Below are 115071 nucleotides of genomic sequence, written 5' to 3'. Positions count from 1 at the left end.
CCGCTCATCGAAAGCGGCAGGAACACACGCATGAATACATGCAGCGGCGAGCCGCCGAGACTCGCGCCCGCCTGCGAGAGATTCGACGGAATCTTCTGCATGGCCGAAAAGAGCGGCAGCACCATGAACGGCAGCAGGATATGAACCATCGCAATGACCGTGCCGAACTGGTTATAGGCGAGTTGCACCGGCCGGTCGATCAGGCCCGAGGCGATCAAGGCCTTGTTGACGAGGCCCGTGCGCTGCAGCAACACGAGCCATGCGTAAGTGCGCACAAGCACGCTCGTCCAGAACGGCAGGATGACCATGCCGAGGACAAGCGCGCTCAGCCTGGGCGACAGCGAGGCCGCGAAGTAGGCCACCGGATAGCCGAGCATCAGCGTGACGACGGTCACGACGATGCTCAGTTTGAACGTGAGCAGAAAGGTTTCGAGGTAGGCGCCCGTGAACATGCGCCGATAGTTTTCGAGCGTGAAGCCGTCGTGATAGATCGACTGCCACGACAGCCAGGCGAGCGGCACCACGAGCAGCACGACGATCACGAGGAGCGCCGGCGCCATCAGGAGAAGCATCGTGCGATCTTCGCGCCGCTGGTAGCGCGCGGCAGGATCGGACTGGGTGGCCTGCATCAATGTGGGTCCTTGGAGCATCCGTTTGGCGGTCGTCATCATGCACCTACGGCGTCGAGAAACTGATACCACGCGGCGACGAGCCTCACACCCGGCGCGCGCAGCGAATGAAAAGGCACGGGCCGCAGACCGGGCGTGCCGAGCAGCGAAAGCTCGGGCGTCTCGCCGAGGGCGAGCGCGGCGGCATGCTGTCCTAGCAGACTGGCCATCGCGACGCCTGCTCCGTTATACCCCAGACAGAAGGTCGTGGCATCGTCGCTGCGCCCGACATGCGGCAGCGAATTAAATGTCATGCCGACATAGCCCGACCAGCGATACGCCACGCGTACGCCGGCGAGAGCGGGAAAGAGCGCGACCATCGCCCGCTGCAGCGCATCGAAGCCGGTCATCTGGCCTTCCTTGCCGAATGCGTCGCGACCGCCGAACAGCATGCGGCCGTCCACCTTGCGGAACCACTTCATCATGCGCCGCGTTTCCGTGTAGCTGCGGCGTTCGACCATCAGACGCGCATCGAGATCGGCGGGCAGGCGTTCGGTGGCGATCATTGCGCTGCGGAACGGCACGAGTTCGCGCTGATACGGCGAGGTGGCCGGCGTGAGATCCGAATAGGCATTGGTCGCGACGATCACCTGCTTCGCACGCACCGTACCGCCCGGCGTGCTCAACGCCACGTGCCTATCGCCGGGTGCGCGATGCATCTGCAGTACCGGTGTCGATTCGTAAATCGGCACGCCGCGCAGCGTCATGCCGCGCGCGAGTCCGCGCACGTATTCGAGCGGCAGGATCGTGCCGGCATCGGCGCTCAGCACACCGCCGACAAACCTCTTCGACCCCGTCTCGCGCTCGACTTCGGCGCGCGATAGCACGCTCATCGACGTATCGCCGAGCTTCGTGCGCACCCAGTCGGCTTCGGCGCAGATCGCCGCGAGCGCGCGCTCGGTGTGTGCGCAGCGCAGGCTGCCCGTATGCTCGAAGCGAGCCCGCGCGAGCCCGAACTCGTCGACCAGCGATTCGACGACCCGCACGCCTTCATGCGCGAGCCGGTGCATGCGCTTCGCGGTATCGAGGCCGTACACCTGGTCGATGGTGGGAAACGACAGCCTGAATTTCGACGACACCACGCCGCCATTGCGCCCGCTTGCACCCCAACCGACCGGGTTCGCGTCGAGTACAGCGCAACCGACGCCGCGTTTTTGCAGCGCATAGGCTGCGGCGAGACCCGAGTAGCCCGCGCCGATCACCGCGACTTCGACGTCGAGATCGCGCGCGAGCGGCGCGCCGGCATGCATGGCCGCGCCCGCATCGGGCGAGGCGGCAGCGAGCGCTTGCCAGAGCGACTCAGGCGGGGACGAGGGGCGTGCTGTCGGCGCGAGCATCGGCTCAGGCGGCGAGGCGCGCTTCGGCTTCGACGGCGTCCGCGAGCGCGGCGAGCGTCGGGAACGTGAACGTCGGCGTCGTGACGGCTTCGGGCACCGGTGTGGCGCCGAACCCCCGCTTGCCCTGACGGCGCTCGATCCAGCAGGTCGCATAGCCCAGTTTCGTGGCAACGCCGATGTCGTGGTACTGGCTTTGCGCGGTGTGCAGGATCTCGCCGAACTTGTAGCCGAATGCGGCCTGGCGGCCCCGGTTGTACGCGAAGAATTGCGGATCGGGTTTGGCGACGCCGGTTTCGTCGCAGCAGACCGTGTCGTCGAACGGGTCGCCAAGCGTGTGGGCGTAGGCCGACAGCGCGACGCGGTCCGCATTGGTCATGGCAACCAGGCGGAAATGTTTGCGCAGACGTTTGAGCGCGGCGACCGAATCCGCGAAGGCGGGCCATTCGAGCACGTCGCGCTGGAACGCGGCGGCTGATTGCATGTCGCCGGGCAGACCGAGTTCCTTCGCCAGCGACAGGTAGACGTTCGCCATTTCGTGGCTCGAGCGGCCCGGATGAGCGGCGCGGCCGCGCATGTACGGCTCGAAGATCTGGTCGTCGGTCAGGTCCTGCGCTGCCGGGCCGCCTAGGCGCCGCACGGAGGCGAGCACGCCGCGCTCGAAGTCGATGAGTGTGCCGACGACGTCGAACGTCAGGACCTTGAAATCGGTGAGCTTCATGAAATCATCCTTTTGCTGTTTGCTGTGAAAACGGGAGAGGGAATACCCCAGGCGTGGGCGGCCGAAAAATGAGTGGGGTCAGGCGGGCACGACGATCGTGTCCTGCGGATCGAGCACGACGCTCATCGGCGCGCCCGGCTCCGGGATGCGCCGGCGCGCGTCGTGGCCGCCCGGCTGCCTGAGGCTGATGGCGGTGCCGTCGGCGAGCGTTGCGAACACGCGCAGGCTTTCGCCCTGGTACAGCACTTCGGTGACGTGGCAAGACAGACGATTCACGCCGTCACGCCGATCGCCGCCGTCGATTACGAGTTTTTCGGTCTGCACCGCGAGCAGCAGCTTGTCGCCGCGCGGCAGCGGGTGCGCGGTGCGCAAAACCGTGTCGCCGAGACGCACGGCATCGTCGCCGGCGCGCGTGACGGCGAGCAGCGTCGCCTCACCGATGAAGCTCGCCACGAACGCGTCGCACGGACGGTCGTAGAGCCGCTCAGGCGTGTCGATCTGCACGAGCCGGCCGTTCTTCAGCACGGCCACGCGGTCGCTCATGGTGAGCGCCTCGCGCTGGTCGTGCGTCACGTAGACGATCGTCGCGCCGAGCTTGCGATGCAGCCGCCGCAGCTCGATCTGCATGGTTTCGCGCAGTTGCTTGTCGAGCGCGGAGAGCGGCTCGTCCATCAGGATCAGTTGCGGTTCGAAGACCATCGCGCGGGCGAGCGCTACCCGCTGGCGCTGGCCGCCGGACAGTTGACCGATGCCGCGGCTCTCGTAGCCCGAGAGTTCCACCATCGCGAGCGCATCGGCGACCTTCTTGGCCCACGTCGATTTGGGCTGACGGCGCGCGCGCAGCGCAAACGCCACGTTCTCGCCGACGCTCATATGCGGAAAGAGCGCGTAGTTCTGAAAGACGATCCCGATGTCCCGCTTGTGCGGCGGCGCAAATGTAATGTCGCGCTCGCCGACCCAGACCGCGCCCGAACTCGGCTGCACGAAGCCGCCGAGAATGCCGAGCAGGGTGGTCTTGCCCGACCCCGACGGTCCGAGCAGCGAGACGAATTCGCCTGGGGCGATGTCGAGCGATACGTCGTCGAGAGCCACTACTGGCCCATAACGCTTCGCTGCCGATCGGATCGAAACACCTGTTTTCGCTCGTGCGTCCATTGCGTCCTGTCTCGCTGTTGAGGCCTGCGTCAGGGAAAATATAGGCCGCGTCATTATTGGCGGCAATTCCCAAATTGTTGGACAAGGCATAACATCAGGTCATGCCTAACCTTCGCAAAAAATTGCCGAGCGCCAATGCGCTGTTCGTGTTCGAAGCTGCCGCGCGCTGCGGCAACTTCACGCGCGCGGCGCAGGAGTTATACGTGAGCCAGCCGGCGGTGAGCCGCATGCTGGCGCGCATGGAAGACCATCTCGGCGTGCGCCTTTTCGAGCGCGTGCGCGGTGGGATCGAGCTGACCGAGAACGGCAGGATCCTTTACCGGAAAATCTCCGAAGGTTTCAACGGCATAGAGGGCGCGATACGCGAGATCGAGGCGCGTGCGACGGGTGTCGAGTCGGTCACGCTGTCGGTGTCCACCGCGTTCACCACGCACTGGCTGATGCCGCGTATGAACCGGCTGAACCAGGCGTTTCCGAATGTCGATTTGCGATTTCAGCTGATCTCGGGACGCATCGGCGGCCCGCTCGTCGATGTCGATCTCGGCATGCGCTTCCTGCACGAGGACGAGATCGGCGAGAACAGCGTGCTTGTGATGCCGGAGACGCTGCTGCCGGTGTGCAACCGGCGCTATCACGAGACGGCCGCGACCGGGACGGGCCGCGAGCACGGCGATACGGTGATCGTGATGGACGACGGCGAGCGCGGCTGGCATGACCGCTTCGAGGCGTTCGCGGCACATGGGCGGCATGCCGTGGGCATGCTGAGCTTCAACGACTACGCCATCGTCGTGCAGGCGGCGCTGCTCGGGCAGGGTGTCGCGCTCGGCTGGCTCAACGTGGTGTCGCATTGGCTCCTGGAGGGCGCGTTGTTGCCCGCCGAAGAGGAGCTCATCGTGACGAACCGGCGCTGCTGTCTGGTGTGGCCGGAGAATCGGGTGTTGCGTCCGGTTGCGGCGGAAGTGCGCGACTGGATCATTGAGGAAACGCACGCCGATGTGCGCGCGGTCGATCGGACCTATCCGAAGCTGGGGCTGCGGCGCTTGCTGGCGGAGGCGGGGTTGGTGATCGGTTAGGTGGTGTGTGTTGTGGTTGCAACATTGCGCACGGTGTTGTTGCCCGCGCCGTCCCGCCATCCGCATTGTTCAGGTTTGCTGGACTTTGCATCCAGCCACGACGGTCCAATAGCGGCCATCCCTCCTCCTATACTTGGTCTCCCACTCAATGTCCTGGAGGACGTCATGGCAGATCACTCTCTAAACGGCAAGGTTGTCCTGATTGGGGGCGGTGCGAAGAACCTGGGCGGGTTGATTTCCCGCGAGCTCGCCAAAGGCGGGGCGGCGGCAGTGGTGGTCCACTACAACAGCGACGCCACCCGCGGCGCGGCGGAAGAAACCGTCGCCGCCGTGCAGGCCGCCGGCGCGAAGGCGATTGCGGTGCAGGGCGACTTGACCCAGCCGAAAAACGTTACGCGGCTGTTCGATGAAGCGCTGAGCCAGTTCGGCAAGATCGATGTTGCCGTCAACACCACCGGCATGGTGATCAAGAAGCCGATCGTCGAAGTGACCGAGCAGGATTACGACACGATCTTCGCGGTCAATTCGAAAGCGGCGTTTTTCTTCCTGCAGGAAGCAGGCAAGAAGCTGGCGGACAACGGCAAGGTCGTGACCATCGTGACGTCGCTGCTGTCGGCCTATACGCCGTTCTATTCGATCTATCCGGGCAGCAAGGCGCCGATCGAGCACTACACGCGGGCGGCGTCGAAGGAGTTCGGCGAGCGCGGCATTTCGGTGAATGCGATCGGCCCGGGGCCGATGGACACGCCGTTCTTCTATCCGGCCGAATCGAAAGAGTCTGCGGCTTATCACGCGACGGCTGCGGCGCTCAGCAAGCAGACCAAAAGCGGCCTCACCGAAATCGGCGATATTGCGCCGATTGTCAAATTCCTCGTTACCGACGGCTGGTGGATCACCGGCCAGACAATCTTCGCCAACGGCGGTTATACGACCCGCTAGCCGCTGCATCGCCCGTCGCGGGTCACTGCTGCGGCGCCCGCAGCAGTGACGATTCCTCGCAACACAACCGCCATCCCTCCGCACGTCTTTGACCTTGCTTGTGCCTGCGCGGCATTCGTGTTTCAGTCTCAACCGTGAAAGAGCAAAGGGAGTGCGACTTCAATGGATCAGGTCGACCTGTTACGGGTCTTCGTGCATGTGGCCGACAAGCGCAGTTTCATCAAGACCGCGCAGGCGCTGAACTTGCCGCGTGCGACGGTTTCGCTGGCGATCCAGCAACTGGAGCAGCGCATGGGCGCGCGCCTGTTACACCGGACCACGCGGCTGGTGCAACTGACCCCGGACGGGCAGACGCTGCTGGAACGCAGCCGTAGCTGGCTGGCCGACGCGGACGATATCGACGGCCTGTTCCGCAAGGCGCCCACGGAGATCGCGGGACGCCTGAGCGTCGACGTGCCGAGCCGGATTGCGCGGCGGCTGGTCGCGCCCGCGCTGCCGGCGTTTTTCGAGCGCTATCCGAATGTGCAGGTGGTGCTGGGCTCGACCGATCGTCCGATCGACCTGGTTCAGGAGGGTGTCGATTGCGCGATCCGGGTGGGCCCCTTGAATAGTGCGAGTCTGGTCGCGCGGCCGCTCGGCCAGCTCACGCTGATCAATTGCGCGAGCCCCGCGTATCTGGCGAAGCACGGCGTGCCGCATACGCCCGAGGATCTATCGCGGCACTGGGCGATCGATTATGCGTCGTCAGGCGCCGCGCGCGTGGCCACCTGGGAGTATCAAAGCGGCGAGCAGACCATCAACATGCCCATGCGCAGCCACGTGGCCGTGAACAATGCGGAGACCTATATCGCCTGTTGCCTGTCGGGGTTAGGGCTGATCCAGATTCCGCGTTACGACGTGCAGCACCATCTCGACGCGGGCGAACTGGTCGACGTGTTGCCCGCGTGGCGCGCGCCGTCCATGCAGGTGTCGGCGATCTATCCGCATTGGCGGCATCGGGCCGATCGCGTCGAGGTGTTCGTGAGCTGGTTGATCAGCCTGTTGCAGAGCCGGTTCGATTGAGGCGTGCGTCGGGGCACAGAAGGCGGACGCTATAATTGCGCCAACCCGTCGTTGCGCACCGCTCCGTCTAGCAGAAACGTCACGCGCATCGGCGGCCTGGCGAGCACCACCATCGCCGCGGCCCGTCGTCGGGACCTCTACCGCCACGCCAACCCAGCCCATGCAATTCGACCCGATTCAGTCCTTCACGCGCAAACGTCTGTCCGATGTCGTGTCCGACCAGATCAAGCGCCTGATCTCGGACGGCGCGTTGATGCCGGGCGACCGCTTGCCCGCCGAACGCGATCTGGCGACCCAACTGGGTGTGTCGCGGCCGTCGTTGCGGGAGGCGCTGATCCGGCTGGAAGCGGACGGCTACATCGAAACCTCGGGGCGGGGCGGCTTCACCGTGGTGGACGTCACCGCGCCGATCATCTCGAAGCCGCTCGCCGAACTGCTGCTGCAGAATCCGCGCACCAGCGCCGATATCCTCGAATTGCGCCAGGGTCTGGAATCCATCTCCACGGTCTACGCCGCCGAACGCGCCACCGCTGCGGATCTCGAGAAGATCCGCAGCGCATTCGAAGCGCTGAAGGCCGGCTCGCTGTCCAGCGACCGCGCGAACCTGGCCGAACTGGACGCGGCCTTTCACCTGGCAATCGCCGATTCGACTCACAACGTCGCGCTGGCTCACGTGATGCACGGCATCCACACGCTGATCCGCGAAGGGATGCGGCAATACCACCGCCTGATCGATTACGACGACGCAAAAGAGCGCCAACTGTTGACCCAGCATCAGGCGATCTTCGACGCCGTGATGGCGCGCGACGCGCAGAAGGCCCGCAAGGCAGCCGAGCGTCATCTGACGTTTGTGCGCGAATTGTATGAGGAAGAGGCGGCCAAGCCGTCCTGATTGCGACCTGACTCAGCCGATTGACACGTCCTGCCAACTTCCTTATATTCTTGGTCAGACCAACAAGACCAGTCTTACTGGTTGAGGACGTATACGGCAAATTGCTCAAGCAGCGGGAATCCGCAGTAGAGTGAGCGTATGCGTTCGTCATCGAGTCACAGCGCCTCGTTCCCACTATTGGCTGGCCTTGAATTCATGAAAGTCGCACTCTTCATTCCCTGCTTTATCGACGCGTTCTATCCGGAAGTGGGCATCGCGACCCTCGAGTTGCTCGAGCGCTTCGGCATCGAGGTCGACTATCCGCAGGAGCAGACCTGCTGTGGACAGCCCATGGCTAACAGCGGCGCGCAAGCCGAGTCCGCCGGCGCGGAGAAGGTGTTCGCGCAAAACTTCGCCGGATACGATTACATCGTCGGGCCGTCGGCAAGCTGCATCCATCATGTGCGCGAACATCTGACCGCGATCGAGCAGACGGCCGAAGTGAAGCAGGTGCGAGCCGGTGCGTATGAACTGGTCGAGTTTTTGCACGACGTGGTGGGCGCACGCGAGTTTCCGTGGGCCGAGTTTCCGCACCGGGTAGGACTCCACAATAGCTGCAGCGCGCTGCGGCATCTGAAGGAAGCGTCGATCTCCGAAGTCGCCGGCACGCCGTTCTCGAAGCCGCTCACCTTGCTGAAAGGCGTCAAGGGCATCGAGTTCGTCAAGCCCGCGCGCCCCGACGAATGCTGCGGCTTCGGCGGCACCTTCTCGGTGACCGAGGAACCGGTGTCGGTCCGCATGGGGCAGGACAAGGTCCGCGATCATCTGCAGGCCGGCGCGGAATATATCGTATCGGGCGACATGTCGTGCCTGATGCACCAGCAGGGTTGCGCCGAGCGGATGAAAGCGGAGGCGCGCTTCATCCATATCGCCCAGGTCCTGAATGGAGCACGCGAATGAGCCGGATCGATCACGCCAAGGCGGCGGGCGCTTTCATCGCGAAGACGGAGCACGTGGCGTTTCACGACAAACGCCTGTGGGACCTGCGCGAGAAGCGCGACGTCCAGGCGCACGGCATCGCCGAATGGGAGACGCTGCGCGAGCTGGCCTCGGGTATCAAGGAACACACGCTGTCGCATCTGTCCGAATATCTCGGGCAGTTCGCGTCCGCGGCTGAAGCGAACGGCGTGATCGTGCACTGGGCGGCCACCGCCGAAGAGCACAACGCACTCGTCTACAAGATCATGTCCGAGCGCGGCATGACGACGCTCGTCAAGAGCAAGTCGATGCTCACCGACGAATGCGCCATGCGCGACTATCTCGAGCCGCGCGGCATCACGGTGATGGAGACGGACCTCGGCGAGCGCATCCAGCAGCTCGATCACCAGGACCCGAGCCATATGGTGGTGCCGGCGGTGCACAAGCTGCGCGGCGACGTCGCGCAACTGTTCGGCCGCACCATCGGCACGGACCCCGAGAACAGCGACATCCACTACCTCGCCGAAAGCCAGCGCATGAATACGCGGCCGTATTTCGTGCGCGAAAAGACGGCCGGCATGACGGGCTGCAATTTCGCCGTGGCGGAAACGGGCACGGTGGTGGTGTGCACCAATGAGGGCAATGCGGATCTGTCGGCGAACGTGCCACCTTTGCATATCGCCTCGATCGGCATCGAAAAGCTGATTCCCCAGGTTGCGGACCTCGGCGTGTTTATCCGCATGCTCTCGCGCAGCGCGCTCGGCTCGCCGATCACGCAATACACGTCGCACTTTCGCGCGCCGCGTCCCGGCACCGAGATGCATTTCATCCTCGTGGATCACGGCCGCTCCGAACGGCTTGCCATGCAGGACTTCTGGTACTCGCTCAAGTGCATTCGCTGCGGCGCGTGCATGAATACCTGTCCGGTGTACCGGCGCAGCGGCGGGCTGTCGTATGGCGGCACGTATTCCGGGCCGATCGGCGCGATCATCAACCCGACCTTCGACCTCAAGCGCTACAGCGCCTTGCCGTTCGCTTCGACGTTGAACGGCAGTTGCACCAACGTGTGTCCGGTGAAGATCAATATCCACGAGCAGATCTACAAGTGGCGCCAGGTGATTACCGAGCGCCACGAAGTGCCGTTCGTGAAGCAGGAAGTGTTGAAGATGGCGGGGCGTCTGCTGGCGAGCCCGACGCTGTATCGCGCGACGGTGTCGTCGATGGGCGGCGCGCTGCGGCGTCTGCCGAATTTCGTGCTGTATAACCCGCTCAATATCTGGGGCCGGCAGCGCGAACTGCCGGAGGCGCCGAAGCTGACCTTCCACGCGTGGTACCGCAAGAATCGTGGAGGTGGCGATGACAACGCGTGAGGCTTTTCTCGCCAAGGTGCGCGCCGCGCAACCGGACGCGCGCCAGCGTCCCGAGGTGCCGCTGTTCGCTTCGACGGGCGGCGATCTGCGGGCGCGGTTTACCGCGGCATTGGCGGGGATGGGGGGAACTTGCGTCGAGGCGGCGTCGGCGGCGGATGTGCTCGCGCTGATCCACCAGCGCTTCGGCATCGAGGCGTCGGTGTGCTCGGCCACGGCCGAGGTGCCCGGCACCCGGCCGCTAGCCGCCGACACGGCGCCGGCTTCGCTGCAGGATGTGGATGTCGGCGTGGTGCGGGCCCGCTTCGGGGTCGCGGAAACCGGCTCGGTGTGGTTCAGCGAGCGGGAATACGTGGTCAACGCGCTCGGCTATATCGTGCAGCATCTGGTCGTGCTGTTGGACCCCGCGCAGATGATCGACGGTTTGCAGGACCTGTACCGGCGTCCGGATTTTCGCGAGGCGCGCTATGCCGCGCTGGTGACGGGGCCGTCCGCGACGGCGGATATCGAAGGCGTGTTGATTCGCGGCGCGCAGGGTGTCCGGTCGTTGACCGTGGTGTGGCTCGCGCCGCCCGCCCGCCTCAACGAACCACCCGGGGCGTAGTCCGCAAACTCTTCAGCGTCAGCACGGCGAGCGCACAGGTCACGATCGCCGTGAACAGATACAGTCCACCCGGTCCGGCGAGCGCCATCAGCGCCGACGCCAGCGTCGGGCCGCCGCTCGCGCCGAGCGAGAAGATCAGCAGCAGTCCGGCACTGACCGCGATGCGCTGGCCGGCGGGAATGCAGTCGTTCACGTACGACGTCACCACGCCATACAGCGAAAAGATCACGCTGACATACAGATACCCGAGCACTTCGACCAGCATCCCGCCATGCAGCAGGAATAGCAGCGCGCTGCAGGCCGCCGCGAGCGCGGTGATCGCCACGATGATGAGGCGCCGGTCGAACAGGTCGGCGAGGCGCGCCACCGGCCATTGCGGCAGCAGGGCGGCGAGCAGCGCAAAACCCATGAAATGGGACACGTCGGTCACCGAATAGCCGAGCGTGCGCATGTACACCGGCTGCATCGAGTAGAAGCCGCTATTGAGCAGCCCGGCGGCGAGGCAGCCATAGACGCCAAGCGGGGCCCATGTATAGACCGTGCTCAGACCCGAGAGACCGCGCGCGAGGCGCGAACCGCCGCCGCTGCTGGCCGTTTCCACGGGCGCCGTCGGCATGGGCGCGTTGCCGGCCAGCGCAACCGGAATCAGCGAGGCCGAAAACAGCGCGCTGACGACGCTGAACAAGGCGAACCCGGACGGATCGGCGAGGCCGATCAGGAACTGGCCGGTGCCCACGCCCAGATAGTTGGTGATCAGATAGGCGGAGAACACGCGTCCGCGTTGTGCGTTGCTCGCCACCTGATGCAGCCAGCTCTCGACCACCGTGAATATGCCGACCAGGCAAAAGCCCATCACGAAGCGCAGCGCCACCCACGTGGCGGCCGAACTCCACGCCGCATAGCCGAGCGCGCAGCACGCCGAGACGGCCGCAAACGTGACGAAGGCCCGGTGATGCCCGACGCGCCCGATCAGCCCACCGCCCCACAGCGCGCCGACCATAAAACCGAGGTAGTAAGCCGATTGCACCACCCCGACCACCAGCGACGGCGCCTGCTGCTGGATCAGCCGCAGCGAGATCAGCGTGCCGAGCAGGCCGTTGCCGGTGATGAGAATGGCATAGCCGAGCAGCAGGATGGCGGTGGCTTGCAGGCTGCTCGCGGGCGCGGCGGCGCCGCGGGCGTTCGCCGGCGGGGCGGGCGGTTGCAGCGTGCCGCCGGTGAGCGGCGCCACTGCGCGGTTGACGGATTCGTTGAGCGTGGGCGTGGGCGGCTCGTCAAGCGGCGGCAGACCAACCTCGGCGCGGGGCGTCTGTATTTCACCGGGCGGCGTTTCCATCGGCGCATGCTGCGATGTAGCGGTCGGCATGGCCGGCGCGGCCGGTAGACTGGCCGCGTCGCGGAGCCAGGAATCGTTGGCCGGTTTCATCGTGCGTGGGTGCCGTGCATGGGTGCGGTATCTGGACTGTAGTGGCCGCGGGTCGCCCGCGCCCGGCAGCAATACGACACGGCCTTGCGGAGAAGCGACTTGCGTTGGCGCGGCGGCCAACGGCGCGGCGCAACGGGCGACCGACACATGGTGGCCCAACAGAGGCTGTCGAAGCAATTACGGCAATGCATAGAATTGACGCGGTCGCCGGGGCGATATTAGGGAATGCCTAATTGAGTCGGCGCCGTCGAGCGTCGTAGAATCGTGGCACATCGGTTTGGGGGGCTCCAAGGCATGAGTCTGGCTTCTCGTTGCGATTTCACCCGCAATACCTGCGATACCCGGCTCCGTCCCGCGCAGCCGCGCCCCGCATATTGCCGACCCGCTTCTCGTGAGGCGGCCCGCGGCCTTCGCGGCATCGTCGTTCAAGCCGCGCCGTGACCCCGCTCATTTCCGTCAAGCGGCTCAGCAAGAGCTTTCCCGGCGTGAGGGCGCTTCACGAAGTCCAGTTCGAGCTCATGGCCGGCGAAGTCCACGCGCTGATGGGCGAGAACGGCGCCGGCAAGTCGACCCTGATGAAAATTCTCGCCGGCGTGTACACGCGGGACACCGGCGAATTCCTCTGCGACGGCCAGCCGGTCGAATTCTCGAGCCCGCGCGAAGCGCAGGCCATGGGCGTCTGCATCATTCATCAGGAACTCCAACTGATGAACCATCTGAGCGTCGCCCAGAATATGTTCATCGGCCGCGAACCGCGCGGACGCCTCGGCCTGTTTCTCGACGAGAACAAACTCAATGCGCAGGCCCGCGACATCCTCGCCCGCATGCATGTGAATCTCGATCCGCGCGCCCTGGTCGGCAGCCTGACCGTCGCCAGCCAGCAGATGGTCGAGATCGCCAAAGCCTTGTCGTTCGACTCGCGCGTCCTGATCATGGACGAGCCCACCTCGGCGCTCAACGACGCAGAGATCGCCGAGCTGTTCCGCATCATCCGCGAACTGAAGAGCCGCGGTGTGGGCATTGTCTACATCTCGCACAAGATGGATGAGCTGAAACAGATCGCCGACCGCGTCACCGTGCTGCGCGACGGCGAATACGTAGCCACCGTAGCCGCACGGGACACCAGCGTCGAAGCGATCATCGGCATGATGGTCGGGCGAACGCTCGCCGACCTCGAGCCGTCCCAGAGCGTCGCCGGCGAAGGCGAGGTGGCACTCGAAGTCAGGCATCTGAATGCCGGCCCGCTGGTCAGGGACGTGAGCTTCACGTTGCGTCAAGGCGAGATATTGGGCTTTGCCGGCCTGATGGGCGCGGGCCGCACCGAGGTCGCGCGGGCGGTGTTCGGCGCCGATCCGGTCGAATCCGGCGAAATCGTCGTCAAAGGCGTGCAGGCGGCCATCCGGACGCCGAGCGACGCGGTGGCGCGAGGCATCGGCTACCTCTCGGAAGACCGCAAGCGCTACGGCCTCGCGACCGGGATGGACGTCGAAGCGAACATCGTCATGTCCAATCTCGGCAAATTCCTCTCGCTCAATTTCTTCCTGCGCCGCAAGCAGATGCGCCGGACCGCCGCGCATTTCATCAAGCTGCTCGCGATTCGCACGCCCTCGGCGGCGCAACAGGTGCGGCTGCTGTCGGGCGGCAACCAGCAGAAAATCGTCATTGCGAAATGGCTCGAGCGCGACTGCGACGTGCTGTTCTTCGACGAGCCGACGCGCGGCATCGACGTCGGCGCCAAGAGCGAAATCTACAAGCTGCTGCGCGCGCTGGCCGCACAAGGCAAGGCGATCGTCATGATCTCGTCGGAACTGCCGGAAATCCTGCGCATGAGCGATCGCATCGTCGTCATGTGCGAGGGCCGCATTACCGGCGAACTGTCCGCCGGCGAGGCGACGCAGGAGCGCATCATGCATCTCGCAACGCAGCGCGAAACCCTACAAGCGGCGTGAGCCTCACGAGGTCTTTCATGACACAGCCATCGGATACATCGGCGCTAGGCAGCAAGGCGGTACCTTCGGGCCTGAGAGCGCGCCTCTTCGCGCCGGCCGCGTTGCAAAAGCTGCTCGCCTTCGGCAGCCTGATCCTGCTGCTGGTGTTTTTCAGCTTCGCCTCGCCCTCGTTCATGCAGATGGACAACATGCTCGGGATTCTGCAGGCGACGGCGGTCAACGGCGTGCTGGCAATCGCCTGCACGTTCGTCATCATCACCGGCGGCATCGATCTGTCGGTCGGCACCTTGATGACCTTCACGGCGGTGATTTGCGGCGTGTTCCTGACCAACTGGCATCTGCCGATGTGGATCGGCGTCGTCGCGGCGATTGCGACCGGCGCGATCTGCGGCAGCATTTCGGGCACCCTCACGGCGAAAATGAAGATTCCGCCGTTCATTGCCACCCTCGGCATGATGATGCTGCTCAAAGGGCTGTCGCTGGTCGTCTCGGCCGACAAGCCGATCTACTTCACCGACACCGAAAATTTCTACATGATCTCGCAGGATTCGCTGATCGGTTATGTCCTGCCGAGCATGCCGATTCCGAACGCGGTCCTGATCCTGTTTTTCCTCGCGGTGGCGAGTTCGATCACGCTCAATCGCACGGCGCTCGGCCGCTATACCTTTGCGCTCGGCAGCAACGAAGAGGCGGTGCGGCTGTCCGGCGTGAATGTCGACCGCTGGAAGATCGCCATTTACAGCCTGGGCGGGGCCATTTGCGGCGTCGCGGGGCTGCTGATCGCCTCGCGCCTGAACTCGGCGCAGCCGGCGCTCGGCCAGGGCTATGAACTCGAAGCGATCGCCGCGGTGGTGATAGGCGGCACGTCGCTCAGCGGCGGCTCGGGCACGATACTCGGCACGATCATCGGCGCGTTCATCATGAGCGTGCTGACCAATGGCCTGCGCATCCTGTCCGTCGCGCAGGAGTGGCAGATCGTCGTGACCGGTCTCATCATCATTCTCGCGGTGTATGCCGATATTTTGCGGCGCAAGAAAAGCTGACGCGTTGCGACGCGACGCGGTGCAGGGCAAGCTCGGAATCAGCATCGAAGAAAAGGGAGCGCAAGAGGCTCCCCCAACGGCTGCAGGTTGATGGCCCACCTTAGGAGGAGATAACTCATGTTTAAAAGAAGACTCATCGGCGTCGCGGTCGGCGTCGGCGCGCTCGTTGGCGGCACGAGCTTTGCGCTCGCCGACGAACCCTATATCCCGCTCATTTCGAAAGGCTTCCAGCATCAGTTCTGGCAGGCGGTCAAAGCCGGCGCAGAGCAGTCGGCCAAGGAACAGAACGTCAGGATCACCTTCGAGGGTCCGGAAACCGAGGCCATGGTCGACAAGCAGATCGACATGCTGTCGGCCGCGCTCGCCAAGAAGCCGCAGGCGCTCGGCATCGCCGCGCTCGACAGCAAGGCGGCCATTCCGCTGCTGAGGCGTGCGCAGGCGCAAAAGATCCCAATCATTGCGTTCGACTCGGGGGTGGACAGCAACATTCCGCTGACGACGTGCGCGACGGACAACGTGGCGGCAGCCTCGCTCGCCGCCGACAAGATGGCCGAGGCGATCGGCGATTCGGGTGAAGTCGGCCTGATCGTGCACGACCAGACCAGCCGCACCGGCGTCGACCGTCGCGACGGCTTCCTGAACGAGATGAAGGCGAAGCATCCGAACATCAAGATCGTCTCGGTCCAGTACGGCGGCGGCGACCATCTGAAGTCGGCGGAAATCGCCAAGACGATGATCCAGGCCAATCCCAACCTGAAGGGCATCTTCGGCTCGAATGAAGGCTCGGCGGAAGGGGCTGCAATTGGCGTGAAGGAATCGGGCAAGAAGCTGGTCCTGATCGGCTACGACTCCGGCAAGGAGCAAAAGGACGACATCAATTCAGGCCTGATGTACGGCGCCATTACGCAGAACCCGATCGGCATCGGCAAGTGCGTCGTCGATTCCGCGGTGAAGGCGCTGAAGGGCGAAACGCTGCCCAAGAAGGTGGACACGGGCTTCTACTGGTACGACAAGAGCAATATCAACGATCCGAAGATCGCCGCCGTGCTTTACGATTGAACGTTACCGCCGCGGCGTAGCGCGGTGGGAGTGGCAGGGTCGCGGCGTCTTGCGGCTTCGCGGCCCGCGTCGTTGCATGGCGTGGCGTCTGATGGGTAGATGGGTAACCGGTTGCTGTCTGCGAAGAGGGGATTCAGATGACCACGATCACCAGGCTGTCCGTGCGGGACATTCGCTTCCCGACCTCGCGTTCGCTCGACGGCTCCGATGCGATGAACGCCGCGCCCGATTATTCGGCTACCTACGTCACGCTCGAAACCGATTCGCCGCAGGCGCTCACGGGCCACGGCCTGACCTTCACCATCGGGCGCGGCAACGAGATCTGCGTGAGTGCGGTCGAGGCGCTGGCGCCGCTCGTGGTCGGCACCACGCTCGAGGATATCGCCGGGAATATGGGCGGCTTCTGGCGCATGCTGACCTCGGATAGCCAGTTGCGCTGGATCGGCCCGGACAAGGGCGCCATTCATCTGGCGACGGCGGCGGTCGTCAATGCCGCCTGGGACCTGTGGGCGAAAGCGGAGGGCAAGCCGGTGTGGAAGCTGCTGGTGGACATGAGCCCTGAGGAGCTCGTGCGTTGCCTCGACTTCCGCTATGTGACCGACGCGATCACGCCGCAGGAAGCCATCGCCATGCTGCACCGTCATGCGCGGACCAAGGGCGAACGCGAACAGGAAATGCTGGCGCAGGGCTTTCCGGCCTACACGACTTCGGCCGGCTGGCTCGGTTATGACGACGACAAGATTCGCCGGCTCGCCCGCGAAGGCGTCGCGCAAGGCTGGACGCACTTCAAGCAGAAGGTGGGCGGCAACCTCGAAGAGGACATGCGCCGCGCCCGCATCCTGCGTGAAGAAATCGGTCAGGACCGCAAACTGATGATGGACGCCAACCAGGTGTGGGATGTGGATGAGGCGGTCGCGAACATGCGGCGTCTCGCGCAATTCGACCCGTGGTGGATCGAAGAGCCCACCAGCCCCGACGACGTGCTCGGCCACGCGGCGATCCGCCGCCGGCTTCGGCCCATCGGCGTCGCGACCGGCGAGCATTGCCAGAACCGCGTGATGTTCAAGCAGTTACTGCAGGCCGAGGCCATCGACTTTTGCCAGGTGGATAGCTGCCGCCTGGGCGGTCTGAACGAGGTGATCGTGGTCCTGCTGATGGCGGCGAAATTCGGCGTGCCGGTGTGCCCGCACGCGGGGGGCGTCGGCTTGTGCGAGTACGTCCAGCACATTTCGCTGTTCGACTATATCTGCGTGTCGGCGTCGCTGGATAACCGGGTGCTCGAGTACGTGGATCATCTGCACGAGCACTTCGTCGATCCGGTCGTGATCCGCCATGGCCGCTACATGCCGCCGCAGCGTCCCGGCTACAGCATCGAAATGCATGCGGCCTCGCTCGATCAGTATCACTTTCCCAAGGGTCCTGCCTGGCGGTCTTAGGATGCACAAGACCCTGCGTTTTAAATTAAATTTTTGATATCATTAGAATTAAATTTCAGCAGCAAATCATAAACCGGGGCGAAATTAATCATTGCAATTTTCGAATGATGTTGTTAAGCGCCGCTGAGGCAGCGATAATTCCGCTTGTGGTGGATTTGCGACATGCCGCATCCGTCGTAGAGAGCCAGACGGCCGCTGTCATCCGCGGCTGGCCGGGTCGCCTCGAATCCCATTCCCCGAAACCGCCCGCAGGCGGGCCAGTATGCGGGACTGTTAAGATTTTATGAAGAATTATCACTAGAATCTGGAAGTCTGATTTCCGCGATTATCTCGTTCAACGCAATTAAACCCAACCCTATACTTCGCTCGTTTTTTTCACGGCGATCGCCGATCGTCGAGTGAGAAAAAACGTACTTGAACGGGGTGTGGATTGATCAAGATGCGATATCTGGCTGCGGTGGCGGCCATGCTGGTAGCGGGAGCGGCGCACGCTCAAAGCAGCGTCACGCTTTTTGGACTCATTGATACGGGCGTTGTCTATCAGAACAACGCTCGCGTGTCGCCGTCGAGCGGTACGTCGGCAGGTGCAAGCGCCTGGTCGATGCAGAGCGGCAACGTCTTCACGTCGCGTTGGGGCCTGCGCGGCACGGAAGATCTCGGCGGTGGCCTCTCCGCGGTATTCTGGCTGGAAAACGGCTTTAACGTGGACAACGGCGGCCTGAAGAACGGCGGCGACCTGTTCGGCCGGCAAGCCTGGGTGGGGCTGCGTTCGAGCGAATACGGCACGCTCTCGCTCGGCCGCCAGTACGATTTCATGGTTGACTACGTCGCGCCGTTGAGCGCGACGGGTTCGGGCTTCGGCGGCAACCTGGCCGCGCACGTGTACGACAACGACAACCTGAACAACGACCTGCGCCTCGACAACTCGGTCAAGTTCAGCAGCGCTTCCTACGGCGGCTTCAAGGCGGGCGCGATGTATGCGTTCTCCGGCGAGGCGGGCGGCTTCGCCAACAACAGCGCCTACAGCCTGGGCACGAGCTACACGTACGGCCCGTTCAATGTCGCGGCGGCGTACCTGCAGATCAACCGTACGTCCCAGCCTTCGCTGGCGAACGCGTCCGGCGCAGTCAGCACGGGCGACGGCGACCAGCTCACGACGGGCGGCAGCCAGCAGATCTACGGCGCGGGTGCGCAATACAAGTTCGGCAAGTCGTCTATCGGCGTCGTCTGGACCCACTCCGTCACCGACAACGTGACGGGCATCTGGCAGGGCGGCAGCACCTCGACCGGCGCGATCGGCGGCAGCTACATCAAGTTCGACAACTTCGAAATCAACGGTCGCTATTTCGTGCGGCCGGACTTTAGCCTCGGCGCGGCCTATACGTACACGACGGGCGGCTTCGGCGGCGCATCGAAGGGTTACACGTCGGCTACGCCGCACTGGAACCAGATCATGGCGCAAGCCGATTATCTGCTTTCGCCGCGCACCGACGTCTACCTCGAAGGCGTGTACCAGCGCGTCGGCGGCGGCAACGGCAATGCAGCGTTCGATGCCAGCGTCTACAGCCTCGATCCGTCGTCGGGTAACCAGCAGGTGGTGGTGGCGGTCGGCCTGAAGCACCGCTTCTGATCGAAGAGGAATCCTGTTGATCCGCGGCGCGCCGTGAGGTGTGCCGCGGGGAAGGGAGCTTCCGCCGGACGTGGTGCGGGCAGTCGTCCTGCCGGCACCACGTCCGGCCATTCCTGTTTTCTGTTTTCTGTTTCTTCTCGGCGTCAGCGCCCGGGCCATGCGGGGTTTGCTATCATAGACTGTATAAACATACAGTCTTTGTGAATGCTCCGTGGTGACCGATGCTTCCTGATGCGCCCTCCGTCGCTCCCTCCGGGTTGCCTTTCGGCCCCTCGGGCGAGCCTGCGCCGCCTTTGGGTGTGCCTTCCCGGAGTGCGCCTGCTTCGGGTGCGCCTTCGGTGGGCGTGCCTTATTACCTGCTGAATTTCGAGCGCGCGCTGGCGTGGCTCACCGAGCGCTACGACGACGTCTTCGGCGCGGACGAACGCCACTTTCTCGGCGCATTCGGCGGCCTACCGCAGGCCTCAAGAGCGCTGCTCGTGCGCATGCTGATGCGCAAGGGCACGCTGTTCAGGGCCAGCCGTCTTGACTACGACGAAATCGGTTGTCCGCTGCAGGCTGCTGCGCCGCTGGTCGCGCTGGGCTGGATCGACGCCGCGCCGCATCTGAGCCTCGACGAGTTGTTCAACCTCGCGACCCGCCCCGAACTGCAGCAGATGTTTGCCCACGTGTTTGCCCACGTCCGCGCGAGCAAAGGCGGCCGCAAGTCGGATCTGCTCGAAGCCCTGCGCGCCACCCACGACGAAACGAAGCCCTACGACATCTGGGATCCGCACAGCGCCGACCGCGTGCTTCACGTCGCCATCGCGCCGTTGTGCGAGCGTCTGCGCCTGATGTTTTTCGGCAATCTGCAGCAGGACTGGTCGGAGTTCGTGCTCGCCGATCTCGGCGTGTTCCAGTACGAAACGGTGGCGTTCGCGCCGTCGTCGCGAGCCTTCCAGCAGCGAGAGGATGTGGACCGCTATCTGGCCCTGCACGCCTGCCGTGAAACGCTCGACACGCTCGCCGAAGGCGATTCCATCGAGCCGCTTCTAGCCGACATCGCGGCCATCGAAACCGGCCATGCCTGGCTCGACACGCGCCGTGCGAAGCTGCTGTTCCGCATCGGCCAGCATTGCGAGCGCCGGCAGGACTGGGAGGCGGCGCTGACCGTCTATGCCGGTTGCGCGTGGCCGGGCGCACGTCATCGGCGCATGCGGGTGCTCGAACGCAGCGGCCGCTTTGACGCGGCGCTGACGCTGGCGTTGCAGGCCGCCGAGGCGCCGGAAAGCGAAGAGGAGCACCAACGCGTCGTGCGCCTGCTGCCGCGCCTGCAGCGCCGCCTGGGTCATCCGGTGGCGCGGGCCGCACGCGCACGGCCTATCGAACGTAGCGCGCTGGTTCTGGAGCGGCCCGTTGAGCCGTTCAACGTGGAATTTGTGGCGCGCGACCATCTGAGCTGCCCGCAAGCGCCGGTGCACTACGTCGAGAACGCGCTGATCAACTCGCTATTCGGCTTGCTGTGCTGGGAGCCGGTGTTTGCGGCGCTGCCGGGTGCGTTCTTCCATCCATTCCAGCGCGGCCCCGCGGATCTGCATGCGCCCGATTTCCATGCGCGCCGCGCCGCCCAGTTCGACGCATGCCTCGCGCAACTCGAGAGCGGCGCGTATCGCGAGACGATCCTGCGGCATCTGCAGAGCAAGGCCGGCTTGCAGTCGCCGTTTGTGTTCTGGGGCGTATTGACGCCCGAACTGGTGACGCAGGCGCTTGACTGCCTGCCGGCCGCGCATCTGAAACTCTGCTTCGAGCGGTTACTGCGCGATATCCGCAGCAACCGTTCGGGGCTGCCCGATCTGGTGCGTTTCTGGCCTGCCGAGCGGCGCTATGAGTTGATCGAGGTGAAGGGACCGGGCGATCGTCTGCAGGACAACCAGATCCGTTGGCTGGAGTACTGCGCGCAGCACGGCATGCCGGTGCGCGTGCTCGATGTGCGCTGGACCGACGACGCGCTCGCAGGCGGCACCGAGGCGGCGGTATGACGTACGTCGTGGCCGTGCGGGCATTGTGCGAATTCACGGCGCGGCGCGGCGATCTCGATCTGCGCTTTACGCCCGCGCCAACCGCCGCCGAAGGCATCGCCGGACACGGGATCGTCGCCGCGCGCCGGGCGAGCGACTACGAATCGGAGATCACGCTGACCGGCACGCATCGCAGCCTGAGCGTGCGCGGCCGAGCGGATGGCTACGACGGCGTGCTCAACCGGCTGGAGGAGGTCAAGACCTATCGCGGCGACCTCGAGGCGATGCCGGCCAATCACCGGGTTTTGCACTGGGCCCAGGCGTTGGTCTATGGACACCTGCTGTGCCAGGCGCGCGGCTTGCGCGAGTTGCAGGTGGCGTTGGTGTATTTCGACATCGCGAGCCAGAAGGAGACGGTACTCACGCAGTTGCATGACGCGGCTTCGCTGGAGGCGTTTTTTGTCGAGCAATGCGAACGGTTTATCGACTGGGCGATGCAGGAGGAGGCGCACCGTAGCGCACGCAATGCGGCCTTGAGCACGCTGGCGTTTCCTCACGGCGAGTTTCGCAGCGGTCAGCGCGAACTGGCGGTGTCGGTCTACCGGGCTGCACGCGATGGGCGGAATCTGATGGCGCAGGCGCCCACGGGGATCGGCAAGACGCTTGCGACGATCTTTCCGCTGCTGAAGGCTTGTGCGGCGGATCAGATCGAGCGGATCTTTTTTCTGACTGCGAAAACGCCGGGGCGCGCGCTGGCGCTGGATGCGGTTGAGATGTTGCATGCCAGTGCCAGTGCCAGTGCCAGTGCCGGGGCGAGTGCCGACACCGCCACATCACCACTGCCGTTGCGCACACTCGAACTGGTCGCCCGCGACAAGGCCTGCGAGCACCCCGACAAGGCTTGCCACGGAGACTCCTGTCCGCTCGCGCGCGGCTTCTATGACCGCCTCGACGCCGCGCGCAGCACGGCACTGACCGGGCATCGACTCGACCGCGCGGCGGTACGCAAAGCGGCGCTCGCACACGATGTCTGTCCGTACTACCTCTCCCAGGAACTGGTGCGCTGGAGCGACATCGTCGTGGGCGACTACAACTACTACTACGACAGCAGCGCCTTGCTCTATGCGCTCACGCAAATCAACCAGTGGCGGGTGGCGGTGCTGGTCGACGAGGCGCACAACCTGCTCGACCGGGCGCGGCGCATGTACACGGCGTCGCTGGAGCAAAGCGCGTTCCGGGCCGCCCGCAAGAGCGCGCCGGCCGCGCTGCGCAAACCGCTCGAGCGGTTGAACCGCGAGTGGAATGCACTGAATCGCGCGCAGACCGACGCCTACGAGGTGCACCCGGACGTGCCGCCGCGCTTCCTGAGCGCCGCGCAGAATCTGATCGGCGCGGTGACCGAGCAGTTGGCCGAAGCACCGCTGTCGATCGACGAAACCCAACTGCGTTTCTACTTCGACGCGATGCACTTCGTGTCGCTCGCGGAGCAGTTCGGCGAGCACTCGGTGTTCGACGCGACGCTTGTGCCGGATCGCTACGTTGCGCGTCAGCTCGGCGGCCTGGCAGCCGGCGCGCCGAAAGCCACGCGTCTTGCCGGCAGTACAACCGCCCGTCCAAAGGCCGCGTCGACGCTCTGCGTGCGCAACGTGATCCCCGCGCCGTTTCTCGCCCCGCGTTATGCCGCGGCGCGCACCACCGTGATGTTCTCCGGCACGCTCAGTCCGCATCACTTTTATCGCGACACGCTTGGCCTCGCGGACGAGACCCGCTGGCTCGACGTCGAAGGGCCGTTTCGCGCGGAGCAATTGAAGGTGCATGTCGCGAGCCATGTGTCGACGCGCTGGCGCGATCGCGAGCGCTCGCTCGTGCCGATCGTCGATCTGATCGCCCGGCAGTACGCCGCGCAGCCAGGCAATTACCTGGGTTTCCTGAGCAGTTTCGACTATCTGCAGCGGGTTGAGACGCTGATGCGCGAACGCTATCCTGAGGTGCCCGTTTGGGCGCAGGAGCAGGGCATGGATGAAGCGGCGCGCGAGGCGTTTCTCGCGCGCTTCAGGGCGATGGGTCGTGGCGTGGGATTTGCCGTGCTGGGCGGTGCGTTTTCGGAGGGCGTGGACCTGGTGGGCGAACAGTTGATCGGCGCGTTTATCGCCACGCTGGGCCTGCCGCAGATGAACGACGTCAACGAGCAGATGCGCCGCACCATGGAGGCGAAGTTCGGCAACGGCTACGACTACATGTACCTCTATCCGGGCCTGCAGAAGGTCGTCCAGGCGGCGGGGCGGGTGATTCGCACGGAGCAGGACGTGGGCGTCGTGCATCTGATCGACGACCGCTACCGGCGCCCCGAGGTGCGTCGCCTGTTGCCGCGCTGGTGGCAGGTGCCGTGAAGCCGGCGCCGGTAGGCGAGGTCTTGATGCCGGTGGAGTGGCTGGCGTAGCGGCGCGCTGGCCATGCTGCGATACCGGATTGCTCAGCGTCGCGCATGGCTGGAACTTAAGCCGCGGGCGGCTTCGCAACATTGGGCGATGGAGCGGCTTGCGCCGAGGTATCCGGCTTGTCGGCAGCATTCGGCGCCTCCGCATCGACTGCCGCGCCCTCATCTGCTTTCCCCGCGCCCATCTGGGCATCGCTGCGAACCATTACCGTGCGTTGCGGATTCGCGATCTGGATACCCCGTGCCTGAAACAGGTTCGCCACGCGCCGGTTGAATTCGCGCTGCACGCCCCAGCGTCCGCTGTCGCGGCACTGGATCTGGCCGCTCATTGTGATCGCCGAACCGTCTACCGAATCGATGCCCCAGTACGCGAAGTCGGACAGGATGCCGTCCTTGAACTGCGGATCCTCACGCAACGACGCGCCGATTTCCTTCAGCGTGGCGATCGCGAGGTCCACGTCCTGGCCATAGAGAATGCTGACCTTCACGGCCGCGTTGCCGAGGCCGCGGTTGGTATTGTTGACCGTCGACACGGAACTGAACGGCACCGTGTACAGCGAGCCGTCGCCGCCGCGCAAACGCACCGTGCGGATCGACAGATATTCGACGGTGCCCGACACGCCGGCGAGCGTGACCCAGTCGCCCACCTGCATGGCGTTTTCCATCAACAGGAAGATGCCGGTGATGAAATCCTGCACCAGTTTCTGCGAGCCGAAGCCGAGCGCCACGCCGAAGATGCTGGCGCCGGCCAGCAGCGGCCCGATGTTCACGCCGAGTTCGCTCAGTCCCGTCAGGACCACCACCAGCGCGATCACGACAAACAGCAGGCTGCGCAGCATCGGCAACAAGGTGCGCAGCCGCGCGGCGCGCACCAGGTCGCCTGCGTTGGTCCATTGGTGCAGGCGCCGCTCGACGGTGACGTTGGCCGCTTCCCACACGAACAGCGCCACGGCCGCCGCCACGGCAATCGTGACGAGCGCGGAGGCGAGCCGGTGGCCAATGGTGCCGCTCTGGAACAGCATGCTGACGTCAGCGCCCCACACCTGCAGCAGCACCAGCGCGGTGATGATGCCGACCGTCCACGAGACGACGCGGCGCAGCAGCGGGTAATAGCGGTACGCATGCTGATGCACGAGCGAGTCGCTCGTTTGCGGATCCTGGCCGTCGAAGAGCCGCGCGAGCGCGCCGAAGATCACGATGGACACCACGCGCGCCGCCACCAGCACCGCAATCGAAATGCCGCCGAGGTGCAGCAGGGCGTGGTAGCCGTTGCGCACGTCGAGCGCCCACACGAACCACAGCGCCATCACGACGAACACGCCGATGGTGGCCCACGAGTCCGCCAGCGCATTGCCGATGACCGACAGCGACGTGCTGGCGGCGCAGCGCGCCCGGATGCGCGCGGCAACCGGCCGGCGGCATTGCAGGATCAGCAGTGAGATCATCACGTGGCCGATCAGCGCGACCACTTTCATCAAGGCGAGATGGGCGGCTTCGTTCAGGCCGAGGACCACGGCGGTATCGGCGATCGCCGAGCCCGCTCCGACGACGCTGACGAAAATCACCATCCAGCGCTGTGTGAAGGCAGCCCAGGTCGTGCCCATCTGCAGCAGACGCAGGCGCGGCGCGTCGGGCTGCAAAAAGAAGCCGCTGACGATGACGACTACGCGGCACAGCACGTAGATATCGATGATCGAATCGAGCGCGCGGTCTTGCGGCGTGCCTTCGTCGGTGAGGATCGACATCAGCAGGCTCGATGCGCCGATAAACACGCCGAGCGGCACGAATCGAACCACCATGCGCAACGCAGCGCGCGGCAGACGGCGCAGCAACGAATAGTGGTGGGCGGCGTGGCGCGCGCCGGCGGCATCGGCCGGCGCGGCCTGGGCGGCTTGAGCGGCCTGCGCCGCCAGCGTCGCTTCAGACGGCTCGTCAAGGAACAGTTCGCGCGGATCGACGTTGCGGCGTACCGCGAGCGCGGTAATCGCGCGGCGCAGCAGACGGCGCGCAAGCCACTCCAGCGCCAGCGCGGGCAGCAACGTACCCAGCAGCGTCAGCAGGATATTGCCGAGCACCGCGCGTTGCTGCGGGCTGTTCATCAGATCGGTCCACCAGCCGCGCACGGACGACACGTCCAGCAGAGCCGCCAGCGAGCGGCGCACGGCGCCGGCAATCTGCACCGCCCCATGCGCGCCCTGGCGGGCCAGTTGGGAAGCGAGACCGTTCGATTCGAAGGCTGCATGCACGGTCGCTGCCGCGCCGCTTGCGGCAGCCGGCGCCGAGGCCGCGGCCGGGGCGGAAGCGGGCGGCGCGCTAAGGGCGCCCGCTGCGGCGATCGCATGCAGGGTGACTTCAATCTGCGCGCGCCGTTGCGGATCGTTGAGGACGACCAGCGCCTGGCGGGCCTGGTCGGGCGTCAGCGTGACGGCGGGAGGGGCGGAGGCGGCGGCCGGCTGAGCCGGAGCGGCGAAGACCGGCGCGGCGAGCAGGCTCAGTAACCAGATGACAAGTAGTGTGCGCATAGGGAATAGGCGGGACGGCTGCGATGAGCGGCGCCGTCCGGATGCAGGTCAATTCGACCGAAAAGTCTGAACTATAAGACGACAGCGGCCTCGCGACGCAAGTTCCGCACGATGGGGGAGCGAGCCCGGATAAATCGCTCGGGCGGACATGTGTCGGGCAATCGTAAGCACGCGCGCTACGAGGATTATGCACGCTCGACGCCGCGTGGGCCGTGCCGGGTGCCGATTGCCGAAGCGCAGGGCGAGCGCGCAGCCGTCATCGGCGCGGCTGGATCGTGGTGGCTGCGAGGGCCGCCCCCGCCAGCGCGCACGCGGCCGATACCAGCGCGACCGCGCGCAGCGCCGCGCCGAGCGCGTCTGCCTGCGCAAGGGCGAGGGCCGGCGACGAGGCCGCTCCCGGTTCCAGCAATTGCCCTTTGCGGCCCGCCTCCTGTGGCACATGCAACTGATCGAGCCGCGTGGCGAGCACCGCGTTATGCGACCACACAAACACGATGCCGAGCACGGCGACCGCGAGCAGGCTCGCCACCCGGGCGACCGCGTTGTTGATGCCGGACGCGACTCCGGTGCGCTCGGACGTGACGGCGGTCATGACTGTGGTCGTCAAGGGCGCGACCGTGATGGTCATGCCTAAGCCCAGCACGGTCAGGGGCGGAAAGAACCCGGTCCAGTAGCCGCCGCGCGCCCATGGCAAGGCGAGTATCGCGAACCCGGCCGCCACCACCACCGGTCCGGCCGTCAGCAGCGCACGTGCGCCGTACCGGCTGGTCAGATTGCCGGTGAAGCGCGACAGCAGCCCCAGCGTGACCGGCAACGGCAGCAGCGCAGCGCCCGCGGCAGTGGCGCTGTAGCCATAAGCGCGGATCAGCGTGAAGGGCAGAAAGAACAGCGCGCCGCCGAGGCCGAAGTACAGCAGCAAGGTCACCAGATTGGCGCCGACGAAATCGCGCGAACGAAACACATCGAGCGGCACCATCGGATTGCGGCTCCTCGCTTCGATCACCACAAAAACCGCCAGCACCGCCACGCCCGTGCCGATCAGACCGAGCACGCGCGGATCGGCGAAGCCGCGCGTGGAGGCGATCGTCAGACCATAGGTGAGGGCGGCGAGACCCACGGCCGCCGCCGCCGCGCCGAGCCAGTCCAGTGGTTCCGCCGCGCCGGACTTGCGGCTGTCCGGCACTGCCGCGAGCGCCAGCGCGACCGTCGCACAGGCAATCGGCACGTTGAGAAAGAAGATCGCCCGCCACGAAAACGTATCCACCAGCCAGCCGCCCGCCACCGGTCCGACCGCAGAGGTAATCGCGGCGACGCCCGCCCACGTGCCGATCGCCTTGCCGCGCTCGTGCTCGTCGAACACGGCGCCGATAATCGCCAGACTGCTCGGCACCAGCAGCGCCGCGCCGACGCCTTGCACGGCGCGGGCGGCGATCAAGGCGCCGGCGTGCGGCGCGAGACCGCAGCCGATCGACGCCAGCGTAAAGATGCCGATGCCGCTCACGAAGATCGTCCGCCGTCCCAGTGTGTCGCCAAGCGAGCCGCCCACCAGCACCAGCGCGCCGAGAAACAGCAGATAGGCGTTGACGACCCACTGGATCGCGGCGACGCTGGCCATGAGCTCGGCCTGGATCGACGGTAGCGCGACGTTGACGACCGAGCCGTCGATAAACGCCATGCTCGAACCGAGAATCGTCGCCGCCAGCGCGAGCCGCTTGTGACGGCAGGCCCGCTCGGGCGCGACCGGCTGCGCGCCGATGACGAGTTCGTCGCACGGGCTCGCCTGCGCGGCGACGGCGTGAGAGACCCGCGCGGGTGGGTGGGGATGCTGCTGGCCGGCCAAGTGCACTCCTCGCGCGAATGATCTCCGTGCAGCATAGCAATGCCATGCCGCGAGCGATAGGCGCCTGGCCCGGCGGCCAGGGGCGCGCGGGGTATGCGACGCGCCTTGCATTGCATGTTGTCATGCACGCGTGCCATCATCGACTCGAAGCGAAGCGAAGCGAGGCGCGCGCGGCGGCGCTGCACAACCGGAGAAGCACCATGGTCAACCAGGCACCGGACGACACGCCCGGCGCGACGCCCGGGCAGCCGGTCCGCGCCGACATTCCCGGTCAGGTCGTCTTTGTCCTGCAGGGAGGCGGCGCGCTAGGCGCGTATCAGGCCGGCGTGTATGAAGCGCTGCATGAAGCGCAGATCGAACCCGACTGGGTGATCGGCACCTCGATTGGCGCGATCAACGGCGCGATCATCGCCGGCAATCCGCCCGGACAGCGCATCGACAGGCTCAAGCAGTTCTGGGACCAGGTCGCCTATCGCGGCAGCGCCACGGCCGGCTGGCTGCCCGTGCTCGACGACTGGTTACGCAACATGTCGATCGTGACGCGCGGCATCCCGGCGTTCTTTGCGCCGCGCCTCGGCGCCTTGTTAGGAATGCAGAGCGATGGCGGCCTGGCGCCCGCCGCGTTCTATTCGACCGAGCCGCTGCGGGAAACGCTGTTGTCGCTGATCGACTTCGGCTATCTGAACGGCAAGCAGACTCGCTTGACGGTCGGCGCGGTCAGCGTCGCCAGTGGGCGCATGCGCTACTTCACGAACCGCGATGCGCCGCTCGACGTCGATCATGTGATGGCCTCGGCCGCTTTTCCGCCGGGCTTCCCTGCGGTGCAGCTCGAAGGCGAGGCATGGTGGGACGGCGGCGTCTACTCGAATACGCCGCTCGAAGCGGTGCTCGACGATCATCCGCGGCGCGACTCGGTGATTTTTGCAGTGCAGTTGTGGCCGGCGCATGGCCGGGCGCCCAGGTCGATCCTGCAGGCGATGAGCCGGCAGCGCGACATCCAGTATTCAAGCCGCGCGGAAAGCCATCTCGAGCGGCAGAAGCAGATTCACCGCCTGCGGCATGTGATTCGCGAACTGGAACAATACATTCCCGAGGACCAGCGCGATGCCGCGGAGGTCAGGGAATTGCTCGGCTGGGGCTGCGGGACCACCATGCAGGTGATCGAGCTCGACGCGCCGCGTCTCGCGGGCGACGATCTGCACAAAGACATCGATTTCTCATCGAGCGGCATCAAGCGGCGCTGGGCGGCGGGTTACGAGGACACCGTGCGCGTGCTGAAGAAGGCGCCATGGCGTGAGCCGCCCGATCCGATGGAGGGCATTGCGGTGTACCGCTCGGATCCGGAGGCCAATCCCGGACCAGCGTAAGCGCGGGAGCGGCCGCCACGCCATACAGACCCGGCGGCCCGCCTCAACGCGTCAATGCCTCAATGTGTCGACGCCGTCAGCGACGGCAAGTCCCGCTCACTGTCTTCGTCGTCTGGCGGTGCGGCCGCGTCGGACGGGCGCGACGAGCCATCCTGATTGACGCGGTTGGCGTGCATCAGCCGGTACAGCGTGGCGCGCGAGACGCCCAGATCGGCGGCCGCCTCCGACAACTTGTAGCCATGCCGCTGCAAGGCCTGCTCGATCGCATCCTTTTCGGCCTTGCTGCGGATCTCGGCCAGCGTCACCGGCGGTGCGTTGGCCGATTGCGGCAGCCCGAGGTCGGAGGCCGTGATAAAGCGGCCCTCGCTCATCACCACCGCGCGGCGCACGCAGTTGATCAGCTCGCGGACGTTGCCGGGCCAGCCGTAATTGGACATGGCCACCACCGCATCGCTCGAAAAGCCGCGGATCTTGCGGGCCCCGTCCTGCCTGTACATGCTGAGCGCGTAGTTGGCGAGCAGCTTGATGTCGCCGCCGCGTTCGCGCAACGGCGGCTCGACGAGCCGCAGCACGCACAGCCGGTGATACAGGTCGGAACGGAACCGGCCATCTTCGACGGCCTTTTCCAGGTTGACGTGGGTCGCGGAGATGACCCGCACGTCCACCTTGATCTCGCTGGTGCCGCCGAGGCGCTCGATCGTGCCTTCCTGCAGGAAGCGCAGCAGCACCGCCTGGCACTCGTGCGGCATGTCGCCGATCTCGTCGAGAAAGAGCGTGCCCTGATGCGCGCTTTCGATCCGCCCGGTCTTGCGCTGCACGGCGCCCGTGAAGGCGCCGCGCTCGTGGCCGAACAGTTCGGCCTGCAGCAGGGTAGGCGGAATGGCCGCGCAGTTGATCGCGACGAACGCCTGCGCCGAGCGCGGCGAGCGTACGTGGATGGCGCGTGCGGTCAGTTCCTTGCCGGTGCCCGACTCGCCGGCCACAAACACCGGCGCGTCCGTGACGGCGCATTTGTCGATATGGCGATAAAGCTGGAGCATCGCCTCGCATTGGCCGACCATTTCATGGCGGCCCATGGAGGGTTCGGGCGTGATCTGCATCTTGCGCAGGCTCGACAGGCCATGGGCGTGTCCCAATGCGAAGATGAGCCGTTCGTTCAGGCACGGCCGGGTGACGAAATCGAAGCAGTAGTCGAGGATGAAGCGGCTGACCGGCTCGTTGTCGGACTGGCCCGGTGCGATCTGCGCGACCCAGTTGGTCTCCACCCGCCGCATGCAGGCTTCGAGCGCCGACAGATGTTGCGATGAGCAGTTTTCGGGCAGCTCGATCAGGCCGACCTTGATGTTGTCGCGCTCGATCATGCGTTCGGCGATGGCGGTGGTCTTGGCGTGGGCAACCTGCCAGCCGCATGCGGCCAGAAACTTGGTCAGCATTTCATCGGGTCTGGCAGAAACACAGAGCACCGTTCGGTCTATTTCATGCGGCGTGACGTTCGTAGTCATATTACCCCCGGTTCGATGCAGCGTTCATGCTTGCTGGGTCAGGAAGCGAACCGCAACCGCGTCGGTTGCTCATGGTGAACTCAATGGCGCGCCGAATAATTTGTTCATACGAACTCTCAATTTTCATTTTCGTTTGTTCCCCCGTTGATACCGCAGTCAGCGTGTTTCCCGCCGGTCTCTCTATATTGCGCTCTATGCGACGCATGGGCCAAAGATAGAACAAAACAATTGGACTTGCCATACACGCTAATCTGGATAGGGAATTCGCGGCCCGCACCGGCCCGCCGCCCCGATCAGGGACGGGCGCGCGCCGCGTTGGAGAGTGGCGCGGGCAGTTCGGTGCAGGTCGTGTATCAATTCTGTCTCAATCTGGGAATCCATGTATCGATTATTTTCGGGCAATTGTTAATTCGGTAATCGGAATGTTTGACCGGAAGTCATCTTTTATCCCCATCAATGCGACTGCCATTCCATTGCGGGCCTAATTGCGCAAACCTTTGCGCAGTAGAAAGCGCGATTCGCCGGCGCAGTGGATACGTGCCGCCATCGACATCCGGCTAAAACCCGGAAAATGACGCCAATGCCTTGATAGAGGCGGTTCCAGCCAATCATTTCAAGTGCCCGGGCAACGTGCGTTGGGTGGCCTGACGTTGTCGGCAGGGCGGCGAATCACGCCGGCCCGCTTCGCCCGGCACGCTGCATTCGACGTCGCGCACCACGTCAATCCGACCTGCTTCAGCCCGCAATCGGCCCTGCGTGTCACAGACTACCGTGTGTGGGAGGCGTCTCACAATTGAGACACTTTGGTCTTGGTGCGGTAGCCCACATAGTGATCGCCGCCCCCTCTTTCGAGTCCCACGCCGCGGACGAACTCGCGCCGCGCAGCCCTCGGTCCAGCCCCATGCGGCGACAGGGCTGCGGCCAGCGAAGTAGTTGCCGACGCAACGTTTCGGGCCCCGTAAATTTGCCCGTGCCCGGCGAGTCGCACACCTGCAACAGTTTTTGCACGACCCCTCTCAAAGCGTGCCGCGCGGCGACGCGCATTGACGGCCATGTCCGGTGGCATAACGCTTTGCGAAGCGCTGGCACGGTCGTCGCTATATGACCTGTGCCCGGCAGCAGCGCAGTAGCGCGGGACAGTACAGGTAGTACAGGCAGGGCGGGAAACCACAGGTGGCGCGGGGACGCACAGGCAGGAAGCGGCAACACAGGTGGCGCGGGGACGCACAGGCAGGCAGAAAAAAACAGGCAGCGCGAAGACGCACAGGGAAGAAAAAACAGCGAACGATCAAGCCCATACGAAAGGGCGCGACGGGGCCAACACAGAAGGGCGCGAAGAGGCCAATCAGGCAGGCGAGCCTTCATAGAAAGGCCAGGCAGTATCAGTTTCAGAACGGGCGTATCAACAGCCTGATCGGCAGTCACCGGACGGGGGCGGGTGTTCCCCCGTCGGGTGCAGACCGGTCGCATCGATGCTTCGCGGGGACGGCTCAGGCCGGGCGGCAGATCGGATCAACACGATCGCCAGGGGAACGAAGCGGACGATTGCGGCGCGATTCGACGCCGGCGTTGATCATCGCTCTTTTTTATTTCGCCGACCCGTCTCTCAGGACGGCGGCAGTTTTTCGAGAATGTCCCGCGTCACGCATCCTGTTCGCTCTTTACCTGCGCCATCCTGATGAGCCGTAAAGTAAGGAGTGCGAGATGAAAAATACAAAATGGCTGGGGACACTGGCGGTCACGGCCGCCGGCACGCTCGTCGCGGCGCTCTGCGCGTCGCGCGGGATGCCCGCGCAAAGCGCACCCGTGACGAGGATCGCGGTGGCCGCGGTGGATATCGACCTTGGGCAGCGGCTTGCACCGCGTTTCATCAAGCTGATCGAATGGCCCGCGGGCAAGATTCCGCCCGGCACGTTCGACGACCCGCATCAACTCGACGGACGGGTGCTGCGCGCGAGCATCGTGCGTGGCGAACCGTTGACCGAGGGTGGACTACAACCGCTCGGAGCGTCTGCCGTCACACTGCATCTGGGCGATCGCGTTACCGCTGCGGTTCCGCCTCGTGACGCTAAACAATTTCATCTTGCCCGCAGCGGCAGCTTGCTGTCGCTTAAGCGTGGCGAGCAGGCGGTGGTTCGAGACTACGATCCCGATACGGTGGCGTGGCTGTCGTTACTCGACGATCCGTGGGCACCCGTGACGCCGCCTCGCCCAGGGAAACCGGCCGGGGCGTGACAAGCGAGCGTTGCGGTGCGCGGGTTTCAGGACCCGATTCGATCAAATTTCTTTCTTCGGTTGGTTTGCACATAATATAAGAACTCTTATATGATATTCGAACTCATACATTATTTGCGACGGATCGATGGTCTGCCGCAGTGCGAACCGAAGGAGATGCGTGCTATGTCCGAATGTCTGTTTCTTGCCGGCGCCAGTGGGGCCATCGGGCGCCGGGTTGCGCCGCTGTTCGTTGCGGCCGGCTGGCGCGTGGTGGGCACCACACGTGCGCCGGAGAAGGCGCGTTTGCTGCGCGAGCTGGGCGTGGAACCGGTGGTCGTGGACGTGTTCGATGCGTCGGCGCTGCATGACGCGCTGGCGGCCGCACGGCCCCAGGTGGTGGTGCATCAACTAACGGATCTGCCGCCGGGTCTCGACCCTGCCCGCATGGCCGAAGCGGCACAGCGCAATGCGCGCATTCGCGACGAGGGCACGCGCAATCTGGTGGCCGCTGCGGTGGCGGCAGGGGCGCGGCGCCTGCTGGCGCAAAGCATCGGTTGGGCCTATGCGGAGGGGCCCTTGCCGCACGCCGAAGACGATCCGCTCGATACGGATTTCGACGGTCCACGCGGCGTCACGCTGCGCGGCGTGGCGAGCCTCGAGCGCCAGGTGCTCGAGGCGCCGCTGGACGCCATCGTGCTGCGCTATGGGCGGCTCTATGGTCCGGGCACCGGGTTCGATGCGGCAGCGGGCGCTGCGCCGATCCACATCGACGCGGCCGCGCACGCCACGGCACTCGCGTTGGCGCGTGGTACACCCGGCATCTACAACATCGCCGAAGACGACGGCACGCTAGCCTGCGACAAGGCGCAACGCGTGCTGGGCTGGAGCGCCGGCAGCGTGGTGGCGCAGTAGGCCAGCGGCCTAACGCCAACGCCAACGCCAACGCCAACGCCGGATCGCTCCGCTCAAGCCTGGGCGGCTTCAACCGCCCACACCGACACCCCGGCCGAAGCAATCGCAAACCGGTGTTGCGAGCCCAGGCGCAAACGGGTGTCCTCGCTGGCGATATCGAAGAACGCACCGCCTATCTCCACACGGATATAACGCTCGCCGCGCCGCAGTTCGATGGCGTCGATGGTGCCCAGGTGAGGACCGTCGGGCGCCGCCACCAGCGCGTGCGACGACACGCGCCACATCACCCGCCGGCCGGCGGCGATCGAATGCGCGGCCGTCGCGCTTGTCTTCACCCGCAGACCGTCGCCGATTTCGAGCACGCCGTCCTCGCGCATCACCCCTTCGCCGACGTTGTGCAGACCGAGCAGTTCCGCGACCCGCATCGTCGCGGGCTGTTCGTAGACCGTATCGATCGGACCCGCCTGCAGCACGCGTCCGGTTTCGATCACCAGCACTTCGTCGGCGAGCAGCGCGGCTTCGTCGGGATCGTGCGTGACGAGAATCGTCACCGCGGCGATCTCGCGCTGCAAGGCGCGCAACGACTGCTGCAAACGCCGGCGGCGCGGCGTATCGAGCGCGGCGAACGGCTCGTCGAACAGCAGGAGCTGACTGTGGCGCGTCAAGGCCCGCGCAAGCGCCACGCGCTGACGCTGACCGAACGAGAGCTGATGCGGCAGCCGCCCGACCAGTGTGGCGAGGCCCAGATGGTCGAGCCAATAGCGCGCGCTGGCCGCATCCGCATCCACCGGAAAGGTCAGTTGCCGGGCGACCGTCATATGCGGAAACAGGCCGTAGTCCTGCGGCATGTAGCCGATCTGGCGCCGCTCGGGCGGCAACGCATCCAGATCCGTCGTGCCCAGGCGAACCGAGCCGCTTTCGTTGGGCTCGAGTCCCGCGATCAGACGCAGCGCCAGCGATTTGCCGGAGCCCGACGGCCCGATGATGGCGAGACGCCGGGTGGCCGGCGCCCAGGCAATGTCGAGATCGAAGGCGCCGAGATGGCGGGTCAGCCGGAAGGCGAGCCGTAGTGGAACGGCTTCGGCGGCCGGCGGCTGGCCGACGGGCTGGACGGCCTCGTCGCCGTTTTCAGGTTCGATCGCGCCGCTCTGGCGCCGGCTGTACAGCGACAACGCGGCGCAAACAATCGCGATGGTCAGCGTGGGCAGCAGCAAGGGCATCATGGCCGGCAAGCCCTGGCCGCCGAACACCACGTAGGTATAAACCGGCAGCGAATACGGGTGATACGCCACCATCACGGTTGCGCCGAATTCGCCGAAGGCACGCAGCCACGCCAGTGCAAGTCCTGCGCGTATGGCCGGCCACGCCGCGGGAAGGATGACGCGAAAAAACCGGCTGCCGGCATGATGGCCGAGCGTGGCGGCGACGTCGTCGAAGACCGGATCGACAGCGGCAAACGCCGACTTCGCCGCGATGATCAGGAACGGTGCGGCGACGAAGGTCTCCGCGAGCACGATGCCGGCAAACGAGTCGGTCAGCGTGCCGCCCGTCAGGCGGCCAATACCGCTATACGGTCCGAGCAGAAACAGCAGCAGCACGCCGCTCGTGAGCGGCGGCAGCGCGAGCGGCAACTGCACGACAAAGCCGAGCACCGCGACCTTGCGCGAGTTGGAGCGCGCCAGAAAATAGCCGAGCGGCACGCCGCCCAGCAGGATCACCAGCGAGGCGACGCTCGCGCTCGCCGCGGAGACGCCCACTGCCGACCAGGTGGCGTGCCAGTCGACGCTGGCCCAGTCGGCCGCGCCGAGCTGGGGCACGCTGGCGATGAACGGCGCACACAGATACGCCGCGAGCAACGCAGCCAGCCAGAAAAGCGGCCGGGCCGCGATGCGCTTCATGCCGTTACTGCGCTGCGTCGATCACGGCCTGCACCGAGGGCGGAACCGCCTGCCCATTGCCGGTGACAACAGGCTTGATCACGTCCACGCCATGCTGCTTCAACAGCGCGCGACCTTGCTCGCTCAGCAGGAAATCGACGAAGCGCGCGGCGCCTGCGTTGTTCGGCGCGTCGCTGAGGATCGTCAGCGTGTAGCTGGCCTTGGCCGCCAGTTCGGGAGCGGGCTGGAACGCGGGGATCTTCAGGTCCGACGTTTCGGTGGAGTAGAAGAAGCCGGCGTCGAGCTGGCCCGATTGCAGGCGTCCGACGAGCGTTTCTTCAGGCAATACCTGAGCGGGATTCTCCGCATCGCCAAGCGTCTTTTCGACGAGATCCGGTTGATGGTAGAGCTCGGCTGCCTTCGTCATCATTTCAACCGTGAACGCGCCCTTCGGATCGAGCTTCGGATCCGTGCGGCCGATACGGATACCCGGCTCTTGCAGCACCTGGTCCCAGCGCTTCGCCTTGAAGTCGGCGGCGAACTTGCTCTTCGGGTTGTAGCCGATCATCAACGGCGACTCGGCGAAGTTGACGTACCAGCTCACATGGTCGCCGTTCTCGGCGCCCATCAGGCTCTGGTTGACCTTCGGACTTGCGCTGATGAACACGTCGCCACGGCGCAGCTTGCCCTTGATTTCGTTGGCGATCTTGTTCGAACCCGCCGCGTAGCCGCGGAACTGCAGACCGGTGGATTTCTCGAAAGCGGGTCCGACGCTGCGCTCCATCAGGTTGACCAGCGAGCCGGCGTACAGCACGTTGACGATGTTGTCCTGGGCGAAACTGGGGGTGGCGGCCGCCATGCTGGCGACTACTGTGAAAGATGCGAGCAGCTTGCGAATCATGCCATTTCCCGTAGCGTTATAAAGAACGCTATATTACGACGCCGCAGCGGAATGTGGGTCGAATCGCCCGCCGCCGGGCATGGCCTTGACGATATATCCGGTATGTCGCACGCCCATCTGCCGGGCTGGGCGGAGCGCGGCGTAATATATGCCAGAATACAGCGTGGCGAGGGGCGTGGCGCGCTGTGTGGCGTGCTTTGTGGCGTGTTATGCGACGCATGCGCCGAGGCCGGTGCCGCGCGCTGTCATGCGTCCTTATGACGCGTTCTTTCGCGCGCTTTGTGCGTGCCTTGTGCTGGAACCATGCCGTACCCAATGCCGGAGGAGGATCTGCAAGCATGGAACTGATGAATCTGGGCGTCGGACCGGCGCCCCTGGTGCCCGAGGCGGCCGCTGGCGATTTCGTCCTGACCGGCCATGTGCTGCGTCCGTTGTCCTTATCCGTGGAACAGCTGCGCGGCTACAGCAGCATGCTGGCCGCGCCGTTCGACCTGCGCTGCTTTACGACCAACCGCTATATTCGCCGTGTGGGCCGGTACCGTGGCGTGGGCCTGACCGACCTGATCTCGGAGGCCGGTTTGCGTAACGATGCGCCGGGCGATTTCAAGCGGATGGTGTTCGTCGCCGCCGCGCACGACGGCTATGCGGTGACCTTCTCGTGGCACGAACTGTTCAATACGCCGGTGGGTGCGAGCGCGCTGATCGCCTATGAATGCGACGGCGAGCCCTTGAGCGTCGAAGACGGCGCGCCGGTCCTGTTTTCCGGCGCGGACATCATGGCGGCGCCGCGGCATGTCAAGCGGCTGAGGCGGATCGACGTGCAGGTGCTGCGCCCGCTGTAGTGCATTGGCAAGTTTCGCGTGGGGGTGCAGGCGCCACGCGGTTGGAGGTACCTGGGCGCCCATGCCCCAGCGGTTCAATTTGTGGGGTTCGCCCACCGGTCTTTGTAGAAAGTCTTCCCTTTGTCAACGACACCGAGTGCCTGCAAAGTATCGTTGATGGCATCCAGCAAACCAACGTCTTCTGCGGTAGCTTTTTTTTGCTGTACCCGCCGCAGTGCCAGAAAAAACGCTAACTTTCCAAATGAGACCTCGTCAGTGGCGCTCCCTCCCTTGACGATCTTCGCAGCACACTCGTTGATCTTGTCTTCCACAAGCTGAGCCAGTTCCATACTATTCTCCGCGACAACCTAGTGTCAAAACAGGTTAAGAGGGTCCCGCCTTCCATTCATTCAATATGGACAACGAATGTTTTTTGGGGGGCCTGCGCCCAAAAACACGCAGAAATGGTTCGGCAGGAAATGCATTGTGCGATGACATCCAGCGAACGCCATACGCAGCGAAACCCGGTGTGCCGATAGACCAAGTATAGCGATTGATGGCGCTGGCGCTCATCGTGCGACGACTCGTCACGGCTCCCTGACGGGCGCTCCGCAGTCGTACGCCAATGAGTCACCTCGCCACAGTTGCCGCGCGTGCGCGGTCAAGGTTTTCGAGTGTTGCCTCGCGGGCGGCTTCGTGTATGCTTTCGCGCATGGCTGAATCCGCGAAAACCAGATCCGTCCCGGCGAAAAAAGTCGGCGTCAAAACAGGCAATCGAGCAGGCAATCGAGCCGGCAATCAAGCAGGCAATCGAGCCGGCACTAAAACTGTCGCCCGAGTTGACGCCGGGGCCCCGACCCCAACCGCCTCCCCGGCCCGCACCAGAACGCGGCCCGAGGTGCGTTTCCGCATGCGCATTCGCAAGGGCGATACCGTGGCGCTCGGACCGGGCAAGGTCGAATTGCTCGAAGCGGTGCGCGAGCACGGTTCGATCTCGGCTGCGGCGCGCAGTCTCGACATGTCGTACCGGCGTGCCTGGTTGCTGATCGACGAGTTGAACCAGTCGCTCAAGTCGCCGGCGACAGTGTCGGAACAGGGCGGGCAGAGCGGCGGCGGCTGCGTGCTGACGCAGGTCGGCGAGAACATCGTGCGTCTCTATCGCGGTGTCGAGGCGCAAGCCGAAGCGGCCTGTGCCAAACAGATCGACGAGCTGATCCGGTTGATCCGGGCCTGACGCGGCTTGCAGCAAGGTCAGGCGAACTCAACGCGCCTCAGCCGTGCCTTAGCCGCGCCTTACCCGTGCCGCAGGCAAAACGCCGAGGGCGGTCGCGCGCTTGCCGCGGCGTTCTGCGCCGCGCTCCGATCGCTTTGCAGGCGCGAGAACAAATCGATAAAACTGGCGACGCTCGCCGTGCGCAGCGGGTGATAGTCCACCTGATGACGCTCGCATACCCGCTTGAGCATATTCATCGAATCGTGATCGATGCAGTCCACCGGGAATACCACTAGGTCGGCGCCGGGCAGCGCAGCTGCCAGCAGGCCTTTGCGATCTTCCACCCCGCCGTCGTGCACGACCAGTTCGCCACCGGCCGACGCCACCAGCGCCTTGAGCGCCGCGTTCGAACCGGGCCGGCCGCCGACATACACCACCCGCTTGCCCGCCACATCCGCGAGTCCCGCACGGCGCGCGTCCGGCCGATCCAGCGCATCGAGCGTCGCCCGCTCGAGCGCATGGCATTCCGCCTGAACCGTCTTCAGCAAGTCGAGCGCCTGATCGCGGCTCTCGCGCAGCGCCTCGGCCGTTTCCTGCTCCTGCAGCGCGCGCTGTTCCGCGGCTTCGCGGCGGCTCGTGTGCAGCGCGAGCCGCTGGTCGGCTTCCGCGAGTTTCTCCTGCAAGGCCTTGACCTCATCCGCGAGGCCGGCGGTGTCGTTCGACCCCTGGCGGCTCGCCTGGGCCGTCAGTTTGACGATCTGTTCGCTTAGCTGCGCGGTGACCGCATCGCGCTGCGTGCTGATCTCATGCAGGCGGCTCTGTTGCCGCTCAATCTTGTCCCGCAGCGCGGCGTTTTCCTCTTCGAGCGCCACGAGGCGCCGGATGTCCGCGCGATTCGCCGCGCCCACCAGGTGCGACAGCATATGCAGTTCGCCGAAGGCCGCCTGACGAACCGGCATCGTGGCGTACGGGTGGGTCATCAGCGCCCAGTAGGCCGGTGGAATGTCGCCGTTCTTGAGCGACTCGTTCCACAGCGCCAGCACCGCCTCTTCATCGCGCGCCTGCTCGAAGCGGCGGATGGCGCCGGCATAGCGTTCGTCGAGCGCCTTGTGCAGCGCCTTGCCGCCCGCGCCGCCCGCAATGGCGAGTTCGACCGCGGCGTGGTGAATCTCCAGGTCGCTGGCCTGCTGGCGATCGAGATCGGTGAAGCGCGGCACCAGCTTGCGCAATTCGTGCGTGCTGAGGCAGGTTCCGATGACCGAGCAATGCAGATGGGGATCGAGCTCCGCCAGCCGGGTGCGGCGCTTCGAGCCGGCGAGTTGCGCGGCGGAGGGCGGCGCGCAGCAGGCGTCGGCCGCGCGCAGACGGGTGCCGGCGCTATCGTCGGCGCGGCTGGCGTCGGCGGTTCGGGCGAGGCGAAATGGGGGAGCTTGCATGATGACCTCGAATCCGGTTCCGGTGTCAGGACTCGCCGGCGAGATGCACCGGATGACCTCGAGGCTGCCACCATCAATCACAGTACCGCAATATATCATCGAATATAGCGGTGGGCAGAGGGCGGGCGGCCCGGTGGCGTACCCCTAGACGTCGGAAGACAGCGCCAGCGGCGCCCTGGCGTGCTGCTCCAGCACATGCTCGACGCACAGGCCCACGAAGGTCGCGTCGAGACGCTCCAGTTCCGCGGCGGCCTTGCGCAGCGCGGCGTGGTTGTTGCTATGGGCGTCGGAGAAGATCGCGTCGCGCAGTTGTTCCGCCGAGCGCGCTTCTTCGACCGCCGTCCTCAACTCGGAAAAGCGCCTGAAACCGGCCGCCTTGCCTTGCTCGGCGAGGATCGACAGCAACTGGTTGAAGGAAGGCGAGCCTGAGGCGCCGGCCGACGGGAAACTGCCCTGGCCGTCGGCAAACATCTGCACAAAGCGCAACACGCTGCCGTAAAGGCGTCTGAAAGCATCGACGACGTCACGGATCAGTTCCGCGCGCCCACGGTCGGGCGCGACTTTCAACGCGGTGATCGTGGTTGAAAGGCTCTTCGCGGACCGGTCGCGGCGTTCCGATGCGTCGGACAGGGTGGATCGACTGCGCACCAATCTGGGCTCCGGGAGTTGTCTTGGAAGGGGTGTCCTGCAACGTTGGCCGAGCGTGTCGGGGCGCATGAATCGTTGTACGCGCCGGTCGACCGCTGCCAACCGTCATATTCCGTAGGATATAACGAATGGCCGCGCAAGTGGTAGACGCTGCGCCGGCGAGTACTGCGCTGCTGATGGCTTGCTGTAGCCCGCGCGGCTGCGGGGAGCGGCCGGACAGGTTGGGCACGCAACGGCACGCAGCGGCGCGCTCGGGCAACTGGCCCGCCCAAGGTAGTGGCCGCTCTCCAGAGAGACGCATGAGTTTGAATGGCACAATGCAGAACCTGCAGTGCGTTTGCCGGTGCTGTTCAGACTCGTACGGTCGTGAGGAGAAGGTCCATGGCGTTTTCCGCTTTGCTCGTGTTTGCGCTGGCCTTGGGTGTCGCGGCGGCGTCGCCCGGTCCGGGTATCGCCGCGCTCGTCTCGCGTGTGCTGACACACGGTTTCCGTGACGTGCTGCCGTTTCTCGTCGCCATGTGGCTCAGCGAGGTCGTGTGGCTCACCTGTGCGGTGGCCGGCCTGGCGGTGATTGCCCGCACCTTCGCACTGCTGTTCACGATCCTGAAGTTTGCCGGCGTCGCCTACCTGCTGTTTCTCGCCTGGAAAATGTGGTTTGCGCCCATCGGTGGCGAAGAAGCGCATCTGCCGAGCGGGCAATCGCCGTCACGCATGTTCCTTGCGGGCCTGACGATCGGTTTCAGCAATCCGAAAGTCATGGTTTTCTATCTTGCGCTGTTGCCCACCCTCGTGGATATTTCGCGTGTGAGCGTGTTCGCCTGGTTCGAACTGACATTGACGGCGCTCGCCGTCCTGATCACGGTAGATCTTGCCTGGACGCTGCTCGCCGCGCGTGCGCGCAAGCTGCTGACAGGCCGGCGCGCGGCCAGAATCGCCAGGCGGGCGAGCGCGACGATGATGGCAGGCGCAGCGGTGGCGATTGCCACACGCTAGTGCGTCCTTGCGACGCCTTTTCCAGACTCCAATCCGTTTCAAACGGGAACAACACTAACGATGAGTCATCCCCACACCGAGTTGATCGAACGCTTCTATGAAGCCTTCCAGAAGTGCGACGCCGAAGCCATGGGCGCGTGCTATGCCGACGACGTCGTCTTCAGCGATCCCGTCTTCGGCGAGCTGCGCGGTGAAGAAGCGCGCGACATGTGGCGCATGCTGGTGCAGCGCGCCCAGGCGTTTTCGCTGACGTTCGACGCCGTCGAGGCCAACGAGCGCACCGGGCGTGCCCATTGGGTGGCGCGTTATCTGTTCAGCCAGACCGGCCGCAGCGTGGTCAACCGGATCGACGCGCAGTTCGTGTTCCGCGACGGCCGCATTGCCGAGCATCGCGATACCTTCGATCTGTGGCGCTGGTCGCGCCAGGCACTGGGATTCAAGGGGATGTTGCTGGGGTGGACACCTTTCGTGCAACGGGCGATCCGCGCGCAGGCGAGAAAGGGCCTCGATGCTTACCGGGCGAGGCGCGCCTGAGATATCACCGCGCGGCGCTGCGAGGCTGGCCATCCGGCCTACTTGCAGGAGATCGGGCAGATGATGCAGTATTTCGTCAGCAGGCGCGCCGTGTCCGAGCGGCGATTCGCTGTGGTTCACGGCGATGGGCGGGGCGCGCCGAATCATCAAGATCAAAGGGACGAATAGCTATGCCTGTCGTGGATGCGGCCTGGGAGGATTGGCTGGCCACCAATGCGAAGCGCGGCTGCACCGTGGATTCGATGGTGGAAGCGATGGTTGGGGCGGGTTTCGATTCGCTGTCGGCGAGCGCGGCGGTGCAGCGCGCGCTCGGCGCTGGCTTGGGCGGAGCGAGGACGGCCGAGGCCGAAGGCGGTACCCAGGCGCGCCTCGTCAAGGCGGCGCCGGCCGATTACCAGTACGATGCGTCGCCGGTGCCGGGCGGCAATCTGATCCGCGCGTTCGACCGCGACGTGAAGGTGCTGATGCGTTGCGAGCGGCCGCAAGTGATCGTCTTTGGCGACGTGCTCTCGCCCGACGAGTGCGCCGAGATGATCGAGCGTTCGCGGCACCGACTCAAGCGTTCGACCACGGTCAACCCGGAGACGGGCCAGGAAGACGTGATCCGCAACCGCACCAGCGAGGGCATCTGGTTTCAGCGCGGGGAAGATGCGTTCATCGAACGTATCGACCAGCGGATCGCCAGCCTGATGAACTGGCCGGTCGAGAACGGTGAAGGCCTGCAGATTCTGCACTACAACACGAGCGGCGAATACCGCCCGCACTTCGACTATTTTCCGCCGGATCAGCAGGGCAGCGCTGTGCATACGGCACGCGGCGGCCAACGGGTGGCGACGCTCATCGTCTACCTCAACGATGTCGAGAACGGCGGAGAGACGATTTTTCCGGAGGCGGGGTTGTCGGTTGCCGGCAGACAGGGCGGTGCGGTGTATTTCCGCTACCTGAACGGCTTGCGGCAACTCGATCCGCTCACCCTGCACGGCGGTGCGCCGGTGCTGGGCGGCGAGAAATGGATCATGACGAAGTGGATGCGGGAGCGGGAGTACCGGTAATGCGCGGAGGGCTCACACGAGCCCTCCGTCAACCGTCCGCCAAGGCCCGCCAAACTTACCCGGCTTGCAGCGCCTTGCCGCGCTCGGCGTCCTGGCCGACTTCGCGCAGCACCGCATCGAAGAAATGCGCTTGCGCGTCGGCATCCGAGCGCGCGTAAGCACGGTTGATCCCGCTGATCACGGCGCGGATCGACGCCGTAATCAGGTTCGCGTCGATGCCCACGCCGAACGCGTTCCCCACCACTTGCGCGCCGGCCATTTCGGCAATCGCAATGGCTTTGGCGTCGGCGCCTTGCGTGAGCGCGCGTTCCTCGTAGTGCTGGATCCGCACAGGGGTGCGCAGCGCGTGCATCAGCGCGTCGAGCGGGCCGTTGCCTTCACCGGCCAGCACCGTGCGCACGCCGGCGATGTCCACCGTCAGCTTGATGCGTTCGCGGCCGCCGTCTTCCGAGAGTGCATGGCCGATGTAGCGCAGCGGGGCGACGCTGCGCACGTACTCGTCCTGGAACACTTCCCAGATCTGCTGGGCGCTGACTTCCTGGCCGCTGTCGTCGGTGACCCGCTGGACAGCCGAGCTGAAGTCCACCTGCAGACGGCGCGGCAGCACCACACCATGGGTCTGCTCGAGCAGATAGGCGATGCCGCCTTTGCCCGACTGGCTGTTGACGCGGATGATCGAATCGTAGGTGCGGCCCAGATCGCGCGGGTCGACCGGCAGATAGGGCATTTCCCACACCGCATCGTCCTTCTGCACGGCAAAGCCTTTCTTGATGGCGTCCTGGTGCGAGCCGGAGAAGGCCGTGAATACCAGGTCTCCAACATACGGATGGCGCGGGTGCACCGGCAATTGCGTGCATTCCTCGGCGGTGCGGGCGACTTCGTTGATATGCGAGAAGTCGAGGCCAGGATCGACGCCTTGCGTGTACAGATTGAGCGCGAGCGTGACGAGGTCCACGTTACCGGTGCGTTCGCCGTTGCCGAACAGGCACCCTTCGATGCGGTCGGCGCCGGCCATTACGGCCAGTTCCGCCGCCGCGACCGCCGTGCCGCGATCGTTGTGCGGATGGACCGACAGCAGCAGCGAGTCGCGTCGCGCGAGGTTGCGATGCATCCACTCGATCTGGTCGGCGTAGAAATTCGGCGTGCCGATTTCGACGGTGGCCGGCAGGTTGACGATGGCCTTGCGCTCGGGCGTCGGCTGCCAGACGTCGAAGACCGCGTCGCAGACTTCCTTGGCGAAATCGAGTTCGGTGGCCGTGAAGGTCTCCGGGCTGTATTGCAGCGTGAAGGCCGTTTCCGGCGTCGCGTCCACCAGACGCTTCATCGTGCGCGCGGCGTTCACAGCCAGTTGCTTGACGCCATCGCGCTCGAGTCCGAAGACGATCTTGCGGAATTCCGGCGCGGTGGCGTTGTACAGGTGGACGATCGCACGCGGAACGCCGCGCAGCGATTCGAAGGTGCGTTCGATCAGGTCGTCGCGCGCCTGGGTGAGCACTTCGATCGTCACGTCGTCGGGGATATGGCCGCCTTCGATCAGCTCGCGCACGAAATTGAAGTCGGTGTCCGACGCCGACGGGAAAGCGACTTCAATCTCCTTGAAGCCGATTTGCACCAGCGTCTTGAACATGCGCATCTTGCGCTGGGCGTTCATTGGCTCGAACAAGGCCTGATTGCCGTCGCGCAGATCGGTGCTCATCCAGATCGGCGCATGCGTGATGGTGCGCGAGGGCCAGGTGCGATCCGGCAAGTTGACGGGAGTGAAGGGGCGGTACTTGGTGGCGGGATTTTTCAACATGATGGGCTCGTGTGGGTTCAGAAAAGACGTGAAGGGATCGAAACGAAGAGAGGCAAAGACGGACGGTGCGGCGACGCGTGACAGCGCTGGCCTCGCTGGCCAACCGGGCCACTGACCGTGCGCGAAGACTGGGCCGGCCGCGTCGACGTTGCGGCAGCCCGGCAAAGCAAAGAAGGAATTCTGTAGTGGTTCATCAGTCCGTTGCCCGGTGAGCAATCCATGGAGCGTGAAAGGAACGAGACGAAGCACGGCCGCCGGTTGGCAACCGGGGCAAGGTCAGCAAAGCTTGGGAGTTAGTGACGCTTCAGTTGCGTTAGCAGGAAGCGCGTAGCAGCAGACCTAGCCCGGTAGAGCGGGCTAGTAGTAGGAGGGATAGCAGGGTCTGTGCGCGGAACATGGCCGTAATGGAATCACAAACGGCGAGGCGAGTCAAGCGATGCTTGCGCGGTGCGTCAGGGCGGGCAGTCATGTGGACGGCCAGGTTCATTGGCCCGCCGTGTTGCCGAGCGGGCGCGCGGACAGGTCCTTGAGCGCCGTCCAGCAGTTGCTGTAACCCATGCGCAGGATCATCAGGCCGATCACGCCGGCGGCGACGTGATCGAGCATCGGCAAGCCGGCCATGCTGCCGATAATCCCCAGCGTCGCGACCAGCGCGGAGAACGCATCGAGCCGGGCATGCCATGCGCTGGCGAGCAGAATGCTGGAGTGGGTTCGATGTGCTTCGGCGCGCATGTAGCGGAACAGCGCTTCTTTGGCGAACATCACGAAGAGGGCGACGATGAGCGCGCTTGCCCGCACGGTCGCGCTGACGGTGAGGATGGCGGCGGGTCCGATGCAATGCCACAGCATGTCGCCGGCGGTGCCGATCAACAGCACGCCGATAAACAGCGAGGCGAGCGAAGCAGGAAAGCTGCCGTCGCGAGGGGCGGCACGCCGTCCGGATGCGGTGGCCGCGCCGAGAAACAGCACGGCGATGACGACACCGTCCGCGGCGAGATCGCTGAGGGTATGGATGCCGTCCGCCACGAGCCCGTCGGAGTGAGCGAACAGGCCAATGACGATCTGCATGGCCATCAGTGCGGCATTCAGCATGGCGCTCACGTAGGCAGCCTTGAAGGCACTGCCGCGCGACTGGCGGGGACGCTCTGACGGCGATGGCATCGTGTGGATGGGTTCGAGTAATGGCAGCAAGTTAGCTGCCGAACGTTGCGGGCATGTGACAACGCTCCCGACCCCGTCGCGCAAACGTGGCTTGCCGATCGTGCCGGTCGTGGCTGCAGCGCGGTGTATTTCCGCTACATGAACGACCGGCGCGAACTCGATCCGCTGACGCCTCGCTTTACGACGCGTCCTGCCGCCGTGAACCGCCGCCGACGCTTTGCCCGGCGTCGTGCGCCATCTGCCAGTAGCCCCACATCGACACCAGCGTCAGCAGGCCGGCGCAGAGGAAGGCGAGGCGGAAGTCCTCCAGCGTGAAGACATGGCCCGACAGCTCGCCGTTGAACACCGCCGCGCCGCGCAGCGCCACCGCGCCGAAGGCGATGCCGAGGCCAATCGTCATCTGCGCGGCGGCGCTCCAGAGCGTGCTGGCGGCGCTCATCTGCGGCTGGGCGACGTCCGCGTAGGCGAGGGTGGCGAGGGTCGAGAACTGCATCGAGCGGGCCACGCCGTAGACGAACACCACGATCAGCACCCACGCCAGCGGCGACTCCGGCGTCAGCAGGCCGCAGGCGATCGTGAAGACGCCGGCCACGGCGACGTCGACGATCGACACCACCCGGAAGCCGAAGCGCTGCAGGATGCGCGTGGTCAAGGCCTTCATGCCGAGGTTGCCGAGGGCGCTCGCGAGCAGCAACAGCCCCGACTTGAAGGCGGACAGTCCGAAGCCGATCTGGAACAGCAGCGGCATCAGATACGGCACCGCGCCGATGCCGATGCGCGTGAACGAACCGGTTACGACGGTCACCGAGAAGGTGGGGATCTTGAGCGTCGACACGTCGATCAGCGGATGCGGATGGCGCTGCGCATGACGAAACGCGACAAAGCCGAGCACGAGGCCCGCCGCGACAAAAGCACCTGCGATCCACGGATTTTCGCCGGGCTGGCTGGCGAGTTCGGCGCCGTACAGGATCGAGGTCAGGGTGGCGCCGCTCAGCAGCAGGCCGACGAGATCGAGCGGCCGGCGTTCGCTGCCGCGCAGGTTCGGCACCAGCGCGACCACGGCGGCCATCACCGCGATGCCGAACGGAACATTGAGGAGAAAGATCCAGCGCCAGTTCGCGTACGTGGTGATGAAGCCGCCCACCGGCGGCCCGACCACGGGCGCGACGATCGCCGGCCACGTGATGGTGGAGATGGCTTGCATCAGGCGGCTCTTTTCGGTGCTGCGTACGACGATCAGCCGACCCACCGGCACCATCATGGCGCCGCCGATGCCTTGCAGCAGACGCGCCGCCGTGAACTCGGCCACGTTCTGCGACATCCCGCACAGCACCGAAGCGATCGTGAACACGCCGATCGCGCTAAAGAACACCGTGCGCGAGCCACAGCGGTCGGCGACCCAGCCGCTCACTGGAATGAAAATCGCCAGCGCCAGCATATAGGCCGTCATGCCGAGGCTCAGGCTGTTCGGACCGACGCCGAACGAGCGCGCCATCTGCGGCAGGGCCGTGGCGATCACGGTGGTGTCGAGGTACTCCATGAAGAAAGTCGCCGCGACGATATACGGCAGCCAGCCGATGAAGGACGGACGGGTTTGAGTGTCGCTCATCGCGCACCCTCGGGCGAGCGGCCTGGCGTGCGTTGCGCGGCGGCGCGGGCAAGCCGCCCGTGCGCGTCATGATGTTGGCGTCGATTCATGCTGTTGCGGCTTCCTGTCAAAAGCGTGTGTTCATCCCCGGTCTCCCCGCGCGAACCCTCTGCGGAACAGGTTTCCGTTGCGCCGGGAAAACGTAGAAGTATTGCTCAGGAAGGGCAAACCCTGCTCTCGCGGCAGGCAATTTTCCGCGTCAGGGCCTCGACGGCGCCGCTCGGCTAGGCGGAAACCCGCGCCAGCAGGTCGTTTGCGGGTGAATAGGAAATGCCAATTGCAGCGATTTAAACAATCAACTTTTTCTATTAAGCGGTTCTAGACATAATCTCCTCACTTTCTCAACCACGAACCAAAGAGGACGCAGCAAATGCCGATCATCAACAGCCAAGTCAAACCCTTCAAGGCAACCGCTTACCACAATGGCGACTTCCAGACCGTCACGGAAGAAAGCCTCAAGGGCAAGTGGTCCGTGTTCGTGTTTTACCCGGCTGATTTCACGTTCGTTTGCCCGACCGAACTGGGCGACCTGGCCGATCGTTACGCCGAATTCAAGAAGCTCGGCGTGGAAATCTACAGCGTTTCGACCGATACGCACTTCACCCACAAGGCATGGCACGACACGTCGGACACGATCCAGAAGATCCAGTATCCGATGATCGCCGATCCGACGCTGGCTATCTCGCGTAACTTCGACGTGCTGATCGAAGAAGAAGGCATGGCCCTGCGCGGCACCTTCGTGATCAACCCGGAAGGCGAGATCAAGCTGTGCGAAGTGCACGACAACGGCATTGGCCGTGACGCCGGCGAACTGCTGCGCAAGGTCCAGGCTGCCCAGTACATCGCGGCCCACCCGGGTGAAGTGTGCCCCGCCAAGTGGACGCCGGGCGCTGAAACGCTGACTCCGTCGCTCGACCTGGTCGGCAAGATCTAAGCGGATTCGCTTAGATCAGCCACATCGCAGTACGCGCCACTCGCTGGCGCTCCTCCGTGCGGACCGTATCACGCGCCATGCCGCTTCATGTGCATGCGGTCCGCACGCCTCCTCGCCACGCCCCGAAGTGGCAGCCGGAGCCCCAACCCTCGTCACGGAATTCGAATAGCCATGCTGGACGCCAATCTCAAGACTCAGTTGAAATCGTACCTGGAAAAGGTCAGCCGGCCGATCGAGATCGTCGCCTCGCTCGACGACAGCGCCAAATCGCAAGAGCTGCTGGCGTTACTCGAGGACATCGCATCGCTGTCGGAACGCGTCAGCGTGATCGAACGGCGCGGCGACGACCAGCGCAAGCCGTCGTTTTCGATCGGCGAGCCGGGCAAGGACACGGGCATCCGCTTTGCCGGTATCCCGATGGGGCATGAATTTACCTCGCTGGTTCTCGCGCTGTTGCAGGTGGGCGGCCATCCGGTCAAGCTCGACGACGCGGTGATCGAACAGATCCGCGAGCTCGACGGCGACTACCAGTTTGAAACCTATTTCTCGCTGTCATGCCAGAACTGCCCGGAAGTCGTGCAGGCGCTGAACGTGATGGCCTTGATCAACCCGCGCATCCGCCACGTGGCGATTGACGGCGCGGTGTTCCAGCACGAAGTCGAATCGCGCCAGATCATGGCCGTGCCGACGATGTTCCTGAACGGCGAAGTGTTCGGCCAGGGCCGCAGCGGCGTGAAGGAAATTCTCGCCAAACTCGATACCGGCGCGGGCGCTCGTGCGGCAAAAGAACTGGCGAAGAAGCCGGTGTTCGACGTGCTGATCGTCGGCGGCGGTCCCGCCGGCGCGGCCGCCGCAATCTACTCGGCACGCAAGGGCATTGCGACGGGCGTGGTGGCCGAACGCTTCGGTGGTCAGGTGCTCGATACCCTTGCCATCGAAAACTTTGTCTCCGTTCAGGAGACCGAAGGACCGAAGTTCGCCACGGCGCTCGAGCAGCACGTGAAGAGCTACGAAGTAGACATCATGGACGTGCAGCGCGCCGAAGCGCTGATCCCGGGCCGCATCAACGAAGTGCGCCTCGCGAGCGGCGCCGTGCTGAAGGCGAAGACGATCGTGCTCGCGACCGGTGCGCGCTGGCGCGAAATCAACGTGCCGGGCGAGCGCGAGTATCGCAATCACGGGGTGGCCTACTGCCCGCACTGCGACGGCCCGCTGTTCAAGGGCAAGCGCGTCGCGGTGATCGGCGGCGGCAACTCGGGCGTCGAAGCGGCGATCGATCTGGCCGGCATCGTGCGCGAAGTGACGCTGTTCGAATTCGGCGCGCAACTGCGTGCCGACGAAGTGCTGCAACGCAAGCTGCGCAGCCTCGCCAACGTCACGATCGTGACGCAGGCGCAGACCACCGAAATCACCGGCGACGGCAAGAAGGTCAACGGCCTCGTTTATAAGGATCTGCGTTCTGGCGAGACGAAGAAGGTCGAACTGGAAGGCGTGTTCGTGCAGATCGGTCTCGTGCCGAATACCGAATGGCTGAAGGGCACGGTCGAACTGTCGAAGCACGGCGAGATCGTGGTCGATGCGCGCGGCGCGACTTCGGTGCCGGGCGTGTTCGCCGCCGGCGATGTGACGACGGTGCCGTTCAAGCAGATCGTCATCGCCGTGGGCGAGGGCGCCAAGGCATCGCTGGCCGCCTTCGATCATCTGATCCGCAGCAGCGCGGACGACGAAGTGGAAGTCAAAGAGGAAGAAGCGGCGCTCGCCGAGAGCTAAATCTTCCGCGTGCACGGCGTGCTGTCGCCTTGCACTGCTGCATTGCAACGAAGCCCGCCAGCGCGCGGGCTTTGTTTTTTTCGGCCATCACTTCGTTGGCAGGCGCCATTTTTGGCCAGGCCCTCTACCCATACACCCGTTTCATTCGCACGCTTGACGCAGGCCACCGCTGACGTCGTCACGGCCCCTTTGTTTGGAGTCCGTTGCCTGGATTGAATGCTTGGCTAAGCCGCTCGCGAGGCCATATAAATCTGGGAGTCGGACCGACCTTTCGCCGCAGCCGCATGTCACGACACGACACGCCCGCGGACGGGAGGCGCCATAAAACAGGGAGGGAGACAATGGCATCTTCGCAAGCGGCGCCTGCCCGTTGGGTGGACGGCAAGCGCTACCTTTGGCTGCTCGGCGCGCTGACCATCACGTTGCCGCTGCACGCGGCGAATCTGGCGCTGATGACGGGCTGGCATGTCTTCTGGTGGTTCGGTCCGATCTTCGTGTTCGGCATTATCCCGGTGCTCGACTATCTGATCGGCGACGATCCCAGCAATCCCCCCGACGACGTCGTGCCCGTGCTCGAGCGGGAGCGCTATTACCGGCGCATCGTTTATCTCGCGACCTTGATCGAATACGTGTCGTTCTTCGGCGCCGTGTGGATCGTGGGCACGCATGCGCTGAAGTGGTACGACTACCTGGGCTTTGCGCTTTCGCTGGGCGCGGCGACCGGTGTCTCGATCAACACGGCTCACGAACTGGGCCACAAGACCGACCGTTTCGAGCGCTGGCTCGCCAAGGTCACGCTGGCGCCTGTGGCCTACGGGCATTTCTTTGTCGAGCACAATCGCGGGCACCACGTGCGGGTCGCCACACCGCCGGACCCGGCCAGCGCGCGTTATGGCGAGTCGTTCTGGGCCTTCCTGCCGCGCACCGTACTTGGGAGCATCGCGTCGGCATGGCGGCTCGAGAGGGAGCGCCTTGCGCGCCTCGGTAAATCGCCGTGGAGCTGGCGCAACGAGGTCTTGCATGCGTGGGCGATGACCGCGGTGCTGTGGGGCGCCATGATCGCGCTGTTCGGCAGGGGGGTGATTCCGTTCCTGCTGATTCAGGCGGCCTACGGTGCGTCGCTGCTCGAAGTGGTCAATTATCTGGAGCACTACGGACTGGGCCGCAGGCTGTTGCCGAGCGGCAAATACGAGCGCTGCCGGCCCGAGCATTCGTGGAACAGCAATCGCATCGTCACGAATCTGTTCCTCTATCAATTGCAACGGCATGCGGATCACCACGCGAATCCGACACGCTCGTACCAGGCCTTGCGTCACTTTGACGGCGCGCCGCAACTGCCGTCCGGCTACGCGACGATGATCATGTTCGCGTATGTGCCGCCGCTCTGGTTCCGCGTGATGAATCCACGCGTGGTCGCGCATTATGGCGGCAATATGGAGCAGTCGAATATCCGCCCGGCGATCCGCGAGCGGGTGCTCGCGCAGTTCGCGGGGGCGCATCGATGAGGTGACGCTGGTACCACCGCGCTCGTCGCGTGTCGCCTGTCGCTTCGCGCGATTCCCGCGAAGCCTTGCTACTACGCTTCGTGCCGTTCCGGCTGTTCGCTGCGAGCGGCAAATTCATCTGCCGTCGCGGCGCGAACCTCGTCGGCAAAGCGCTGCAACGAGGAAAGCGATCCGCTCACGCTGTGATAGGTCTCGCGGCCGATGCGGGCATCGAGCAGAATCTGCAAGCCCGCTGTCCTGGCAATTTTCACAATATCCACGGCCGTCCCCTGGTTAAGCGGCGTGCAGACTGCATTCCCATCTCGATCGAGCCTGCCGTCTGGCGGCGTTTCATGTTCACGAGCGGGGCGATGTATTGGCGGTGGCTACGCTGAAAGCCACAGACCCATCGTAGTTGAGCAAAACGTCTCGCGATAATGCAAACAGCGGGCAATAACCGAGGCAATTCGCGTCTTCGACGCACCTCGGTTCTGCCCGCTGCTAAACCGCCGTTTCGAACCGCCGTATGACCGTTCAGGACCCCACGCATTTTACTTTCTGTCGATCGAGTACTTGCCCGGCCCTGTCACGCTCAACAGCAGCAAGCCACCGATGATGCTGATGTTCTTGTAGAAGTTGATCATGTTCATGTACTGCTCCATGCCGCTCATGGTCCAGTAGTGGTGGGCGATCAGCGCCGTGCCGAACGTGTAGAGCGCGAGCAGCACCGCCAGCGGCCGGGTATAGAAACCCACCACGATGGCAAGGCCCACGGCGAACTCCATCACCACCGCGATGATCGCCGACAGCTCGGGCACCGGCGCGCCGGTCTGCGTCATATAGGCCACTGTGCCCGAGAAACCGGTCAGCTTCGACCAGCCGAACAGTACGAACAACAGCATCAGCAAAATCCGGGCGGCGAGAATCAGTTCGTCCTTGCGAGATTCAAATAGTGTGTAGCGCATGATAGTTTCCAGTGAGTGTTGATTAAGCTTGCGTAGGTGGGCGAATCACATTACGCCCACAGGTCCGACATTTCGATGTTGCGCAGATCGAAGACCAGCACTTCGGCATCGCGCCCTTGCGTGAACGTCAGCAACTGTTCGTTGCGTACCCGTGCGCCGTCGCCTTCAGCCAGCGCTTCGCCGTTCACCGTGACGCTGCCGCGCGCCACGTGAACATAGGCGTAGCGATCGGCCGCCAGTTCCAGCCGGGCGCTCTCGTCGCCGTCGAGCAGACCGGCATAGACGCGCGTGTCCTGCTGCACCGTCAGCGATTCATCCGCGCCGTCCGGCGAAATCACCAGGCGCAGCTTGCCGCGCTTTTCCGCCGCGCCGAAGTGGCTCTGCTGATAACGCGGCGCCGTGCCTTTGGCCGCCGGCGCAATCCAGATCTGCAGGAAGTGCACAGGGTCCGCCTTCGAGTGGTTGTACTCGCTATGGGCGACGCCGGTGCCTGCGCTCATCAACTGGATGTCGCCGGGCACGATCACCGAACCGGTGCCCATGGTGTCCTTGTGTTCCAGCGCGCCGTCCAGCACGTAGGAGAAAATTTCCATGTCCCGGTGCGGATGCTTGCCGAAACCCTGGGCCGGTGCGACGCGGTCGTCGTTGATCACCAGCAGGTCCGAAAAGCCGTTCTGCTTCGGGTCGTGATAGTTCGCGAAGGAAAACGTATGACGCGAGCTGAGCCAGCCGTGCTCCGCGCGGCCGCGTTGATTGGCGTGTCTGATGTCGAGCATGGTGTTTCTCCTTGATTGTGCGATCCGGCGAGGGTTGTCGTCCGTGATCCATGAACAGCAGTTTAGGTCAATCAATGTGCTTATAATCAAGCAAAAATCGGAAACACTGTCGCTATGGAGTGGACAATGAGACGGCAAACCAGGCCGGCAGGCACGTGGGCGCGTAGTAGGGCAATCAGGACGCGAGACTTGAGGGCAGGCGATGCAACTCGATGACATGCGGATCTTCGTCGCCACGGTCGACGCGCACAATTTCACGAGCGCGGCCAACCGCCTGTCGCTCTCGAAGCAGTTCGTCAGCCGCCGGGTGATGGCGCTGGAGGAGGCGCTCGGCGTGCGGCTTCTGATCCGCAACACGCGCAAGCTGGCGGTCACCGAGCTCGGCCAGGAGTTCTACGAGCGGGCGAAGCGCATCCTCGGCGAGGTCGAAGAGGCGGAGCAGGCCATGTCGTTGCGGCGCGCTTCGCCGCACGGTCTGCTGCGGGTGAGCGCGCCGATGTCGTTCGGCATGGTGCATCTGTCGCCGCTGGTGGCGATGTTCCTGAAGAAGCACCCGGACGTGCGCTTCGACATGGAGCTTAGCGACCGCACCGTCGACGTGGTTGGCGAAGGCTTCGACATGGCGATCCGCATCGGCACGCTGGCCGACTCGACGCTGATTGCGCAAAAGCTCGCCGAAGTGCGGATGGTGGCGTGCGCCAGCCCGCAGTATCTGCGGCGGCGCGGCACACCCACGGCACCGGCCGATCTCGCGCGTCACGCCTGCCTGCTGTACGGGCACGGCGGCCCGGCGAGCTGGGAGTTCGTGGTGGACGGGGTGCACAAGGCAGTTGAGGTGCATGGACCGCTGCGCGCGAACAACGGCGAGTTGATCCGCGATTCCGCGATCGCCGGGCTCGGCATTGCGCGCCTGCCGGATTTCATCGTGTCCGCCGCGCTCAAGGCGGGGCAACTGGCCGGTGTGCTGGAGCCGTTTCTACCGCGCGCCGCGGCGCTCTATGCAGTCTATCCGCAGCATCGTCAAAGTTCGACTACGATCCAGGCGTTCACCGCGTTTTTGCGCGAGCAACTGGCGAAGAGCTTGTCTGCCTGAGCGGGCGGGTCGAGAAACGGCGCGGGGCGCGTGAAGCGGCAGCGCGCCGTTGGGTCTCACCGAGCGCGGCCACCACCGTTCGGGCCCGGATATTGCGAAGGTCGAGCCTGCGAGAAGTCAGTCGTATGGAGAATGGATTCGCTGCAACCGGGCGTATCAGGCAGAAACGACCATGGATCCAATCAGCATCTGACTCGTATGCACCAGCCGCTGAAGAAATTACATGCCGAGGCATGGCTGCGTGGCAGCCTTTACAGCCTCGCATGCCGTTCGGACAGCGGGCAATCAATTCATTCGCGGCCAACGCGATCGGAGGATGGGTGTCGAACAGACGTATAACGCGTGCAATCCGCCGCCGCGACCACAGAACCGCCGCCATGGCGCCGTGGCTGGCTGCCGCTGCTGTCGCCGGCATGACCGTCATGCCGGCCCCGGCCAGCGCGCAAACGCCGGCGCCGCTGCAGGAGTGGCAATACTCCGCGGGCGTCCCGCTGGAAAAAATGATGGAGCCGCAAATCCCCACGTGGCAAGTCGCGGTCGGCGCGGCCGCGGCCTTCCAGCCGCGCTATGACGGCGCGGACCGCTACCACTTCGAAGGTGGCCCAAGCGTCGACATTCGTTATAGCGATCTGTACTTCGCTTCGACAGGGGAAGGTTTTGGCGCCAACGTCGCGCAAGGCCAGAACTGGCGGATCAGCATTGCCGCCGCCTACGACCTCGGGCGACGCGGCCAGGACGACGACGAGCATCTGCATGGCCTCGGCAACATCAACCCGGCGCCCGAGCTGAAGCTGGCAGCCGACTACGTCGTGTCGCAGAGTTTTCCGCTGGTGCTGCGCGCGGATATCCGGCGCAGTTTCGGCGGCTCGAACGGCTGGGTCGGCGATCTCGGCGCGTATATGCCGCTGCCGGGCAGCTCGAAGACGTTCTTCTGGTTCGCCGGGCCGAGCCTGACCTTCGCGGATTCGAAGTACATGAACAGCTGGTTCGGCGTGAACGAGACCCAGGCCGCCGATTCCCAATACTCGTACTACCACGCGAGTGCGGGTCTCAAGTCGGCGGGCTTCGGCGTCAGTGCGATCTGGTTTTTCCAGAAGCACTGGTTTGCCGCGTGCGACTTTGCGCTCGAGCAACTGGTCGGCAGCGCGGCGCGCAGTCCGATTACGCAGCGTTCGTCGAATGGCGTGCTCGATCTGTCGATCAACTATCAGTTCTGAGCCGGCTTGTTCCAGGGCCGCCCGGCTGGATCCGAGTCGGTCCGCCTGAATCGGCGCACTGTGCGCAGGCATCGCACGAAGCCTGCGCACAGTGACGCGGCGCTGCCTCGACACACCGCACGCGACGCGACGAAGGTGGTGGACCTAGCAGACCGTGGTGGGCGCTTCGGCGACCGCCTGTCTCTGGCCCGCCCGCAGCAGGCCTTCCACCATGCGCGCCTCTGCTCGGGCAATCATTTCGAGCGATGCGGCAGACAGTTGGGTATCCAGAATCGAAAGCGCGGCGCACAGGCGCAGGTAATCGTCTTCGCCGACGTTCCAGCCGCCGGCCTGATGCTCGGCGGCGTCGAGTTGCACCATGGCGGCGTGCGCGCTCTCGACGTACTCCAGCCCCTCCGGCTCGAGTCCGAGACGGCACAGCTCCTCCGACACCAGAAAGTGGCGGCCGAGGGTCATAAACAGATCCCGCGAGCCATGACCGCGCGTGAAGGCATCCAGGGCGGTGTAGCACTGCAGGAGCATGGCCTGCGTCACGGGTTCGTGCGCAGCGCGGCTGAAAGTGAGCGCGCGCAGCAACGGCGACATGGCGGGCTGGTTGCGTTTGCGGCTAGGCGATTTGTTGGGCATGACGGTTTCAACCTCGTTCTGTAACGCTCGGCCCGCCACCGAAGCTTCTTGTATGCGGTGCACCGGCGGGGTAAAGGCAAGCTCTAATATGTGTCCTGGGATCATGATCGCAAGCAACAATTAAGACAGGCTTAAACCACGGGACGTTGAACGAGTCCGTGACGAAAAGGCGGCGCGGAGGATCGGCACCCTAAAAAAAAGCCCTGTCCCATGGGGGACAGGGCCTGACAGGATGGAAGAGTCGTACAGGCGCGTGGAGCTTGCCGACCTGTTCCCATCACAACAACGCTGTTGCACTTCATTACCGGTACTGCGTAAAACCCATACTGACTGCTTGAAACGTGGTCCTTCACCTTCGCTTTGCTGCAAACCCCTGTTGCTTTTATTGCATGTGCTGCGAGAAGCGCTTTGGTGCTAAGGTTACTGCCACTCCCTGCTGCTTACTGCGTACCGCTTGAATGGACTGCGTCTTTCTAAGTACGGCCACTACCGGAACTGCTCTACGGAACTGCTCTACAGGTACGGTCAAAACAACGCGGGGGAAGACCGCGTATGGACCCGGTGATTCGTCGTGCCCATGGAAACCAGTGTAGAGCGAAAGATGCACGAGCGATTCGGCGAAACGAGGGGAATTGGCCACGCAGTTCGACGAATTGCTTGCCATGGACGGCGCCGGCCACACCACGCGTCTGGTGCGACGCCACAGGCGATTCCAGCGTCACGCCGGCAATGTACGGGCCTGCTTCATGCAGACGTAGGCGGGCGTGCCGGAGGGCGCGGCCTCCGTTATTTAGAAATTCCGGCCGTTCGATCGTTTATTAATTGATTCGGATACCGTATTAAATGACGTTGGATGAATACCCGGCGCGATCCGGCCAAACCTGCCGTTGATGCGCACCGAAGCAGTGCTGCCGTTGCCTGGTTTGGCGCATGACGCGACGTGCGCGCCACACAAGCATGCAGCCGATAAAACTGATGTTTGGGCAAAAGCCCGTGGTTCGGGTAGTTGACCATATCGGCATAGAACTTGCCTTGTCTCGCGAGGGAGAGGGAGAGAAGTATCCATAAACGGGAGGACATCATGTTCGAGTCCGCACCTATTACAGCGAGCAAAGTGGTGGACGGGGAAACGGTTCGCGCTGAATATCTGTGCGATACGGGACGTCTGCGCATCCTCGGCGAGCGCACCGTGCACGCCGAATGGTTTCCGCCGCATTCGTGGTTCGCTATAGCATCGAGTTCGGGACATAGCCGATGGGGCACCCGGCCTGACGAGGCAGACCTGCTGCTGCTGATCGACAACTTCGTGGGGTACTCGGGCCAGAATGCCTTTGCGCTCATCCGGCGCTAAGCCAGCACGATGCGGGCTTCTGTCTATTCACGCCTAAAACCGAAGTGCCTGCAGTAGCGCGATTGGCAACCCTGATTGGCAACCCTACCCGTGACTATCGACCCAGGCGCGGGCCCAATCGAGGCCGGTCAAGCGGGCTTCTTCGTCGGTATCGAACGTTCCGAGCACGCCCGATCCTTCCACCAGTTTGCTGCCGCGCGTGATGGTGCCGCTGGACGCATAGCCGTCGCCTTGAACGATGGCGTGACCCCAGATCGCGTAGCCCTGGTAGATTTCGGATTCCATTTCGCGTTACCGCACCACATACACGGACGTGTGTCCGGTGCTTACCTGCAGCACGTTGCCTTCGGGCGTGAGGATACGGGGAATGTCGATAAAGCGCGGGGCCGTGGTTTTCCTTGCACCATCGCCTCCGCCGTGTTTCGCCGTCGACGCTTTAGCCAACGGGTCCGCAATGCGGCGTGTCGCCACTTTGCCCATGCCGCGCGACAGCAGCGCGGTTTTGGCCGCCTTGGGTTTGCATTTACCCGCAGGCTGCCCGATGCGCGCTTCCGGCGGATTCCAGACTTCCACGTAGTGCTGGCCGGCAGCCGCTGTGGATGTCACCGCGAGCAACACCGCACCCGCGCTCAGAAATCGCAGCATGTCTTCTCCATAGATATAAACGAGGTTCGCGTAGCGCGCGAGGCGCGCCGGCAAAAACTCGCGCCGGTTCCTGCCCATGAGCCGCCGCAGCCTTCGCGGTAGAAACGGCCCTCACCACACCGCCCGGTCAGCAAAGCGGATGAGGAATACTGTACATCCATACAGGTATTTGTGCAATCCAAGACTTTCCCGCAGGACGATAGGTGTGAAGCCCTTCCGTTCGCCCGTCGCGTTTGGGAACAGCCCTTGCTGACCATCAAGCTGGCGCCAGGCCGACGTTTCGCTTGGCGGCGCCGAACGCAAGGAGCCTTTCCATGGCAGGTAAATCGAATCACCGACAGCCCGCTGCCCACGCCGCCGCGGGCACCGATTCCAAATCCGAGGATCTCGAACAGTTTCGCTTGCGGCCAGACGGCGAAGCGCTGCGGACCAATCAGGGCGTGAAGATCGCCGACAACCAGAACAGCTTGCGCGCCGGTGTGCGCGGTCCGTCGCTGCTGGAAGATTTCATCATGCGTGAAAAGATCACGCACTTCGACCATGAGCGCATTCCCGAGCGCATCGTGCATGCGCGCGGCTCCGCGGCCCATGGCGTATTCAAGGTGTACAAGCCGCAGAGCGACTACACCAAGGCTGCGTTTCTGCAGGACCCGGCCGTGGAGACACCGGTCTATGTGCGCTTTTCGACGGTGCAGGGACCGCGCGGCTCGGCCGATACCGTGCGCGACGTGCGCGGCTTCGCCGTCAAGTTCTACACACAGGAAGGCAATTACGACCTGGTGGGCAACAACATGCCGGTGTTCTTCATTCAGGACGCGATCAAGTTTCCCGACTTCGTCCACGCGGTCAAACCGGAAGCGCCGAATGAAATGCCGACCGGCGGTTCCGCGCACGACACCTTCTGGGACTTCGTCTCGCTGGTGCCCGAATCCGCCCACATGGTGCTGTGGACCATGTCGGACCGCGCGATTCCGCGCAGCCTGAGGACCATGGAAGGCTTCGGCATCCACACGTTCCGTTTCGTCAATGCCGCGGGCAAGGCGCGCTTCGTCAAGTTTCACTGGCGTCCTGTGCTCGGCTCCTATTCGCTGTTGTGGGACGAGGCGCAGAAACTCGCCGGCAAGGATCCGGACTTCCACCGGCGCGACCTGTGGGAAGCCATCGAGCGCGGCGATTTTCCCGAGTTCGAGCTGGGCGTGCAGATTGTCGAAGAGCAGGACGAGCACAGCTTTCCCTTCGACCTGCTCGATCCGACCAAGCTGATTCCCGAAGAAACGGTGCCGGTGCAGATCATCGGCAAGATGACGCTCAATCGGAACCCCGACAATTTCTTCGCCGAGACCGAACAGGTGGCGTTCCATCCCGGTCACGTCGTACCTGGCATCGACTTCAGCAACGATCCGCTGTTGCAGGGGCGGCTCTTTTCGTACACGGATACGCAGATCAGTCGCCTCGGCGGCCCGAACTTCCACGAAATTCCGATCAACCGTCCGGTGTGCCCGTTTCAGAACAATCAGCGTGACGCGATGCATCGTCAGGCGATCCACGTCGGGCAGGCTTCGTATGAACCGAATTCGTTCAGCGGCGGCTGGCCGAAGGAGACCGATCCGGCGGCCTCGGACGGCGGTTTCGAGAGCTACCACGAGCGCATCGACGGCGAAAAAATTCGCGTGCGCAGCGAATCGTTCGCCGATCACTTCTCGCAGGCGGGGCTGTTCTATCGCAGCATGTCCGAGGTCGAGAAGGCGCACATCGCCGCGGCTTACCAGTTCGAACTCGGCAAGGTGACCAAGCCGGAGATTCGCGAGCGTGTCGTCAACCAGATTCTCGCTAACTTCGACGCCGGTCTGGCCGCCGAAGTCGCGGCCGGCCTCGGCTTGCCCGCGCCGAAGAAGGGCAAGGCGCCGGCCGCCGCGAAGCCGGAGACCTCACCGGCCTTGAGCCTGCTCAACCGCGCGAAGCCCGGCATCAAGACCCGCAAGATTGCCTTGCTGGCCGCGCCCGGCTCGGACGTCGCTGCTATCGGCAAGCTCCAGCAGACCCTGCGCGGCGAAGGCGCTACGCCGTTGCTGGTCGCGCCGACGCTCGCGGCCATCGGCAGTTTGCAGCCCGATGCGACGATTGCCGGCATGCCGTCGATCATGTTCGATGCAATCGTGGTGGTCGGCGGCGAGGCGGGCGCGAGGGCGCTTGCGCAATCGGGCGACGCGCGGCATTTCGTGCTCGAAGCGTTCAAGCATCTGAAGGCGATTGCGGCGCTCGGCGCCGGTCGCGACGTGCTCGATGCGGCGCATCTGCCAGCCGACGCAGACGGTGTCGCGACCGGCGACGACAAGCAGCTCGCCGAGGTCATGAAGGCGTTCGTTGCGGCGGCGCAGCAGCATCGGGTGTGGTCGCGTCAGGCGTTGGCGGAGTCGGTGCCGGCTTGAACCGTGGATGGCAGCAGCGCGCGTGTCCGATCGATGCGCGCGCAACCAATGCCCGGCATGCCTGCGCGAGGCAAAGCGCATGGATCGAATGGGTATAGTCGCTGTATGATACGTGGCCGTCGTGCCGTGAGAGAGTCGACCGGGCGCGCGGCTTCAATCGAATGTTTCAAGCCTTTGCGTGGCGTCCCGCTGCCGTTTCGGCGGCATGGACGTTGACAACGTATCTTGTGGTGGCGGTACCTCAGTCGAAATTGCCGAGCCGAGCAAACTGACCGGACGAAACACAGAAAAAATGCCTGCCTTCACTGCTGTCGACAAAGACCAGTTCCGCCGCATCATCCGTCGCAACATCGTGCTGCCGCTCGCCATGGGTCTATTGACCGCCGTGGTGTTCGTCGCGCTGGTTGCTTACCTGGTGAATACGATGAGCTGGGCCGAGCACTCGGAGCGGGTGATCGGCAACGCCAACGAAATAATGCGGCTCGCCGTGGACCGCGAGTCGTCCATGCGCGGCTTCCTGATTACCGGCGACGAGAGTTTTCTGGCGCCGTACGAGTTGGGGCAAGCGCGCTTCCAGACCGAGATCAATTCGCTGATGGATATGGTCTCCGACAACCCGCCCCAGGTCGATCGCCTCAAGCGGATCCAGGCGGTGCAGGCGCTATGGGACAACTACGCGCAGCAGATGATCGATCTGCGCCGCAGGAACCAGGCCTACGAACCGGAAGCGGCGAGCACCCGCGGCAAGATCGCTTTCGACGAGACGCGCCGGCTGTTCAGCGACTTTCTCGATGCGGAGCTGGTTCTGAGGCGGGAGCGTGCCATTGCCACGCGCAATGTCATGGCCGTCATGGTCGGCATCTTTCTGTTCTTTAGCGTGGTGGTCAGCCTGTTTCTGGCGTGGCGGGGGCGACGCGAGTTGCTCGACCTGTCCGCATCCTACGATGGTGTGCTCAGGCAACAGGACGAACAGACCGAGGTGTTGCAACAGCAGGTCTGGTTGCGCTCGGGGCAGCGGCTGCTCGCCGAGAAGGTGGTGGGGCAAACCACGCCGACGCTCGTCGGCCGCGCCATGCTCGAGTTTCTGGCGCAGTATCTGGGCGTCTCGGTGGCGGCGCTCTATATCCGCGACAAGGAAACCGGCACGCTGCATCGCGCCGCCTCCTACGGTTTCAGCCTCGAAAGCGAACAGGCCTCGCAGCATTTCCAGAATGCCGAGAGCCTGATCGGCCAGGCCGCGCTGACGCGCCGGACGATCCTGCTGAAGGACGTGCCGGACGATTACGTGAAGGTCGTATCGGGCCTCGGCATGAGCCCGCCCAGGAACCTGATTGTTTTGCCCATCGAGAACGACGGCGTCGTCAACGGGGTGGTCGAACTCGGCTTCATGCGCGCGCTGGTCGAACGCGACCAGGAACTCCTGCAACTGATTGCCGGCGGCATGGGCGACTTCCTCGAGGCCGCGCTGTATCGCGAGCGCCTGCAGGACACGCTGGTCGAGATGCAGCAACTGAACGAGGAACTGCAGGTTCAACAGGAAGAACTGCGCGTCTCGAACGAAGGCCTGGAAGAGCGCGGCCGCGCGCTGCTCGATTCGCAGTCGCGGCTCGAAAACCAGCAGGCCGAGCTGGAACAGACCAATGTGCAGCTCGAAGAGTACGCGCAGCGTCTCGAACGGCAAAAAGCCGATCTGTTGCGCGCGCAGGACGAACTGTCCACCAACGCGGCACGGCTCGAACAGTCGAGCCGCTACAAGTCCGAGTTCCTCGCCAACATGTCGCACGAGTTGCGCACGCCGCTGAACAGCTCGCTGATCCTCGCCAAACTGCTGCAGCAAAATCGCACCGGCAATCTGACCGAAGAGCAGGTGCGCTACGCGGAAACGATTCACGCGTCCAATAGCGACCTGCTGGTGCTGATCAACGACATTCTCGATCTGTCGAAGGTCGAGGCCGGACAGATCAGCATCGAACTGGAAACCGTCTCGCTCGACGGCATGCTGCAGTCGCTGCGCGAAACCTTTGCGCCGATGGCCGCGGCGAAGCACCTGAAGCTGAGCTTCGATCGCGCGCCCGGTGTGCCCGACACGATGATCACCGACAGCCAGCGCACGGTGCAGGTGCTGCGCAATCTGCTGTCGAATGCCGTGAAATTCACCGAGCGCGGCGAGGTGTCGCTGAGCGTGGCGCCGGCCGAGGATGGCCTGTTGCGTTTCGAGGTGCGCGACTCCGGCATTGGCATTGCAGCGGACAAACTGGAGATGATTTTCGAGGCCTTCCAGCAGGCCGATGGCTCCACCAGCCGGCACTACGGCGGCAGTGGCCTGGGTCTGTCGATTTCACGCGAATTCGCGCGGCTGCTGGGCGGGCGTATTACGGTGGCGAGCGAACCGGGCAAGGGCAGTGTGTTCACACTGTGGCTGCCGAGCGATGCGAGCGCCGCAGTGGCCGCCGCAGAGGCTGAGAAAGCTGGGCCGAGCGAAGCTGGGGCGGCTGGGTCTGACGCTTTTAGACCATCATCCAACTCGGCTGCCACGCCCGCGCCGGTGGCGCATGCTTCGTCGTCCTTCGCACCGTCCGTCAACGCGGCGAGCGCCATAACGGCCGCCATAACGGCCGCCGCAGCGACCGCCACTACAGGCGCCGCCGCACTCCAGCCAGCGCGACTCGCCGAAGCCGGCGCACGCAACGGCGCCGAGGAAAGCGGCGGCGCGCCGATCGGCGACGACCGCTACGAGCGGGCGCGCGGCAGCCGGCTGATTCTCGCGATCGAGGACGACATCCCGTTCGCCGAGATCCTGCGCGACCTGGCCCACGAGCTCGACTTCGACTTCCTGCACGCCACCGATGCCGCGAGCGGCGTCGCCCTGGTGCGCGACATGCGGCCCGCGGCCGTGCTGCTCGACGTCGGTTTGCCGGACCGCTCGGGCCTGACCGTGCTCGAATGGCTGAAGAACGATCCGCTCACGCGCCATATCCCGATCCACATCGTCTCGGCCACCGATCACGCCGACAAGGCGCTCCATCTGGGCGCCATCGGCTATACGCTCAAGCCGACCGCACGCTCGACGCTGGAAGCGGCGATCCGCCGCCTCGAAACGCGCCTGCAGCAACGCCTGAAGCGCGTGCTGGTAATCGAAGACGATGCGGCGATGCGCGAGAGCATTCGCGCGCTGCTGCAAAGCGCGAACACGGAAATCGTCGCCGTGGCGACGCTCGCGAGCGCCTTCGACGAACTGGCGGCGAGCAGCTTCGATTGCGTGGTGACGGATCTCGCGCTGCCGGACGGCACAGGCTACGACCTGCTCGAACGGCTCGCGCTCGACGCCGCCCATCTCGCGCTGCCGGTGATCGTCTATACCGGCCGGATGCTGTCCAGCGAAGAAGAGCACCGGCTGCGCCGCTATTCGAAATCGATCATCATCAAGGGGGCGAAATCGCCCGAACGGCTGCTCGACGAAGTGACGCTGTTCCTGCATAGCGTGGAATCGTCGCTCGCGCCGGAGCAGCAACGCATGCTGCGCACCGTGCGGCAACGCGACAACGCGTTCGAAGGCCGCAACATCCTGCTGGCCGAAGACGATGTGCGCAATATTTTCGCGCTGTCGCACGTGATCGAGCCGCTCGGCGCGAAGCTGCAGATTGCGCGCAACGGCCGCGAAGCGCTCGAGTTGCTGGAGACGCAACCTGAGGTCGATCTGGTGCTGATGGACATCATGATGCCGGAGATGGACGGCCTGACGGCGATGGCCGAGATCCGCCGCAATCCGCGCTTTGCCCACCTGCCGATCATCGCGCTGACCGCGAAGGCGATGGCGAACGACCGGGTGCGCTGCCTGGAGGCGGGTGCGGACGACTACATCTCGAAGCCGATCGACGTCGACAAGCTCGTCTCGCTGTGCCGCGTGTGGTTGCGGCAGCGCTAGCCGTAGAGAACCCGAGCCATGAAGACGAACCCAACGACTGCGCCCGAGCCGCGGCCCCCGCGTATCAGCGATTTCGACATCGAACTGACGCTGCTGCTCGAGGCCATCTACCTGAAGTACCAGCACGACTTTCGCCACTACGCGATGTCCTCGCTGCGCCGCCGGTTGACCCAGGCGCTCGACGAGTTCGGCCTCGCCACGCTCTCGCAGATGCAGGATCGCATCATGCGCAGCGGCGCCGATTTCGCCCGGCTGTTTCAATACCTGACGGTGCAGGTGAGCGATATGTTTCGCGATCCTGCCTATTTTCTGGCGCTGCGCCAGCAGGTCATGCCGGTGTTGCGGACCTATCCGTCCATCAAGGTCTGGGTGGCCGGATGCAGCACGGGCGAGGAACTATGGTCGCTGAAGATTCTCTTCGACGAAGAGGGCCTCACCGAGCGCACCTTGTTCTACGCTACGGATATCAACCCCGACGCGCTGGCGCGGGCCGAAGCCGGCATCTATGCGCTCGACCGGATTGCCGGCTTCACGCAAAACTACCTGGCGGCGGGCGGCAAGCGTTCGCTCTCGGACTACTATCACGCGGCCTACGGCGGCGCGCGCTTTGCCGGCGCGCTGAAGGACCGGGTGGTGTTCGCCGATCACAGCCTGTCGACCGACGAAGTGTTCCTTGAAGCACATCTGGTGTCGTGCCGCAACGTTATGATCTATTTCGACCGCGCGTTGCAGGACCGCGCGCTGGGGCTGTTTCAGCGCGCCCTGGTACGGCGCGGCTTTCTCGGCCTCGGCAGCAAGGAAAGTTTGCGTTTTTCGAACCAGCACGAAGCGTTCGACGAATTTTGTCCGCGCGAGCGCATTTATCAGAAACGCTAGCATGAGCGCCATGTCCATCTTGTCCGGCCAACCTTGTGGATCCTGACGCGAGCCCCTATGCGAGCCATCCGTCCCGCCGTGAAGCGCCAGCCCGCCTCGACGCAGTCGCGTGCGTTCGAACTGGTGGCGCTCGGCGCGTCGGCGGGTGGCATCGACGTCCTGAACGGCTTGCTGGCCGCGCTGCCCAGCGACTTCGCGGCGGCCGTCATGATTGTGGTGCACCTGCCGCCCGATCCGCCGAGTTATCTGGTGGAGAGCTTCGGCCGTCGCAGCAGCTTGCCGGTGATCGAACCGGATGCCGGCGAGCGGATTCTCGCCGGCCGCGTCTACGTCGCGCCGCCCGGCTATCACATGCTGGTGGAAGACGACCGCACCGTGGCGCTCTCCACCGAGGCGGCCGTGCGCTTTTCGCGGCCGTCCATTGATGTGATGTTCGAATCCGCGGCGTGGCGGTATCGCGAACGTGTGCTCGCCATCCTGCTCTCGGGCGCCAATGAAGACGGCGTGCGCGGCCTCGAAACGGTGCGCGCCGCCGGTGGCGCCGCCTGGGCGCAGGCGCCTGAAACCGCCGCGTCGCCGGAAATGCCGCGCGCCGCAATCGAACGCGGCGCAGTGGACGAAGTGTTGTCACCCTCTACCATGGCCCGTCGTCTTGCCCGACTGCCGGCCTTTACCGACCACGATTCCTGACCCGATGCCATGACGAATCCCTCTGTCAACATTCTGATCGTCGACGACATCGCGCATAACATCACGGCGCTGCAGGCGTCGTTGACCCAGCCTGACATCAACCTGCTGGTGGCCGACTCCGGCACGGCCGCGCTGGACCTGCTGCTCAAGCACGAGGTGGCGCTCGCCATCCTCGACGTCAACATGCCCGGCATGAACGGCTTCGAACTGGCCTCGCTGATGCGCGGCAGCCCGCGCACCTCGCACGTGCCGATCATCTTTCTCACGGCCACCGCGCAGGACGCCTCGCGCACCTTCCGCGGCTATGAAGCCGGTGCGGTGGATTTCCTCTACAAGCCGTTCGATTCGCGCATCCTGCAATCGAAGGTGGATGTCTTCGTGCAACTCGAGCAGCAGAAGCGCCAACTGGCCGCGCAACTGGTGACCACGCGCCAGATGCTCGAGGCCAACGAGATGCTGATGGCCGTGCTGAGCCACGATCTGCGCACGCCGCTCGGCGCGGTGCTGTCGTCGGCCGAATATCTGATGCGCCTTGAAGCCGGCGACACGGTGACGACCACCGCGACGCGCATCAAGAGCAGTTCGCTGCGCATGGCCCGCATGGTCGACCAGTTGCTCAATCTCGCGCGGCTGCAAGGCGGGCGGCTGCACTTGCAACCGCGTTCGATCGAGCTGGCGACGCTGTGCCAGTCCGTGGTCGACGAATTCGCCACTCACAAGGGCGCCGGGCAGATCGTCCTCGCGAGCGAGGGCGATTCGGCGGGCCGCTGGGACACCGATCTGATGTGGCAAGCCATCTCGAACCTGATCAGCAATGCGCTGCATCACGGCGAGCCGGGCGGCAGCATCGTGGTACGGATCGACGCCGGGAGGGCCGAGCGGATCGCGCTGAGCGTGACGAACCGGGGCGTGATTCCCGCCGAGGTCGTGCCGCATCTGTTCAAGGCGTTCGGCGCCGGGAGCGTCGGTGGGCGGTCGCGCGAAGGGCTCGGGCTCGGCCTGCATATCGTGCGCGAGATCGTCCATATGCATGGTGGCGAGGTCGGCGTGCAGTCGGATGAGACGCAGGGCACGGTCTTCTCCATCGAACTGCCGCGCACGCCCGTGCGTGGGCGCGGCTCACTGAGCGGGCGTTAGGACGGAATGCTGATGAGACGTTTGAGCATATAGTTGCAATTTAGTGGCATTAACATGCTCACTGAGGCTGGCTACACTGACTTCCATGCCATACGACATGGCTAGCAGATGAAACCCAATCTCAAGGAGTCGATCATGTCCCGTCTTACCGCAATCCAACCTGAAGCCGCCACCGGCGCTGCCGCCGAACTTTTCGCCAAAATCAAGAAGGCGGCCGGCAAGGTGCCGAATGCCTACGCCACCATCGGTACCCACAGCCCGGCTGCGCTCGGCGCGATGCTCGGCGTCGACGCCGTGCTGGCGAGCAGCAGCCTCGCCAAAGCGGATATCGAAGTGATCAAGCTGGCGGTTAGCGAAGTGGCGGGCTGTGACTACTGTATCGCTGCCCATACGCTGATGGGCAAGTTTGCCGGTCTGTCGCCGGACGTCATGAAGCAGGTCCGCGCCGGTACCGCGACGGGCGACGCGAAGCGCGATGCGCTGGTGCGCTTTGTCCGCACGCTGGTCGGCACGCACGGCACGGTGGCGGCGCAAGAGCTCGACGCGGTGCGCGCGGCCGGCTACAGCGAACAGCAGGTCATCGAAGTGGCGCTGGCGATCGCCTCCATCACCTTCACCAACCTGGTGAACCGCGTGAACGATACGACGCTGGATTTTCCCGCCGTAGCGTAAAGCGGGGCGCTGAGGTTTCGCGGCGGGCGCCGCGAAACCTCGGGCAGCGCCACCGTCCCGCCGCTTTCCCACCCGCCATGCTTTGCATATGCGCAATGATTGGTTCGCTTCGCGCCGGGGCGTCCTTATGCTGATCATCGCCCCGCGATGGCCCGTCCGCTTGCGGCGGTACAACCCATCACGAACTAGCGAAGGACAGCCATGGCTTCATCAGATCATTCCACGCCCGGCGCGCAGCCGGTCGATTCCAGCCGCCGCACGCTTCTGAAGGCGGCAGGCGCGCTCGCCGTGGGCACCGGCGCCGTCATGGCGGGAGGCGCTGGGGCGCTACTGTCGAGTTCGTCGGCGCTCGCGCAGGGGAATGCAAAAACGTTGCGGATCGGCTTCCAGAAGTACGGAAATTTCGTCGTCCTGAAGGCACGCGGCTCGCTCGAAAAACGCCTCGCCCAGCAAGGCGTGGGGGTGCAGTGGCTCGAATTTCCCGCCGGACCGCAATTGCTCGAAGGCTTGAACGCGGGCGCGGTGGATGTCGGCACGGTCGGCGAAACGCCGCCTATCTTTGCCCAGGCCGGCGGCGTCGATTTCGTCTACATCGCCAACGAGCCGCCCGCGCCCAAAGGCGAAGCGCTGGTCGTGCAGCAGGATTCGCCGATCCGCACGGTGGCGGACCTGCGCGGCAAGAAAGTCGCGCTCAATCGCGGCTCGAACGTCCACTATCTGCTGGTCAAGGCCTTGCAGCGCGCTGGCCTGGCCTACACCGATATCCAGCCCATCTACCTCACGCCCGCCGACGCACGCGCCGCATTCGTGCAGCGCAGTGTCGACGCGTGGGTGATCTGGGATCCGTATCTGGCCGCCATCCAGCGTCAGGCCAATGCGCGGGTGCTGACCAATGCCGAAGGCATCGTGCGCAACACCCAGTACTACGTCTCGTCGCGCAAGTTTGCCGACGCCCAGCCGCAGGTGCTGCATACGCTGCTCGACGAGCTGAACCAGGTGGACCAGTGGGGACGCAACAACGTCTCCGCGGTTGCCGCCCAGTTGTCGCCGCTCGTCGGACTCGATACGGCGACGCTCGAGCTGGCGCTGGGACGCGCCGGTTACGGCGTGCAACCGATCACCGATGCCACGCTCGCGTATCAGCAGGAGATTGCGGACACGTTCACCGAGCTCAAGCTGATTCCGAAGAAGCTGACCGTGGCGGATGCGCGCTGGAACACGGTCGGCTGAGGCGTTGCCAACCCAGGCGCGCTCGCCCAAGCGAGCGCCGCCGTCTTACATGCCCTTGAACTGATCGGCGTACAGGCGGCTCACGCTCAGCCTGTCGGTGTGGCCGCGCAGGCTGAGCGTGAGCTTGCCGGCATCGTCGCGTGACGCGCTGGCAATCATCTCGGCGCGCACCACCGTGCCGCGGTGAATCTGCCAGAACTGCTGCGGGTCGAGTTGCAGCAGCAGTTCCCGCAAGGATGTGCGGATCAGGTGTTCCTGGACGGCCGTAATCACGCGCACGTATTTGTCTGCCGCTTCGAAGTACAGCACCTCGCTGACCGGGATCATCGTGATCGTGTTGCCGGCGCTCGCCTGGATCATGCGCAGCGGCGCGGCCGGCGCAGCACCGGGTGCACCCGATGCACCCGCTATCCCCGCGCCGAACAGCGTGCGCAACTGATCGATCATCGGCGCCAACGCCAGATCCCCGCCTTGCGGTTGCGATTGCGCACGCGCCTGCAACGCCGCTTGCAGACGCTCGCAGGTTTTTGCCAGCCGTTCCGGCTGCACCGGCTTGAGGACATAGTCGAGCGCGGCGCGTTCGAAGGCGTGCAGCGCGTATTCGTCGTATGCCGTCACGAAGACCAGCAGCGGCAGCGGACGGCCCGCGTCGGGCCAGTCTTCGGCCAGCGCCTGGGCGGCTTCCAGACCGCTCATCCCAGGCATGCGGATATCGAGGAACAGCACGTCGGGCTGCAGCGCGAGACCCTGCCTGAGCGCCGACGCCCCATCGCCGACGCTCGCGACGATGCGCAGTTCCGGCCACAGACGGAGCAGTTCGGCTTGCAGGTTGGCGGAGAGCAAGGGTTCGTCTTCGGCGATCAGAGCGGTAGCGTGCATAGGGAGAAGGTCGTGTTGGATGGAGTGGACTCAGGCGACGGGCAAGCGGACCACGGCGAGCGCGCCGCCGCGGCCGTCGTCCGGAGCGGTCAGTTCAAGCGAGGCCGCGTTGCCGTACAGCGCCGCGAGCCGTTCGCGCACCTGCTGCATGCCGAAGCGGCTGCCGTGCGAGGGCGCGGCGCCGAGGCCCACACCCGTGTCGCGCACGCTCAGCACGAGTGCGTGGCCGTCGCGGCGGGCGGCGATCTCGATCTGCCCGCCCGACACGCTCGGTTCGAGCCCATGCTTGATCGAATTCTCGACCAGCGGTTGCAGCAGTAGCGGCGGCACGGGCAGGCTGCTCAGCTCGGCGGGCAGATCGAGCGTGCCGCGCAGGCGCGGTCCCATGCGGACCTGCATCAACTCGAGGTAATCGCCGATGCGGGTAAACTCCGCGGCCAGCGCGTGCGAGCTGGAACGCGAGGCGTCGAGCGTGGCGCGCAGAAAGCCGTTCAGATGATCGAGCATCGCCTGGGCCCGGGCCGGGTCCGTACCGATCAGCACGCGCAGATTGGCGAGCGTGTTGAACAGCATGTGCGGCTCCAGTTGCGACACCAGCAGCTTCAACTGATTCTCCGCGGAGGTGCGCAACGCAGCTTGTGCGCGTGCCTCGGTCGCGGCGAGCCGCCCACGGACATAGAAGAAATAGGTGCAGCCGATCGCCAGCACGAACGCAGGCAAGAGGGTGGGCAACAGCGACTGCGCATTGCGCATGAAGCCGAGCGTCGGATGATGCGTGCCGGTGATCAGATCGCCGAGCCGATGCCCGCCGACGTAACCCACTACGGCCGACATCGCCACCCACGGCGTCATCAAGGCCCAGCCTGGCCAGCGCCGCTGGGCCGCGAGGTTCTCGGGCGTGCGGTCTTGCGGACTCTCGGGAGGGCGCCGGAACAGTGGGCTCGACAGGCCGTAGCGCCCCGTTTCGATCAGAGCCTGGATGCACAGCGTGACGGTGAACGAGTAGAACAGATTGGAGCCGAACTCCCCGTCCGATATCGGGCCGAACATGAACGTGCAGGCCAGCGAGATGAGGATCGTGATGCGCAGTTCACGCCAAAGCCATTTGAAAACGATCGGATACGGGGGCATGCGACAGTCCGGAGTCAGGCGCTCGTCGCGCGGGGTGGCGTAGGGGATGAAAGGGCCGCGCATTCGCGCAGCCAGCCGGCCCGTTCTACCTGCAGCCGATTGTAGCGGGTCAGGGGATCGACCAGGCCATCGAGGCATGGCCGGTCGGCGGGCTCGGTCGCATTCATGTCGGATAGGGGGCGAAGACGGTCGGCAGGCCGCACGACCCGTCAATAGGCCGCGTCGTGCTGCATCGATTGCCGTACCACTCGCCACACCGCCAGGGCGCGGGCGAGGAACACGCCGCTGAACGCGCCGTAGACGAGGCCGGCAAATCCGGCGAAATCGGCGTCGACGGCGAGGCTCGGGGTGATGGAGAGCGCCACGCCGACCGCGAACTTGACCGAAAACAGTCCGAGCAGCAGGACGAGCGGCAGCCAGCTTCCCGGCATCAGCACGCTGCGCTCCTGCGGCAGCCAGCGAATTTCACCCCACACGCGCAGGGTCTGCGCCAGCAACAGCGTCACGGCGCCGCCGGCGACCCAGGCGGCCAGCGCCAGCGGTTGGCGGGAAAAGGCTGACATGACACCGTACAGTGACAGGAACGCCATCAGGAGCGGCAGGGTGGTGCTGCTGCCCAGCGATCGGCGGCGCGGCAGCGTCTGCTTGAAGCCGACGACGGCGAGGGCGGCGAGTACGCCCCAGACCCAATGGGGCGTTTGCAGGAGAATGGCAGTGAACATGGCGGCGGGCTCCGTGTCTATCAACGAGTGGGTTCGATGACGCACATCTTCGGGCCGGCTTCCGCCACGTTCGAGCGGTTTGCGACAGAATGACAAGGTGTGGCGCGAAACGGCCCGGATTCGACGCGAAGTGTTTGGCGATTGCTTGCGAGGCTTCGGCGTTTGGACGTTTCGGCGTTCCGGCGTTCCCATGCGCTGGCCGCGCGGCGCTGCCTGAAAGGCTATGTAATGTGGATTGATGGCTGCCGTACAGAGGGAGCGGAGCAAAGGTCCTACGTTCAGGATAGGCTTCGCGTGCCGGACACCTGTCAGGATAGGGGTTGCCTCACCATGAGAAAGTGCTTGCCCAACGCGCTTGGCGTGCTGACCACCCTCGGCGTGCTGCTCCATTCGCTCCCTGCTGTCTCACACGAACTCGACGCGCAGCTCGACTGCACCTCCAACGCGCATAGCTTTATCGCATCGCTGCAAAGCGACCAGTTCATCGAAACGCAACCTATGCATGTGGAATCGAACTCCGTCAACGCGTTCCGTCCGACTCGCGGCAGCCAACTGACGGCCTTCGGTTTTCGCGTCTACGCGGTACTCGGCTACGCGCGCGACGACGAGCTGTTTCACAAGGGCAGTGGCGAGGCGATGGCGGGGTCGCTCTATGGTGTGGTGGTGTTCGGGACGAGCGAGTCGGTGAAGGTGCATTTGCAGGACGCGGGCAGCGATGCAGCGGTGCATGAAGTCCTGCCGCTCGTGATGACGGCGGTGCTGTGCAAGGCGAATTGAGGGGGCGCCTCGTTTAGGCGTGCCGCTCGCGCACGCTGTCCGCCAGCGCGTCTCTCACTTCGCCGATCACACCCTGCCAGCCGGCCTCGCGCTGGCGGAACAGATACATGTCCTTGGGGTACCACGGCGACTGCACGCCGCTGCGCTGCCAGCGCCAGTCCACACCCCGGCGCGGCAGCAACAGCCAGCAGGCCACGCCCAGTGCGCCGGCCAGATGGGCGACGGCGGTATCCACGCAGATGACCAGATTCAGTTGCCCGACGATGGCGGCGGTGTCGCCGAAGTCGCGAATCTGGTCGCCGAGGCACAGCGCCGGCTGCTCGCTCGCGCGTTGCCGCGCTTCGGTCTCTGCGCCGCCGACCTGCAAGCTGATGAAATGCACTCCACGCACCGAGTTCACCGAGCTCACCGAGTTCGCCGAGTTCACCGACCACAGCGGCTGCAGCGCGGAAAAATGCGGCAGCGAGCGCTCCGCGTCATTATCGTGCTCAGGATTGCCCTTCCAGACGAGTCCGACGCGCAGGCCGTCGACGGGCAGGCGCGCTCGCCATGCCTCGAGGCGATTGGTGAACACACCTACGTACGGAATTTGCGCGGGAATCGACTCGAGCGTCGTGCCGAAGCGGCCAGGCAGACTCAGCAACGAATCCCAGTAATCGTGCACCTGCAAGCCGTGCGGGTCGGTGATCAGCGCATCGATGCCTTGCACGGTGCGCAGAAGCGGGACGAGCGCCGGCTTGCAGATCACCGAGAGCTTCGCGACCCCGCGCGCCTTGAGCAGGCTCACGTAGCGGACAAACTGGATCGTGTCGCCATAGCCTTGCTCGGGCAGCAGCAACAGTGTCTTGCCGCGCAGGTCTTCGCCGTTCCAGCGCGCAAACGGCAAGCTGCCGTGCTCACGGAATACCTGTGAGCGCGCTTCGTAATGCGCCCAGCCTTGCGCATAACGTCCGGCCGCAAGCAACAGCAGCCCATAGTTGTAGCGGGCTTCAGCGCGGGCTGGGTCCAGTTCGAGCGCGCGGCGATATGCGCTTTCGGCAGCCTCGTACTGCTCAAGGCTTTCGAGCGTGTCCGCGAGATTCGCGTGGATCTGCGCTGAATCCGGCAGCGATTCGAGCGCGCAGCGGTAGTGGTCAATCGCGCCGGCAAAGCGCCCGGACTGGCGCAGCAGAGTCGCCAGGTTGTTGTGCGCGATGCCATTGCGACTGTCGGCTTCGATCAACGCCCGGTACAGGCGCTCGGCGCCGGCAAGGTCGCCTTGTGCCTGCGCAGCGAGCGCGGCTTCTACAACCTGACGTTCCGCATTTGACACGGGACGCGGGCGGGACTGATTCATCGGACGGTGTGGTTCGTATCGAAGTGGCGCAACCAGGTGACCCCGCTGCGTCCTCAGTCGGCGCGCTTGAGTTGCCGCAACCGCCAGATCAGGCTCGAAGTATCGAACCGCTTGCCGCCCAAACCCTGCACGTCGCCGTAGAACTGATCGACCAGCGCCGTGACCGGCAACGCGGCACCGTTGCGCTTCGCCTCGTCGAGGCAGAAGCCGAGATCCTTGCGCATCCAGTCCACCGCGAAGCCGTAATCGAACTTGCCTTCGATCATCGTCTTGCCGCGGTTATCCATCTGCCAGCTTGCGGCGGCGCCCTTGCCGATTACGTCCAGCACGAGCGGCATGTCGAGTCCGGCGCATTGGCCGAAGTTGATCGCTTCCGACAAACCTTGCACCAGTCCGGCGATACAGATCTGATTGACCATCTTCGCCAGTTGCCCGGCGCCCGCCGGGCCGATCAGGGTGACGGCCGCCGCATAGTGCCTGAGCGTGACGGCGGCATGCTCGAAGGCCTTGGCGTCGCCGCCGCACATGATGGTCAGCTTGCCGTTTTGCGCCCCGGCCTGGCCGCCCGAGACGGGTGCGTCGATGAACTGCAAGCCGTGGTCGCCGGCAATCGCCGCGAGCTCGCGCGCGACGTTCGCCGAAGCGGTTGTATGGTCAACGAAAGTCGCGCCGGATGTCATGCCCGCAAACGCGCCGTCGTCGCCGAGCGTGACGCTGCGCAGGTCGTCGTCATTGCCGACGCAGGCCAGCACCAGCTCGGCGCCGTCCGCAGCTTCACGCGGCGTGCGGGCCGCGCGGCCGCCGTACTCCGCAACCCACTGTTCCGCTTTGGAGAAGGTGCGGTTATAGACGGTGACGTCGAGGCCGGCTTTGGCCAGATGCCCGGCCATGGGATAGCCCATGACACCGAGGCCGAGAAATGCGACGCGACGTTTTGCGTCGCCGGAAGACGAAGTGGCGGAATCACTCACTGCGCGGCTCCTTCAAGTGGGGCAAGTTGGGGGGGCTGAAAATCCATTATGGCAGCGAATGCCGGTGCAATGCAGGTGGCCCGGCAGCGGCGGCGGCGGTTTGAAACTATCGGGGAGCGCGATACATTGGATATTAAATAGCGATTTTTGTTTTACATCCATCGGTCATACGATGCATGGGTAGTGGCCGTCGTCCACGATGGGCGCGGCTGATGGAATCGAGCGGGGCCGACGTTTTCGGCACCGCAGGAGGACGTACCGATGGAACATCACGCGCGCACGCAGAACGAAAAACTCGAAGTCAAAACCACGACCTGCTACATGTGCGCATGCCGCTGCGGCATCCGCGTGCATCTGCGCGATGGCGAGGTGCGCTATATCGACGGCAATCCCGACCATCCGCTCAACCAGGGCGTGATCTGCGCGAAAGGGTCGTCGGGGATCATGAAGCAGTACTCGCCCGCGCGCCTCACCCAGCCGTTGATGCGCAAGGCCGGCGCGGAGCGCGGCAGCGCGCAGTTCGAACCGGTCTCGTGGGAGGTGGCGTTCGCGACGCTCGAAAAACGTCTCGCCCATCTGCGCGCCACCGATCCGAAGAAGTTCGCCCTGTTCACCGGCCGCGACCAGATGCAGGCGCTCACGGGCCTGTTTGCCAGGCAGTTCGGCACGCCCAACTATGCGGCGCACGGCGGTTTCTGTTCGGCCAATATGGCTGCGGGGATGATCTATACGATCGGCGGGTCGTTCTGGGAATTCGGCGGCCCCGACCTCGATAGCGCGAAGCTGTTCTTCATGATCGGCACCGCCGAGGACCATCACTCGAATCCGCTCAAGATTGCGCTGTCGAAGTTCAAGCGCGCCGGCGGCCGTTTCATCGCCATCAACCCGATCCGCACCGGCTACGCGGCAATCGCCGACGAGTGGGTGCCGATCCGTCCCGGTACCGACGGCGCGCTCTTCATGGCGCTGATCCATGAACTGCTCAGAACGGATGCGTACGACCACGCGTTCGTCACGCGTTATACCAATGCGGCCGAACTGCTCGACACGAATGCAGAGAGCGATACGTTCGGTCTGTTCGTGCGCGAGCCTGGCTTGCCCGAAGTGAATCCGCTGTTTCCGCAAAACCACTTGTGGTGGGACAGCAAGACGCAGCGCGCTGTGCGGCATCACACGCCGGGTGCGGAACCCGCCCTCGACGGTCATTACACGCTCGACGACGGCACACCGGTGACGCCGTCGTTTGCGCTGCTGCGCGAACGGGTGGCGGAGAGCACGCCGGAGTGGGCTGCGGACATCACCGGCATTCCCGCCGAGACGATCCGCCGCCTCGCGCGCGAAATGGCGGACGCGGCGCGCGACCACAAGATCAGCTTGCCGATCCCGTGGACCGATGCGTGGGGCCAAGCCCACGACACCGTCACGGGCAACCCGATCGCCTTTCACGCGATGCGCGGACTCGCGGCTCATTCAAACGGTTTTCAATCGATCCGCGCGCTGGCGGTGCTGATGTCCCTGCTCGGCACGATCGACCGGCCCGGTGGTTTCCGGCACAAGTCGCCGTATCCACGGGCAGTGCCGCCTTCGGCCAAACCGCCGAACCACCCGGACGCCGTGCAGCCGAATACGCCGCTCGCCAACGGGCCGCTCGGCTGGCCGGCCGCACCCGAGGATCTGTTTATCGACGACGCCGGCGAACCCGTGCGCATCGACAAGGCGTTCTCCTGGGAATACCCGCTCGCCGTGCACGGCCTCATGCATAGCGTGATCACCAACGCATGGCGCGGCGATCCTTATCCGATCGACACGCTGCTGATTTTCATGGCCAACATGGCGTGGAATTCCTCGATGAACACGGTCGAAGTCCGCAAGATGCTCGCGGACAAGGACGACAACGGCGCCTACAAGATACCGTTCCTGGTGGTCTGCGACGCGTTCCAGTCGGAGATGACCGCGTTCGCCGATCTGATCCTGCCGGACACGACCTATCTGGAACGGCACGATGCGATGTCCGTACTCGACCGGCCGATCTCCGAGTTCGACGGTCCAGTGGATTCCGTGCGCGTGCCGGTGGTGCCGCCCACCGGCGAATGCAAGCCGTTTCAGGAAGTGCTGATCGAACTGGCGAGCCGCCTGAAGCTGCCGGCTTTCACCACGAAGGAGGGCGCGCGCAAGTTCCGCGACTACCCGGACTTCGTCGTCAACTTCCAGACCGCGCCGGATTCGGGCGTGGGCTTCCTGATCGGCTGGCGCGGCAAGGACGGCGACAAGGCGCTGGTCGGCGAACCGAATCCGCAGCAGTGGGAGCAGTACGCCAGCCACAATTGCGTATTCCACTACACGCTGCCCGAGCCGCTGCAATACATGCGCGGCGTCAACGGCCCGTATCTGAAGTGGGCGGTGGAAAACGGCTTTCGCAAGTTCGACACGCCGATCGTGATCCAGCTTTACTCGGACGTGATGCAGAAGTTCCGCCTCGCCGCGCAGGGTAAAACGGCAGGGCGTCAGCCGCCCGATCGTCTGCGCGAGCGTGTCGCCAGTTATTTCGATCCGCTGCCGTTCTGGTACGAACCACTTGAACTCGCCGCCACCGACCAGGTTCGCTTTCCTTTGGCGGCCGTCACGCAGCGGCCCATGGCGATGTATCACTCATGGGACTCGCAAAACGCGTGGCTGCGGCAGATTCACGGCGAGAACTATCTGTTCATGAATCCGTTGATGGCGCGCGCCAACGGCATCGAGGATGGCGGCTGGATCTACGTCGAATCGCCGTGGGGCAAGGTGCGCTGCATGGCGCGCTATAGCGAGGCGGTGGAACCCGGCACGGTGTGGACGTGGAACGCGATCGGCAAGGCCGCCGGGGCGTGGAACCTCGGCCCGGACGCCAACGAATCGCAGCGCGGCTTTCTGCTCAATCATCTGATCACCGACGAACTGCCAGGTGCGGCGCCTGGCGATGCGCGCACGTCGAACTCCGATCCGATCACCGGCCAGGCCGCCTGGTACGACGTGCGGGTGCGCGTCTATCCGGCCGAAGCCGATGCGGACCACACCTTGCCGCAGTTCGCACCGATGCCGGCGCTGCCCGGTTCGACGGGTGTGCTTCAGCGCATCGTGCAGACCTATTTCGCGGGACGCGGCGAGTTTGCTGCGCGTCTGCGCGGCGCCGGCAAACAGAAATAACGAGGAGCATCCCATGACCCAGATGGCGCTCGTAATCGACCTGAACGTTTGCGTGGGATGCCACGCGTGCGTGACGAGCTGCAAGGAATGGAATACGTCCGGCGAGGCGGGCAGTCTGGCCGACCTCCGGCCCTACGACGCCGATCCGTCCGGTACGTTCTTCAACCGCGTGCAGACCTTCGAATCCGGCGAGTTTCCGCTTACCGATACCATCCACTTTCCGAAGTCGTGTCTGCACTGCGAGGACCCGCCGTGCGTGCCGGTGTGTCCGACCGGTGCGAGCTATAAGCGCAAGGAAGACGGGCTCGTGCTGGTGGACTTCGACAAGTGTATTGGCTGCAAGTACTGCGCCTGGGCGTGCCCGTACGGCGCACGCGAGCTCGACGAAGCGCGCAAGGAGATGACCAAGTGCACGCTGTGCGCGGACCGCATCCATAACGAGGCGTTGCCCGAGCGCGATCGCAAGCCCGCCTGCGTGCTGGCGTGTCCGACTTCGGCGCGCCTCTTCGGCGATATTCACGACCCGGACTCCGTCGTGTCGCAGGCGATTCGCGAGCGCGGCGGTTATCAGTTGATGCCGGAGTGGGACACGAAGCCGGCCAATCATTACTTGCCGCGCCAGAAGACGACCTCGTGCGGCGGCGAGTCGTGTTCATGCAAGTCACGGGACACGTCCGACGCTTTGGTTGCAGACGCAAGCGTTTCTGCTTCTGCGGATTCGGTCGCAGCGCCGACGGCGGCCCGGAACGGACCGCTTCATGCCGAGCGGCGCGGCGCGGTCGGCGGTGTGCTCGACCGCGTCTTCAATATTCTGAGTCTGGGGAGGGGCGCATGAAGCCCGCATTTTCCGTGGTGTTTCTGACCACGCTGAGCGGTGCGGGGCAGGGCTTGCTGATCGCACTGTTCGGCGTCGAACTGGCCGCGCGCCTTGGACTCATTGCGGCCGGCTCAACGCCGCCGCAGATGTTCTTCGTGCTGGGCGCGGCGCTCGCGGTGGGGCTGGGCGGGCTCGGACTGCTGGCCTCGTTTTTTCACCTCGGCCATCCCGAACGCGCCTGGCGGGCCATTGCCATGTGGCGTACGTCGTGGCTTTCGCGCGAATGCCTGGCGCTGCCCGTGTTTCTTGCCTGCGCCTTTGCGTATGGTGTCGCGCACTGGATGGGCTCGCCGTGGTCGCTGGCGATCGGTGCGCTTGGGGTGCTCGCAAGCGCCGTGTTGTTCGTGTGTACCTCGATGATCTACGCGTGCCTGCGTTTCCTGCAGGAATGGGCGACGCCGCTGACGATCGTCAACTTCGTGCTGCTCGGCTGCGCGTCGGGCTTCACGTTTGCCACGGCGTGCGCCGCGTGGTTCGCGCCGGCGCTCGTGGCGGGCCTTACCGTGTGCGCGGGTGGGCTGACGCTGGCAGGCTGCGCGAGCCGCGTGGCGTCGCTGATGCGCAATGCGCGCTTGCGGCCTAAGTCGACGGTGCAGAGCGCAACCGGTATCAAGTCTGCGAAGCTCGAGCAGAAATCGCGCGGCTTTACCGCAGGCGCGTTCAATCTGCGCGAGTTCTTTCACGGCAAAACACCGCAAACACTGCAACGGATCAAGTGGACGTTTCTCGTTGGCGCCTTCGCCGTGCCGCTCCTGCTGCTTGCATTAGGTGGCAGCGTGCCGTCGCTCATCGCGTCGTTCTGGCTGCTATGCGCCGCATGCGCAGTGCAGTACGCGGGACTGGTGGCGGAGCGCTGGTTTTTCTTCGCCGAGGCACGGCATCCACAGAATCTGTACTATCGCCAGTCGTAGTCAGCGGCCTTACGACGGTGAGGGGGTTGGTAATATCCGGCTTGCCGAGCTCGCTGCAGGCGTCGATTGCGAAACAGCTTGCAGCAGGGCATCTACTGTTGCAGCGCCGTCTGTATGCGCGCGGCGCCCGCCGCGGCACAGAGTTCGTCGTCGGTGCTTAGCGGCGATCCGCTCACGGCTATCGCGCCGAGCACTTCTTTGCCGCTCCTGATCAGCACACCGCCCGGCACAAACAGCAGCTCGGTCGACCCGCCCCCTACGTTGGCCATGCCGGACGGGTAGGTACTCAGAAACTTGACGAGCGCGGTGCCTGTATCGAGGCCGAACATCGGTCCCATGCTGACGACGGTATAGGCCTTCCGGAACGAAAACGCTTGAGAGTGTATAGGGCTACCGTCGTCGCGGGCCTGCAGTTTGATGACGCCATCCGGATCCACGATGGTGACGGCCACCTTGAAGCCTTTTTCCTGGCATACCCGAACGGCCTCATTCGCCGCGTCCATGGAAAGCGGCAGTGTCAAGGCTGCCGGACTTGCGGCATAGACGGGCGCGGAGAACAACAGCGCGAGCATCATGAAGCTGCGACAACGCTGGAATACAGCGCTTGCGTCAAGCGTCATACTCCGGCGCGCCGGGATTCTTTTGAGCGGTGGAATCGACATGGGTTTCTCCATGAAATTCTTCATTGAAATAGCGAAGCGGACCGCTCAGAGCGGACAGTTCAACATCCACTGCACGCCGAATCGATCGGTCAACTTGCCGTAGAACGCGCCCCACGGCTGGATGCCGAGCGGGGTGGTGACGACGCCGCCTTCGCCGAGACGGCCGAACAGCGTCTCGGTTTGCACGCGGTCGTCCATCGTCAGAAGGTGTGCGGAGCCGCGCATGGGCTCCGCGTCGTCGTTATCGGACGCGTAAAACAGCACACCCGGTCCCTCGAACCGCGCATGCATGATCCGGCCGCGCAGGGTTTCGTTGCGCACGGCCATACCGGCGTCGCCGTAGCGCATCCATTCCACGACCCGCCCGAGCCCGCATTGCGTGTAAAAGCCGAGCGCGGCCTCGCAGTGGGTCGTGAAGAAGAGATAGTTAGCCAGCTGCATGATAGGGAATCCTAAACAGACAGATTTCGACGATTCAAGAAAATCCGGACCGGGACTTGGACCGCGTGCGCCATCCGGCGCTCAGGGGATCAGGGCCGGCTGGCCTGCTCCGGGTAGCCGTGCGCTTGGTATCCCCGCTTTTGCGCGGCCAGCAGCGGCTCGAAGTAGTCCGCCCGTTCCGGCGTCCCGCCCGCCACCTGATTGATCTCGCGAATGCCGATGGTCTGGCCGCTCGCGCCCCAGTTGCCGTCCGGTACCTCGTGGATCAGCACCCAGTCGCCGCCGCGCTGCGGGAACGTGCCGTCGACGTCGAGCGTCTGCGCCACGATGGCATTGATGCGGGCGTGCAGGGCGGTCTTGTCCAGCTGGGAAGCCGCGCCGAACGGATAGACCACGTCGAACAGGAAGCGACCGCCTTTAGGGGGATCGAGATCCGGCTTGCCGCCGACGAACCACTCGCTCTTCGGATCCACTTCGTCGAACAGCACGTAAGCCACCGCGCGGCCGGCCGGGGTGTCGGCGCCGACTTCCGCCACCAGGATCGCCGCGGTGAGCTGCTCGGCGAGCTGGGCCTTCTGGGCGGCCGTGAACGCGCCGCGTTGATGGGTGATGCGTAGCAAGGGCATACCAGTCTCCTCAGGGAACGCGCCGGCGGTTGCCAGCGCCTCCCCGACAAATTATATTGTGATCGTAATTTAATCAAGGATTATGTGACGATCGTCATGTAAAAAGGAGAGCAGCATGGCGCGGTATGCGCAGGGGCACAAGGAAGAGAGCCGTGCCCGGATTGTAGAAGCGGTCGGACGCGGGTTTCGCAAGCAGGGCTACGGCGGGATCGGCGTGGATGGTCTGGCGCGCGAGGCGGGCGTGACGCACGGGGCGTTCTACGGCCATTTCCGCTCCAAGGCGGAGGCGTTCGGGGCGGCCGTGGTGGCGGGGCTCGGCGATCTGCGACAGGCGGTGGAGGGCCTGCGGGTCGAACACGGCAAAGGCTGGCTCGGGGTGTTTGCGGCGTTCTATATGGGCTACAAAAGGACCTGCGAGCTGGGCGACGCCTGTACGCTGCCGAGCCTGTCGGCCGAAATCGAGCGGGCCGATCCGCAGGCGCGGGCGGCCTATGAGGCCGAACTGCGGGGGGTGATGAAAGCGGTGGCGGCCGGTTTGCCGGAGGGCAGCGAGGCCGAGCGCGAGGCGCGCGCCTGGGTGTTGCTGTCGCTGCTGGCCGGAGGGGTCACTTTAGCGCGCGCGGTGCCGACCGCGGCCACCAGCGAGCAGATCGCGGCCGCGGTCCAGCAGGCGGTGGCGGTGTTGGCCGCCGCACCGCCCGGAGCTTAGGCAAGTTGCCCCATCTCCGGCCGCGCCATATGCAGCACGTCATACACTTCACCGCCTCGCGCCGGATCGGCTGGCGCTGACGAGACGGTAAACCGGATCAGCTTCCACGCGTAGAGATCGAGCGCCGCCCACACGGCTACCGTGTCGGGTCGCGCTGCGATCTCCCGATTGCGTTCGACCTCGCCGGCGTACAAAGCCACGCGATCCGTTGCGGCGCTCAGCACACGTTCGTCGCGGTAGGCCGACAGCGCCTGCTTCGCGCCGCCACGGCGGGCATCCAGTGGTAACCAGGTTTCGATCTGCGGACGGCCGAATGAATCGATCACCGCCTGGAACCGCTCCCCGATCAGACAACGAACCGCCGCGTCCGAGTCGGACCACAAATAGATGGAGGCGTAAGCATTGCCCGCCGCACCATGACGGTTACGCTGCTGCGTGGCGAACAGCTTGCAGATCAGACCTTCCGTGTCGTCCCATTGCGGGCCGCGCTCGGCCACGCGCCGGCGGATGATCTCCATGTCGTAGTCGGTGGGCAAGCGGTGTGAATACTGCATCGCGAACATGCCATTCTCCGCGGGTTGGATGAATGGTCTGTAGTTTGCGCGCGAGCGGGCCTCCAGTGAAGGCCTGCTTCGCGATAGCTGTGATGAGAGGAACGAATCGTACGAGATCGTTTCGCTGGTCGAGAGCGAAGGGTTGGCGTCGAGGCCCGCTCATTGGCCAACTCACTGGCCGGCATTCACCGGGTTCGTCGCCGGTTGCATGCCTTGCGTGCCCGACTGTGCCGAACCGTTCATCGCGGGACCATAGCTCGTCGCGTTCCCTTGGGCCATCTGCTGGTGCTCGGCCACGCGCGCTTCGGCGGCCTGGATGTCTTGTGGATAGCTGGAATCGTTCGACGCTGCCGGGTTATAACCCGCCTGCTCGACTTCGAGGAGTTGAGCGCGGACTTCCGCGCGCGTGAGCGGCGCGTCGGTCGATTGTGCGGAGGAGGCCATCGGCGCAGCCAGAAGCGATACAGCGGCGATGGCATAGGCTAGCGTTTTCATAATGCACTCCCTCCAGAAACGATGCGTGACGTGAACCTGAAAAGTGGACGCAAGCCGTTCCGTTCGGTACGCGCGCCATGTTTACATTCTAGTGACGCCGCGATTCCAGTTTCCCTTCGTTTCCACAACTCAGTATTTCGTGTCTCTCGACGATGCTTCGTCACGCTAACTTTCTGCGCTGTGGTTTACCCCTGTCCATCGCGACGCAAGCGCGCGCGGGCGGACTCATATCGGCTTCCTGAACCTGGCAATAGCGCTCGCGCGTATTGTGCCGGCGGCGAGGGCAGACTACTTTTCGACAGCAATGAAAACGAGCGTGGTTTCAACGTCCCGCACGAAGACAATCAAGGAGACAAGCTGTGCTTCCCGCCACCCTGCCGATCAATGTCGGCAATACCGCTTTCATGCTGCTGTGTGCGAGCCTCGTCATGCTGATGACGCCGGGGCTCGCGTTCTTCTACGGCGGCCTGGTAGAACGCAAGAACGTGCTGTCGATCATGATGCAGAGCTTCATTTCTCTGGCATGGACGACGGTGTTGTGGTTCGCCTTCGGCTACTTGATGTGCTTCGGGCCGACGTGGCACGGCATCGTCGGCGACCCGACTTACTACGCCTTCCTGCATGGCGTGACCTTGCAGACCATGTACACCGGCAACGACGCGGGCATCCCGCTGGTGGTCCATGTGGCGTATCAGATGATGTTCGCCATCATCACGCCCGCGCTGATCACCGGCGCCTTTACCAACCGCGTGACCTTCAAGGCCTACTTCCTGTTCCTGACCGGCTGGCTCGTGCTGGTGTACTTCCCGTTCGTGCACATGGTCTGGAGTCCGGATGGAATTTTCGCGAAGTGGGGCGTGCTCGACTACGCGGGCGGGATCGTGGTGCATAACACCGCCGGCTTCGCGGCGCTCGCCTCGGTGCTGTATGTGGGACGCCGTCGCGTGATGTCGCACAAGCCGCACAACGTGCCGCTGATCGCGTTGGGCACGGGCCTGCTGTGGTTCGGCTGGTATGGCTTCAACGCGGGCTCGGAGTTGCGCGTCGATGCCGTGACCGCGTCGTCGTTTCTCAACACGGATATTGCCGCGTCGTTCGCGGCGGTGACGTGGTTGCTGATCGAATGGCTCAATGCCCGTCAGCCCAAGTTCATTGGTCTGCTGACCGGCTCGGTCGCGGGTCTCGCGACGATCACGCCCGCTGCGGGCTATGTCTCGCTGAGCACGGCGGCGGTGATCGGCATGGCTGCCGGCCTGATCTGCTACTACGCGGTCGCGCTGAAAAACCGTCTTGGTCTCGACGATGCACTCGACGTGTGGGGTGTGCACGGCGTGGGCGGCCTCACCGGCACCGTGCTGCTCGGCGTGTTTGCGTCGAAAGCATGGAATCCTAATGGTGCGGACGGCCTCTTGCTCGGCGGCGGAGCATTCTTCGTCAAACAGTGCGTGGCCGTCGTCGTCTCCGGCGTGTGGGCTTTCGTGTTCACGTGGGCGATGCTGTGGTTGATCGACCGCGTGACCGCGGTCAAGCTCGATGCGGCCGCCGAGCAGCGCGGGCTCGATAGCGAGCTGCATGGCGAGGTGGCGTATCTGGATGCGTGAGCGGTCGCGGCCCGATCACCGGCGCGGCGGCCCTGGGTCGCCGTTGCCGGAGGCAGGACTGGCGGCAGGCACAGACCCTAGAACAACTCCTTCTGCCCCGTCATCAACGCAGAAAAATCGTCGCCCAGAAACGGCAGGATCGCGTCGGCCACAGGCTGTAGCTGGCGCGTCAGATAGTGATCGTAGTCGATCGCCGAGCGCCGCGTCTCGAGCGGCTCGGGACCGGTCACGGTCATCAGGTAGGTGATCCAGCCGCCGTTCTGGTACTGCAAGGGCCGGCCTTGCTGCTGGTTGAACGCGTCGGCCATGCGGGCGGCGCGGGCATGCGGCGGCACATTGCGCTGGTAATCGTCGAGGTTGCGGCGCAACCTGCGGCGATACACCAGCAGATCGTCGAACTCGCCGCTCAAGGTGCGCTCCACGTAGTCGCGCACATAATCCTGATACGGCTCCTGCTTGAAGATGCGCAGATAGAGCTGGCGCTGAAACTGTTGCGCGAGCGGTGTCCAGTCGGTGCGTACGGTCTCGAGGCCCTTGTAGACCATCTCCTCGTGCCCGTCGGCCTTTATCACCAGGCCCGCATAGCGCTTCTTGCTGCCTTGCTCGGCGCCGCGGATGGTGGGCATCAGAAAACGCCGGTAATGCGTTTCGAACTGCAATTCCAGCGCGCTCTCGAGCCCGAACGCCTGCTGCAGGTGTTCGCGCCACCATTCATTGACGTATTTGACCAGCGCGCGGCCGATATGCGCCGCCTGCTCCTCGCTACGGGCTCGCTTGAGCCAGACGAAGGTGGAATCCGTATCGCCGTAAATGACCTGGTAGCCGCGTGCTTCGATCAGCTCGCGCGTGCGATGCATGATCTCGTGGCCGCGCATGGTGATGGACGACGCGAGGCGCGGATCGAAGAAGCGGCAGCCGCTTGAGCCCAGCACGCCATAAAACGCGTTCATGATGATCTTCAGTGCCTGCGACAGCGGCTTGTTCTGTTCCCGCTTGGCCGCCTCGCGGCCCTGCCAGATCTGGCCGACGATAGCCGGCAGGCTGTGCTTGCTGCGCGAGAAGCGGGCGCCGCGAAAGCCGGCGACGGAGGCGCTCTCGTCCGGATTGCGCACGCCTTCGACAAGTCCCACGGGATCGATCAGAAAGGTGCGGATGATGGAGGGATAGAGGCTCTTGTAGTCGAGCACCAGCACCGAGTCGTACAACCCGGGCTGCGAATCCATCACGAAGCCGCCGGGGCTCGCTTCCTCCGCCATCTCGCCGAGGTTCGGCGCCACATAGCCCTGACGGTGCATCAGCGGCATGTAGAGGTGGGTAAATGCCGCGACGGAACCGCCGCTGCGGTCGGCGGCGAGACCGGTGACGGTGGCGCGCTCCAGCAAAAAGGTCAGCAGTTCGGTCTTGGCGAAGATCCGCGTGACCAGTTCGCAGTCCTTGAGGTTATAGCGGGCGAGGGCCGGTTTGTCTTCGGCGAAGCGGCGGTCGATTTCCGCCATGCGCTGGTAGGGGTTGTCGATGGCTTTGCCTTCGCCCAACAGTTCTTGCGCCACGTATTCGAGGCTGAAACTCGGAAAGCTCCAGGTGGCCGAGCGCAACGCCTCGATACCGTCGATGATCAAACGCCCCGCGGCAGCCGCGAAGAAGTGGTTTTGCTTGCCGCCGTGCTCGCGCCATTCCATCACGTCGCCGCCGCGGCCGAGGCGCAGCGGAACCGCGTAACGCTGCGAATGCTCCTGCAGCACGCGCAGATCGAACTGCACCAGATTCCAGCCGATGATCGCATCGGGGTCATGCTGCTCCAGCCACGCATTGAGTTTCGCGAGCAGCAGGGCGCGGCTCTCGCAATACTCGAGCGCGAAGTCGATCCCGCTGGCGTCGCCATTCGCCGGTCCGAGCATATAGACCTGACGCTGCCCGCAGCCTTCCAGCGCGATGGAGTACAACTCGCCGTGCGCGGTGGTTTCGATATCGAGCGAGACGAGTTTCAACGCGGGGCGGTACGCCGGTTCGGGCTTCATCTCGCCGTTGAGCCAGCGACGCTCGCCGGCCGGTTCGCCGCCGAAGCAGACCGGTGCGGTGATGAAGCGCTCCATCAGGTAGCGTTCATGCGGGCGGATGTCGGCTTCGTAGACGTCGATGCCGTATTCCTTCAGGAGCTTTTCCAGTTTGAGCAACTGGCGGTACTGCTTGCAATACAGTCCAATAACAGGGCGCTGCTGAAAATCGGTCAGCGCGAGGGGGCGAAGTTCGTACTGGCGTTCGTTGCGCAACACGGCTTCGGCGCGCTCGCGCTGATCAGCCGGGATGAACGCCACCGAGGTCTGGGGCGGCAGGCGCAGATGTTGCGGACCGCTCTCGGTAGCCAGCCAGAAGTCGACTTCCGTGCCGGCGGGCGTGTCGCGCCAATGTCGGGTCAGAAGAAAACCCTGCTGCTGTTGTTGAACCACACTGCAACCTTTAAGAACCTGTCGGGGTCTATTTTACCTGGTCAATCCATCCAGGGCGGCGCGCCGTGGCTGCTGCGCGGGCAGCCGTCGCCGGCTGTCGCGAGATGTTGCAAAGGTAACGGAAAGTATCGCATCAACCCGCCCAAAGCCACGCCTATCGTGCCTGTGAGGTCCAAGGCGCGGTAGGATAACGGCTCGCGGCGGGCGCCCTGGCGGCGTCTCAGTGCCCTCAAATGGGGCTTCTGGCGCCCGGAAGGTGAGTCCTCGCCGGCCTGTCAAGCCGTGCGGCGGCGCCATCCGGGCAGGCATTCACGACGCCGCGGGTTTGCGCAGAAGCGCCTGAATGAGGTAGGGTGGCGGGTCTGGCGCCGTTTAAGGTGCCGGTTCTATCAATACAGAAAGGGATGTGCAATGAACAAGCAGGAACTGATTGACGCAGTTGCGGCTGCGACGGGCGAAAGCAAAACGGCCACCGGCAAGTCGATTGACGCGATCATCGAAGCGGTGACGAAGGCAGTGTCGCAAGGAGAAACCGTTCAGCTGATCGGCTTCGGAGCATTCTCGACCGGCGCTCGCGCGGCGCGCGTTGGCCGTAACCCGTCAACCGGCGCGGAAATCCAGATCGCTGCGGCAAAGACGGTGAAGTTCACCGCCGGCAAGGCATTCAAGGACGCGGTAAACGCTTCCTGATCGCCCCGTCGATCCCGCGCGGCCCCCACCCCTTGGGGCGGTGGCGCGCGGCGCTTGCGGGCTCGTAGCGCGTCGTCTCGCTGGCGCGGCGAGTCCGTTTCCGGCCTATCCGCGTCGTCCGGCGCGCGGGTCGGTGTATAGACAGGCGCGCAGAACAACGTCCAGATCCGCACGCGCAATCAGTCTCCCGTCAGCGTCACCTGATTCTTGCCGTCGCGCTTCGCCTTATACAAGGCGAGATCCGCTGCTTCAATTAGCGAGGTCATCGGCGAGTCGACACTCGGAATCACCGACGCGCCGCCAATGCTGATCGTCACGTATTGCCCCGTCGACGAATTCGCGTGCGGCACCTGCAAGGCCTCCACTTCGCTGCGGATCTTTTCGGCCAGCGTGCGCACGCCTTCGAGCCGCGTGCCCGGCAACACCACCGCAAACTCTTCGCCGCCGAAACGCGCGGCCAGATCGCCGGGACGCCCAAGGCAAGCTTCCACCGTCGCGGCAATCCGCTTGAGCACTTCGTCGCCGGCCACGTGGCCGTAGGTGTCGTTGTACAGCTTGAAATTGTCGACGTCGATCATCAGCAGCGACATCTCCGCCTTGTCGCGCGTGCCGCGCCGCCATTCGGCGCTCAGGTACTCGTCGAGGTAACGCCGGTTCGACAGGCCGGTCAGGCCGTCCGAATGCGTCAGGCGGCGCAGTTCGAGATTCGCTTCGAGCAGTTGCTGCTGCGACTGGCGCAACGCCCGGTAGGCCTCGTCGCGTTGTAGCAGGTTGATGTAGGAACGCGAGTGGTAGCGAATCCGCGCCACCAGTTCGATGCGGTCCGGCAGCTTGACGAGGTAGTCGTTCGCGCCCGCAGCGAAGGCCGCGCTTTTGATGACGGGTTCTTCCTTGGTCGACAGCACGATGATGGGCACGTCGCGGATGGACGGCGTCGCACGATAGGCCTTGACGAGCGTGAGGCCGTCGATGCCGGGCATCACGAGATCCTGCAGGATGACGGTCGGCCGCGTGTGCACGGCGGCCTTCATCGCTTCGTCGGCGCGCGCGCAGTAGTGAAAGTCGATGCCGTCTTCCGCGGCGAGTGCCTGACGCACCGCCTCGGCGACGATCGCCTGATCGTCCACCAGCAGGACCATCACCGGCTGCTCGACCGGGCCAGGTGTTTGCAGCGCCGCCCGTGCTGCTTCGAGCGTCGCGTCGGCGCCGTCCTGCGCAGCCGGCGCGTGGGCTCGCTGGTCAGGCGAGCCGGTTTGATCATTTGCCATTTTCGTACCCGTTTCGGAAACACGCATCACACGTGTGATGCCATTCAAGTCTGATTTTTTCGCTCATCGTTTGACGTTCGACACCAGTTCGGCGGCGATGCTGCCGAGCGGCAAGATCCTGCGTGCCGCGTCGAGCGCGGCGGCGGCCTTCGGCATGCCGTAGACGGCGCTGCTCGCTTCGTCCTGGGCGATGGTCCGGTAGCCTTTCGCGCGCATCGCCTTCAGGCCGATCGCGCCGTCCCGGCCCATGCCGGTCAGCAACACACCGATGGCGTCGCCGTGCCAGTGCTCCACCACGCTCTGAAAAAACACGTCGACGGAGGGGCGATAGGGCGTGCTCGCCGGCTCGGACGTGTAATCGAGCGAGCCGCTTCGCGTCACATACAGGTGATCGTTGGTCGCCGCGAGCAAGGCCTCGCCCGCCTTGGGCGTGTCGCCGCTCACGGCCACCCGCACCGTCAGCTCGGTCTGGCCGTCGAGCCATTGGGCCATGCCCTCGGCGAACGCCTTGTCGACGTGCTGCACCATCACGATGGCGCCGCCGAAGTCCGCCGGCAGTTTGCGGAGTACCGTGGCGAGCGCGCTCGGGCCGCCCGCCGAGGCGCCGATCGCCACCAGCGGGGCCGCGCCGCGCGCCACCCCGGCACTGGGCCGCGGCGCAGGAGCGAGCGTGGCTTTGTCGAGCAGGCGACCGATCTGATCGATCTTGGCGAGCAACGGCTGCGAGGCGTCGCCGAGCCGGTTGTCGGCGAGGGTTGGCGTGTCGACCGCGTCGAGCGCACCCACACCCATCGCCTCGTAGACGCGCCACGCATTCGCGCCGACGCTGCTCGTCACGACGAGAATCGCGCAGGGCGCCTGGGCCATGATGCGGCGGGTCGCCTCGACGCCGTCGAACTTCGGCATGATCAGGTCCATCAGCACGACGTCGGGCGGTTGCGCGATGCAGAAGTCCACTGCCTCTCCGCCGTCAGTGGCCACCCACAGCACGCGATGCTCCGGCCGCAACGCAATCGCGCGGCGCATGGCCTCGACGGCGAGCGGCAGGTCGTTGACGATGCCGATGTTCATGTGTGCGCTTCTCCGATCAGGTCATGCACCGCATCGAGCAGCGCTTCGTCGTGAAAGCTACCCTTTGCCAGATAATAGTCGGCGCCGGCATCGAGCCCCCGGCGGCGATCTTCGTCGCGATCCTTGTACGACACGATCATCACCGGCACGCTTTTCAGCAGCGCGTCGCGCTTGATCAGCGTGACCAGTTCGATGCCGTCCATGCGCGGCATGTCGATGTCGGTCACCACCAGATCGAAATGGGTGCTGCGCAGCGCGTTCCAGCCATCCATGCCGTCCACCGCAACCGTCACCGTATAGCCGCGCTTTTCCAGCAGTTTGCGCTCGAGCTCGCGCACCGTCAGCGAATCTTCGACCACGAGCACATGCTTGCGCGCGCGGGCGGCGACGCCCTGGGCACGCTGCACCTTGTCGAGCTGGCCGCCGCGCACGAGTTTGTCCACCGAGCGTAGCAGGTCTTCGACGTCGACGATCAGCACGGCTTCGCCATTTTCCATCAGCGCGCCGGCTGCGATGTCCTTGACCTTGCCGAGCCGGCTGTCGAGCGGCTGCACTACCAGCATGCGCTCGCCGAGGAAGCGGTCCACCGCCACGCCATAGGTGCCGCGTTCGTCGCCGATCACCACCACCGCGACGTTGGCGCGCACCTCGTCGGGCGCGTCGGTGCCGAGCAACTGGTGCGCGGTGACGAGTCCCACGGGCCGGCCGTCGAAGGCGAAATGCTGTTGTCCTTCGAGCATGTCGATCTCGCCGCGCGCCAGTTCGAGCGTGCGGCGCACGTGCGCGAGCGGGAACGCATACGCTTCGCCGCCCACCTGCACGAGCAGGCTGCGGATCACCGACAGCGTAAGCGGCAACTGCAGGACAAAGCGCGTGCCGTGACCCGCCTCGGTGACGATGCGCACCGTGCCGCGAACCGCCTTGACCATTTCATGCACCGCGTCGAGTCCGACGCCGCGGCCGGACACGTCGGTTACCTGCGCGCGCATCGAGAAGCCGGGCAGCAGCAGAAAGTCGAGCAGTTCCTGATCCGACATGCGGGCGGCGGTGGCCGCGTCGGCGAGGTGACGCCGCACGACGGCGGCGCGCACCGCGTCGAGGTCGACGCCGGCGCCGTCGTCGCTGACGCTGATCAGCAGCTTGCCGGCGCTATGGCGCGCTTCCAGCGTGAGCGTGGCTTCGGCGGGTTTGCCTTGAGCGAGACGCTGTTCGGGGGCTTCGACACCGTGGTCGAGCGCATTGCGCAGCAGATGGCCGAGCGGGGCGTCGAGCATATCGAGGATGTCGCGATCGATCTGGGTCGACTCGCCGACAATCGAGAAACGCACCCGCTTGCCGAGCGAGCGGGCGAGGTCGCGCACGATGCGCGGATACGCATGCGTCGCGTCGCCGAATGGGCGCATCCGGCATTGCAGCGCTTCGTCGTAGAGCTGCTGCGCGAGATTGGAACTGCGGCGGTCGAACCGGTCGAGCTCGTCGATGCGTGTGGCGAGCAGATGCTGCATTGTGCCGAGCGTTTGCCGCACGGCGTCGAGCGCGGCCAGTGCGGACGGGTCGAGACGTTCTGCGAGCGTTTCGAAACAGGTGTCGAGCGCGCGCGCGGCGTCACGTTGCGTGCGCTTGACGCGCAGCATCGACTCGGCGAACGGTTTGAGCCAGCGCGACTCCACCAGCGATTCGCCGGACAGGCTCAACAGCCGGTCGAGGTTGTCGGCGCGCACGCGTAGCATCCGTTCGGGGTCGCGTGCGCTGTGGACGTTTAACGGGGCGTCGGGGGACGGTGGTGGCGTTAGCGTTGCCGTTGCCGTGATGGACGAGTCCACTGCGGAGGTCTCGATTGCGGAGGCCACAACGTCCTGCGTCGGTTCGGCGAAACTCACTGACAATTTTGCGGCGTCCGCGCCGAGAATGGCGAGCGCGGCGCGCATCGTTGCGTCGTCGTCCGGGTCTTCGCTCGCGGCGAACGGGTTGGGGTAGGTAGCGGCGGACGTGCTTCCCCAAGGCGACGCGACCGCGGAGTCCGCGTGCGGTGCATGCGGATCGTTCGTCGCCGCGCTGAACGCCTCGAGGCGTGCCACGAAGGCGTCCACGTCCTCGCGGGCGAGCGCGGTCTGCGTGTCCGGGTTACCGGCGCGCAACAGCAGGTCGACGCCGCGCAGCAGTTCGTCGATATGCGCAGCGGAGAGGATCAGCGCGCCCCGTTGCGCGGCGACGAAGCATTCCTCCATCAGATGCGCGATGTCTACACCATCCTGCAAGCCGACAATGCGCGCCGCGCCCTTCAGCGAGTGTGCGGCGCGCATGCAGGCTTCGAGCTGCGAGGCGTCAGTGGGCGCATGTTCGAGCGCCAGCAGTCCATCGGAGAGCACGCGGGTCTGCGTCTGCGCTTCTTCGCGGAACAGGTCGAGCAGGGAACGGCGGCTCAGATCGTCGTCGATACTCATCGCAGACTCCGGGCAAGCGACTCGAAGACGCGGTCGGTGTCGAGCAGGCCGACCGAGCGGTCGCGCCATGCCAGCACGCCGCGCGCATGCGAGGCGCCGGCGTGCGCAAGGGTGGTGGGCACCGGCAGCAGCGCGCTCGCGGCAAAGCGCACGACGCCTTCGACTTCGTCCACCGGAAAGGCCACCGGCTCGCCGCGATGGGCGGCGACCAGCATGCGCGCGTAGCCGTTGCTCGAGGTGTACTTGCCGCTCACCGCCGTGCGATCCAGATGCAGAAGCTCGCCGAGCGAGGCGGCTACCGTCAGCGCACCGCGAATGTTGACGAGGCCGAGCACGACCCGGTTGCGCCGATGCGGCAGGGAATGGATCGGGCGGATGTCGTCCACCTGGCGCAGCGCCGCGGTCGGCAGTCCGAGCCATTCGTCGGCAATCCGAAACACCAGTGCGGATTCGGTTGCGGTTTCAACTGTGTCGCCGGCGTCCGGTGTCTCGCGAGTGCTTGCGGTGTGCTCGCGGGACTGCGCATTCGGCGTCGCCGTACCGGACTGGGCGAGCTCCGCATCGTCTACCGGCCGGTCGAGCAGCCGCGCCGCGGCCTGTTCGAACACGGGACAGTTCAGGCAGCGCGAATGTTCCGCGAGCTTTGGGCATGAGCCGTCGCCGCGCGTGCCGATGCGATTCCAGCAATCGTCGATGAGCGTGAGCACGCCCGTATTCTCAATGGCGCCGTGTGCCATGCGCGCCTCGCGGTGGGTTCAAGGGGGTGTCCGCCATGGTGGGCATCTTCGCCGCGGCGCGCTGGGCGCGTCGCATGAGGTGCTGGGCGCCGGCGCTGTCGCCGGTCATGTCGAGCAGCGCTGCAAGATGCGTAAGTGCCTCGTAGTGAGCCGGCGCGAGATAGAGCGCCTTGCGGTAATAGTCGCTCGCGTCGGCGGTGCGGCCGCGCGCATCGGCGATCAGGCCGAGCAGATAAAAGGCCTCCGCGTCCGTACCGTTCACGATCACGAACTTCTGCGCCTCGTGTTCGGCCTTGTCGAATTGTCCGGCGTCGGCGAGACGGCGGGCTTCGACGAGCGACGCGGCGGGTGCGGCGGGTGCGGCGGCGCCGGCAGGTTTCGCGTGGGCGTGGGTATGCGGGTGGGCATGCGCTTGCGGGCGGGCATGGGTAGGCGCATGCGCGTTGGCGTGCGCGGGTGTCGCCGTGCGTTGCCCCGGCGCAGCGGGTTTAGCTTCCATTGTCGAAGCGGGCGCAACCTCCGCAGCGGTCGCGGAAACTACGGACACAAAAGCGCCGGATGCCGCCGAAGGCACAGGCACGAACGGAACAGCGGGCGCCTCTGCGGGCTTGAGCGTCCCATAGACACGGTGAAGCGCGGAGGCCGCAGCCGCATCCGGCACCTTCCCAAACAACGCGAAGCTGCGCGTGCTCGTCTCTTCAGGCGGCGTGCGCTGAAACGCGAACGCCAGCGGAATGCGCGCCGAACTCAGCGTATGACGCATCATCAAGCCGGTTTCCGCCGGACCGACGAAAATCGTCCCGCCTTCGGCCAGACGGGCATCGAGCAAATGAATCGCGCGATCCTGAGCCTCCCTATGGAAATAGATCAGCACGTTGCGGCAAAAAATGAAGTCATAGTGTGTGGCGGCAGGCTGCGCGGATTCGAACAGATTCGCCTGCGCAAAGCGCACGGTCTGCTGGATGCGTTCGTTCAGCACCCACCCGCCGTCGCGCGGGCTGAAGTGGCGTTCGCGGAAGCCGAACTCGCCGCCGCGAAACGAATTGCGTCCATAGACCGCCTTCTGCGCCAGTTCGATGGCGCGCGCGCTGATGTCCATGGCGTCAATGGTGAAGCGTTCCGCGCCGATCCCCACGTCGAGCAGGGCCATCGCCGCCGAGTACGGTTCCTCGCCGCTCGAGCAAGGCACGCTCAGCACGCGCAGTACGCGGGCCGGATCGCGCGCCAGCTTTTCATTGGCGAGGCGCGCCAGTGCGACAAAGGCCTCGCGGTCGCGAAAGAACCAGGTCTCGGGGACCACCAGCGTCTCGACCAGTGCGAGCCGTTCATCCGGCGAGTCGTTGAGGTGCTGCCAGTAAGCGCCCACCGCACCCTCGGCCAGGTCCGCGGCCGGAGACACCGCCTGCGTTGTGCGCACGCGTTCCAGCACGGCCCGCTCGAGGGCGTTGATGCCGAGCGAGTGCGCGTCGATCCCTGTCTCGTGCGAGAGCCAGGTTTCAAAGCAGGGGTCCGTGGCGTTCATGGCGCGGTTCAGGTCTGCGTTCAGGTCGCCGGTCACGAGTAGGCCGGCGGTTGCGCGTCAGCCGCTTGCGGGAACAGCAGGGCTTTGACTTCGTCGCTCAGCATGTGCTGTACCTCGACCCATTGCACGAGACCCATGCCGTCGTTGGCGACCGGTCCAAGCCAGCGGGCATGCGGTGTGGCGATGCCGCTGTCGAGAAACTGCGCGCGCTCGATACGCCGCGTCTGCGTGGCGCGCTCCACGATCAGGCCGAGCAGACGCGCGGGCTCGCTGCCATTGTCTTGTGTGCCCGTTTGCGCCGCCGCGTCGTCCGGCCTGTAGCGGACCAGCACGAGGCGCGTCGAGCGAAGCTGGCGGGCGGGGCGTCCGAGCGCGAGTTGCGACACGTCGATCACGGGCACGGCCTCGCCATGCCGCTCGAACATCCCGGCGACCCACGCCGGTGCGCCCGGAATCGACTTGGTGGGTGCGAGCGCCAGCACCTCGGCGATCGCCGCCGCATCAAGCGCGTAGCGGTCGCCGTCCAGATCGAACAGGAGGAAGAGCATCGCGATGGCCCGTGTTTAGCGTGACGCGTACGTCACGCGTCGATCTTGAAGCGCGACACGCCGGTGCGCAACTGATTGGCGACCAGCGTGAGGTCGTCGATTGCCTGCGACGACTGGCGCAGCGACTCCGCCGTCTGCTGGGCCGCCTCGGACAGTTGCGAGAGCGCCTGGGTAATCTGCTCGGCGCTGGTGGCTTGCGTCTGCATGCCTTCGTTGACCAGTTGGAAGCGCGGCGCGAGCGTCTGCACTTCATTGATGATCTGCGAAAGCTGGCCGCCCACCTGCTGCACGTCGCGCATGCCGCGGCGCACTTCTTCGGAGAACTTATCCATGCCCATCACGCCGGCGGATACCGCCGACTGGATTTCCTTGACGGTCTGCTCGATGTCGTAGGTCGCCACGGCGGTCTGGTCCGCGAGACGGCGGATTTCGGTGGCGACCACGGCGAACCCGCGACCGTATTCGCCGGCCTTTTCAGCTTCGATGGCGGCGTTCAGCGACAACAGGTTGGTCTGATCGGCCACCTTGGTGATGGTGGCGACTACCTGATTGATATTGACGGCTTTCTCGTTGAGGATCGACAGCTTGGCGTTGACCGAGCCGGCTGCTTCCATCACGCTGCGCATCGTGTCTTCCATGCGCGTGAGGCCGCTTTGGCTCGCGCCCGCCAGCGTGGCCGACTGTTCGGCGACGCCCGCCACTTCGTTCATGGTGCGCAGCAGATCGCGCGAGGTAGCGAAGATTTCGCGGGACGTGGCGCCGATCTCTGTGGTGGTCGCCGCCGTTTCGCTCGCGGTGGCCTGCTGTTCCTTGGAGGTCGCGGCAATCTCCGTCACCGAGGTGGTCACCTGCAGCGAGGACTTTTGCGCTTGCGATACGAGGCTCGTCAATTCCTCGGCCATCCGGTTGAAGCCGTTCTCCAGCGTGCCGAATTCGTCGCTGCGGCGCAGGTTCAGCCGTTGCGCCAGATTGCCGGTACGCATGATGTCGAGCACTTCGACGAGCCGCGTCATCGGCACCGTGACTGCCTTGAATAGCGTGTAACCGGTGACGAGCGCGACCAGCAGCACGATCCCAAGTGCGGTGGCGAGCGTGACCTCGGTGCCGGTCACCGAGGAGCGGATCAACTCCGCCGAGTCGTCGGCCTGGGTGTGGTTTTCCGCGACCAGCACGTTGGCGTTGCGAATCACGCTGTTCCACGCGGGCGTCAACTGGATGAAGCTGGCTTGTGCCGCGGCCTTCGAACTGCGGGCCTGGCTCGCAGCGGTGTTGAAGAGCGCCAGATACTGGTCGTAGGCGGCCTTGAAGGTGTTGAAGCGTTCGCGGTCGTCGTCGCGAAACACCGTGCCCTGATAGTCGGCCGCGACCTTGTCGAAAGCGCGCTGCGCGTCCGGCAGGTGGTCGAGGTCGGCTGTCGTGCTGGCCGCGTCGGGATCGACGAAAACGGCCCGCTCGAGCGTCGCGTAGCCTTCGTTCGCGGCGGCGCGCAGCGCGGTGGCGTAGTAGAGGCCCGGCACCGAATCGTGGCGCAGGCTGAGCGCCTCGTCGTCGATGTTGCGCAGCCGCGTGTATGAAATCACGGCCATCGCGAGCATCAGCAGAAAGAGCGCGCCGAAGCTCAGCACGATACGTGCGCCGAGGGTAAGCCGGCCGCTGCTGAACATGCCCGACAGGTTTGCGTTGTTCGTGCGTGGCGTGACAGTGGCCATTTTCGATGTCTCTCTGACGGATTGATACAGGGGTGCTGCCGCAAAAGCAGCGTCACCCGATGGCACTCAGGCCAAGCATAGGACGCTACACCCCTGACGAGAAGGCCGGTCGGGGGAATAGTGGGGGTAAATTGTGCCAGATTAGGCCGTGCACGGGCATGTCGGCGTTCGCACGGCTCGAATTCCTCTCGCGGGTTTCCCCTGGATCGATCCTGCTTGACCATCCGGATTCGGCGCCTTAGATTCTGTACATGTTCCTACATGTTCTTTTATAGGTGTGCAAAAAGGAACAGGTGATCGCGCCCGCGATTTGCCCACCCGACATCGCTCATCATGAACATTCGCCTGCCGGCCGCTGTAATGCTGATTTGCCTTGCATCCGCCGCGCACGCGGACTCGAGCGTCACCCTGTATGGCATCCTGGACGAATTCGTCCAGGTGGTGAACACGGGCAGCGGCTATACCGGAGCGCTGGGTTCGTCTGGACAGTGGGCGAGCCGATTCGGCCTGCGCGGCACCGAGGATATTGGCGGCGGCAATCACATCAACTTCGATTTGCAGAATGGCTTTAATCCTAACGACGGTACGCTTGCCTCGCCGGGCAGCCTGTTCAATCGCGCCGCCTGGGTTGGCCTATCGGGAGGATGGGGCGAACTGCGCGCCGGCCGTCAGAACTCGCCGGTGTTCAACGACCAGGGCGGCCTCGACGCGTTCGGCGCCTCGACCCAGGCGTCCGGTTTCAGCAACCTGATGACCTACACGGTGCGCACGAGCAACACGGTTTCATACACATCGCCGACGCTGGCCGGCTTGCAGTTCAGCCTCTACACGGGTCTCGGCGATGCGGGCGGGTTCCGCTCGCCGGGTTCGAGCTATCAGGGTGATGTCACGTACTCGCATGGACCGGTCGCGGCCGTGTTCGCCGCGCAAGCGGTGAAGAGTGCGGACGGCAGCGCGACGGACCGGACCGAGGAGGCGGGGCTGTCGTATCAGATCGGCAAGACGACGCTTTACGCAGGGTGGAGCGGTTCGAAGTGGGCCGATATCGATCTGGATGTGAACGTGTACGGCGCATCGGCGCTGTATCAGTTCACGCCGTCGAGCGCCCTCGCATTCGGCTATACCTATCTGCACGACGAGACGGGACAGGGCAACAACGCGAGCCAGGTGGCCGCGCTCTACACGTATACGCTCTCCCGACGCACCACGGTGTACAGCGCGTTGTCGTTCCTGCAAAACCGTGGTCAGGCGGAATACCGGCTGGCGGGCTCGGCCAATGCCGGACTGCCGCTTGCGTACCCCGGCGCGGATGCGCGTGGGTTTCAGTTGGGCATCGTGCAGCGTTTTTGAGGAAAACATGTGCATACTTGTGCTTTTCGAATGAAGGCCCGGCCGCTGCGATGGCCGGGCCCTCCCAGGCACAGGAGCCGCAAGATGGTGAAACGGGCAGTGAAGAGCGCGGAAGTCGGGCGCTCGAAGGCGCATATGGTGGCCGCCACGATCGAGCAGGAGATTCTGAGCGGACGCCTGCCGTTCGGTCAGCAACTGGAAAGCGAGCACGAACTGGTCGAGCGCTTCGCGGTGAGCCGCAACACCGTGCGCAAGGGGCTCGACCTGCTGACGAACGGCGGGCTGATTACGCGCAAAGGCGGCATCGGGTCGTTCGTGACGTTCAACGGCCAGACGATCGACGGCACGCTTGGCTGGACCACGGCGATCGAACAGGCGGAGGGTGGGGCGCAGACCCGCCTGCTGCAGATTGCGCTGGTCGAAGACGAGACGCTTGCGCAGGAACTGAAGCTCAAGCGTTCGACGTTTGTGGCGATCGACCGCATGCGCGTTATCGGCGCCGAGGCGCAATGCATCTCGCTCGAGCGCAGCCGTCTGCCGTTCAGCGAAGAGCTGGCTGCGCTGCCGTTGCAAGGACTGGTAGGCGGATCGTTGAACCGCACGCTGATCGAGCACGGCATGGTGCCGCATCACGGCGAGCAGTGGGCCGAAGTGGTCGGGCTCGATGCGGCCGATGCGCGCCTGCTCAAGCGTCGCGCCGGCACATCGTTTCTGCGTTCGCGACGGCTCACGCGCGACCGTGACGACCGCATCATCGAGTACGTCGTGAGCTTGCTGGATCCGGCGTTTTTTGCACTACATCTGGAATTCTGATGTCTTCGTTTTCGCATTTGACTCACCCCGAATGGACGGATCGTGCGCGTGGCGCGTTTTATGGCCTTGCCCTCGGTGACGCGTATGGCATGCCGACGCAGTCGCTCAGCCGCGAGCGGATCGCCGAACAGTTTGGACGCATCGACAAGCTGGAGAGCGCGTTCGCCGACCAGCCTATCGCCCCGAATCTGCCGGCCGGCTCGATTACCGACGACACCGAGCAGGCGGTGCTGGTTGCCGAGCTTCTGGTGGAGGGGGACGGCACGATCGAGCCGAAGGCGTTCGCGCATGCGTTGATGGAGTGGGAGGCGTCGATGAAGGCGCGCGGCTCGCTCGACCTGCTGGGTCCCTCCACCAAACAGGCGATCGAGCGCATCGCCGCTGGTGAAAATCCGTTGCGCACAGGGCGCTTCGGCACCACCAACGGCGCGGCGATGCGTGTGACGCCGGTGGGGATTGCGTTCGATCTGAGGCAGCGAGAGGCGTTTATCGATGCTGTGTTGCAGTCGTGTGTCGTCACGCACCACACCACGCTCGGTATTGCGAGCGCGGCGGCGGTGGCCGCCGCGGTGTCGGCGGGCGTGAACGGCGCGAGCCTGGCTGCGGCACTCGAAGCGGGGATCGACATGGCGGAGCAGGCGGCGAGCCGTGGCTTCTGGGTGGCGGGAGGAAGGATCGCGCCGCGTCTGCGCCATGCGCGAGAGTTGATCCGCGGCTGTGCGGAACACGACGTCGCGGAGTTGATTTACGACGTGATCGGCACCTCGGTTGCGTCGCAGGAATCGGTGGTCGCCACCTTCGCGCTCGCGTTCGACGCCGAGCGGCGTGGCGGCTCGATCGAGGCCGCATTGGGCGCGGCCGCGAGTCTGGGCGGCGATACCGACACGATCGCGGCAATGCTCGGCGCGATTCTCGGCGCGTGCTCGGGTTATGACGCGTTGCCGGCCGGACCTGTGGCGACGATTCGACGCGTGAACGCGCTCGATCTCGATCCGCTGGTCGACCGTTTGCTTGGATTGCGCGCCCGCACCGACTGAGGCGCAGGTCCGTTCCGGTAGTTTCCTTCAATCTGGAGATTCGACTCAGATGGCTTCGTCACGCCCGTCAAACAGTGCTCGCCAAGTCGAGACGCGCGGTATCGAACCGGTACCGCCCAGCGAATGCCATGGACATCCGCGCCAGCTCTTCTGGGTCTGGTTCGCGGCCAATATCAGCATTCTCGCTCTGCCGCTCGGCGCAACCCTCGTCGCTTTCCAGCATCTTGCGATCTGGCAGGCGGCACTGGTGGCGATCGTCGGCGCGGCGGGATCGTTCGCGATTGTCGGCGTGATCTCGATTGCCGGACGGCGCGGTCATGCGCCGAGCCTGACCCTGTCGCGAGCGATTTTCGGGGTACGCGGCAACATTGGCCCGACCATCGTCTCGCTGCTGTCGCGGCTCGGCTGGGAGACGGTCAATACGACCACTGCCGCCTACGTGCTCCTCTCGCTCGCAACCATCCTGTTTGGCACGCCTGCGCAAGCCAGCCAGGCGCCGGTGCTCACGCTCGTGTTCATTGCCGTGTTCGTCGTGCTGACGTTGATCGTCTCAGGCTTCGGCCATGCCACCCTGCTGGTGATCCAGAAGTGGTCCACCTATGTGTTTGGGGTGCTGAATCTGGTGGTGGCCGGTTTTCTCGCGACGCGCATCGACTGGCATGCCGTGTTCCAGGTCGCACCGGCGCCGGCGAGCGCGGTCGTGATCGGCATCGGCACGATTGCCGCGGGCACCGGAATCGGCTGGGCCAATGCGGGTGCAGACATGTCGCGCTATCAGGCGCCGTCGGTCAAAGGTCCGGCTCTGGTGGCCTCGGCGGCATTCGGCGCAGGCATTCCGCTGATTCTGCTGGTCACGCTCGGCGCGTTGCTGGCGGTCGGCAACGATCAGCTCGCCTCGACCTCCGATCCGATTGCCGCAATTCGCGACATGTTGCCCACGTGGATGGCGATTCCTTATCTGATCACGGCGTTCGGTGGCCTGTTGCTGTCCAATTACCTGTCGGTCTATTCGGCGGGCTTGACGACGCTGACGCTGGGCCTGAAAGTCAGGCGGGTCCAGGCGGTGGTGGTGGACGTGGTGGTGATATTCAGCGGCTCGATCTACTTCATGCTGATTGCCGGCAGCTTTTACGGTCCGTTTATCGGTTTTATCTCGCTGCTGGCGGTGCCGATTACGGCTTGGGTCGGCATCTTTGTAGTCGATCTGATTCATCGTCAGGAGTACTCGGCAACCGATCTGCTGGATGTCTCGCCGGGTAGCGCATACTGGTATAAAGGCGGCATCGAGTGGCGCGCATTGAGTGCGTGGGCGCTCGCCATCGTGCTCGGATTCTGCTTCCTGTCGACCGGCGCGATTCATGGCGTATTCGCTAATTCATGGCTCGGCCGCAATGGTCTCGGCTGGATTGTCACTTTCGTGATCGCAGCAGGCGTGTATGCAGGCCTGGGCGGCGCACGCCATTCGGCAAAAAACTGGAAGACAGCATGATTCAGGCAGTTCCCGCAAAAGTATCCCGATTGATTCATACGGGCCAGGTCATCGTCGATCTCGTCATGCAGATCGAGGCGTTGCCTGCGCCTGGGGGCGACGTGCTTGCCGCCAACGCGTGTTTCGAAGCAGGCGGCGGCTTCAATGTGATCGCCGCGGCACGTCGCAGTCACATGCGTGTGGTGTATGCAGGCGGTCATGGCAGCGGGCGTTTCGGCGACGTGGCGCGTGCGGCGCTCGAGAAAGAAGGCGTGGAGATTGCCGGTCCGCAAGTGACGGGCGAGGACACGGGCCTATGTGTGGCGCTCGTCGACGCGCGGGCTGAACGTACCTTCGTCTCGCATATCGGCGCGGAAGGTGTACTTGAACGGAGTGTGCTGGACGGGCTGCAGGTGACGCAGGACGATATCGTCTATGTGAGCGGCTATAGCCTGATGCTCGCGGATAAGGCCACGGTGCTGCTCGCGTGGCTGGAGCAGTTACCTGCAGGGACGCGCGTTGCGTTCGATCCGGGTCCGCTCGTCGACGCCATTGACGCCATGCTGCTCGAGCGTGTGTTGTCCCGCGTATCGATCTGGACAAGCAACCGCGTGGAAGCGTTGCGTTTCGCCAGGACGGACGACCTCGACGCGGCGTTCGACTCAATCGCCGCCCGCTTGCCAACCGATGCACTGACGGTGGTGCGCGATGGCGAGCGCGGGTGTGAGATACGCGTGACAGCGCAGCGCGATCATGTGCCGGGTTTCAGGGTGAACGCGGTCGACACCAACGGCGCCGGCGACGCCCACACCGGTGTATTCCTCGCCATGCTGGCGAGTGGCGCGGATGCGCACACAGCGGCTATGCGTGCGAACGCAGCGGCGGCGCTGGCCGTGACGCGCCATGGTCCGGCGACAGCTCCGGATGCCAACGAGATTGACGTCTTTCTGGACTCGCGTCGCTGATTCGTCCCTCCGCACACGCTTCCCACTCGCTCTGAACCCCGCGCCCTTGCCTAACCCCAAATTGCCTTGGGGATGAGGCGGGGCGCGTCGTCATTGGTCAAATGATTCGGATAGGATAATCATTCAATTCGGATAATTATTAATAATTTCAACCTGATTAATGTTATCCAAAACGCACCATTATTTAACTGATGTCAAATCTTTATTGACCCCTTGTCAGGAGGGGCGAATCCATTAAGATTCGCATTACAAAAAATTACTGGCTTCGGGGATAAGTGTCGATGGAGAGCGTGTATCTCACGTTATCCAGACCGTTTTGTTCGCCCAGCACTACCGTGCTGGTCAGCAGGTGGCCGCTTGTTCTCACGAGGAGGCATTATGCCAACACAGGCACCGTCTTGGGTCGCACGCTTTTCCGGCGCGACACGTCGTTTCTCGGTTTTATCGCTGATTGGTTTATCTTCCACCGGTTTGTTAGCCTCGGCAGCGAATGCCCAGGCTAATTCACAAGACTGGGTTTCTACCCGGACGCACGCATTTATTACCTCGCCACCCAATAATCCGGTAAATGGTGCATTGGTGACGCCGCAGGCGGCCACCAACGCCACCAGCGAGGTGCCCGCCAATAAACCGGTACACGTCGTTATCACGCTTAAACTGCGCAACCAGCAGAATCTTGAGACGTTTATCCGGCAGGTCAATCAGCCGGGCAGCCCGAATTTCCGTCAATATCTGACGCCCGACCAGATCCTCTCCACCTATGCGCCTACCGACACCCAGGTGGCCGCGGTCCAGCAATATCTGACCCAGGCGGGTTTCACCAACGTCCAGGTGGCGAAGAACCGCATGCTGGTGACGGCCGACGGCACTGCAGCCACGACCCGGGCGGCGTTCAACACGAGCCTCGTGCAGTTCAACGACGCCGGCCGGCAGGTTTATGCCAACTCTGGCGACGCGCAGGTGCCCGCCGCCCTGAGCGAGGTCGTCGACGCGGTGCTGGGCTTGCAGAATGTCGTGACCGCGCACACCAACTATCACCTGGCTCAGCCGGGACAACCCGCGCAGTCTGCGCAAGCGGCGGCAAGCATTGCAGCGGACGCGAGCAAGAAGAGTGCGGCGAGGGCGATCCTGACCGGCCACAACCCGGTCGAGTTTTCCACGCTTTACGACGCCGGCAGCACGCCGACGGCCGCAAGCACCACGATCGGCATAATTTCCGAGGGCGATCTTTCGCAGACCTTATCAGATCTGCAGACCTTCACGAGCAACAACTCGCTCGGCACGGTGCAGACCAACGTCGTGCAAACCGGCCCGTCCGGCAGCGACTATAGCGATACGTCGGGCACGGTGGAATGGAACCTCGACAGCCAGTCGATCGTCGGCGCCGCGGGTGGGGCCGTCAATCAGTTGATGTTCTACGATGCGCCCTCGATGAATCTGGGCGACATCACGGCGGCCTACAACCAGGCGGTCTCCGACAATGTCGCCAAGGTGATCAACGTCTCGCTCGGCGTGTGCGAGGCGAGTGCCCAGCAAGGCGGCTCGCAGTCGGCCGACGACGCAATCTTCAAGGTGGCGATGGCGCAGGGGCAGACCTTCTCGGTCTCGGCCGGCGACCATGGCGTGTACGAGTGCGAGAACGGCGTGCCGCCGTCCAACCTGAGCAGCTATAGCGTCAGCGAACCGGCAACCTCGCCTTATGTCATCTCGGTAGGCGGGACCTCGCTCTACACCAAGGGCAGCCAGTACGACCACGAAAGCGTCTGGAACTCGGGGCTCGATAACACCGGCGCGCTGTGGGCGACGGGCGGCGGTATCAGCCAGTACGAGGCCGCGCCAAGCTGGCAATCCGCCGTCACCGGCAATCAGTCGCGCACCGTCCCGGATATCGGCTTCGATGCGGACAGCGCCAGCGGGGCCATCCTCGTCTACCAGGGACAAACGGTCGGCACGATCCCCGGTTATGGTCCGACCGATCCGAACGTCATCGGCGGCACGAGTCTCGCTGCACCGATTTTCTCCGGCATCTGGGCGCGCGTGCAGTCGGCCAATAACAACGGCCTGGCGTTTCCCGCCGCGACGATCTATAGCGACGTCCCCACCGATCCGAGCCTCGTCCACAGCGTCCTGACCGGCAACAACGGCATCACGCAAGGCGGCGTCACGTATGGCTACAGCGCCACGCAGGGCTTCGACTTCGACACCGGCTGGGGCAGTTTCAGCATCGCGAGGCTGAACAGCGACTTCGGTTCTACACCCTCTATCGCGTCGGGTAACGGCACGGCCGGCAGCAGCAGCGACAGCGGCGGGGGGGCGGCGAACCTCTTCAGCCTGCTTGCCAGCTTCTTCAACGGCCTGTGGTCGATGCTGTCCGGGTCAACCGCGACGGCCTGATTCTGCGGCGCCCGTCCGGCTGCTTCGGCCGGACGGCAACACCGTCTCGTGGGTCCATCCCTCAAGGTCTAACTGTGTCGACTCCCTGGTATCCACTGCTTTGCAGTGCTTACCAGGGGGCGTCGTCGTATCGAAGTGTTGTTCCGCATCACCATAACCAGGATAAAAATGAAAGAGATAACTCGTGGAGTGCCTGCCGCCTGGGCGGTTCAGGTCCGGCGCAGCGCGCAAGCGCCGCTGGCCGTTGCGATTCTTGCCCTTGCGGGTTGCGGCGGCAGCGTCAACAGTAATAGCAGCAGCGCGACGCCGACCCAGGCCGACCAGCAACTGACCGACCCCATCGCTTATTCCGCAAAGGCCGGCGACAGCCTGAGCGCGGCGCAGGTGTCGGAGAAGGCGGCGGTGGTGCATCACCAATGGAGCAGCGGCGGCACGACCGTCAACTACACGACGACCACCGGTCACCTGAGCGCGTCGGATCCGAACGGCAACCCGCAGGCGACGATGTCGTATGTCGCGTACACGGCGCCGTCCACCAACGGCACGCCACGGCCTGTCACGTTCTTCTATAACGGCGGTCCGGGTTCGTCGTCGGTGTGGCTGCGGCTCGGTTCGTTTGCACCGACCCGCGTCGCGACGCCCGACCCGCAACTGACCAACTGGCCCAATTTCCCGCTGGTCGACAATCCGGAAAGCCTGATCGACACCACCGACATGGTGTTCATCGATCCCCCGGGCACGGGTCTCTCCGAAGCAATCCAGCCGAACACGAACCAGACCTTCTGGGGCGCGGATCCCGACGTGCGGGTGATGCGCGATTTCATCCAGCGCTATCTGACGGTGAACAATCGCAGCAGTTCGCCGATCTATCTATACGGCGAATCGTACGGCACACCGCGCACCGACATGCTGGCGCTTTCGCTGGAGTCGGCCGGTGTGCATCTGACCGGCATCGTGCTGCAGTCGTCGATTCTGAATTACTTCGCGGATGTGGGCGAAACCAACGCGATCACCAACAACAACGCCGCCGACTATCCGACCGAGCTCAAGTACAGCACGGATTCGATGATCGGCTACTTCGTGAGCTTCGCACAGGTGGCCGCGTACTTCGATCAGGTCTCGCCGGCGCTGACCAATCTGGGCGCGTACGCGCAGCAGATCCAGAACTTCGTGACCACGCAGTATGCGTCGCTGACCCAATACGGTCCTACGAATAACTTCGCCGGCACGCCGGTGCTGACGACGCCGCCCGTGTTCCCGAGCAACAACACGATTGCCTCGTGGTCGAGCCTCACGAGCCTGTCGCCGCAGGCGCTGAATGCGTATTTCGGCAATGCGTACTATGGGACCGCGCTGGTGCCGGGCTCGACCATTGGCCGCTACGATGGCCGCGTCTCGCTACCGAGCAGCGATCCGCGCCTGCAGGCGGATTCGGATCCGTCGGACATCCTTATCTCGCAGCCGTTCACCACGGCGCTCGCTACGCAGATGCCGTCGTATCTCGGCTACAGCGCACCGAACGCGACGTTCCAGACGTTGAATAACGACATCATCGGCGCATGGGACTTCAGCCATGACGGGCAGGCCGTGCCGGATACGATCCCCGACCTGCTGGCGGCGCTCACGCTCAATCCGCAACTGAAGGTGCTCTCGGAGAACGGCTATCACGATCTCGCGACGCCGTATTTCATCACCGAAAACCAGTTGGCGCGACTGCAGACCGTGTCCGGTCTGAACGCGAACCTGCAGGTGACGTTCTATCCCGGCGGCCACATGATCTATCTGGACAACACCGCCCGGCCGCAGATGAAAGCGGACCTGAAGTCGTATTTTGCGGGCTCGCCGATTCCGGCCGCGCTCTCGCTCGCCAACCTGCCAGCCGCATGGTCCGACGAAACGCCTGCGGGCACGCCGACATTTGCCGCGATGAAGGTCGCCCCTTAAACACCTTGCGAGGCGGCGGCCGGCCATTGGCTGACGCCTCGCTCTTTTTGCGAGTCATGTCATGCGTATTATTCCTGTCTTGCGGTACGTCGCTTTGGCGACGCTTCTGTGTGCGCTCACCGTGAGCGCGCAGGCCGAGTCGGTACAGTCGGTGTCCTCGGCCGTGCCGGCGCACGGCGGAGGCGTCGACGGTCCGTTCTTTCCGCGCGCTCGCAGCGCGCCGCCTGCGCCCACCACGGGCGCCGCGTTGCAGCAGCAGGCGCAACAGCGTCTTGCGACCAGCCTGGGTGCGGAGGGCGCATTGAGCAACGGCGCCGCGATCACGAAGAGCCAGGCGCAAACGGGCGGCCTCGGTTACGTGGCCGCGCACTTCGATCAGATCGACTCGGCGCGCAGCGGCACCGTGACCATGAAGGAGGTCCAGCAGTATCTGCAGCAGAAGTAAACGGTCTTAGCTTTGCGGTGGATTTGGATCGTTGTATAACTTGGTAACGGCGGGAGGCGAGCTCGTCGAGAATGAGAGTTCGCCTCCCATGCAACGTAACCTCCATCCCAGAGCCACCCAAGATGACCCGCGACGCGCAAGCAGCCAATCCCATCCGCAGTGAAATCGATCTGGATTCGAGCGGCAAACACACTGGCTATCTGCGGCTGCCTCATTCGGTCCACCGCTCGGCGTATGGCTGGATCCCGATTCCGATTGCGTCGGTCCGCAACGGCGACGGGCCGGTGGTGCTGATCATGGCCGGCAATCATGGGGACGAGTACGAGGGGCAGGTGATCGTCTCGCAACTGATCCGCGAGATCGAGCCGCACATGCTCAGCGGACAACTGATCCTGCTGCCGATGGCCAACTTCCCGGCCGCAGAGGCGGGCCTGCGCACCTCGCCGCTCGACGGCGGCAATCTGAACCGCACGTTCCCGGGCAATCCGGCCGGCACGCCGACCGAACTGATTGCCGATTACATCGAGCATACGCTGCTCGCCCGCGCGGACTATCTGGTCGACCTGCATTCGGGCGGCAGTTCGTTGCTGTATCACGGGGCCAACATGCTGGCGATCGAGCCGCGCGATGCCGAGGAGGACGCGCGGTTGCGCGCGCTGCTGGCTGCGTTCGGTTTGCCTAACGCGTTTCTGCATCCCGAGAATCCGGTTCATGCGGCGACCGCCGCGCGGCGCCAGGGCGCGATCTCGATCCTCACCGAACTGGGCGGCGGCGGAGTGGTGCAGGCGAAACTGTTGCGCGAGGGGCGCCAGGGACTGCTGCATCTGCTGGGCTTCATTGGGCTGCTGCATGGCGCGCTCGTGCCGGACAGCGCTCCGGCTGCCACCCGCTTCATGCGCGTTTCAGGCTCGCGCCATTATGTCTACGCTTATGACCGCGGTTTATACGAACCACTGGTGGAGCTGGGCGAGCAGGTCGTCGAAGGGCAGGCGGCTGCGCGTATCCATTTTCCCGAAACGCCTTTGCGCGAACCCGTCACGCTGCATTTCACCGGCGCCGGGGAGGTCGTCTGCAAACGCGTGCCTGCATTGGTGCAGCGGGGCGATTGCCTCTATCATCTGGCCGAACCGGCGGGGCAATAACGCGGCATTAAATTTCGCGATCCTTATAAACAAAAAGGGGCGGGTGCTGTTGTCAGCACCCGCCCCAGCTTTTTAACCCGCCGCGCGCTTACCGCTTACACGTCCAGGCGAGACTTAGTGGCTTGCCCCATCCCACGCCGGCAGCGTCGCACCATGATAGACGCTGAGAATTTCAGCGGCCACGTTAGGCTGCTGATAGCTCTGAACCAGCGCGTGGACCCACGGCGCGTTCGCATCCTTTGCATTGACGGCGAGGAAGTTGCGATACGGATTGCCGTTCACCTGTTCCTGCGCGATACGTTCTTGCGGAATCTTGATGCCGGCCTTGATAGCCCAGTCCGTGTTGATCACGGCGGCGTCCACATCGCCGATCGCACGGCCCACGATACCCGCGTCGAGTTCCTTGATATGGATGTGCTTCGGATTGTCCGCGATATCGCGCGCGGTCGGCAGCAGGCCGACGTCGGCGCGCAGCGTGATCAGATGCTGGGCTTGCAGCAACAGCAGCGAGCGTCCTTCGTTACTCGGATCGTTCGGCACGGCGACCGTGGCGCCATCCGGCAGATCGGCCACTGACTTCACCTTGCGCGAATAGAGGCCAATCGGCTGCACATAGGTAAAGCCCACCGGCACGATCGTGTAGCCGCGCGCCTTGATCTGCGCGTCGAGATACGGCTTGTGCTGGAACGAATTGGCGTCGAGGTCGTGTTCCGAGAGCGCCTCATTGGGCTGCGTGTAGTCGGAGAACGTCGTGATCTTGATGGCGAGGCCCTGCTTGGCGGCGTTCGCGGCCACGACGCGCCACACGTCCTCATCTTCGCCGGACATGATGCCGACGCGCAGGGTTTGCGGAGCCGCCAGCGCGAGTTGCGAGGTGGCGACGCCCAGACCGAACACAACGGTGGCCAGCGCGGTTTTCAGCAGGTTTCTTTTATTCATGATGCACGGTAGCCGTGTAGTGGATGATGGCCGCATCCTATGTAATGAGGAAGGGGGCTGGCAAATACTTTTCCGTTGGTTGCTAAATCCGCTGAGGCATATATGGAAAGCGCCAACCCGCGCTATCCACAACCGGATATTTGCTTACCTCGAAAGATCATTTCGATGCCTCAGGCATGACGCGTAAGATTTTCGACTCCATGGGAAACGGGAGCAGTGTGTCCGGGCAAACGAACGTTGCGCGGCGCGTGGCACCCGTTGTACCCAACCCGATGCTCACCAACTCACGACGTTGGCCCAACCTGAGGCTGACGCGACCCGTCAAACATGGACACGCTACGATGAACCACTCGACACGCCGGGGCCGCCGGACCTTCCTTGCCGCCTTGGGCGCGACGCTGGCCGGCACCGCACTGCCGGCATGGGCCAAGTTCCAGCCCGATCAGTTCAGGATCGGCTACCAGAAGTCCGCCACCACGCTCTTGCTGTTGAAGGCACACGGCACGCTGGAAAAGCGGCTCGCGCCGCTAGGCATCAAGGTCTCGTGGAACGAATTTACGGCCGGCCCGCAATTGCTGGAGGGCCTGAACGTCGGCGCGATCGATTTCGGCTATGTCGGCGAGGCGCCGCCCGTGTTCGCGCAGGCCGCAGGGGCGGACTTCGTCTATACCGCGTATGAACTTCCGGCGCCTCGCGCGGAAGGCGTGGTCGTCGCGAAGAACTCGCCTATCAAGACGGTGGCGGATCTGAAGGGCAAGAAGGTGGCGTTCAACCGCGGCTCCGACGTGCACTGGTTCATCGTCGCGCTGTTGCGCAAGAACGGTCTCGACTTCGGCGATATCCAGCCGGTCTATCTGGCGCCTGCCGATGCGCGTGCCGCTCTCGAGCAAGGCGCAATCGACGCCTGGGCGATCTGGGATCCGTTCCTCGCCGCTGCGCAGGCGCAGAGCGGCGCGCGCCTGCTGGCCGATGCGCAAGGCGTCGCCAGTCACCACGAGTTCTTTCTGAGTCAGCGTGAGTTTGCGCAAAAGCGTCAGAACGTGGTCGCCATCGTCATGGAAGAGTTGAACAGGCAAGGGCAGTGGGTCAAGCAGAACACGGCTGCTGCGGCCGCGGAACTCGCGCCCCTTCAGGGGCTCGACGTGTCGATCATCCAGACCAGTCTTGAGCATTACTCACACGTCTACAAGCCGATCGACGCCGAGGTGCTCGCCGAACAGCAGCGAATCGCGGATACGTTCTACGAACTGAAGCTGATTCCGCGCAAGATCGTCACGAAGGACGCGACGCTCGCGTAAGCGGCGGTGAAGACCGCAAGCGGCGACGTGAGGCCCAGGCAGTAAGCGCCGCACCGGGAAATCGCAAATCCTCATAAGCAAGTTCCAATTCGATAGTAGGCGCGGCAAGCCTCTGCTGGTTCAATAGACGGTTCAACCTGTTCGCCACAAGCGTTACGCAGGCTGTGCGTTTCTCCGTCACAAGGGAGGGAGCGTTGCGGGCGGACGGGTGTCACCTCTGTCGGTACGAACCATCATGTCCACTCTCGAATCTCCCTCCGCCGAGGCGCCGCTGCCTCGGCGTCCCGATCCCGCCCGTGTCCAGCGCATTGCCGGCGACGCCCAGGCGATCGCCGCCGCCCACGCCCTCGCTGAGCGGTTCGCGGCCGGCGCTTCCGAGCGCGATCGCCAACGCCTGTTGCCATGGGCTGAACTGGATCTGTGGTCGGAAAGCGGCCTTGGCGCGATCACCGTGCCGCGCGAATTCGGCGGCGCCGATGTGTCGTACGCCACGCTCGCCGAAGTGTTTGTGATCCTGTGTGCAGCCGATCCGGCTTTGGGCCAGATTCCGCAGAACCATTTCGGCGTGCTGGGCGTGCTGCGCGAAATCGGCACGCCGGCGCAGAAAGCGCGCCTGTATGGCGAGGTGCTGGCGGGCCAGCGGCTCGGCAACGCCGGTCCGGAGCGCCGTTCGGCGAACGTCAGGACCATCCTGCAGGGCACGACGCGGCTGACTGCGACGCCTGATGGCTTGCGCCTCGACGGCCAGCGTTTCTACTCCACCGGTGCGCTGTTCGCGCACCGCGTTCCCACTCGCGCCACCGACGACGAAGGCCGCGCCGTGCAGGTCTGGGCGCCGCGCGACGCGCCGGGCCTGACGGTGGTCGACGACTGGAACTCATTCGGACAACGTACGACGGCAAGCGGCACGGTGACGTTCAGGCAGGTGCCGGTCGATCCGCAGGACGTGCTGCCGATCTGGCAACTTGCCGAGCGTCCGGGCCTGTTCGGGCCTACTTCACAACTGATTCAGGCTGCCATCGATCAGGGCATTGCGCAAGCGGCGGTGGCCGACACGCTCGCCTTCGTGCGCGAACGCGCGCGTCCGTGGGTCGATTCCGGCCTTGAGCACGCCACTGACGACCCGTACATCATCGCCGACGTGGGCCGTCTGCAGATCGATCTGCACGCCGCGCACGAGGTGCTGCAGGAGGCGGGCCACACACTCGATGCCCTCGCCGCCGCGCCCTCCCTCGACGCCGAGGCGAGCGCACGTGCCTCCGTCGCGGTGGCCGAAGCCAAGATCCTGACCACCCGCATCGCACTGGAAGCGAGCGAAAAGCTGTTCGAGCTGGCCGGTTCATCCTCGACGCGCGCCGCGCATAACCTCGATCGCCATTGGCGCAACGCACGCACCCATACGCTGCACGATCCGGTGCGCTGGAAACTGCACCTGCTCGGCAACTATCACCTGAACCAGGTGCTGCCCGCGCGTCATTCGTGGAACTGAAGAAACATGACTCTCGATCTTTCTGTAGAAACGCGCGGCGACGTTGTGGCGAACGCGTTGCCTCCCGAACTGCGCCCGCCCGTTACGCCTGATCTGATTACCGACGACGCGCAGGCCCTGCTGACCGCTCGGCGCCTCGCTGCGCAATTCGCGCCCGAAGCGGCGCTGCGCGACCGCGAACGGCGGCTGCCGTGGGCCGAACTCGACGCCTTCGTCGCGAGCGGCCTGTGGGGCATCACCGTGCCGCGCGAATTCGGCGGCGCAGGGGTGCGCAACGGCACGCTCGCCGAAGTGACCGCGATCATTTCCGCCGCCGACGGCTCGCTCGGCCAGATTCCGCAAAACCATTTCTACGCGCTGGAAGTGCTGCGCGTCGGCGGCAGCGTCGAACAACAGCGCTTTTTCTATCAGCGTGTGCTGGCGGGCGAGCGCTTCGGCAACGCGCTTGCCGAAATCGGCCACAAGGACTTCAAACGCCGCACGCGGCTCACGCGCGGCGCGCACGGCTGGCAGGTGGACGGCCGCAAGTTCTATTGCACGGGGGCGCTTTACGCGCACTGGATTCCCACTTTGGTGGTCGCAGAAGAGCAGGGACGCGACGTCACGTATCTGGCCTTCATTCCGCGCGATACGCCAGGCGTGACAGTTACGGACAACTGGGACGGCTTCGGCCAACGTGTCACGGGCAGCGGCTCGGTGCAGTTCGAGCAAGTGCGTGTCGAGCCCGAATGGGTCGTGCCGTTCCAGGTGTCGTTCGAGCGGGCGACGACGATCGGACCGCTCGCGCAGATCATCCACGCCGCCATCGATCTGGGCCAGGCGCGAGGCGCTTTCGACGCCGCCGTGCAGTTCGTGCGCGAGCGTTCGCGGCCCTGGATCGACGCAAAGGTCGAACGCGCGGCCGACGATCCGCTGACCATCGCGCAGTTCGGCGACCTCGCCGTGCGACTGCGTGCGGCGGAAGCGTTGCTGCGCCGCGCGGGCCGCTTCGTCGACGCCGCCCAGGCCCACTCCACCGATCGCTCGGTGGCCGAGGCTTCGGTCGCCGTAGCCGAGGCGCGGGCGCTGACCACGACCGTGTCGCTCGACGCGGGCTCGCGCCTGTTCGAACTCGCCGGCACGGCTGCCACGCTCGACGGTCTCGGGCTCGACCGTTTCTGGCGTAACGCGCGCACCCACACGCTGCATGACCCGGTGCGCTGGAAGTATCATGCGGTGGGTAACTTCTACCTCAACGACAAGCTGCCGCCGCGGCATGGAGCCTTGTGATGGCGAAGAAACGGATTTTGCTGAACGCGTTCAACATGAACTGCGTCGGCCATATCAACCATGGCCTGTGGACGCATCCGCGCGACCGCTCCACCGACTACCGCCTGCTGCCGTACTGGACCAACCTCGCGCGCACGCTGGAACGCGGCCTGTTCGACGGCCTGTTTCTGGCCGATATCGTCGGCGTGTACGACGTCT

At 64.6% G+C, this 115071-nt stretch carries 97 protein-coding genes (2 of these 97 running past the window's edge); 56 read left to right on the top strand and 41 right to left on the bottom strand.

Annotated features, from left to right (window positions below):
• The 4 genes from P3T42_RS11425 to P3T42_RS11410 all read right to left on the bottom strand — a co-directional run.
• A protein-coding gene (locus P3T42_RS11425) for an ABC transporter permease (RefSeq protein ID WP_429306095.1) crosses the window boundary here: on the bottom strand, positions 1 to 629 show its 5' portion. 238 nt of this gene lie to the left of the window's left edge; only the first 629 of its 867 coding nucleotides appear in the window; the start codon lies at positions 627 to 629; the stop codon falls past the left edge of the window.
• Between the two features lie 38 nt (positions 630 to 667).
• Positions 668 to 2005, bottom strand: a complete 1338-nt coding sequence (locus P3T42_RS11420) for an NAD(P)/FAD-dependent oxidoreductase (protein WP_429306094.1) — start codon at positions 2003 to 2005, stop codon at positions 668 to 670.
• 4 nt (positions 2006 to 2009) lie between these two features.
• Entirely contained in the window at positions 2010 to 2723 is a 714-nt protein-coding gene (locus P3T42_RS11415; RefSeq protein ID WP_429306093.1) for an HAD-IA family hydrolase, read from the bottom strand.
• A 78-nt stretch (positions 2724 to 2801) separates the two neighbouring features.
• Positions 2802 to 3878, bottom strand: a complete 1077-nt coding sequence (locus tag P3T42_RS11410; protein ID WP_429306092.1) for an ABC transporter ATP-binding protein — start codon at positions 3876 to 3878, stop codon at positions 2802 to 2804.
• A gap of 101 nt (positions 3879 to 3979) precedes the next feature.
• Between P3T42_RS11410 and P3T42_RS11405 the strand changes: the two genes are divergently transcribed.
• The 7 genes from P3T42_RS11405 to P3T42_RS11375 all read left to right on the top strand — a co-directional run bounded on the left by P3T42_RS11405 (position 3980) and on the right by P3T42_RS11375 (position 10772).
• Positions 3980 to 4951, top strand: a complete 972-nt coding sequence (locus tag P3T42_RS11405; protein WP_074295237.1) for a LysR family transcriptional regulator — start codon at positions 3980 to 3982, stop codon at positions 4949 to 4951.
• 165 nt (positions 4952 to 5116) lie between these two features.
• Complete coding sequence (locus P3T42_RS11400; RefSeq protein ID WP_074295238.1) at positions 5117 to 5890, top strand: SDR family oxidoreductase; 774 nt, start codon at positions 5117 to 5119, stop codon at positions 5888 to 5890.
• 162 nt (positions 5891 to 6052) lie between these two features.
• Positions 6053 to 6952, top strand: a complete 900-nt coding sequence (locus tag P3T42_RS11395) for a LysR family transcriptional regulator (RefSeq protein ID WP_074295239.1) — start codon at positions 6053 to 6055, stop codon at positions 6950 to 6952.
• A gap of 160 nt (positions 6953 to 7112) precedes the next feature.
• Positions 7113 to 7844, top strand: a complete 732-nt coding sequence (locus tag P3T42_RS11390) for a FadR/GntR family transcriptional regulator (protein ID WP_074295240.1) — start codon at positions 7113 to 7115, stop codon at positions 7842 to 7844.
• A gap of 195 nt (positions 7845 to 8039) precedes the next feature.
• Positions 8040 to 8783 carry a (Fe-S)-binding protein gene (locus P3T42_RS11385; RefSeq protein ID WP_429306091.1) on the top strand — a complete coding sequence of 248 codons (744 nt, stop codon included), beginning with the start codon at positions 8040 to 8042 and terminating at the stop codon, positions 8781 to 8783.
• Complete coding sequence (locus P3T42_RS11380; RefSeq protein ID WP_074295242.1) at positions 8780 to 10171, top strand: lactate utilization protein B; 1392 nt, start codon at positions 8780 to 8782, stop codon at positions 10169 to 10171. The genes P3T42_RS11385 and P3T42_RS11380 overlap by 4 nt, the downstream gene beginning before the upstream one ends.
• Positions 10158 to 10772: a LutC/YkgG family protein gene (locus tag P3T42_RS11375; protein WP_429306090.1), complete on the top strand. Its 615-nt coding sequence runs from the start codon at positions 10158 to 10160 to the stop codon at positions 10770 to 10772. Before P3T42_RS11380 ends, P3T42_RS11375 begins: the two co-directional genes overlap by 14 nt.
• Here P3T42_RS11375 and P3T42_RS11370 read toward each other — a convergent pair.
• Positions 10750 to 12138, bottom strand: coding sequence for an MFS transporter (locus tag P3T42_RS11370; protein ID WP_429306089.1), 1389 nt, complete (start codon positions 12136 to 12138; stop codon positions 10750 to 10752). The genes P3T42_RS11375 and P3T42_RS11370 overlap by 23 nt on opposite strands.
• 497 nt (positions 12139 to 12635) lie before the next feature.
• On the opposite strand from P3T42_RS11370, the gene P3T42_RS11365 reads away from it, so the two are divergent.
• From P3T42_RS11365 to P3T42_RS11335, 7 genes are all read left to right on the top strand, one after another.
• The gene (locus tag P3T42_RS11365) at positions 12636 to 14147 is read left to right on the top strand and encodes a sugar ABC transporter ATP-binding protein (RefSeq protein WP_074295244.1); all 1512 of its coding nucleotides are present in this window, start codon (positions 12636 to 12638) and stop codon (positions 14145 to 14147) included.
• A 17-nt stretch (positions 14148 to 14164) separates the two neighbouring features.
• Positions 14165 to 15190 (top strand): ABC transporter permease, encoded by a 1026-nt coding sequence (locus tag P3T42_RS11360; protein ID WP_074295245.1) that lies wholly within the window; start codon positions 14165 to 14167, stop codon positions 15188 to 15190.
• 117 nt (positions 15191 to 15307) lie between these two features.
• A complete protein-coding gene (locus P3T42_RS11355; RefSeq protein WP_074295246.1) occupies positions 15308 to 16249 on the top strand; it encodes an ABC transporter substrate-binding protein in 942 nt (313 codons plus the stop codon).
• A 137-nt stretch (positions 16250 to 16386) separates the two neighbouring features.
• Positions 16387 to 17685, top strand: a complete 1299-nt coding sequence (locus P3T42_RS11350) for an L-fuconate dehydratase (RefSeq protein ID WP_074295247.1) — start codon at positions 16387 to 16389, stop codon at positions 17683 to 17685.
• A gap of 439 nt (positions 17686 to 18124) precedes the next feature.
• Positions 18125 to 19315 (top strand): porin, encoded by a 1191-nt coding sequence (locus tag P3T42_RS11345; RefSeq protein WP_074297258.1) that lies wholly within the window; start codon positions 18125 to 18127, stop codon positions 19313 to 19315.
• Between the two features lie 299 nt (positions 19316 to 19614).
• Positions 19615 to 21333 carry a VRR-NUC domain-containing protein gene (locus tag P3T42_RS11340; protein WP_429306088.1) on the top strand — a complete coding sequence of 573 codons (1719 nt, stop codon included), beginning with the start codon at positions 19615 to 19617 and terminating at the stop codon, positions 21331 to 21333.
• Complete coding sequence (locus P3T42_RS11335; RefSeq protein ID WP_429306087.1) at positions 21330 to 23702, top strand: helicase C-terminal domain-containing protein; 2373 nt, start codon at positions 21330 to 21332, stop codon at positions 23700 to 23702. The genes P3T42_RS11340 and P3T42_RS11335 overlap by 4 nt, the downstream gene beginning before the upstream one ends.
• A gap of 106 nt (positions 23703 to 23808) precedes the next feature.
• Here the strand turns inward: P3T42_RS11335 and P3T42_RS11330 are convergent, their stop codons facing one another.
• Together P3T42_RS11330 and P3T42_RS11325 are read right to left on the bottom strand one after the other, a co-directional pair.
• Positions 23809 to 26271, bottom strand: a complete 2463-nt coding sequence (locus P3T42_RS11330) for a mechanosensitive ion channel domain-containing protein (protein WP_429306086.1) — start codon at positions 26269 to 26271, stop codon at positions 23809 to 23811.
• 256 nt (positions 26272 to 26527) lie between these two features.
• Positions 26528 to 28111 (bottom strand): MFS transporter, encoded by a 1584-nt coding sequence (locus P3T42_RS11325; RefSeq protein ID WP_429306085.1) that lies wholly within the window; start codon positions 28109 to 28111, stop codon positions 26528 to 26530.
• Between the two features lie 200 nt (positions 28112 to 28311).
• On the opposite strand from P3T42_RS11325, the gene P3T42_RS11320 reads away from it, so the two are divergent.
• Positions 28312 to 29478 carry a patatin-like phospholipase family protein gene (locus P3T42_RS11320; RefSeq protein ID WP_429306084.1) on the top strand — a complete coding sequence of 389 codons (1167 nt, stop codon included), beginning with the start codon at positions 28312 to 28314 and terminating at the stop codon, positions 29476 to 29478.
• A 59-nt stretch (positions 29479 to 29537) separates the two neighbouring features.
• Here P3T42_RS11320 and P3T42_RS11315 read toward each other — a convergent pair whose 3' ends face one another.
• A complete protein-coding gene (locus tag P3T42_RS11315) occupies positions 29538 to 30980 on the bottom strand; it encodes a sigma-54-dependent transcriptional regulator (RefSeq protein WP_074295251.1) in 1443 nt (480 codons plus the stop codon).
• 1704 nt (positions 30981 to 32684) lie between these two features.
• Between P3T42_RS11315 and P3T42_RS11310 the strand changes: the two genes are divergently transcribed.
• Both P3T42_RS11310 and P3T42_RS11305 read left to right on the top strand, forming a co-directional pair.
• Positions 32685 to 33215, top strand: coding sequence for an SAF domain-containing protein (locus P3T42_RS11310; RefSeq protein ID WP_429306083.1), 531 nt, complete (start codon positions 32685 to 32687; stop codon positions 33213 to 33215).
• Between the two features lie 165 nt (positions 33216 to 33380).
• Positions 33381 to 34109, top strand: coding sequence for an NAD-dependent epimerase/dehydratase family protein (locus tag P3T42_RS11305; RefSeq protein WP_429306082.1), 729 nt, complete (start codon positions 33381 to 33383; stop codon positions 34107 to 34109).
• A gap of 53 nt (positions 34110 to 34162) precedes the next feature.
• On the opposite strand, the gene P3T42_RS11300 is transcribed toward P3T42_RS11305, so the two are convergent.
• Entirely contained in the window at positions 34163 to 36007 is a 1845-nt protein-coding gene (locus P3T42_RS11300) for an ATP-binding cassette domain-containing protein (RefSeq protein ID WP_429306081.1), read from the bottom strand.
• A gap of 4 nt (positions 36008 to 36011) precedes the next feature.
• The gene (locus P3T42_RS11295) at positions 36012 to 36887 is read right to left on the bottom strand and encodes an extracellular solute-binding protein (RefSeq protein WP_429306080.1); all 876 of its coding nucleotides are present in this window, start codon (positions 36885 to 36887) and stop codon (positions 36012 to 36014) included.
• A gap of 347 nt (positions 36888 to 37234) precedes the next feature.
• Here P3T42_RS11295 and P3T42_RS11290 point away from each other — a divergent pair, with 347 nt between their 5' ends.
• Positions 37235 to 37729, top strand: a complete 495-nt coding sequence (locus P3T42_RS11290) for a molybdopterin-dependent oxidoreductase (RefSeq protein ID WP_253190124.1) — start codon at positions 37235 to 37237, stop codon at positions 37727 to 37729.
• Between the two features lie 74 nt (positions 37730 to 37803).
• Here the strand turns inward: P3T42_RS11290 and P3T42_RS11285 are convergent, their stop codons facing one another.
• Positions 37804 to 38058 carry a hypothetical protein gene (locus tag P3T42_RS11285; protein ID WP_429306079.1) on the bottom strand — a complete coding sequence of 85 codons (255 nt, stop codon included), beginning with the start codon at positions 38056 to 38058 and terminating at the stop codon, positions 37804 to 37806.
• Between the two features lie 560 nt (positions 38059 to 38618).
• Between P3T42_RS11285 and P3T42_RS11280 the strand changes: the two genes are divergently transcribed.
• The gene (locus P3T42_RS11280) at positions 38619 to 38942 is read left to right on the top strand and encodes a winged helix-turn-helix domain-containing protein (RefSeq protein WP_074295257.1); all 324 of its coding nucleotides are present in this window, start codon (positions 38619 to 38621) and stop codon (positions 38940 to 38942) included.
• A 59-nt stretch (positions 38943 to 39001) separates the two neighbouring features.
• Here P3T42_RS11280 and P3T42_RS11275 read toward each other — a convergent pair whose 3' ends face one another.
• Complete coding sequence (locus tag P3T42_RS11275; RefSeq protein ID WP_074297264.1) at positions 39002 to 40357, bottom strand: DUF2325 domain-containing protein; 1356 nt, start codon at positions 40355 to 40357, stop codon at positions 39002 to 39004.
• Positions 40358 to 40501: 144 nt separating this feature from the next.
• A complete protein-coding gene (locus tag P3T42_RS11270; protein ID WP_253190036.1) occupies positions 40502 to 41107 on the bottom strand; it encodes a hypothetical protein in 606 nt (201 codons plus the stop codon).
• Positions 41108 to 41386: 279 nt separating this feature from the next.
• Here P3T42_RS11270 and P3T42_RS11265 point away from each other — a divergent pair, with 279 nt between their 5' ends.
• The 3 genes from P3T42_RS11265 to P3T42_RS11255 all read left to right on the top strand — a co-directional run bounded on the left by P3T42_RS11265 (position 41387) and on the right by P3T42_RS11255 (position 43584).
• Positions 41387 to 41998 (top strand): LysE family translocator, encoded by a 612-nt coding sequence (locus P3T42_RS11265; protein WP_074295258.1) that lies wholly within the window; start codon positions 41387 to 41389, stop codon positions 41996 to 41998.
• A 60-nt stretch (positions 41999 to 42058) separates the two neighbouring features.
• Positions 42059 to 42532 carry a nuclear transport factor 2 family protein gene (locus P3T42_RS11260; RefSeq protein WP_074295259.1) on the top strand — a complete coding sequence of 158 codons (474 nt, stop codon included), beginning with the start codon at positions 42059 to 42061 and terminating at the stop codon, positions 42530 to 42532.
• A gap of 170 nt (positions 42533 to 42702) precedes the next feature.
• Positions 42703 to 43584: a 2OG-Fe(II) oxygenase gene (locus P3T42_RS11255; RefSeq protein ID WP_074295260.1), complete on the top strand. Its 882-nt coding sequence runs from the start codon at positions 42703 to 42705 to the stop codon at positions 43582 to 43584.
• Between the two features lie 55 nt (positions 43585 to 43639).
• On the opposite strand, the gene leuA is transcribed toward P3T42_RS11255, so the two are convergent.
• From leuA to P3T42_RS11240, 3 genes are all read right to left on the bottom strand, one after another.
• Positions 43640 to 45379 (bottom strand): 2-isopropylmalate synthase, encoded by a 1740-nt coding sequence (gene leuA / locus P3T42_RS11250; protein WP_074295261.1) that lies wholly within the window; start codon positions 45377 to 45379, stop codon positions 43640 to 43642.
• A gap of 483 nt (positions 45380 to 45862) precedes the next feature.
• Positions 45863 to 46540, bottom strand: coding sequence for a cation diffusion facilitator family transporter (locus P3T42_RS11245; protein WP_429306078.1), 678 nt, complete (start codon positions 46538 to 46540; stop codon positions 45863 to 45865).
• A 178-nt stretch (positions 46541 to 46718) separates the two neighbouring features.
• Complete coding sequence (locus P3T42_RS11240; protein ID WP_429306077.1) at positions 46719 to 48149, bottom strand: MFS transporter; 1431 nt, start codon at positions 48147 to 48149, stop codon at positions 46719 to 46721.
• Positions 48150 to 48558: 409 nt separating this feature from the next.
• On the opposite strand from P3T42_RS11240, the gene ahpC reads away from it, so the two are divergent.
• From ahpC to P3T42_RS11225, 3 genes are all read left to right on the top strand, one after another.
• Complete coding sequence (gene ahpC, locus P3T42_RS11235) at positions 48559 to 49122, top strand: alkyl hydroperoxide reductase subunit C (protein ID WP_074295264.1); 564 nt, start codon at positions 48559 to 48561, stop codon at positions 49120 to 49122.
• 171 nt (positions 49123 to 49293) lie between these two features.
• Positions 49294 to 50892, top strand: coding sequence for an alkyl hydroperoxide reductase subunit F (ahpF, locus tag P3T42_RS11230; RefSeq protein ID WP_074295265.1), 1599 nt, complete (start codon positions 49294 to 49296; stop codon positions 50890 to 50892).
• A gap of 341 nt (positions 50893 to 51233) precedes the next feature.
• Positions 51234 to 52397: an alkane 1-monooxygenase gene (locus P3T42_RS11225; RefSeq protein WP_074295266.1), complete on the top strand. Its 1164-nt coding sequence runs from the start codon at positions 51234 to 51236 to the stop codon at positions 52395 to 52397.
• 71 nt (positions 52398 to 52468) lie between these two features.
• On the opposite strand, the gene P3T42_RS11220 is transcribed toward P3T42_RS11225, so the two are convergent.
• The 3 genes from P3T42_RS11220 to P3T42_RS11210 form a co-directional block, all read right to left on the bottom strand.
• A complete protein-coding gene (locus tag P3T42_RS11220) occupies positions 52469 to 52657 on the bottom strand; it encodes a hypothetical protein (RefSeq protein ID WP_074295267.1) in 189 nt (62 codons plus the stop codon).
• Positions 52658 to 52927: 270 nt separating this feature from the next.
• Positions 52928 to 53341 carry a DoxX family protein gene (locus P3T42_RS11215; RefSeq protein ID WP_074295268.1) on the bottom strand — a complete coding sequence of 138 codons (414 nt, stop codon included), beginning with the start codon at positions 53339 to 53341 and terminating at the stop codon, positions 52928 to 52930.
• A 50-nt stretch (positions 53342 to 53391) separates the two neighbouring features.
• The gene (locus tag P3T42_RS11210) at positions 53392 to 54117 is read right to left on the bottom strand and encodes a pirin family protein (RefSeq protein WP_429306076.1); all 726 of its coding nucleotides are present in this window, start codon (positions 54115 to 54117) and stop codon (positions 53392 to 53394) included.
• 202 nt (positions 54118 to 54319) lie between these two features.
• On the opposite strand from P3T42_RS11210, the gene P3T42_RS11205 reads away from it, so the two are divergent.
• Both P3T42_RS11205 and P3T42_RS11200 read left to right on the top strand, forming a co-directional pair.
• Complete coding sequence (locus P3T42_RS11205; RefSeq protein WP_074295270.1) at positions 54320 to 55210, top strand: LysR family transcriptional regulator; 891 nt, start codon at positions 54320 to 54322, stop codon at positions 55208 to 55210.
• Between the two features lie 377 nt (positions 55211 to 55587).
• Positions 55588 to 56427 (top strand): MipA/OmpV family protein, encoded by an 840-nt coding sequence (locus P3T42_RS11200; protein WP_429306075.1) that lies wholly within the window; start codon positions 55588 to 55590, stop codon positions 56425 to 56427.
• A gap of 144 nt (positions 56428 to 56571) precedes the next feature.
• On the opposite strand, the gene P3T42_RS11195 is transcribed toward P3T42_RS11200, so the two are convergent.
• On the bottom strand, positions 56572 to 57054 hold the full coding sequence (locus P3T42_RS11195; protein WP_074295272.1) for a hypothetical protein: 483 nt from the start codon (positions 57052 to 57054) through the stop codon (positions 56572 to 56574).
• 632 nt (positions 57055 to 57686) lie between these two features.
• On the opposite strand from P3T42_RS11195, the gene P3T42_RS11190 reads away from it, so the two are divergent.
• Positions 57687 to 57812, top strand: coding sequence for a hypothetical protein (locus tag P3T42_RS11190; RefSeq protein ID WP_429306074.1), 126 nt, complete (start codon positions 57687 to 57689; stop codon positions 57810 to 57812).
• A gap of 323 nt (positions 57813 to 58135) precedes the next feature.
• The gene (locus tag P3T42_RS11185; protein ID WP_074295273.1) at positions 58136 to 58405 is read left to right on the top strand and encodes a hypothetical protein; all 270 of its coding nucleotides are present in this window, start codon (positions 58136 to 58138) and stop codon (positions 58403 to 58405) included.
• An 84-nt stretch (positions 58406 to 58489) separates the two neighbouring features.
• Here the strand turns inward: P3T42_RS11185 and P3T42_RS11180 are convergent, their stop codons facing one another.
• Positions 58490 to 58690 (bottom strand): hypothetical protein, encoded by a 201-nt coding sequence (locus P3T42_RS11180; RefSeq protein WP_429306073.1) that lies wholly within the window; start codon positions 58688 to 58690, stop codon positions 58490 to 58492.
• 6 nt (positions 58691 to 58696) lie between these two features.
• Complete coding sequence (locus P3T42_RS11175) at positions 58697 to 59050, bottom strand: hypothetical protein (RefSeq protein WP_429306072.1); 354 nt, start codon at positions 59048 to 59050, stop codon at positions 58697 to 58699.
• A gap of 314 nt (positions 59051 to 59364) precedes the next feature.
• Here P3T42_RS11175 and katE point away from each other — a divergent pair, with 314 nt between their 5' ends.
• The 7 genes from katE (at position 59365) to P3T42_RS11140 (ending at position 70009) form a co-directional block, all read left to right on the top strand.
• On the top strand, positions 59365 to 61479 hold the full coding sequence (gene katE / locus P3T42_RS11170; protein ID WP_429306071.1) for a catalase HPII: 2115 nt from the start codon (positions 59365 to 59367) through the stop codon (positions 61477 to 61479).
• Between the two features lie 292 nt (positions 61480 to 61771).
• On the top strand, positions 61772 to 65404 hold the full coding sequence (locus P3T42_RS11165) for a response regulator (protein ID WP_429306070.1): 3633 nt from the start codon (positions 61772 to 61774) through the stop codon (positions 65402 to 65404).
• Between the two features lie 18 nt (positions 65405 to 65422).
• On the top strand, positions 65423 to 66280 hold the full coding sequence (locus P3T42_RS11160; protein ID WP_074295277.1) for a CheR family methyltransferase: 858 nt from the start codon (positions 65423 to 65425) through the stop codon (positions 66278 to 66280).
• 57 nt (positions 66281 to 66337) lie between these two features.
• On the top strand, positions 66338 to 66970 hold the full coding sequence (locus P3T42_RS11155) for a chemotaxis protein CheB (protein WP_429306069.1): 633 nt from the start codon (positions 66338 to 66340) through the stop codon (positions 66968 to 66970).
• A gap of 9 nt (positions 66971 to 66979) precedes the next feature.
• A complete protein-coding gene (locus P3T42_RS11150; protein ID WP_074295278.1) occupies positions 66980 to 68107 on the top strand; it encodes a hybrid sensor histidine kinase/response regulator in 1128 nt (375 codons plus the stop codon).
• A gap of 135 nt (positions 68108 to 68242) precedes the next feature.
• Positions 68243 to 68779, top strand: a complete 537-nt coding sequence (locus tag P3T42_RS11145; RefSeq protein WP_429306068.1) for a carboxymuconolactone decarboxylase family protein — start codon at positions 68243 to 68245, stop codon at positions 68777 to 68779.
• A 201-nt stretch (positions 68780 to 68980) separates the two neighbouring features.
• Positions 68981 to 70009, top strand: a complete 1029-nt coding sequence (locus P3T42_RS11140; protein WP_074295279.1) for a sulfonate ABC transporter substrate-binding protein — start codon at positions 68981 to 68983, stop codon at positions 70007 to 70009.
• Positions 70010 to 70054: 45 nt separating this feature from the next.
• Here the strand turns inward: P3T42_RS11140 and P3T42_RS11135 are convergent, their stop codons facing one another.
• The 3 genes from P3T42_RS11135 to P3T42_RS11125 form a co-directional block, all read right to left on the bottom strand.
• Positions 70055 to 70888 (bottom strand): LytR/AlgR family response regulator transcription factor, encoded by an 834-nt coding sequence (locus tag P3T42_RS11135; protein ID WP_429306067.1) that lies wholly within the window; start codon positions 70886 to 70888, stop codon positions 70055 to 70057.
• A gap of 30 nt (positions 70889 to 70918) precedes the next feature.
• On the bottom strand, positions 70919 to 72019 hold the full coding sequence (locus P3T42_RS11130; RefSeq protein WP_429306066.1) for a sensor histidine kinase: 1101 nt from the start codon (positions 72017 to 72019) through the stop codon (positions 70919 to 70921).
• A 209-nt stretch (positions 72020 to 72228) separates the two neighbouring features.
• Entirely contained in the window at positions 72229 to 72933 is a 705-nt protein-coding gene (locus tag P3T42_RS11125; RefSeq protein ID WP_429306065.1) for a DUF6622 family protein, read from the bottom strand.
• A gap of 138 nt (positions 72934 to 73071) precedes the next feature.
• Between P3T42_RS11125 and P3T42_RS11120 the strand changes: the two genes are divergently transcribed.
• Positions 73072 to 73518: a hypothetical protein gene (locus P3T42_RS11120; protein WP_074295282.1), complete on the top strand. Its 447-nt coding sequence runs from the start codon at positions 73072 to 73074 to the stop codon at positions 73516 to 73518.
• 13 nt (positions 73519 to 73531) lie between these two features.
• Here P3T42_RS11120 and P3T42_RS11115 read toward each other — a convergent pair whose 3' ends face one another.
• Together P3T42_RS11115 and P3T42_RS11110 are read right to left on the bottom strand one after the other, a co-directional pair.
• Complete coding sequence (locus P3T42_RS11115; RefSeq protein ID WP_429306064.1) at positions 73532 to 74854, bottom strand: tetratricopeptide repeat protein; 1323 nt, start codon at positions 74852 to 74854, stop codon at positions 73532 to 73534.
• A gap of 53 nt (positions 74855 to 74907) precedes the next feature.
• On the bottom strand, positions 74908 to 75825 hold the full coding sequence (locus P3T42_RS11110) for an NAD(P)-dependent oxidoreductase (protein ID WP_429306063.1): 918 nt from the start codon (positions 75823 to 75825) through the stop codon (positions 74908 to 74910).
• Positions 75826 to 76086: 261 nt separating this feature from the next.
• Here P3T42_RS11110 and P3T42_RS11105 point away from each other — a divergent pair, with 261 nt between their 5' ends.
• From P3T42_RS11105 to P3T42_RS11095, 3 genes are read left to right on the top strand one after another with little or no spacing between them, the layout of a single operon-like run.
• Positions 76087 to 79008 carry a molybdopterin oxidoreductase family protein gene (locus P3T42_RS11105; RefSeq protein ID WP_429306062.1) on the top strand — a complete coding sequence of 974 codons (2922 nt, stop codon included), beginning with the start codon at positions 76087 to 76089 and terminating at the stop codon, positions 79006 to 79008.
• A 13-nt stretch (positions 79009 to 79021) separates the two neighbouring features.
• Positions 79022 to 79843 (top strand): 4Fe-4S dicluster domain-containing protein, encoded by an 822-nt coding sequence (locus P3T42_RS11100; RefSeq protein ID WP_429306061.1) that lies wholly within the window; start codon positions 79022 to 79024, stop codon positions 79841 to 79843.
• Positions 79840 to 80796, top strand: coding sequence for a dimethyl sulfoxide reductase anchor subunit family protein (locus P3T42_RS11095; protein WP_429306060.1), 957 nt, complete (start codon positions 79840 to 79842; stop codon positions 80794 to 80796). The genes P3T42_RS11100 and P3T42_RS11095 overlap by 4 nt, the downstream gene beginning before the upstream one ends.
• Positions 80797 to 80888: 92 nt before the next feature.
• Here the strand turns inward: P3T42_RS11095 and P3T42_RS11090 are convergent, their stop codons facing one another.
• From P3T42_RS11090 to P3T42_RS11080, 3 genes are all read right to left on the bottom strand, one after another.
• Positions 80889 to 81458: a GlcG/HbpS family heme-binding protein gene (locus P3T42_RS11090; protein WP_429306059.1), complete on the bottom strand. Its 570-nt coding sequence runs from the start codon at positions 81456 to 81458 to the stop codon at positions 80889 to 80891.
• 45 nt (positions 81459 to 81503) lie between these two features.
• Positions 81504 to 81899, bottom strand: coding sequence for a VOC family protein (locus P3T42_RS11085; protein WP_429306058.1), 396 nt, complete (start codon positions 81897 to 81899; stop codon positions 81504 to 81506).
• Between the two features lie 89 nt (positions 81900 to 81988).
• The gene (locus P3T42_RS11080; RefSeq protein WP_074295288.1) at positions 81989 to 82525 is read right to left on the bottom strand and encodes a tautomerase family protein; all 537 of its coding nucleotides are present in this window, start codon (positions 82523 to 82525) and stop codon (positions 81989 to 81991) included.
• Between the two features lie 115 nt (positions 82526 to 82640).
• Between P3T42_RS11080 and P3T42_RS11075 the strand changes: the two genes are divergently transcribed.
• Complete coding sequence (locus P3T42_RS11075) at positions 82641 to 83234, top strand: TetR/AcrR family transcriptional regulator (RefSeq protein ID WP_429306057.1); 594 nt, start codon at positions 82641 to 82643, stop codon at positions 83232 to 83234.
• Here P3T42_RS11075 and P3T42_RS11070 read toward each other — a convergent pair.
• A complete protein-coding gene (locus P3T42_RS11070; protein ID WP_074295290.1) occupies positions 83231 to 83797 on the bottom strand; it encodes a DUF4865 family protein in 567 nt (188 codons plus the stop codon). The genes P3T42_RS11075 and P3T42_RS11070 overlap by 4 nt on opposite strands.
• A gap of 162 nt (positions 83798 to 83959) precedes the next feature.
• On the bottom strand, positions 83960 to 84283 hold the full coding sequence (locus P3T42_RS11065) for a DUF4148 domain-containing protein (protein ID WP_429306056.1): 324 nt from the start codon (positions 84281 to 84283) through the stop codon (positions 83960 to 83962).
• A gap of 359 nt (positions 84284 to 84642) precedes the next feature.
• Here P3T42_RS11065 and P3T42_RS11060 point away from each other — a divergent pair, with 359 nt between their 5' ends.
• A complete protein-coding gene (locus P3T42_RS11060; RefSeq protein ID WP_429306055.1) occupies positions 84643 to 85884 on the top strand; it encodes an ammonium transporter in 1242 nt (413 codons plus the stop codon).
• Between the two features lie 77 nt (positions 85885 to 85961).
• On the opposite strand, the gene P3T42_RS11055 is transcribed toward P3T42_RS11060, so the two are convergent.
• A complete protein-coding gene (locus P3T42_RS11055; RefSeq protein WP_074295292.1) occupies positions 85962 to 88331 on the bottom strand; it encodes a DNA polymerase II in 2370 nt (789 codons plus the stop codon).
• A gap of 411 nt (positions 88332 to 88742) precedes the next feature.
• Between P3T42_RS11055 and P3T42_RS11050 the strand changes: the two genes are divergently transcribed.
• Positions 88743 to 89021 (top strand): HU family DNA-binding protein, encoded by a 279-nt coding sequence (locus tag P3T42_RS11050; RefSeq protein ID WP_074295293.1) that lies wholly within the window; start codon positions 88743 to 88745, stop codon positions 89019 to 89021.
• 179 nt (positions 89022 to 89200) lie between these two features.
• On the opposite strand, the gene P3T42_RS11045 is transcribed toward P3T42_RS11050, so the two are convergent.
• The 7 genes from P3T42_RS11045 to P3T42_RS11015 form a co-directional block, all read right to left on the bottom strand.
• Positions 89201 to 90289, bottom strand: coding sequence for a GGDEF domain-containing response regulator (locus P3T42_RS11045; protein WP_429306054.1), 1089 nt, complete (start codon positions 90287 to 90289; stop codon positions 89201 to 89203).
• A 63-nt stretch (positions 90290 to 90352) separates the two neighbouring features.
• Positions 90353 to 91360, bottom strand: a complete 1008-nt coding sequence (locus P3T42_RS11040; protein WP_074295294.1) for a chemotaxis response regulator protein-glutamate methylesterase — start codon at positions 91358 to 91360, stop codon at positions 90353 to 90355.
• Positions 91357 to 93804: a hybrid sensor histidine kinase/response regulator gene (locus P3T42_RS11035; RefSeq protein ID WP_429306053.1), complete on the bottom strand. Its 2448-nt coding sequence runs from the start codon at positions 93802 to 93804 to the stop codon at positions 91357 to 91359. Before P3T42_RS11035 ends, P3T42_RS11040 begins: the two co-directional genes overlap by 4 nt.
• Positions 93801 to 94541: a chemotaxis protein CheW gene (locus P3T42_RS11030; protein ID WP_429306052.1), complete on the bottom strand. Its 741-nt coding sequence runs from the start codon at positions 94539 to 94541 to the stop codon at positions 93801 to 93803. Before P3T42_RS11030 ends, P3T42_RS11035 begins: the two co-directional genes overlap by 4 nt.
• Positions 94522 to 96063, bottom strand: a complete 1542-nt coding sequence (locus P3T42_RS11025; RefSeq protein ID WP_429306051.1) for a CheR family methyltransferase — start codon at positions 96061 to 96063, stop codon at positions 94522 to 94524. The genes P3T42_RS11030 and P3T42_RS11025 overlap by 20 nt, the downstream gene beginning before the upstream one ends.
• A gap of 32 nt (positions 96064 to 96095) precedes the next feature.
• A complete protein-coding gene (locus tag P3T42_RS11020) occupies positions 96096 to 96611 on the bottom strand; it encodes a chemotaxis protein CheW (RefSeq protein WP_429306050.1) in 516 nt (171 codons plus the stop codon).
• 32 nt (positions 96612 to 96643) lie between these two features.
• Positions 96644 to 98320 (bottom strand): methyl-accepting chemotaxis protein, encoded by a 1677-nt coding sequence (locus P3T42_RS11015; protein WP_074295298.1) that lies wholly within the window; start codon positions 98318 to 98320, stop codon positions 96644 to 96646.
• A 333-nt stretch (positions 98321 to 98653) separates the two neighbouring features.
• On the opposite strand from P3T42_RS11015, the gene P3T42_RS11010 reads away from it, so the two are divergent.
• The 9 genes from P3T42_RS11010 to P3T42_RS10970 all read left to right on the top strand — a co-directional run bounded on the left by P3T42_RS11010 (position 98654) and on the right by P3T42_RS10970 (position 109878).
• A complete protein-coding gene (locus tag P3T42_RS11010; RefSeq protein ID WP_429306049.1) occupies positions 98654 to 99670 on the top strand; it encodes a porin in 1017 nt (338 codons plus the stop codon).
• Positions 99671 to 99754: 84 nt separating this feature from the next.
• The gene (locus P3T42_RS11005) at positions 99755 to 100483 is read left to right on the top strand and encodes a GntR family transcriptional regulator (RefSeq protein WP_074295300.1); all 729 of its coding nucleotides are present in this window, start codon (positions 99755 to 99757) and stop codon (positions 100481 to 100483) included.
• A complete protein-coding gene (locus tag P3T42_RS11000) occupies positions 100483 to 101520 on the top strand; it encodes an ADP-ribosylglycohydrolase family protein (protein ID WP_074295301.1) in 1038 nt (345 codons plus the stop codon). Before P3T42_RS11005 ends, P3T42_RS11000 begins: the two co-directional genes overlap by 1 nt.
• Before the next feature lie 49 nt (positions 101521 to 101569).
• Positions 101570 to 103009: a purine-cytosine permease family protein gene (locus P3T42_RS10995; protein ID WP_429306048.1), complete on the top strand. Its 1440-nt coding sequence runs from the start codon at positions 101570 to 101572 to the stop codon at positions 103007 to 103009.
• Positions 103006 to 103953: a PfkB family carbohydrate kinase gene (locus P3T42_RS10990; RefSeq protein ID WP_074295303.1), complete on the top strand. Its 948-nt coding sequence runs from the start codon at positions 103006 to 103008 to the stop codon at positions 103951 to 103953. The genes P3T42_RS10995 and P3T42_RS10990 overlap by 4 nt, the downstream gene beginning before the upstream one ends.
• A gap of 378 nt (positions 103954 to 104331) precedes the next feature.
• A complete protein-coding gene (locus P3T42_RS10985) occupies positions 104332 to 106347 on the top strand; it encodes a S53 family peptidase (RefSeq protein ID WP_429306047.1) in 2016 nt (671 codons plus the stop codon).
• Positions 106348 to 106515: 168 nt separating this feature from the next.
• Positions 106516 to 108291, top strand: a complete 1776-nt coding sequence (locus tag P3T42_RS10980; RefSeq protein WP_429306046.1) for a S10 family serine carboxypeptidase-like protein — start codon at positions 106516 to 106518, stop codon at positions 108289 to 108291.
• Positions 108292 to 108352: 61 nt separating this feature from the next.
• Positions 108353 to 108736, top strand: coding sequence for a hypothetical protein (locus P3T42_RS10975; protein WP_429306045.1), 384 nt, complete (start codon positions 108353 to 108355; stop codon positions 108734 to 108736).
• A gap of 122 nt (positions 108737 to 108858) precedes the next feature.
• Entirely contained in the window at positions 108859 to 109878 is a 1020-nt protein-coding gene (locus P3T42_RS10970) for a succinylglutamate desuccinylase/aspartoacylase family protein (protein ID WP_074295307.1), read from the top strand.
• A 114-nt stretch (positions 109879 to 109992) separates the two neighbouring features.
• On the opposite strand, the gene P3T42_RS10965 is transcribed toward P3T42_RS10970, so the two are convergent.
• Positions 109993 to 110817 (bottom strand): MetQ/NlpA family lipoprotein, encoded by an 825-nt coding sequence (locus P3T42_RS10965; protein ID WP_074295308.1) that lies wholly within the window; start codon positions 110815 to 110817, stop codon positions 109993 to 109995.
• A gap of 341 nt (positions 110818 to 111158) precedes the next feature.
• Here P3T42_RS10965 and P3T42_RS10960 point away from each other — a divergent pair, with 341 nt between their 5' ends.
• From P3T42_RS10960 to P3T42_RS10945, 4 genes are all read left to right on the top strand, one after another.
• The gene (locus P3T42_RS10960; RefSeq protein ID WP_074295309.1) at positions 111159 to 112115 is read left to right on the top strand and encodes a sulfonate ABC transporter substrate-binding protein; all 957 of its coding nucleotides are present in this window, start codon (positions 111159 to 111161) and stop codon (positions 112113 to 112115) included.
• A gap of 235 nt (positions 112116 to 112350) precedes the next feature.
• A complete protein-coding gene (locus tag P3T42_RS10955) occupies positions 112351 to 113604 on the top strand; it encodes an SfnB family sulfur acquisition oxidoreductase (protein ID WP_074295310.1) in 1254 nt (417 codons plus the stop codon).
• 6 nt (positions 113605 to 113610) lie between these two features.
• Entirely contained in the window at positions 113611 to 114873 is a 1263-nt protein-coding gene (locus P3T42_RS10950) for an SfnB family sulfur acquisition oxidoreductase (protein ID WP_429306044.1), read from the top strand.
• Positions 114873 to 115071, top strand: partial view of an LLM class flavin-dependent oxidoreductase gene (locus P3T42_RS10945; protein ID WP_429306043.1) — the 5' portion only. The gene runs 1172 nt beyond the window's last position; only the first 199 of its 1371 coding nucleotides appear in the window; it begins with the start codon at positions 114873 to 114875; its stop codon lies off the right edge, out of view. The genes P3T42_RS10950 and P3T42_RS10945 overlap by 1 nt, the downstream gene beginning before the upstream one ends.

The organism is Paraburkholderia sp. GAS38 (assembly GCF_050434965.1).
Taxonomy (GTDB): domain Bacteria; phylum Pseudomonadota; class Gammaproteobacteria; order Burkholderiales; family Burkholderiaceae; genus Paraburkholderia; species Paraburkholderia phenazinium_A.
Note: the sequence above shows the minus strand (reverse complement) of the source record. Positions and strands in the feature narration are given on the sequence as shown.

What these genes read in the sequence shown, in the direction of transcription:
- P3T42_RS11255 (WP_074295260.1), top strand. Translation starts at nt 42,703, where the DNA reads ATGCCTGTCGTGGATGCGGCCTGGGAGGATTGGCTGGCCACCAATGCG.
- P3T42_RS11125 (WP_429306065.1), bottom strand. Translation starts at nt 72,933, where the DNA reads ATGGGAACGCCGGAACGCCGAAACGTCCAAACGCCGAAGCCTCGCAAG.
- P3T42_RS11035 (WP_429306053.1), bottom strand. Translation starts at nt 93,804, where the DNA reads ATGAGTATCGACGACGATCTGAGCCGCCGTTCCCTGCTCGACCTGTTC.
- P3T42_RS11405 (WP_074295237.1), top strand. Translation starts at nt 3,980, where the DNA reads ATGCCTAACCTTCGCAAAAAATTGCCGAGCGCCAATGCGCTGTTCGTG.
- P3T42_RS11350 (WP_074295247.1), top strand. Translation starts at nt 16,387, where the DNA reads ATGACCACGATCACCAGGCTGTCCGTGCGGGACATTCGCTTCCCGACC.
- P3T42_RS11020 (WP_429306050.1), bottom strand. Translation starts at nt 96,611, where the DNA reads ATGCTCTTCCTCCTGTTCGATCTGGACGGCGACCGCTACGCGCTTGAT.
- P3T42_RS11050 (WP_074295293.1), top strand. Translation starts at nt 88,743, where the DNA reads ATGAACAAGCAGGAACTGATTGACGCAGTTGCGGCTGCGACGGGCGAA.
- P3T42_RS11030 (WP_429306052.1), bottom strand. Translation starts at nt 94,541, where the DNA reads ATGGCACACGGCGCCATTGAGAATACGGGCGTGCTCACGCTCATCGAC.
- P3T42_RS11375 (WP_429306090.1), top strand. Translation starts at nt 10,158, where the DNA reads ATGACAACGCGTGAGGCTTTTCTCGCCAAGGTGCGCGCCGCGCAACCG.
- P3T42_RS11360 (WP_074295245.1), top strand. Translation starts at nt 14,165, where the DNA reads ATGACACAGCCATCGGATACATCGGCGCTAGGCAGCAAGGCGGTACCT.
- P3T42_RS10990 (WP_074295303.1), top strand. Translation starts at nt 103,006, where the DNA reads ATGATTCAGGCAGTTCCCGCAAAAGTATCCCGATTGATTCATACGGGC.
- P3T42_RS11100 (WP_429306061.1), top strand. Translation starts at nt 79,022, where the DNA reads ATGACCCAGATGGCGCTCGTAATCGACCTGAACGTTTGCGTGGGATGC.
- P3T42_RS10975 (WP_429306045.1), top strand. Translation starts at nt 108,353, where the DNA reads ATGCGTATTATTCCTGTCTTGCGGTACGTCGCTTTGGCGACGCTTCTG.
- ahpF (WP_074295265.1), top strand. Translation starts at nt 49,294, where the DNA reads ATGCTGGACGCCAATCTCAAGACTCAGTTGAAATCGTACCTGGAAAAG.
- P3T42_RS11295 (WP_429306080.1), bottom strand. Translation starts at nt 36,887, where the DNA reads ATGATTCGCAAGCTGCTCGCATCTTTCACAGTAGTCGCCAGCATGGCG.
- P3T42_RS11345 (WP_074297258.1), top strand. Translation starts at nt 18,125, where the DNA reads ATGCGATATCTGGCTGCGGTGGCGGCCATGCTGGTAGCGGGAGCGGCG.
- P3T42_RS11090 (WP_429306059.1), bottom strand. Translation starts at nt 81,458, where the DNA reads ATGTCGATTCCACCGCTCAAAAGAATCCCGGCGCGCCGGAGTATGACG.
- P3T42_RS10960 (WP_074295309.1), top strand. Translation starts at nt 111,159, where the DNA reads ATGAACCACTCGACACGCCGGGGCCGCCGGACCTTCCTTGCCGCCTTG.
- P3T42_RS11200 (WP_429306075.1), top strand. Translation starts at nt 55,588, where the DNA reads ATGGCGCCGTGGCTGGCTGCCGCTGCTGTCGCCGGCATGACCGTCATG.
- P3T42_RS11040 (WP_074295294.1), bottom strand. Translation starts at nt 91,360, where the DNA reads ATGAACATCGGCATCGTCAACGACCTGCCGCTCGCCGTCGAGGCCATG.
- P3T42_RS11315 (WP_074295251.1), bottom strand. Translation starts at nt 30,980, where the DNA reads ATGACTACGAACGTCACGCCGCATGAAATAGACCGAACGGTGCTCTGT.
- P3T42_RS10955 (WP_074295310.1), top strand. Translation starts at nt 112,351, where the DNA reads ATGTCCACTCTCGAATCTCCCTCCGCCGAGGCGCCGCTGCCTCGGCGT.
- P3T42_RS11095 (WP_429306060.1), top strand. Translation starts at nt 79,840, where the DNA reads ATGAAGCCCGCATTTTCCGTGGTGTTTCTGACCACGCTGAGCGGTGCG.
- P3T42_RS11420 (WP_429306094.1), bottom strand. Translation starts at nt 2,005, where the DNA reads ATGCTCGCGCCGACAGCACGCCCCTCGTCCCCGCCTGAGTCGCTCTGG.
- P3T42_RS11335 (WP_429306087.1), top strand. Translation starts at nt 21,330, where the DNA reads ATGACGTACGTCGTGGCCGTGCGGGCATTGTGCGAATTCACGGCGCGG.
- P3T42_RS11410 (WP_429306092.1), bottom strand. Translation starts at nt 3,878, where the DNA reads ATGGACGCACGAGCGAAAACAGGTGTTTCGATCCGATCGGCAGCGAAG.
- P3T42_RS11160 (WP_074295277.1), top strand. Translation starts at nt 65,423, where the DNA reads ATGAAGACGAACCCAACGACTGCGCCCGAGCCGCGGCCCCCGCGTATC.
- P3T42_RS11290 (WP_253190124.1), top strand. Translation starts at nt 37,235, where the DNA reads ATGAATCTGGGCGTCGGACCGGCGCCCCTGGTGCCCGAGGCGGCCGCT.
- P3T42_RS11370 (WP_429306089.1), bottom strand. Translation starts at nt 12,138, where the DNA reads ATGCCGACCGCTACATCGCAGCATGCGCCGATGGAAACGCCGCCCGGT.
- P3T42_RS10980 (WP_429306046.1), top strand. Translation starts at nt 106,516, where the DNA reads ATGAAAGAGATAACTCGTGGAGTGCCTGCCGCCTGGGCGGTTCAGGTC.
- P3T42_RS11005 (WP_074295300.1), top strand. Translation starts at nt 99,755, where the DNA reads ATGGTGAAACGGGCAGTGAAGAGCGCGGAAGTCGGGCGCTCGAAGGCG.
- P3T42_RS11130 (WP_429306066.1), bottom strand. Translation starts at nt 72,019, where the DNA reads ATGCCCCCGTATCCGATCGTTTTCAAATGGCTTTGGCGTGAACTGCGC.
- P3T42_RS11175 (WP_429306072.1), bottom strand. Translation starts at nt 59,050, where the DNA reads ATGCTGCGATTTCTGAGCGCGGGTGCGGTGTTGCTCGCGGTGACATCC.
- P3T42_RS11300 (WP_429306081.1), bottom strand. Translation starts at nt 36,007, where the DNA reads ATGAAGCGCATCGCGGCCCGGCCGCTTTTCTGGCTGGCTGCGTTGCTC.
- P3T42_RS11155 (WP_429306069.1), top strand. Translation starts at nt 66,338, where the DNA reads ATGCGAGCCATCCGTCCCGCCGTGAAGCGCCAGCCCGCCTCGACGCAG.
- P3T42_RS11010 (WP_429306049.1), top strand. Translation starts at nt 98,654, where the DNA reads ATGAACATTCGCCTGCCGGCCGCTGTAATGCTGATTTGCCTTGCATCC.
- P3T42_RS11070 (WP_074295290.1), bottom strand. Translation starts at nt 83,797, where the DNA reads ATGTTCGCGATGCAGTATTCACACCGCTTGCCCACCGACTACGACATG.
- P3T42_RS11355 (WP_074295246.1), top strand. Translation starts at nt 15,308, where the DNA reads ATGTTTAAAAGAAGACTCATCGGCGTCGCGGTCGGCGTCGGCGCGCTC.
- P3T42_RS11195 (WP_074295272.1), bottom strand. Translation starts at nt 57,054, where the DNA reads ATGCCCAACAAATCGCCTAGCCGCAAACGCAACCAGCCCGCCATGTCG.
- P3T42_RS10965 (WP_074295308.1), bottom strand. Translation starts at nt 110,817, where the DNA reads ATGAATAAAAGAAACCTGCTGAAAACCGCGCTGGCCACCGTTGTGTTC.
- P3T42_RS11310 (WP_429306083.1), top strand. Translation starts at nt 32,685, where the DNA reads ATGAAAAATACAAAATGGCTGGGGACACTGGCGGTCACGGCCGCCGGC.
- P3T42_RS11265 (WP_074295258.1), top strand. Translation starts at nt 41,387, where the DNA reads ATGGCGTTTTCCGCTTTGCTCGTGTTTGCGCTGGCCTTGGGTGTCGCG.
- P3T42_RS10995 (WP_429306048.1), top strand. Translation starts at nt 101,570, where the DNA reads ATGGCTTCGTCACGCCCGTCAAACAGTGCTCGCCAAGTCGAGACGCGC.
- P3T42_RS11390 (WP_074295240.1), top strand. Translation starts at nt 7,113, where the DNA reads ATGCAATTCGACCCGATTCAGTCCTTCACGCGCAAACGTCTGTCCGAT.
- P3T42_RS11150 (WP_074295278.1), top strand. Translation starts at nt 66,980, where the DNA reads ATGACGAATCCCTCTGTCAACATTCTGATCGTCGACGACATCGCGCAT.
- P3T42_RS10950 (WP_429306044.1), top strand. Translation starts at nt 113,611, where the DNA reads ATGACTCTCGATCTTTCTGTAGAAACGCGCGGCGACGTTGTGGCGAAC.
- P3T42_RS11275 (WP_074297264.1), bottom strand. Translation starts at nt 40,357, where the DNA reads ATGCAAGCTCCCCCATTTCGCCTCGCCCGAACCGCCGACGCCAGCCGC.
- P3T42_RS11065 (WP_429306056.1), bottom strand. Translation starts at nt 84,283, where the DNA reads ATGAAAACGCTAGCCTATGCCATCGCCGCTGTATCGCTTCTGGCTGCG.
- P3T42_RS11305 (WP_429306082.1), top strand. Translation starts at nt 33,381, where the DNA reads ATGTCCGAATGTCTGTTTCTTGCCGGCGCCAGTGGGGCCATCGGGCGC.
- P3T42_RS11225 (WP_074295266.1), top strand. Translation starts at nt 51,234, where the DNA reads ATGGCATCTTCGCAAGCGGCGCCTGCCCGTTGGGTGGACGGCAAGCGC.
- P3T42_RS11285 (WP_429306079.1), bottom strand. Translation starts at nt 38,058, where the DNA reads ATGGAACTGGCTCAGCTTGTGGAAGACAAGATCAACGAGTGTGCTGCG.
- P3T42_RS11025 (WP_429306051.1), bottom strand. Translation starts at nt 96,063, where the DNA reads ATGAACGCCACGGACCCCTGCTTTGAAACCTGGCTCTCGCACGAGACA.
- ahpC (WP_074295264.1), top strand. Translation starts at nt 48,559, where the DNA reads ATGCCGATCATCAACAGCCAAGTCAAACCCTTCAAGGCAACCGCTTAC.
- P3T42_RS11400 (WP_074295238.1), top strand. Translation starts at nt 5,117, where the DNA reads ATGGCAGATCACTCTCTAAACGGCAAGGTTGTCCTGATTGGGGGCGGT.
- P3T42_RS11045 (WP_429306054.1), bottom strand. Translation starts at nt 90,289, where the DNA reads ATGGCAAATGATCAAACCGGCTCGCCTGACCAGCGAGCCCACGCGCCG.
- P3T42_RS11215 (WP_074295268.1), bottom strand. Translation starts at nt 53,341, where the DNA reads ATGCGCTACACACTATTTGAATCTCGCAAGGACGAACTGATTCTCGCC.
- P3T42_RS11245 (WP_429306078.1), bottom strand. Translation starts at nt 46,540, where the DNA reads ATGCCATCGCCGTCAGAGCGTCCCCGCCAGTCGCGCGGCAGTGCCTTC.
- P3T42_RS11205 (WP_074295270.1), top strand. Translation starts at nt 54,320, where the DNA reads ATGCAACTCGATGACATGCGGATCTTCGTCGCCACGGTCGACGCGCAC.
- P3T42_RS11000 (WP_074295301.1), top strand. Translation starts at nt 100,483, where the DNA reads ATGTCTTCGTTTTCGCATTTGACTCACCCCGAATGGACGGATCGTGCG.
- P3T42_RS11105 (WP_429306062.1), top strand. Translation starts at nt 76,087, where the DNA reads ATGGAACATCACGCGCGCACGCAGAACGAAAAACTCGAAGTCAAAACC.
- P3T42_RS10985 (WP_429306047.1), top strand. Translation starts at nt 104,332, where the DNA reads ATGCCAACACAGGCACCGTCTTGGGTCGCACGCTTTTCCGGCGCGACA.
- leuA (WP_074295261.1), bottom strand. Translation starts at nt 45,379, where the DNA reads ATGTTGAAAAATCCCGCCACCAAGTACCGCCCCTTCACTCCCGTCAAC.
- P3T42_RS11240 (WP_429306077.1), bottom strand. Translation starts at nt 48,149, where the DNA reads ATGAGCGACACTCAAACCCGTCCGTCCTTCATCGGCTGGCTGCCGTAT.
- P3T42_RS11330 (WP_429306086.1), bottom strand. Translation starts at nt 26,271, where the DNA reads ATGCGCACACTACTTGTCATCTGGTTACTGAGCCTGCTCGCCGCGCCG.
- P3T42_RS11185 (WP_074295273.1), top strand. Translation starts at nt 58,136, where the DNA reads ATGTTCGAGTCCGCACCTATTACAGCGAGCAAAGTGGTGGACGGGGAA.
- P3T42_RS11165 (WP_429306070.1), top strand. Translation starts at nt 61,772, where the DNA reads ATGCCTGCCTTCACTGCTGTCGACAAAGACCAGTTCCGCCGCATCATC.
- P3T42_RS11180 (WP_429306073.1), bottom strand. Translation starts at nt 58,690, where the DNA reads ATGGAATCCGAAATCTACCAGGGCTACGCGATCTGGGGTCACGCCATC.
- P3T42_RS11080 (WP_074295288.1), bottom strand. Translation starts at nt 82,525, where the DNA reads ATGCCCTTGCTACGCATCACCCATCAACGCGGCGCGTTCACGGCCGCC.
- P3T42_RS11075 (WP_429306057.1), top strand. Translation starts at nt 82,641, where the DNA reads ATGGCGCGGTATGCGCAGGGGCACAAGGAAGAGAGCCGTGCCCGGATT.
- P3T42_RS11380 (WP_074295242.1), top strand. Translation starts at nt 8,780, where the DNA reads ATGAGCCGGATCGATCACGCCAAGGCGGCGGGCGCTTTCATCGCGAAG.
- P3T42_RS11210 (WP_429306076.1), bottom strand. Translation starts at nt 54,117, where the DNA reads ATGCTCGACATCAGACACGCCAATCAACGCGGCCGCGCGGAGCACGGC.
- P3T42_RS11415 (WP_429306093.1), bottom strand. Translation starts at nt 2,723, where the DNA reads ATGAAGCTCACCGATTTCAAGGTCCTGACGTTCGACGTCGTCGGCACA.
- P3T42_RS11135 (WP_429306067.1), bottom strand. Translation starts at nt 70,888, where the DNA reads ATGCACGCTACCGCTCTGATCGCCGAAGACGAACCCTTGCTCTCCGCC.
- P3T42_RS11145 (WP_429306068.1), top strand. Translation starts at nt 68,243, where the DNA reads ATGTCCCGTCTTACCGCAATCCAACCTGAAGCCGCCACCGGCGCTGCC.
- katE (WP_429306071.1), top strand. Translation starts at nt 59,365, where the DNA reads ATGGCAGGTAAATCGAATCACCGACAGCCCGCTGCCCACGCCGCCGCG.
- P3T42_RS11015 (WP_074295298.1), bottom strand. Translation starts at nt 98,320, where the DNA reads ATGGCCACTGTCACGCCACGCACGAACAACGCAAACCTGTCGGGCATG.
- P3T42_RS11085 (WP_429306058.1), bottom strand. Translation starts at nt 81,899, where the DNA reads ATGCAGCTGGCTAACTATCTCTTCTTCACGACCCACTGCGAGGCCGCG.
- P3T42_RS11320 (WP_429306084.1), top strand. Translation starts at nt 28,312, where the DNA reads ATGGTCAACCAGGCACCGGACGACACGCCCGGCGCGACGCCCGGGCAG.
- P3T42_RS10970 (WP_074295307.1), top strand. Translation starts at nt 108,859, where the DNA reads ATGACCCGCGACGCGCAAGCAGCCAATCCCATCCGCAGTGAAATCGAT.
- P3T42_RS11280 (WP_074295257.1), top strand. Translation starts at nt 38,619, where the DNA reads ATGCGCATTCGCAAGGGCGATACCGTGGCGCTCGGACCGGGCAAGGTC.
- P3T42_RS11140 (WP_074295279.1), top strand. Translation starts at nt 68,981, where the DNA reads ATGGCTTCATCAGATCATTCCACGCCCGGCGCGCAGCCGGTCGATTCC.
- P3T42_RS11260 (WP_074295259.1), top strand. Translation starts at nt 42,059, where the DNA reads ATGAGTCATCCCCACACCGAGTTGATCGAACGCTTCTATGAAGCCTTC.
- P3T42_RS11115 (WP_429306064.1), bottom strand. Translation starts at nt 74,854, where the DNA reads ATGAATCAGTCCCGCCCGCGTCCCGTGTCAAATGCGGAACGTCAGGTT.
- P3T42_RS11385 (WP_429306091.1), top strand. Translation starts at nt 8,040, where the DNA reads ATGAAAGTCGCACTCTTCATTCCCTGCTTTATCGACGCGTTCTATCCG.
- P3T42_RS11120 (WP_074295282.1), top strand. Translation starts at nt 73,072, where the DNA reads ATGAGAAAGTGCTTGCCCAACGCGCTTGGCGTGCTGACCACCCTCGGC.
- P3T42_RS11395 (WP_074295239.1), top strand. Translation starts at nt 6,053, where the DNA reads ATGGATCAGGTCGACCTGTTACGGGTCTTCGTGCATGTGGCCGACAAG.